Origin of the sequence: Rhodoglobus vestalii (genome assembly GCF_006788895.1) — a bacterium.
Taxonomy (GTDB): Bacteria; Actinomycetota; Actinomycetes; order Actinomycetales; family Microbacteriaceae; genus Rhodoglobus; species Rhodoglobus vestalii.
In genome coordinates this window covers 2,353,948-2,469,290 of sequence record NZ_VFRA01000001.1, presented here as the reverse complement: position 1 = coordinate 2,469,290, position 115,343 = coordinate 2,353,948, and the positions used below count along the sequence as shown (strand labels likewise).

Genomic DNA, 115,343 nt, shown 5'->3' with positions numbered 1-115,343 from the left:
GGCCAGTGAACACGTGTGCCGTTGTCAATGATTTCTGGCATCGCCGCCGGGTTCAACGCAAACATTTCCGCGTCATCGGGCTGCAGCGTGAAAGCACCGTCGCGGGTGATTCCCACCGGAATGACCGTGTACTTCGAACGGTCAATTGCTGACAGAACGCCACCGGCCGTGGCGCAGCTAATACTGTGCTCCGAAGAACGACCGCCGAACAGCAGAACGACCGTCGTCGTGTGATTGGCCGTCATCGTTTACTCCCCCTGAGGAAGATCATCTGTTGTGAGATGCGGGGCGATATCCCGAGGGGCGAGCGTACCCGCCAACACTTCTGCCACCTGGCTAACGATGGGCATGTCGACCCCCTTCGACAGCGCGAGTTCCAAGATCGGCGTCACCGACGAGAGACCCTCCGCAGTCTGGTTCATCTGCTTGATGACCTCAGAGTAGCTGTAGCCCTGACCGAGAAGGCGACCAGCGGTGTTGTTTCGCGACAGTGATGATTCACAGGTAGCGATGAGGTCACCGAGACCGGCAAGCCCGGCCAGAGTCTCGGGGCGCGCACCGAAGGCGACCGAGAAGTCAGTCATTTCGGCAAGCCCTCGAGTGATGATCGAGGCCTTAGTGTTCTCGCCATACCCCACCCCGTCGACGATGCCGATGGCAACAGCAATAAGGTTCTTCAGCACTCCACCAAATTCGGTACCAATGACATCCGTGTTCACGAATGAACGGAAGTAACTGTTGCGCACGGTGAGTGCGACTTCGGTTGCCGTTTCACGGCTCTCGCTGCTGAGCACCGCCGCCGTTGGCTGCTCTTTGGCGATTTCTAAAGCTAGGTTCGGGCCGGACGCCACGGCAACCCGCCACGGGTCGACACCAAGTTCGTGCAGAATCACTTCACTCATTCGCGCGCCAGTGCCCTTTTCGACACCCTTCATAAGGGAAATGATCAGTGCGTCTTCAGGGATCAGTTCGCGAACGATGCGCAAGTTTTCGCGCAAAGACTGGCTGGGCACCGAAAGGTACACCTGCTCCGCCCCGTCGAGAACCTCGTGCAGCCTGTCGCTCGCCCACAGCGACCGCGGCAGGTTGATTCCCGGCAAGTAGTCGCTGTTGCGTTTGGATTGCGAAATTTCCCGAGCGAGTTCGGGGCGGCGGGCCCACAGCGCAACATCATTGCCACCGTCGGCGAGGACTTTGGCGAACGTCGTGCCCCACGACCCTGCACCGAGCACCGCAACGCGACGATCGGTCGGTTTGAACGTGCTTCCCGCGGCGCTACTCAAAACGGCCCATTTCGTTCTGGCCGTGGTCTGCGGGGTTGTAACGAACCCGGGGGGCAGTTTCACCCCGAAGCTCCTCGAGCAGTTCAGTGATTGCAGCCATGAGCATCTCCGTAGCCTCGGCGAGCAGTCGCGAATCTAATGGTCGGCCATCAAACTGCGACAAATCTAGTGGCTCACCAAAACGAATATGAACGGTCTTGCGCGGAAAAATGCTAACTCGTTTTGAGTATCGCGGCAAAATTTCTTGCGCGCCCCAGCTCGCTACCGGAATCAGCGGAATTCCGGCGCCAAGCGCCGTGCGCACCGCACCGTATTTTCCGCGCATCGGCCACATGTTGGGTTCACGCGTGAGGGAACCTTCGGGATACACGACAACGGCCAAGCCCTGCTCTGCGATCTGGCGCACCGCCTTCATGGGGTCACCACTGCGCTGAGTGCGTGACGCTCGCTCAACGGGAACCTGCCCCGACTTGGTCATCAGCCAACCGAGCACCGGCGCCCTAAAGAGTGAGGCTTTGGCCATGTAGCGCGGCATCCGCCCAATCTTCCACATGCCCACACCGATCGCTATCGGATCGAGGTTGCTGTAATGGTTGGGTGAGAGCACAAAGGCCCCAGTCGCTGGCACGTTGTGGGCGTCGTGGAGTCGGTACCTTGCCAGAAGTGTCATCGTCGGCAAAATTAGGAATGCGAGCACCCGAAAAATGGCTGTCTTTTCGGACTTCACGCTCACCGGTCGTGTCGGAGCAGAGAACACCGGCGGTTATCCTTCGTAGACGAAATCGGCACCCAGGGACTGCAGTTTGTCGGTGAAGTGTTCGTAGCCACGCGCAATGATCCCGATGTTACTGACGGTCGATTGGCCTTCGGCGGTGAGGGCAGCGATGAGGTGACTGAAACCACCACGCAGGTCGGGGATCTCAACGTCGGCACCGTGCAGTGGAGTCGGCCCAATAATCACCGCAGCCTGCTCAAGCGGGCGACGGGGAACACGCCGACTAATCGACTCAAGTCCCTCTTCGAACACGTCGATGTTCGCGCCCATTTCGATCAGCGCTGAAGTAAAACCGAGGCGATTTTCGTAGACAGTCTCGTGCACAACCGAACGGCCCTCGGCCTGGGTGAGAGCGACGATCAACGGTTGCTGCCAGTCCGTCATGAAGCCGGGGTGCACATCGGTTTCAATAACTACAGGCTTGAGAATGCCACCCGGGTGCCAGAAACGTATTCCGTCTTCGGCGATATCGAACGCTCCGCCGACCTTGCGAAAGATGTTCAAGAAAGTCATGAGCTCTTGCTGCTTAGCACCCTCAACGAAAATGTCGCCACCGGTTGCGAGAGCCGCGGATGCCCAGCTTGCGGCCTCGTTGCGGTCAAAGAGCGCGCGGTGGTTGTAGCCGCTCAGCTTCTCTACCCCCTCGATGAAGATCACGCGGTCGGGCTCGACGTTGATGATGGCGCCCATTTTTTGCAAGATGGCGATGAGATCCATGATCTCGGGCTCGATCGCAGCGCCCTTGAGCTCGGTTACGCCCCTGGCAAGCACCGCTGTCAGTAGCACCTGCTCGGTGGCGCCAACGCTCGGGTAGGGAAGATCAATGTCGGCGCCGTGTAGGCCATCCGGTGCGGTGAGGCGAATACCTTCGTAGCTTTTATCGACGACCGCTCCGAACGCGCGCAGCGCATCCAAGTGAAAGTCGATGGGACGATCACCAATGCGGCATCCACCAAGGTCCGGAATCAGGGCTTCGCCCAGGCGGTGCAGGAGGGGTCCGCAGAACAGGATGGGGATGCGGCTAGAGCCAGCAAGGGCATCGATTTTCGCGAAGTGTGCCTTGAGCACGTTGCCGGGGTCAAGGGTGAGTTCACCGTCGCCAGTCTCTGTCACAGTGACTCCGTAGGCTTCGAGCATCCCCGTGACAACGCGCACATCGCTGATGGCCGGAACATCTTTGAGTACGCTGGGGGTGTCGGCGAGGAGAGCAGCAACCATTGCTTTTGTCGCGAGATTCTTGGCGCCACGGACGTTGATGCGTCCACGAAGCGGCTTTCCCCCATTAATGATGATCTGGTTGGAAAGTAAGCCGGTTCGCTTAGCAGCCGCAGTTGAGTCTTTAGCCAATGAGTTCATCGTCACCTCTACTTTGCTGGCAAAGTTTTAGGTCGCCATGATTCGCGGCGGCTTTCAAACTCAGTAATGTCTGTTTCGTTTCTCAGGGTGAGGCCGATGTCATCAAGGCCTTCGAGCAAACGCCATCTAGTGTAATCATCGATCTCGAAAGGGAACTGGGTCGTGCCTGCGCTAACGATGCGAGTTTCGAGATTCACAGCCACTTCGAGTCCGGGTGCAGCCTCGATCATCGCCCAGAGCGTTTCAATATCTTCTTCGGTCAGCTGAGCAGCTAGTAGACCCTGCTTACCTGAGTTGCCGCGGAAGATATCGCCAAAGCGGGAGCTGAGCACTGCCTGAAAACCGTAGTCGCGCAGCGCCCAGACGGCGTGTTCGCGGCTCGAGCCGGTGCCAAAGTCAGCACCGGTAACCAAGATTTTGCCGTGGGTGAATGGTTCACGGTTGAGGACGAATTCGGGGTCTTGGCGCCAGGCAAAGAAGAGTGCGTCCTCAAAGCCGGTTTTCGTTACGCGCTTAAGAAACTCGGCCGGAATGATCTGATCGGTGTCGACATTGTTGCGTTTGAGCGGAACAGCGATGCCACTGACGGTGCTGACTTTCTCCATTAGTGCGACTCCTCTGCGGTTGTTGCGGCTGCGGCCATCTGTTCCGGCATCGTGCTGTTGTCGAGATCCCACGGGCTTGAGAGTGTTCCGCGGATGGCGGTGGCGGCGGCGACCAGAGGTGACACCAGGTGGGTGCGCCCGCCTTTGCCTTGGCGGCCTTCGAAGTTGCGGTTGCTGGTTGACGCGCAGCGTTCCCCCGGAGCCAACTGGTCGGGGTTCATGCCGAGACACATTGAGCAGCCGGCGAAGCGCCACTCGGCACCAAACTCTTCGACAATCTTGTCGATACCTTCGGCCTCCGCTTCGAGGCGCACTCGGGCAGAACCTGGCACGACCATGACGCGCACGTTGTCCGCTTTTGTGCGGCCCTGAATGATCGACGCGAATGCGCGCAAATCTTCGATACGGCTGTTGGTGCACGAACCCATGAAGACGGCATCCACTCGGATGTCTTTCATCGGCATTCCTGCCTCAAGCGCCATGTAGTGGATTGCTCGCTCCGCAGAGGCACGTTCGTTAGCGTCGGTGATATCGGCTGGTACCGGAACGTTGTCGCTGAGCGAAACGCCCTGACCGGGGTTGGTGCCCCACGTGACGAAAGGTTCCAGGGTGTTGGCATCGAAGAAGACTTCGGCATCGAAGACGGCGTCATCGTCGGTGGCGAGGGTGTTCCAGTATTCGACGGCGGCATCCCAGTCGGCACCAACAGGCGCGTGAGGGCGCCCTTTGAGGTAGTCGTAGGTGGTCTGGTCTGGCGCAATCATGCCGGCGCGCGCGCCCGCTTCGATCGACATGTTGCAGATCGTCATCCGACCCTCCATAGAGAGGGAGCGGATGGCGCTGCCGCGGAATTCGAGCACGTAACCTTGGCCACCGCCGGTTCCAATCTGCGCGATGACGGCAAGGATGATGTCTTTTGCGGTCACGCCGGGGCGCAGTTCGCCCTCAATGGTGATTGCCATGGTCTTGAATGCTTTGAGCGGAAGGGTTTGGGTCGCGAGCACGTGCTCGACCTCGCTCGTGCCGATGCCGAACGCCATCGCACCGAAGGCGCCGTGGGTGCTGGTGTGCGAGTCGCCGCAGACGACGGTGATACCGGGCATGGTGAGTCCCAGCTGGGGACCAACGACATGAACAATGCCCTGCTCGATGTCGCCGAGCGAGTGCAGTCGCACCCCAAACTCTTTCGCGTTGTTGCGCAGAGTCTCAATTTGGGTGCGACTCGTGAGATCAGCAATGGGCTTGTGGATAGCGAGCGTTGGGGTGTTGTGGTCTTCAGTTGCGATGGTGAGGTCGGGGCGGCGAACCGGGCGGCCGGCCATCCGTAGCCCATCGAAAGCTTGGGGGCTGGTGACTTCGTGCACAAGGTGAAGGTCGATGTAGATCAGGTCGGGGGTGCCGTCTGCACCCGTGACGACCAGATGGTCGTCCCACACTTTCTCTGCCAGGGTCTTGCCCATCGCGCACCTCTCTCCCATCAACGATCGCGCCGCCAAATGCGCGGCCCAATCTCACCAGTCTACTTACGTACGAGTCAGCGCTATGCTGACCTGAGCGCACCACCCCCGCGTTACCACCACTTTCCATTTTGTTGTTTTGCCCACAAGGCCCACACGCAGGAGAAGTCTATGATTATGCAACCCTCAACGACGTTGGAAGCACCGGTATCCGCAATCGAGAATGCGGAATTTGGCCACGAAAACGTTCTCATTTCGACGGGTAAACGTTCCGGTCTCGTTATTTGCGTAGCCGTCCACTCCACCGTCCTCGGTCAAGCCCTCGGCGGTGCGCGAATGTGGAACTACCCGCACTGGACGGATGCTGTAGCCGACTCGCTGCGACTCTCCGCCGCCATGACTCTCAAGAACTCTGCCGCCGGGCTCAACCGCGGTGGCGGCAAGTCGGTCATCCACATTCCTCTGGGTGTCGTGCTGACTGGCGAGCAGAAGCGTGACGCCATGCTTGACCTCGGTGACGCCATCGAGAGTCTCAACGGTGCGTATATGACAGCGGAAGATGTGGGCACGAGCGCCGAACTGATGGCGGTAGTTGCCGAGCGCACCGAACACGTCTGCGGTCTGCCCGCCGACCAGGGTGGCGCGGGCGAACCTGCGGATGCGACCGCCGCTGGTGTGCACGCCAGCATCCTTGCCACCTGCGAGGCCCTCTTTGGCACTCGTGATGTTGCGGGGCGCCACCTAGTGATTTCTGGTCTCGGCCAGGTCGGCGGACGCCTCGCTCGCTCGCTCACCGCGGCCGGCGCAGTCTTGACCGTCACCGATGTGAACCTTGACCGCAAGCTGCTCGCGGCCGAACTCAGCGCCAACTGGGTCGATGCCGATGAGGCCCACAGCGTAATTGCGGACCTTTACGTTCCGTGTGGAATGGGTGGTGCGCTCAGCCCTCGCGTCATCCGCGAGCTTAACGTCAGTGGTGTCGTCGGTGCCGCCAACAACCAGCTCGCCCAGCATGATGGTGCTGAAGCACTTGCGGAGCGCGGCATCCTGTGGGCTCCCGACTTCGTCGTCAACGGTGGCGGTGTGATCTACCTCGACATGGCGTCAGCGCCAGATGCGGATGCCGATGCGATTGCTCAGCGCGTTGAAGCGATCGGCGACACTGTTGCCACAATCTTCCGCGATGCCGCTGCGCTTTCGATCACCACGCTTGATGCTGCCGAGCGTCTCGCCCAGTCGAGGCTCGTTACCGTCTAACGCTACGCCCAGCGCGGCGCCCGCACTTACTCGCGGTTCGCTTGGACGGGGGCGTTCTTTTTGTCGTAATTCATTTTCACGAGACTTGCGATGACCGCAACAGCCATTGATACGAGAATTACAATGAGCGAAGTCCACGTGCTGATTTCGGGTGCCCACTCCACTGGTTCGCCGCCATTAATAAACGGTAGCTCGTTGACGTGCAGGGCGTGAAGGAACAGCTTCACACCAATGAAACCGAGCACGAATGCGATGCCAAAGTGCAGGTACACGAGTTTGTCGATGAGGTCGCCGAGGAGAAAATACAACTGGCGCAGGCCCATGAGAGCGAAAATATTGGCGGTGAACACAATGAACGGGTCGGTGGTTATTCCAAATATTGCCGGGATCGAGTCGATGGCGAAGACGAGGTCGGTGAGCCCCAGAGCAATAAACACGACAAGGATCGGTGTAAACACCTTTTTGCCGTCGATGACGGTGCGAAGTTTAGCGCCGTCAAAGTCTGGCGTAATCGCTATGCGCTTGCGCAGAAACCGAATAATTCCCGACTCGGTCTCTTCCATTTCGTCATGCTTCTCAAACACTTGGCGGATGGCCGTATAGAGCAGGAACGCACCAAAGATGTAGAAGATGAAGCTGAAGTTTTCGATCAGTTGCGCACCGAGAAGAATGAAAATTCCCCGCAGCGCGAGTGCGATCAGGATGCCCACCATCAGCACCTCTTGCTGATACTTTCGCGGCACCGAAAAGCGGGCCATGATGATCACGAACACGAACAGGTTGTCGATCGAGAGACTGTACTCTGTGACCCAACCGGCAATGAATTGACCGGCCTGTTCGACATCTCCCAGCAGGGACATCATGAGGGCAAAGATGAGCGCTAGGCCCACATAGAAGCCCACCCACAGCGCTGACTCGCGAGTGCTAGGAATGTGCGGGCGCTTGTACGCCAAGATGAGGTCTGCGGTCAGAATGATCAGCAGAACCGACAAAGAGGTTACTTCAAACCAGATCGGCAGAGTAGTCAAGGAAATCCAATCGCGGTTTCACGGCACTGCAAGTAGTGAAAGTCCCTCCCGCACCGCGTGAATTGTGGATGCCGTTGCCCCGGAGCCACGACTGAGTGGGTCGTATTGACGAGCGCAGCGAGGTGGGCCAATTCCCCCTTCGCGTCCACCATGATAACCGACCCGCACGGGTACGCCGTCTGCTTTCTGCTAGCCTGGGGAGATCTGATACGTCAGCAGCCGCTGTATAGTCAGTGGATGCTGACTACTGCTTCTCGCACCGAGGTAATGAACCGATTGGGCCGCGCGATGGCCGACGCAAGCCGAGCCCGAATCCTGCTCTCGTTGCTCGAAAAGCCCGGCTATCCAGGGGAACTAGCGCAGGATCTTCTACTGACCCGAAGCAACGTGTCCAACCACCTCACCTGCTTGCGTGGTTGTGGACTGGTCGTGGCTACCCCTGAAGGACGGTCAACCCGGTACGAGATTTCGGATCCGCATCTGGCTCGCGCACTCACTTCGCTGATCAACGTCGTGCTCGCCGTTGATGATGGAATCCTGTGTCTGGCCGATGACTGCGATGCAGCACTGTGCTGTGAGCCGAAGACGACGGCGTGAGCGACGAGGCACTCGTGCCGTGGTGGCGAGACCGGGCGCTGGCGTTACCCGCGCTTTCGGGCGCGCTTCTCTTTTCTTCACTAGTTGGGCTGGCAGCAGGAATCTCCCAGTGGCCAATCACCATTATCCAATCGCTGAGCTTGCTCGCTGGAGCTGCCGCGTTTTTTCCGGGCGCGGTTCGGCGACTGGCTCGCGGCTCACTCGGCGTGGGCCTACTGATGACGATCGCCGCTATCGGCGCAGTGCTCCTCGGTCATATCGGAGAAGCTGCAGCCCTCGCTTTTCTTTTCTCTATCGCCGAGGCGCTAGAAGATCGAGCGATGGATCGTGCACGCCACGGTCTGCGAGCACTGCTCTCGCTCATCCCTGCGACAGCGCTGATCGAACGCGAGGGAAACCTGACGCAGATTACGGCGGCCGACCTCGTTGCCGGTGACGTGCTGGTGGTGCGTGCTGGGGAACGAATCGCAACCGACGGCGTGGTGCTGAGTGGATCGAGCAGTGTCGATAACTCTGCCGTTACGGGCGAGTCGATCCCGGTCGCGATAGCGGCTGATGACGAGGTCTTAGCCGGGTCCATCAATGGTTCGGGTGCGGTGCGCATCCGGGCCACCGCAGCCGGCACCGATAATTCGCTGACCACAATTGTGCGGCTCGTCGAAGAAGCCACTGCGCACAAGGGCGAGCGTGCACGGCTAGCTGACCGCATTGCCCGACCGCTTGTTCCGGTTGTGCTCGTCGCTGCTGCCGCAATCGTCGGGTGGGGTTTTCTTGTCGGCGACCCCGAGCTCTGGACGGAACGCGCGCTCGTCGTGCTCGTTGCCGCTTCGCCGTGTGCACTAGCAATCGCTGTGCCCGTCACCGTGATTTCGGCGATCGGTGCTGCCAGCAAGCTGGGCATTGTGGTCAAGTCGGGGGCCGCCTTTGAACGGATGGGCAGCATCCGCACAGTCGCATTCGACAAGACAGGCACTCTCACGGGCAACGCTCCCACTGTCATTGCTGTGAAAACCACACCGGGGGTCAGCAGCACGGAGGTACTGCGCGTTGCGGCGGCCCTTGAAGCGCACAGCACACATCCGCTCGCCTCCGCCGTGCTCGCCAGGCACCCCCACCCTCCGGAGGCGCGGGAGGTAACCGAAGATGCCGGGCGAGGCATATCGGGAACAGTCGACGGGGCCCACGTGCGTATTGGCAACACTCGCTGGCTTGATGCCGCTGATCTCACCCCGACGGCGCAGACTCTTGCCAATGATGGGATGACCGTGGTGGTGGTCGAGCGCGATGCTCGCGTGATCGGCCTGCTGGGGATCCGCGATGAACTGCGGCCAAATGCCGCCGAGGCTGTTGCGAGCTTGCAGGCGGCGGGCATCCGTACCCTCATGTTGACCGGTGATAACGCGAGCACCGCCGCCGCACTCGGGCGAGAGGCGGGAATCGACGATGTGCGGGCAGAGTTGCTGCCCATCCACAAATCTGAGGCAATTCAGACCCTGTGTGAGCACTCCCGCACCGCGATGATCGGCGATGGAATCAACGATGCTCCTGCGCTTGCTGCTGCCGATGTCGGGATCGCTCTGGGCGCGACTGGCTCCGCTGTCGCAGTTGAATCGGCGGATGTCGCTTTCACCGGCACGGACCTGAGGCTCATTCCGGTGGCGATACTTCACGCGCGACGCGGGCGCCGCATTATGACCGCAAATATCGCGCTTTCGCTCGCAATCATCGTCGTGCTGTTCCCGCTGGCGCTAACCGGCGTGCTCGGCTTGGCTGGTGTCGTCCTCGTCCACGAAATTGCGGAGCTGATAGTTATCCTCAACGGGCTGCGTGCCGCGCAACTGTCACCTACTCTTGATTTACCCCGTCAAAAAAGCACTGACCGTCAACGCCAGAACGCCCGGAGTCTCCGATGAAAAAAGCTCTTCTTCCGATCTTTGCCGCATTCGGGCTGCTTGCTCTCGTGGCAGCCTTCGTTTTTGTGTCCGTCTCTGGTGACTCAGCCGATGAGGATGCCGCCGCCGGTGATGCCTCGTCGACAGGGCCCCGGGCGTCGACCGTCGCTACGGACTCGCACTACCTTGATCAGGCGGGCCCAGATGCCGTAACCGTCGTGGAGTTTCTCGATTTTGAGTGTGGAGCCTGTGGCACCTTCTACCCCTACGTTGAGGAGCTGCGCAAGTATTACGACGGGCAAATCAACTATGTCGTGCGCTATCTGCCGCTGCCGATCCACCCCAACTCCATGACTGCCGCCGTTGCTGCGGAAGCCGCCGCCCAGCAGGGAGAATTCGAAGCAATGTACCAGCGGCTGTTCGAAACTCAACAGGAATGGGCGGGCAGCACCAGCCCACAGTCCGACTTCTTTCGCGAGTTGGCCGTGCAACTCGAACTCGATATGACTGCCTACGACGCGGCAATCACTAATCCCGAAACTCAGGCACGCGTTCAAGAAGACTTCGATGCTGCCGTCGCACTCGACATCAGTGGCACACCAACGTTCTTCGTCAACGACGAGCCGGTTGATACTCAACGCCTAGAAGATCTGCCCGACGCGATCGACGCCGCGCTCACGGGCTAACGCGATCTCGACGAGCGTGGGCGTCGTGCACGTGCCCGGCACCGCCGTTCGGCGAGGCCACAAAAGATGAAATCCCGGCGCATGTTCACACGAACATGACCGGGACTTTGCTACTGTGACCCCAGCGGGATTCGAACCCGCGTTACCGCCGTGAGAGGGCGGCGTACTAGGCCTCTATACGATGGGGCCGTCACAACAACTAGAAAAGTATGCCACAAATTTGGGGCGCACTCGCGCACTACGCCTTATTCTGAACCACCGGGAGACTCTTGACTGCTATCACGCGCGCCACCACTGCCGTTCTTGTCGCAACGGCCGTGCTCGCCGCCCTCGCCGGGTGTTCGCTGCTGAACCCTGAACTCCCTCGCGATGACGCCGGTCAGGTGCTTGAGCCCAGCGTTATCGGCTCGACTGACCTACTCGTTGGTGACTGCTTCAGCTTTGTTGAAGGAAGCAATCTCAGCGAAGCAGAAGTGACCCCGTGCGCTACCGAACACACCCATATCGTGATCGGTAAGGGCGCGCTGGCGAAAACAGAGATCGGTGAGGCTGGTGGACTGCAGAACGCTGTCTCGTCTTCGTGTTCAGAGACCTTTAGCGCCTTCAAGGAGACGGTCGCCGAGGGAATTCGCCCCGAGCAGGAGTTCATCATCTCTGAATGCAGCACCGATGACGGCACGGCGATGACCGACTATGCCTGTATCGCCACGGACGCTCCCACACCAGAGGCGTAAGAACAGGCGACCCGAGGTGCGCACCGCGACGTGCAACTAGGCGCGCTGGTCGAGGATGTGCAGAACGCCGGGCACCATCTCAATGTCAATGGGCAGTGCAGCAAAACGCTCACCATCGGCGTAGGCAGTAATCTCTTTCGACTCGATACGGATGTTCTTCGCGCGGTACACGGTGACACGGGGATCGCTGAGATGCGTGCCGCTGAACACGCGCGGGAAGACGCGCAAGAATGCCAGCCGCGACAGTGATTCGACCACTAGGACGTCGGCGAGTCCGTCATCCACCAGAGCATTCGGTGTGACTTTCATGCCGCCCCCGAGCGACACGTTGTTGCCAACGCTGATGAGCGCGCCCGTAGTTTCGATGACACGACCGTCGATCGTCAGCTTGTACTTGATGGCGCGCAGGCGGAACAGCTCAATGATCAACGCCACCGTATAACGACTGGGGCCCTTGGGCCACGACATGAGATTTGCGCGCTCGTTGACGATTGCGTCGAAACCAGCAGAAAGCACGCACGCAAACCAGCGGGTCGCAGCAGAGCCGGTCGCTTCGTCAACATATGACACGCAGCCCGCATCGATGGCCCGGGGCGGCCTGCCGAGACCGCGCACAATGCTGGCAATTGCGGCATCCGTGTCATCAAATGGAATTCGTAAACCACGGGCCATGTCATTGCCCGTGCCGGAGGGGATGATGCCGAGCGGTACCTGTGTCTTGGCGACCAGATTGGTGCCCAGATTCACCATGCCATCGCCGCCCACCACGAGCAGAGCATCGGGTTTCTTGGCAACAGCTTTGCGCCCCCGCTTCAGCAGCAGGGCAAAATTGGGCTCCTCCAGCGCAGTCACCTCATGGCCGAGGGCACGCAACGCATCCACGGCCTGAGGGCCAACATGCTTGCCTTTGCCAAAAGCTGCGGTCGGGTTGATCGCGACAATAAGACGCAGGGGTTTGATCGACTCCACCAGCCCAGTATGTCGCACCGGCGCTCACCGGTCGCACCATCGAGTCAACTCCTCTCAGCACCGACACAGTCATGATCAGCGAGCGCGCCGAGATATCTCCGCGCACGTTCTTCAACTATTTCAAGAGCAAAGAGGATGCCATTCTTGGCATTCAGGAGCTCGGCGAAGTGCAGCGTGCGATCGCCTCTGGTGTCGCGTCCGCCGAGACCGACGATTTGGTTTCGGCGATCGTCTCCACAGTGTTCCAAATTTTTGGCCCGATGGCCAAACAGACCCACCTCAAAGCTCAGCGAATGATTCTTGTCACAAAGAACCCCCGTTTGCTGAGCCGGCAGATGCACCAGTTCAGCCAGCTGAACAGCACAATGGCTTCCGCGGTCGTTGAATTCCTTCCCCAGCGTGAAACACCGCTCCCCTACGACCCTGAACACGTCGCCGAGATTGCCGTAGCCACCTGTGTCGCCTCTGTTCGAATTGCCGTAAAGGAGTGGATCGCTGCCGGTGCTACCGCCGACATCGACTCCCTGTACCTGCGCGCCGTCACCCTCACACGAGAAACCCTGAAAGCCCTTCGATGACAACTACCCGCGAACCCGAAGTTATGACCACCAGTGATCCCGCAGCTAAGCGCAGCATTCTGCTGTTGTTTGTGGGCCTCATGGTCACCCTGCTGCTTTCGGCACTCGACCAGACCATTTTTAGTACCGCCTTGCCCACCATTGTGGGCGAGCTCAATGGTGTGAACCACATGCTGTGGGTGACCACAGCGTACATTTTGGCGTCGACCATCATTACGCCGGTCTATGGAAAGCTCGGTGACCTCGCCCCGATACGACGTGGCTGATTATTGGTCGCGCCGTTCAGGGTGTTGCTGGCCCGCTCTTGGGCGATTGGTTTACCGAGTCCCTCGGATGGCGTTGGGCGTTCTGGATGAACCTTCCGCTGGGTGCGCTAGCGATCACCTCAACGGCGATCGTGCCCGTGATGACCTGGGGTGGAACGCTGCATGACTGGGATTCGCTCAACATAATCGGGCTTATTGCTCTCGCCTACATGCCGATCTATCTGCAGATGGTGACCGGGGTGAATGCGACCCAGCGGGGCTGTCGATAACCCCGGCGTTGCCGATTTGGATCCTCCTGCTCGTACCTCGCGGTGATGGGGGTGGGTCTTGGGATGAGCATGCAGATTCTGGTCCTGATTGTGCAGAACACGTTCCCGAATTCGCAGGTCGGTACAGCGACGGCGTCGAACAACTATTTTCGCCAGATTGGTGTGTCGATCTGTACGGCTGCGGTGGGTAGCTTGTTTGTGGCTCGCCTCACTGAGCTGCTCGGCACACGCCTTCCCGCTGGCGCTGACCATTAAGCGCGATGAACCTAACGACAACCTCAACGTGCTCGGTGACGATGATCGCAATGGTCGTCACCTCTAGCCCTTAGTGCCTCGGATAGGCCATGCTGTCCTCATGGAGCCTCACGCTGCTCGACCAGATCGCGCACTCATCGCGATCCTTTCCATCATTGCCGCCATTGTTGTGATCGCCCTGGTGGTGGTGTTCACTCGCGGAGGGCCCGCGAATGTGGACCCCACAACACCGGAGGGTGTCGTTCAGTCTTATTCGCGCGCGATAGTCGATAGCGACACCACGTCCGCACTTGAGTTTCTCGCTTCCGCCCTTCGCGACAACTGTGAGCGGTCAGAGCCGAGCGTGATTCAGGAGCTTCGGATGACCGTCATTTCGTCGAAGATGAACGGCGACACCGCCATGGTACGGGTGACAATGGAGTACGGCGGTGGCTCATTCGGTGGTTCAGGCTACGAGTATGACGGAGTTTTCACGCTGGTGAACGAGGGCGACCTCTGGAAGATTGAGTCGACTCCGTGGGAGTTGGCATTGTGCTACGACCAGGGCATAAGCGAATGACCTCAACAACCCCGAACCCTGGTGTGACACCTGCGGTGGGGGGCGTGCAGACGGTGCGCCGCTTAATCACGTATTTGTTGCTGGCGATCACCGTCATAATCGCCGCCAACGGTCTGAGTGGTCTTCTGGAACGGCTGCTCACCGTGAACCGCGTCGAGGTAGTTTTTGATAACGAGGGTCTCGCAACATCGTTGGCCGCAGCCCTCATCGCCGGCCCCCTCGCTGCCCTGCTGTGGTGGCTGACTTGGCGTGACTCCGCGAGTGCTCGCGACCGAGCATCGGTGACCTGGCCGGTGTATTTGGTGATCCTCTCGACTGCGGCGCTGCTTACCGCCACCATCACTCTTTTCTCGTGGATCGCTAATGCCATCACGGTCGGCTGGGACCCGTATAGGCTCGCCGGCGGTATCGTGTGGGCGCTCATCTGGTTGTGGCATTACTGGATGTGGCAGCACCCCAGCAAGGGACCCACGAGACTGCCGGGTGCGGCCCCCGCACTCGCTTCCCTCATCGGCCTGAGCTATGCGGCCGGCGGGCTGGTGTGGGCGCTGAGCCGACTTGTCGACTCCGCCGTGGACACCGTTGCGGGTTCTGTGTTGCTCAGTGATCCGGTGTGGCAACTGGTGTTGCAGTCTCTGGTGTGGGCGGTCGGCGGCGGGCTGCTGTGGTGGTGGCACTGGTTACGTGTGGGAGTGCGCGCGCAGAATTTCGGGTTCAGCAATGTGCTCCTCGTCTTTATTGCGGGGGTTGCCTCGCTCGCGGTGCTCGCCCTGGGGCTCACGCTTACGCTCTCGGTGATACTTGAACTCGTGACGGGGGCGCAGCAGCCGATTGCTGTCACTCTGGCTCCGTTGGGTACCGCCATTGCCAGCACGGTGGTGGGTGCACTGGTGTTTGTGTATCACGCCCGTGTTGTCGCTTCCCGCTCTGTGGGGGTGCGCGCGGCATCCCGGTTGGCGAGCACCGGTGTCTCGTTGGCCTATGCGGCGACGGGTGTCGGGGTGACCATCAACGCGCTGTTGGCCACGACGAGCAATTCAATTCTTGAGGGCAACATCCGCAGTCTGCTGCTGGGTGGGCTCAGCGCATTACTCGTCGGTGGCGTGCTGTGGTGGATGACATGGCGTCCTCTGGCGGCGTCAACACCCGAGCTTGTGGCGACCCCCGGTCGACGCATCTACCTTGTGGTTATTTTCGGTCTCAGCGCGTTGGTGGCTCTCATCACGTTGCTGGTGATCGGGTTCCAGCTATTCTCGTTCCTGCTCGACGGGGGCAGCGGCGAGACGTTCGTCGAACGCTCTCGTCAGGCCCTCGGTCTCCTCACCGCAACGGTGCTTGTGGCCGCCTACCATTTCGCGATCTGGCGAAAGGATCGCGTCTCTGACGTTGCCCAGGAGCCGATTCGTCGCATTGACCATCTGACGCTGGTGACATCCGGCGGCAGTGCCGAACTCATCGACACGCTGCGTGCCGCGACGGGTGCTCGGGTCACGGTGCTTCAGCGTGCGGCTGCGGTGGATGGCGAACCGGATGCCGCGGCGCTCGTTACAGCGCTCGACGGCGTTGAGGCAAGTAGCGTACTGGTTCTGGCGGGGGCAAACGGTTCGGTGGAGGTCATCCGGCTGAACGGGTGAGTTCGCTTTACACCCCTCATAGCCGCACGCCGTGGGCTCGAGCCATGACGCAGGGTCATTTCGGTGACGGTGATGTAGTCACTTGGTCGGCCCGACACTTCAGCCGCTGCCTCAAACGCTACCTGTCCAGAAGCATCTACCGGCACCTCAACACCGCGTCAGCCGCGAAACTGGGGGTTACGGGTACCCCCGGAGGCGAAACCCGATTAGTCGCCCGCGCGCGGATATGCCAGTACTCGACCGCGCACCTCAACGGTGACCTCGGCACCCACCGGGAGAAGGCCCGAGGCGGCCACCCGAGCCATGCAACTCGTTCCACTCTGCAACGAGAGCTCGAGCAGTGCGTCGTGGCCTGTGTAACTCACCGCAGTGACGGTCGCACGAAGTCCTTGGGCAAGCATCGGCTCAACGATCAGCTTCAATTCAAGCTGTTCCGGACGGATAAGCACGGCTACTGGGGTGTCCTCACCAACCACACCAGCCGCCGGGCGCCCGGAGACCACGGTAATTGGGGTCGTCTCCCCGGAACGGCGAATCTCGCTCGGGAGTTGGCTGCCGTGCCGGACTCCGCTCTCGTCGTAAGCGAGCACACCCGCGGGGGACGCACCGACGGCCAGGTCGGCACCCGAGGATGCACCGTTGACCGTGTTCCCCAGGGTCGCATCCCCCAGGGTCGCGTCCCCAAGCGTCGCGTCCCCCGGCATCCACTCCGCCTCTAAGGACCCCAGCGCCCCAACAACCGAGCCCGAACGCCACAGGCCGGGCAGGAACACCGACTCTCCGACGAATGTTGCAACCCAAGGAGTCGCGGGTCGCTCGTAGACCTCGGTTGGGGTCCCGAACTGCAAAATTTCGCCATCGCGCATCACCGCGACGTAGTCCGCGATCGAGAGCGCCTCGGCTTGGTCGTGTGTGACAAGAATGCCGGTCATCCCCTCGGCGGCGAGCAGCGCCCGCACCTCGGTGCGTAGCTCGCCACGAAGAAGGGGGTCAAGCGCACCGAATGGCTCGTCCATCAGCACTACCTCCGGCCCCGACGCGAGAGCCCGAGCGAGCGCCACCCGCTGCGCCTGACCTCCGGACAGCTGTGCCGGTGAGCGACCGGCGAGCGCCGAGAGCCCGACGAGACAGAGCAGGTGGCGCACCCGTTCTTCGCCCGCCGACCGGCGCGCAGCGCGACGGCCGCCGCCGAGTCCGAAGGCGATGTTCTCGGCAACGGTCAGGTGCGGGAAGAGCGCTGCGTCTTGCGGAACCCAGCCGATCCTCCGCTTCTCCGGCGCCAGATGGATGCCGTGCGTCGTGACCATCCGCTGCCCCAACCGCACCTCGCCGGACCGCGCTCGGATGAGGCCCGCGATCGTGCGCAGAAGCGTCGTCTTGCCGCATCCGCTCGGCCCCACGATCGCCACGAGAGACCCGTTCGGGACTTCGAGGGAGATGCCCCGCAGCACCGGTTCCACCCCGTAGCCAACGACCACGTTGCGCATCGAAAGCCGACTCATGAAGCTGTCCCATCCACTCGTCCGCGGCCAGCTCCCGAGAGGAGAAACGCGGGAACTGCCGCCACGAGAATGAGCGCGGCCGCGTAGGGTGCAGCGGCACCGTAGGCGGAGACGTCGGTGCGCGACCAGAGTTCGATCGCGAGGGTGTCGGTTCCGGTGGGGCGCAAGAGAAGCGTCGCCGGCAGCTCCTTCATCGCCGTAACCGCCACGAGCAGCGCACCAGCGAAGATTCCCGGGCGGGCGAGCCGCGCGGTGACGAACCACCAGGTCTGCAGTTGGCCGTAGCCGAGGGTTCGCGAGACGTCCTCGAGCGAGGTGGGCACCTGGGCCGTGGCACTCCGGATCGCCCCGATCGCCTTGGGCATGAACAGCACCCCATAGGCGAAAGCAAGCACGAAACCGGTCTGGTAGAGCGTGGGCAGCACCGAGAGCGAGAAGAACACAAGCGAAAGTCCCACCACAATGCCGGGCAGGCCGAGAGCGAGGTAACCGAGCGACTCAATAACGCGCACAAGCCGGCCACGGTACCTGGCGGCGAGCGCACCAATCGGCAGGGCAAGGAGCACCGCAATGACGGCGCCACCGATCGACAGGGCCAAGGTATTGAAGATCGCCTGGCCAAGCTCGACAGGATCGAGCGCCCGCAGCGTCTCCGCCTCGAACAGCCGGGCGAACAGCACCGCCACCGGGAGCCCGACCGCGAGAGTCGGAACCACCGAGAGCAGAGCCATCGACGGCGCCGTCCAGTAGCCGAGGTTGACGACGCGGTGGCGAGCAACGCCGGTCACGGCCCCGAACCGGCGGCGGGCGCGACCGCGCGCCGTCTGCTCCGCTATCACGATGACCATCGCAAGAAGAACGAGCACAGTCGCGAGAATCGCCGCGTAATTGCGGTTGAAGCTCGCCCCGTACGCCTGCTGAATCGCCGTGGTCAGCACGGGGAAGCGGAACAGAGCGACTGCGCCAAACTCCGAGAGCACGTAGAGGCACACGAGGAGCGCTCCCGCGAGGGTCGCCGGCCGGATCTGCGGCCAAGTGCCGAGCCAGAATGCGTGCCAGGGCCTGCGCCCAAGAGTGCGGGCCACGTCGTCGAGACCCGTGGTCCCCGCCCGCAGCGCGGCCATCACCGGCAGCGTCACGTAGGGGGTTGAGACGAGGGTCAGCACGAGCCAGGATGCCCAGAATCCCTGCATTCCCGGCACCGCGGCGAGCCAGCCGTAGGCGGCGAGGTAGGAGGGAACGGCGAGCGGAAGCGCGGCGAGCACGGTCCACATCCCCCGCAATCGCAGCCGGGTGCGGGCGAGCAGGAAGGCGGTCGGCACTCCGACCAGCACGCACGTCGAGGTGACCGCCGCCGCGAGGCTCACGGTGTTGAACAGCAGCAGCGGCACTCGGGGGCGGCCAAGCACCGTCACGGCATCCTCGAGTCCGCTCGATCCGACCCGAACGAGGAGATAGACCAGCGGGATGGATGCGATGGCGCACGCGACGAGGCCGAGTAGCAGCAACATCCGCGGCGGCCGTCGCCCGACAGGTTCGCGAATCGGCTCGGCCGGGATCGGCTCGACTCCGATCGGCTCGACTCCGAGGTCGGCGACTCGCTCATCGACTCGCTGTGGCATCCGACTCCTGCTGATGGGTGGGGCATGTGGCGCGGCGGGCCGCTTCAATGCCGGTGGTGGTTGCGCTGCGCGGCCAGTTCAGTGACAGCGCAGCGCAGTTGCCCTTATAGAAGACCGTACTGTGCGAGCAGCTCCTGGGTCTGTTCGAGGGATTCGAGGTCACTGAGATCGAGCTTAGGGTTGACGAGGTTCTCCAGTTCCGGGAGGCCCTCCGGTGCGTCGACACCCGGGAGCAGCGGGTACTCGTACGTGTTCTCGACGAAGAACTGCTGCGCCTTCTCGGAGACGAGGTACTCGATGAACGCGAGTGCGTCCGGGTCACCTTCGGCTCCGGCGAGGATTGCTGCGCCGGTAACGTTCACCATGCCGCCGGCGTCGCCGGGCAAGAACTTGACCTGTGCACGCATCGCGTCGGCTCCGACTTCGGCCGCATCCTCGTACCAGTAGTAGTGGTTGATGAGCGCGAGGTCGAGCTGGCCGCTGTTGACCAGGTCGAGGGTCGCGCCGTTCTTCTCGGTGAGCACAGGGGAGTTCTTGCTGATGCCTTCGACCCACGCCTCGGCATCCTCTTCGCCCTCGAGCACGCGAAGCGCGGTGACGAACGACTGGAAGCTCGCGTTTCCGGGCGGGAAGCCGACCCGGTCGCTCCACTTGGGGTCGGTCAGCTCTGCGACGCCATCGGGAATCTCATCCTCGCTGAGCTTCTCCGAGTCGTAGGCGATCACGCGGGCGCGGCCGGTGACGCCGATCCAGCTGTGATCCTCCGACGTGAAGCCGGCGGGAATGAGGTCGGCAAACTCGGCGGGGATCTTGCTGACGAGGCCGGCGTTCGCGAGCGAGCCCAGGGCTCCAGCGTCCTGCGACAGGAATACCTGGGCGGGCGAGTTGTCGCCCTCCTCGAGCAGGAGCGCGTTGAGCTCGGGGCTTGAACCGTAGCGGGCGCTGACCTTGATGCCGGTGTCTTCGGTGAATTTCTCGATGAGCGGTGCGATGAGCGCCTCGTCGCGGCCGGCGTAGAGGGTGAGCTCGCCGTCGCTCGTGATCGCTGCGTCGCTCGGCGCGGACGGTTCGGTATCGCCGGCGGGCGCGCAGCCCGCGATAGTCAGGGCGAGGGCGGTGACGCCCGCGGAGAGAATGAGGCTACGGCGGAAAGTGCGCACTGAGGGTGTCCATTTCTGATAGTTAGGTAAGGCATACCTATCCTAGCGGGATGCGCGGCCTCAAAGGGCCCACCGGACGGATGTTTGGCGATGGCAGGGCAGCAGTAACGAGAATCTCGAACGTGGGCACTCTGGAAGTACCTCTTGTCCAATTGGGGTTTGTGGGTTCACGTCCTGTTGCCGGGTCCACGACCATTAACAACACTGGAATCACAGGCGCTCGAGACTACGCTCAGATCCGCCGCAGTGATGATTGAGACTCGTACCGGCGCCAACGCAGCCGCGAAGGCGTCGGACACGTCTGCGCGAAGTTAGTTGTAGAGCATTCCACCATCGACTAGGAGGACCTGTCCCGTCACATAGTCCGAATCATGGCCAGCGAAGAATGAGACGACTCTGGCGACATCATCCGGCGTTTCGATGCGGCCGAGTGCGATGCCCTCCACATTCTCCTTGAGGTTCTGGCCGAGAGGCTTGCCATTGATCTTGCTGAGCTCCGCATCGATCAACTCCCACATTCCAGTGCCGACGATGCCGGGCGCATAGGCGTTTACCGTTATGCCCTTGGGGGCAAGCTCTTGGGCGGCAGCTTGCGTGATGCCGCGCACTGCGAACTTGGAAGCCGAGTAAGCGCCAAGAATGGGGAAGCCTTGGATCGCAGCGATCGAGGCAGCTGAGATGATCTTGCCTCCATGGCCGAGTTCTTCGAACTTGGCGGCAGCTGCCTGAATGCCCCAGACAACGCTATGAACATTGATGCGGAAAATGCTGTTCAGGTCGTCTTCGGTGATGTCAAGAATCGGCTTCACTTGGGCGATACCGGCGTTGTTGACGATCACGTCGAACCCGCCCAGCTCTTTTGCCGCTGTGTCTACCGCAGCCACGATATCTTTACGCTGAGAAACGTCCGCAGCCACAAAAATCGCCTTGCGGCCAATCGCCTCAATTTCAGCCACAACGCTGTCGGCCTTGTCCTTCTGAAAGTCGAGGTCTGCAATGGCAACGTCGAAACCGTCTTGCGCTAATCGAAGCGCGATCCCCCGGCCTATTCCCTGACCTGCGCCAGTAACGAGAGCGACCTTATTTTGTACTGTCATGGTTTTCTCCTTTGTTTGCGACTTCAACGTGAACTATTTGTGGCAGTTGGCCGCCCGTCGGCACGGCACAGCTATTGAAGCATGGGGCTCTTGCTGAAACCCTATGCCTGTGAAATAAATTCCGCCACGGGTGAACTCGTGAGCGTCGACGAGGAGGGGCTGCTGCGGGGATTTCGGACAGCGGATTCGATTGATCTCTCACCCTGGCGTGACCGGCTGTTGTAGAACCCTCCGATGTATCGGTGAATGATCTAAACGAGTTCCTGCGCCATGGCGCCCGCTTCGCGAACCAGGACGGCGTCACGGGCGACCTTCGCTGCGGTGATGGCCCCGTCATAGAGCAGAACGAGGCGGGAAACGATGGTGGCGCCCGGAGCCTCCTGAACAAGGCCGGAAATGTGCGTGCGAACCACATCACGGTAACGGTCCGCGACCTGCCGTACCGAGACACATTCCGGAAGTTCGATCACCGCATTCGTGAAGGGGCAACCGTAAAAAGTGTGCGATTCCACGGAGACCGCGAGAGCTTCAAAGAGAGCAGCGACCCTCTCCCGCGGAGGGCACCGGGGTTCATCCAGCGCCCGGGCGCGATCGACCCATCCACTGAGTTCTTCCTCCAGGTACGCCACCACGAGCGCCTCCTTGCCGGCGAAGTTGTTATAAAGGCTGGCCTTCGCCACTCCCGCGCCACGAACGACGAGATCGATTCCCGTGGCGTTGATGCCATGTTTGTGGAAAAGGTGACTAGCGGATGCGAGGAGGCGCGCCCGCGCGCTGGGCACCGGCGCTGCAATCATAGATTCCATGACTGGACTTTACCAGACAGATCGGTATAGTTATCAGTGACCAGAACGGTCTACCTAAGAGAAGAGGCACACCATGTCAGATTTGAAAATTGCCGTCGTCATCTATGAGCCCATCACCTCCGACGCCTCACGCGTCTACCGCGGCCTCAAGACCGCCCTCGAATTCACGCAGGCCGGCGATGACATCGTCGTCGTCTTCGACGGTTCGGGCGTGGAAACATTGGCCGCGATCACCGCGCCCAGCCACAAGATGAACCCCCTCGCTGTGGCGCTCAAGGACAACATCCGGGGTGCTTGCGGATTCTGCGTCGCCTCCCACGGGGTCTCCGACGAAATCGCTGCGGGAGGCTGGAACTTGCTCACCGAGTACAAGGGCGAAGCGAGCGTGCGAAACCTCGTGATCGAGGGCTATCAGATCCTCAGCTTCTAACCTGCGGCCGCACCTGCGATGCTGCGGAAAATCCTCGCCCAGACCCGCGTATTCGACGGCTGCCTAGGAGTGCCGATATCCCCGGCCGGCCTCAGACGATCGCGCTACCCTGTGTTGGCGGGGCCCCGGAGATGATCCGGTGGCGGATGGCACCGGAGACCTGGTCGACGATGATGGTCACCACAATGATCACCACGAGCGTGATCCCGATCCGGTCCCAGAGCCGCCGGTCGAATAGCTGCGACAACAGCGCACCCACTCCGCCGGCGCCGAGTACACCGAGAATGGCACTCGCGCGGATGTTGATCTCGAACCGGTAAAGCCAGAAGGCGACAACTTCGGGGAGGATCTGTGGGAGCACCCCCCAGCGCAGCACCTGGACTTGCCTGCTGCCGGTCGAGCGCACGGCATCCACCGGACCTGGATCGACCCCCTCGATCACCTCACTCGTGAGCTTGCCTAGCGTGCCGACCGACCCGACACCGATGGCCAGCGCACCGGCGAGTGGTCCGAGACCGAAGATCGGCATCATGATGGCGATCGCGAAGATAAGCTCCGGAATCGCCCGGATGACGTTGAGAACCTGGCGAACGGCGAAGACGACGGGTGCGGGCGCGACGTTCGACGCGGCTAGGAAGCCGAGCGGAAACGAGAGTGCAGCGCCGATGAGTGTGCCAATCCAGGCCATGTGCAGGGACTCGATCATGAGTTCGAGCGCGACGAGCCAGTATTCGTTGTACGGAACTGTGAACGGGTCCTGCACCACTCCTGACGCCATCAGCCCGCCGTAATGGAGGGCCAGCGGCGGAGCTTCGATCAGTCGCCCCCACCGGGCATCGACGACGACGACGCAGACGATGATGATGGCGAGCACCGTGAGCTGCGCAAGCGTGTAACGAAGTTTGCTCGGCTGGGTGGGGCGAACGGTCCCTCTCCGAGCTGTCCCGGTCATCAGACGAGCCTCCTTCGGAGCGCTCGGGAGAATTGGTCTATGGCGAATACGACGACGATCAGCAGCACGATGATCGCCGAGAGGTTGTCGTAGTTGAAGCGGGACAACTCGACAGCGATAATTGCGCCAATTCCACCGCCACCGACGATGCCGATGATCACGGATGCGCGGATGTTGAGCTCGAAAACGTAAAGGCAGTATGAGAGATAGCTGGGCAAGATTTGCGGAAGCACTGCCATTCGCGCGCGCTGCACGACATCGGCTCCGGAAGCATCGGCTGCCTCGAGCGGTCCGGGATCGACGCCGTCGATCGTCTCTGACGTCAGCTTCGCAACGATGCCGATGTTGAACATGGTGAGAGCGAGGATGCCGGCGAGGGAGCCGACGCCGACAAGGGCGACCAAAAGTAGCCCGTAGCCGACGTCTGGCAGCGAACGTACTAGGGACAGCACGAACTTGGCCGACCGGTAGACCCAGTTACTGCGCGCTGTGACCTGTGAGGCGAGCATCGACATCACGAGCGCGATCGTGCAGCCAACGAGGCTGGCGATCACGGCGATTGAGAGCGTCTCGGTCCAGGCTGGGATGGTTCGGCCGATGAACGCCCAGTTCGGTGCGAAGAACTCTCGGATGATGAACCAGCCACGTCCAAAATCCTCGAAGAGAGGGCGGAGATCAAACTCGATCCCGATGCCCGACCACACGGACATCGCAGCGGCTGCTGCGAGTAGCGCCCACAGCGGCCAGTTGGTCCGGGGTTTCGTGGGACGTGCCACAGACGGTGCAGGCGCAGTCACGACAGCTCCTCGTCGCCCGTGCCGTCGACGCCCTCACGGTTGCTTACGTCCTGCCCGGTCGGCAGGATGTCGTCTGCGGTGAGCGATCGACCATAGATCTGGGCGAACACTTCGTCGTCTGCTTCATCCGGAGGTCCATCGAACACGATGCGTCCCTCGCGCATGCCGATGATGCGTTCGGCATAACCGCGGGCGAGGTCAAGGAAGTGGAGATTGACGACGGTCGTGATTCCGAGGTCGCGGTTGATCCTCTGCAGGTCGCGCATGACCATGTTGGCCGTTGGCGGGTCGAGCGATGCCACCGGTTCGTCGGCGAGGATCACATTCGGCTGCTGGGCGAGGACCCGCGCGATCGCGACGCGCTGCTGCTGGCCGCCCGAGAGTTGCGACGCACGCGTGTATGCCTTCTCGACGATCCCCACACGCTCAAGTGCCTCGAACGCGAGTTCGACATCGGCGGGCCGGTAGATGCCAAAAATTGACAGCAGGGTCGGAGTCGCATGTAGTCGGCCGACCAGCACGTTCTTGAGCACCGTCGTGCGCGTCACGAGGTTGAATGACTGGAAGATCATCCCCACCCGGGACCGTAGTTCGCGCAAACTCCGCTTGGACGCGCCGTCCACACGCTGCCCGGACACCATGAGTTCACCCGATGTTGTTGGCACGAGAGCGTTGATCGAGCGCACAAGGGTCGATTTGCCGGCACCGGAGAGCCCGACGACGACGACGAACTGGCCGTCAGGGATCTCGAGGTTGATCCCGTCGAGACCGAGCACTCCGTTCGCGTACCGTACCGAGACGTCAGTGAAGCGGATCACGCAGTAAATCCTTCTGCTGGGAGGAAACAGGAACAAGCGGGCTCGCGCACCCATCGTACGCGGGCCCGACTATGAACCTGCGGTTACTCGTCGCCGAACGTAGCCTCGACGGCGCGCGCGGCGTCGAGAGCGTCGAGGTCGGCCGGAACCAGCCCGTCGATGTTGTACACCGCCGACAGGATTGCGGCCCCCTCTTCGTTCTCTGCGATCGCGAGGAAGGCATCTGTGATGCGCTGCTTCAGCTCGTCGGACAGGTTTCCCGCAACAGCGATTCCGTCGTTGGGGATGTTCTCCGACCAGGCGAACACCGTGACATCCGAACCGATCGTCGGGATCTCGTCAACGACCTCGGACCGTGCATCGTTGAAGCTGACGCCGACGGTCGCGTCGCCACGGGCAACCGAGAGCACGGCGTTCGGGTGGCCACCGGCGAAGAACGAGCCGCTCAGGTCGAAGGGGTCGAGTCCGGCATTCTGGATTTGGGTCGCCGGGTAGTAGTAGCCGGAAGCCGAACCTTCGTCGACGAACGCAATGGACTCATCCTGGGCGATCTCGGCGAGTGCCTCTTCACCCACCGGGCCGCCCTCGGCTTCGTCGGTGCCGTTGCAGAAGGTGTAACCGTCTTCATCGGTGACGATGTCGGTCGTGCAGAAGCGGTCGGGATCGTTGGTGTACCACTGGGTGACGTAGGTGCTCGAACCGTAGCGCACGGACTGCAGTACAGCTTCTGCACCGGCCTGGTCGACCGCCTGTACGAGCGCGATTGGTCCGAACATGCCGATCTGCGCCTGCTCGGCCTGCATCGCGACGACGAGTGCCGCGTAGCTGTCGGTGACCACGGCCTCGACCGGGATGCCCAGTTCGTCGCCCAGCAGAGCGCCCAGTTCGTCGGCGTCGATGACGAGTTGGTCGATGTCTTGGGAGGGAACGAGACCGAGCACGAGCTCGTCGATGACTGCCGGGTCTGTCGAATTACCGCCGGGCGAACAGGCGGCGAGGACGATGGCGACCCCGGCCACGACTGCGAAGGTGATGCTTCTTTTGAACACTGGTGCTCCTGTCTCTGACACCCGCACGGTGTACCGAATCGGCGGCTGATTAAAGATCAAACTACTCTCTGGCCTGAACCGCTCGTCGCGAATCGTCCGCGATCCGCCGGATGTTTACTGGATATTTAGGGGATGTTAACGGTCGGGATCCAAGACCTTGTGCGCCCATCCGGTAATCGCTGGGTGCAGATCGGGCATCGAAGCTGCTCTTTCGTCCGGGCTGACCGTTCAGTGCATCCTCGACGCCCTACCCCTCACCCGCCATCAATTTCACGGCGAATGGAACTACACGCTGGAACCGGCAGGAGGACAGCCGAGTAGTTGCGTTTCGAGGTTTCATAGCCTGAATGCGTGCTGGCCGCTAGGCGAGCGGTGGCCAGCCATAGCTCGATGGCGCGGCACCCCTCGCTGGAAGGCGGCAACCTCCAAGTGTCTGCAACGCTACGTCTCTCGAACGTGACAGCCATCACAGACCGATTCGCACCATAACGGCTGGACTTAGACCCTGTTCACTATGAAATGCCCTCCGCCATCAGGCCGGGGCATTACTTCGTCCGGTGAAAGGTATTGCCAGTGTTTACTTGGGACTTCCCTGAATATCCGGGCTTTTTTGCTGGGGTACCTGGACTCGAACCAAGAACAAAAGAATCAGAATCTTCCGTGTTGCCAATTACACCATACCCCACAGGGTTCGACCGGAACCGAACCGATTTACCACTTTAGCGCATCCTGAGCGGGCCGTGGTTCACCCGGCACTAGCACCACATACGCTCGCCAAACACAACGCGCTACAGCAGGTCGCGGTTGATGGTCGCGGCAACCTCAGCGCCGTCCCCCGCCGCAACAATGAGCTGCTGGGGCCCGGGCGGAGTAGCCTCACCAATCGCATAGGCACCCGCCGTGCTGGTGCGACCGGCAGAGTCGACGACGATCAGACCCTCCGGGTCGAGTGTGAGCTGCAAGCCCTGCGCATAGTCGAGCGCGGTCTCATAGTCGGGGCGCACAAACGCGGCCTCGCGTGGGATTGTCTCGCCATCGGCGAGCACAACACCGGTCAGCCCATCACGGTCGCCCGCGACATCCGCCACCACCCGACGATCCACCCGGATGCCACGGCCAGCAAGCATCCCCTCATCCGTCTCGCTCACGTGGCCCACGCCCTGAGTGAAAACAATCAGGTCGCGGCTCCACTGCGACAACAGCAGCGCCCGCTCCGCCAAATCATCGCTGGCCCCGATCAGTGCAATCGGGCGATCCGCATACTCGTAACCGTCACACTCCATACAGGAGTGGATGCTCGTGCCATAGAACGCACGCAGCGTCGGCAACACCGGCAGCACCTCACGCAGGCCCGTTGCGATCAGCACCGTGCGAGTAGTGGCGACTCCTCCGCGATAGGTCACCGTGAAACCACCGTCCGCCAGCGGCTCAATGCTCTCGACAATGGTGCGCTCGAACTGAACATTCGGGTACTGCTCAAGCTCCTCGCGACCCAGCTTGCGCAACTCCAATGGAGAAATACCATCGCGGCTCAAAAAGCCGTGCGAGTGGAACGTCGCCGAATTGCGGGGGCGATTGCCGTCAAGCAGGAACGTGCGGCGACGAGCACGCGCCAGATTCAGCGCAGCACTGAGTCCGGCCGGTCCGCCGCCGACAATGACAACCTCCCAGTCGAACTGCTCACTCATAGCTGTGCGCGCAGAGCTCCCAGACGAGCCAGAGTCGAGTCTTTACCCAACAACTCCATCGACTCAAACAGCGGCGGGCTGATGCGGCGCCCAGCGATCGCACTGCGCAACGGACCAAACGCCAGACGTGGCTTCATCTTCTTCACATCAATAAGTTCGACGCGAAGAGCAGCTTCGATTGCCTCATGCGTCCACGGCTCCACCGCCGGCAACACAGCCATCGCGGCATCCAGAACTTCCGGGCCCTCAGCTTTCGGCATCGCATCCGCTTCAACAACGAGGTCCGCATCCGGAGTGAACAAGAACTGCAACAGGCCAGGCGCATCGCCCAACAACTGCATGCGCTCCTGCACGAGAGGTGCAGCATCAGCGAGCCTCACCAGCTCAGCCTCCGTGGGCTCAGCAGAAATCACCCCAGCAGCAACCAGATACGGGACCAGACGGCCCGCAAACTCCTCCGCCGACAGCAGACGGATGTGGTCACCATTCAGCGACTCCGCCTTCTTCACATCAAAACGGGCCGGGTTCGGGTTCACGTTCTCCACATCGAAGGCAGCAATCAGTTCGTTGATCGAGAACACATCGCGGTCGGGAGCCAACGACCAGCCCAGTAGCGACAGATAGTTGATGAGACCCTCGGGAATGAACCCGCGGTCACGGTGCAGAAACAGGTTCGACTCCGGGTCACGCTTCGAGAGCTTCTTGTTGCCCTCACCCATCACATACGGCAAATGGCCGAAACGCGGAATCGCCTCCGTGATACCGACCTCGATGAGTGCTGTGTAGAGGGCAATCTGGCGTGGGGTGCTCGACAGCAGATCCTCACCGCGCAGAACATGCGTGATGCCCATCAGCGCATCATCCACCGGATTCACAAAGGTGTACAGCGGGGCACCATTCGGGCGCACCACAACAAAGTCAGAGAACGATCCCGCCGGGAACGTGATCTCGCCACGAACCAGATCATCAAAGCTCAGATCCGTGTCGGGCACACGCAAACGTAGTGCCGGCTGGCGGCCCTCCGCCGTGAACGCCGCACTCTGCTCAGCGGTGAGGTCGCGCTCAAAGTTGTCATAACCCTGCTTCGGGTCGCGACCACTCGCAACATTGCGGGCCTCGATCTCCTCACCCGTCGCAAAAGACTCATAGAGGTGACCGGAAGCTTTCAGCTTCTCAATAACCTCACGGTAGATATCGCTGCGCTGCGACTGACGGTACGGCCCGTGGGGTCCGCCGGTCTCGACGCCCTCATCCCAGTCAAGACCCAGCCAGCGCATCGCGTCGAGAAGCTGTAGATAGCTCTCTTCACTGTCGCGAGCGGCATCCGTATCTTCAATCCGGAACACCATCGTGCCCCCAGTGTGGCGCGCATAAGCCCAATTAAACAGGGCCGTGCGGATCAGCCCGACGTGGGGCGTACCCGTGGGTGAGGGACAAAACCGTACGCGAACGTCGGAAGCGGTTGCAGTAGAAAATGGCGCAGACATTGAGCCCATTCTATGCGAGGCGAGCCTGTGGGGAGGAGGGTTGCTCACGCAGACATTCGAGACAGCTATTCGGTGTTGATACCGGTCCGCACTACCTCGACGCGGTGCGCACCGGGTTGCTCAGTGTGCCGATTTCCTCAATCGTGATTTCGACGGTGTCACCGTTCACTATCTGGCCCACTCCCGCGGGGGTTCCCGTGAGAATCAGATCACCAGGCAGCAGGGTGAACACGCTTGACGCATACGCAACCAGGGACGCCACCGAGTGCACCATCTGGTCGACGGTTCCGTCTTGCTTGAGGTCACCGTTCACTGTCGTGCGGATGCTCTGCGCCGCCACCTGGAACTCTGTCTCGATCACAGGCCCGAGTGGGCAGAACGTATCGAATCCTTTTGCGCGCGACCACTGGCCGTCTTTCTTCTGCAGATCGCGTGCCGTCACATCGTTGGCGATGGTGTATCCGAAAATCACACTGTCAGCATCGGCCTCGGCCACATTCTTGGCGATGCTGCCGATGACGACAGCCAACTCGCCCTCAAAGCTCACATGCTCACTCTGCGGCGGCAACATGATGGCATCCCCGGGGCCCACCACCGAGGTGTTGGGCTTGAGGAACATCATCGGCTCGGTGGGCGTCTCGTTGCCAAGTTCTTTCGCGTGCTCGGCATAGTTGCGACCAATCGCCACCACCTTCGAACGCGGAATCACCGGTGCCACAATCTTGATTTCCGCCAGCGGCAGACGCTCGTCAGTAGTCTCGAAACCATTGAACATGGGGTCGCCAGTGAGCACAACGATCTCGTCGCCGTCAATGATGCCGTAGCGGGCACCCGTGCCAGAGCTGAAACGCGCTACCTTCATGCGTCGAGCCTCATCATCCAGCCGTGCTTATCTTCGCGACGGCCGTACTGGATGTCGGTGAGTTCTTCCCGCAGCGACATCGTCAACTCGCCGGCGGCAGCATCCGCCGACCCAATCTCAACACTCGCACCCTTGAGCATGGCGATGGGCGTGATGATGGCCGCGGTACCGCACGCGAACATCTCAGTGATTTCGCCCGACTCAACACCCTCGCGCCACTCTTCAAGAGTCACCCGGCGACGCTCGATCTTATGGCCACGGTCTTCCGCAAGCTGCAGGACAGAGTCACGCGTGATGCCCTCAAGGATCGACTCAGAGTGCGGGGTCACGAGGGTTCCGTCTTTCTTGACGAGCACCACGTTCATCCCACCCAACTCTTCGATGTACTTGCCCTCTTCGGCATCCAAGAACAGCACCTGGGCGCAGCCCTGCTCTGCCGCCTCCTGCTGAGCGACGAGCGACGACGCGTAATTGCCACCGGTCTTTGCTGCACCCGTGCCGCCGCGACCTGCCCGGGTGTAGTTCGTCGAAACCCAGATCGATACCGGAGCCACACCACCGGTGAAATACGCACCAGCGGGGCTAGCGATCACGTAGTAGTTGACCTTCTTGGCGGCACGCACCCCCAGGAACGCCTCCTTGGCAAACATGAAGGGGCGCAGGTAGAGGCTGGTCTCGGGAGCATTGGGCACCCAGTCGCCGTCGACCGCGACCAGCTGCTTGAGGGAATCGATGAAGGCGTCTATGGGCAGCTCGGGCAGCGCCATCCGGCGGGCGGAACGCTGCAGTCTGGCACCGTTAGCTTCGGGGCGGAACGACCAGATTGAGCCATCCGCATGACGGAACGCTTTCAACCCCTCGAAGATCTCCTGCCCGTAGTGCAGAACCGCGGCCGCCGGGTCGAGACTGATGGGGCCGTAGGGCTGAACACGGGGCCGGTGCCAGCCGCCCATCTCTGACCAACACACATCGACCATGTGATCGGTGAAGTTCACGCCAAAGCCCGGGTTCGCGAGCACCACGTCACGCTCCTCAACAGAGCGCGGATTTTGGTTCTTCTGAACCATGAAAGTGAGGGGGCGGGGAGCCATGAGATTCTTCATGCGATGTCCTTAATGACGTACAGCCAGAATGGCGGTGGGTTAATTCTGCGCTGGTAGGTTAATTCTGCGCTACAGCGTCGGCAATTGCACTGCCAATTTCAGCGGTGGACCGCGCGGTGGCGCCACGGGTGCTGAGATCGGCTTCAACGGCCGCATTAACGCGGGCCGCAGCATCCGTTTCGCCGAACTGTGACAGCAGCAGTGCAATCGACAGAATTGCCGCGGTGGGGTCAGCGAGTTGTTTTCCCGCAATGTCGGGCGCTGAACCGTGAACCGGCTCGAACATGGAAGGGAACTCTCCGCTCGGGTTCAGATTGCCGGAGGCAGCCAAACCGATGCCGCCGCTGATGGCCGCGGCCAGGTCGGTCAGGATGTCACCGAAAAGGTTGTCGGTGACAATGACATCAAAGGTGCTCGGTTGTGTGACCATAAAGATCGTGGCCGCATCCACATGTAGGTAGTCCACGGCAACCTCAGGGAACTCGGTGGCAACCCGGTCAACCGTCGACTGCCACAGGCCGCCCGCGTGGGTGAGCACGTTGGTCTTGTGCACGAGGGTGACTTTCTTGCGCTCACGCCCCATCGCGTGAGCAAAAGCAAAACGAACAACCCGTTCAACACCAAAAGCGGTGTTGATCGAAACCTCGGTCGCGATCTCGTGTGCGGTGCCGGTGCGGATGCGCCCACCATTGCCCACGTAGGGGCCTTCGGTGCCCTCCCTGACGACAACAAAGTCCACAGCCCCTGGCTCGGCCAGCGGTGACGTCACGCCGGAAAAAATGGTGGTGGGGCGCAGGTTCACGTGGTGATCGAGCGCAAAACGCAGCTTCAGCAGCAGACCCCGCTCGATGATGCCGCCCGTCAAGCGCGGATCGCGCGGGTCTCCCCCAACAGCACCCAACAGGATCGCGTCATGCTGAGCAAGTTCATCAATGTCGGAGTCTTCGAGAATCGTGCCGGTCTTGAGATAATAGCTAGCACCGAACGGGAACTCGGTGGTGGAAACATCCACACTGGTTGCGGTCAATACCTTGAGGGCTTCGGTCACAACTTCGGGCCCGATACCATCACCGGGAATGACTGCAAGCTTGATCTGAGAAGGCATACAAATACAGTAGCGGTGCGCACCCTGCGCTGGCCGCAGAGTGCTCTCGGCAAGGGCCCGATTCGCGGAAATACCGCTTTTCTGGATGTTTCCTGATTGCGCCCTGTATGGGGGGTGCTAAAATAGGGCTCATGAGTATAGGAACCGGAATTGTCTTAGTAGTTATCGGCGCGATTCTCACGTTCGCGCTCGACCTCCAAGTGGAAGGGATAAACTTCGACCTCGTGGGATACATCATGATGGCTGCGGGTGCAGTCGTGTTCATCATTGGCCTTCTGCTAATGATGCGCAAACGCACCTCTGTCACCACCGTGCGCAACGGCACCGATGGAGCAAACGGCTCGGTTAGCGAACGCCGCACCAGCACCACTCCTGACGAAACCATCTAACAACCAACAGAACTAACGGTCGGGCGCCAGCGCTCTGGGTGCGGCACCCTCCACACAGTACGAAAGGCGCGTCCCGGGCATTCGGAACGCGCCTTTCGCTGTGCCCACGCCCCCACAGGGCGAGCGAAACTAGGCGTCGACGATATCGATCGCGTGCACGTAGCGAGCATCAATCTGCTTCGCAACGGTGGCCAGAACCTGGGCGGACGCCTGCGAATCGACCGTGAGCACCGACAGCGCGTTGCCGCCTTCACTTTCACGCGCAATCTGCATACCCGCGATGTTGATGCCGGCGTCACCGAATTCTTTGCCGAAGACGGCAACAATTCCGGTGCGGTCTTCGTACATCATCACGATCAGATGATCGGCGAGCGGCACCTCAATGTCGTAACCGTTAATCTCGACAATCTTCTGAAGGTGCTTATTGCCCACTAGCGTTCCCGACACCGAAACCTGAGACCCGTCAGCAAGCGAGCCGCGGATGGTCAGCAGATTGCGGTATTCGTCGCTCACAACATCCGTAATCAAACGAACCGCGAGACCACGCTGATCGGCGAGCACGGGCGCATTGACGTAGCTGACCGTCTCCGACACCACATTCGTGAAAATCCCCTTGAGGGCGGCGAGTTTGAGCACGTTGACATCAAACTCAACAATTTCTCCGCGAACCTCAATGTCGACGCTCGTGAGGGGGCTGTCTGCCAGTCCAGCAAAAACCTGACCCAGCTTTTCCATGAGCGGGATGCCGGGGCGCACACTCGGATCAATAATTCCACCAGCAACATTCACTGCGTCAGGCACCAGCTCACCGCCCAGGGCAAGACGCACTGACTTGGCGACCGAAACGCCGGCCTTCTCTTGGGCCTCTGCCGTCGAGGCACCGAGGTGCGGGGTGACGATGACGTTGTCGAGAGCAAGCAGCGGCGACCCCGTGGGCGGTTCACTCACAAACACGTCAAGACCGGCGCCGGCTATACGGCGCGACTTGAGCGCCGTATAGAGCGCATCCTCATCAATGAGGCCACCGCGGGCAACGTTCACGATGTACGCACTCGACTTCATGCGCGCAAACTGCGCGGTCGAAATCATGCCCGTGGTTTCGGGTGTTTTCGGCATGTGAATCGTGATGAAGTCTGAACGCTCCAACAGCTCGTCGAGCGAGACCAGCGTGACGCCCATCTGCTGTGCCCGTGTAGTCGTGACGTAGGGATCGTAGGCGATGATATTGGTGCCGAAGCTCTGCATCCGCTCCGTGATCAGCCCACCAATGCGGCCAAGGCCGATGATTCCGATGGTCTTCTCAAAAAGCTCCATGCCCGAATACTGCGAGCGCTTCCACTGCCCCTCTGCAAGAGCACCGTGCGCGGCCGGAATATGACGGGCCAAGCTCAGGATGTGCCCGACCGTCAGCTCGGCCGCCGAAATGATGTTCGAGGTGGGGGCATTCACCACCATCACACCGGCCGCTGTGGCCGCCTTGATATCGACGTTGTCGAGACCGACACCGGCGCGAGCAATGACCTTCAGGTCAGGGGCATCGGCGAGAGCATCGGCATCCATCATCGTTGCCGAACGGATGAGAACCGCCTGCGCATCAACCAGCGCAGCCTTCAGAGCGGCACGGTCCGTGCCATCAATGTTTCGTATCTCAAAGTCGGGCCCGAGAGCATCGACTGTTGCGGGGGAAAGTTCTTCAGCGATCACAACGATCGGCTTAGCCACAGATCTGGTCCTTCAATTCGCGGGGACTTCGCGCTGAGACAGCGAAGGCTGCTTGAGTACACAACTACATCAACTTTAGCGGCGACAGGAAGGCGTCGCTGCCACGTGACGATTCGGTGCGACGATAGACCCCATGATGGATGCCGCCGAAACCGCCCAGTGGGTGCTGCGCATTGTGCTCGCACTCGCCTTCATCGCGATGGGGGTGGGCCATTTCGTTGCCGCCCCCGCACGCGCCATGGCGGCCATGATCCCGCAGGCGTTCCGTAAAAGCTGGATGCCCTCCCGCTCCGCCCTCGTGACAATCACCGGGCTGTGCGAAATAGCCGGCGGTCTCGGCCTCCTCTGGGAACCCACCCGTTTTGCGGCCGGCATTGCGCTGGTCGTCTTTCTCATTGCTGTGTTCCCTGCCAATGCGCACGCGGCCAAACATCCGGAACGCTTCGGCAAGGCAGCGATTCCGTTCTGGCCGCGATTCTTCGCCCAACTGGTGCTGATTGCGCTCTGCCTACTCGCCGCCATCTAAGGCTGCGTGCGGAGCCACCCAACGAAACGGTGTAGCTCATCGTCTACTGAGGTAGGAGGAAATAATGTCCACGACAATGCTGACGAAGATTGCCCCGCTGCTCGCGGTCGGTTTGCTCGCCCTCAGCGCGTGCGCAGGCCCCGCCGTGGACCCCGGCGCTGTTGAGCCCACGCCCGAGAGCGAGCCCGGACTCAACGAAGAGGAGACCCCGGGTGATCCGATCCCCGTCGAAGGCATCGACGGCACCTGGACGTTTGCCGAGGGAATCGACAGCGCGGGTGATCTCAGTTCTGACGCCACCGTCACCCTCGTGATCGCTGGCACGAGCATTTCCGGATCTGCGGCCTGCAACAACTACACGGCAACTTTCACGGGCGAACCCAGTGAGCTGACTGTCGGTGCGGTGGCATCAACAAAACGTGCCTGCCCGAGCGCGCTGATGGGGTTTGACCGGCGCTACTTCAGCGCATTGGCCCTCGTAACTGCTGCGGTTCCCACCGGCGGCAGTCTGGTGCTGCAGGGTGAGGGTGTGGCGATGAACTTCTTGCCTAAGAATTTTCTGCCCGAGGGCTAGCGGCGTTGCGGCGCGATGCCCAGAGTTGGTCGCTATCTGCCCACCGGGCCCGACTGACGCCAATGAGCACGAGGGCGATGGCGATAATGAACACCGCGATGCCCACCACATAGACTGCGACACCAGCCCAACCATCGGGGCCGCCAGGCTGCAGGAACGGGTACGGAAACCAGCCGTCAAGGCCGCCGCGCACGAAGGTAAAGGCCAACCAGGTGAGCGGGTAGATAATGACAATGCGCACGTCGCGCAGCCGCAGCACTGGTCGTAACGGCGAGATGAACCAGTCCACAAGCAGGAACAGCGGCACCCACACGTGAAGGATCTCGCCGGGCCATTGCAGCCCGACATAGCCGTCATCGGGGATTCCGCGAAGCAACACGTTGTAGACGATGGCGGTGACCACCGCATACGAGGCCACGGATGCTCGCAGCACGCCTACCGGCGAAGACTCCCGGTTGCCACTCACCACCAGCAGCCCGCTCAGCGCGAGAATCACGACGTTGATCAGGCTCGACTGAATCGTGAAGTAGCTGAAGTACTCCTCGGGAACGAAGTCATTGTTGAGCGACTGATCGATGATCTGGGTGGCGATGCTCACCGCGACGAGTGCTGCCGCCACCAGTCGAAGCACCCCGAACACGCGGGATGCGCGGGATGCGCGGGATGCGCGGGATGCGCGGGATAGGGAACCCCCATCGAGTGTCGGCTGGCCCAAACTAGCTGTCGGCCGTGGGGAGGGTCGCTGCGCGTTCATCGTCACTCAGACAGACTAGTGTCCAGACGTTTAATGGATGAAGGAGCACGCCATGCCATTCACAGATCGCCACGGAAACGAGTTGCGCAGCCTGCCACTCATTTACCGGTTGGGCCGAGATTTTCAGGTCGCAGAGGCGTTCTGTTGGCGCGACCCACGCGAGGGCGGCCCGGTGCTTGAAATCCCTGCCCACAACCCCCAACTTCCCCCCACCGACGGCAACGGCACCGATTTTGCTTCGGTTCCCCCGTTTCTGTGGGGGCTCATCGCCAGCTACGGCACCCAGACTCTGCCGGCGATTTTGCACGACGCCCTCGCCAATCAGGCACGACTTGTTCCGGCAGCTCAGCGGCTTGACCTGCGTCGGATCGCCGATGAAACGTTTCGCGTTGCGCTCGTCGAAAGTGGCCTGCACCAGATGCGCGCCCGAGTGATGTGGGCCGCGGTAGGAATGGAACGCTACGCCCGATATGCCGGGGCTCTCGGTGCGGCCATAATTGCGCAACTGAGTATCGGTGTGCTACTGGTCATGGGCTCCGTCGCACTGGGGATCCTCGCGCATCCGCTCTGGTTGCTGCTCGCACTCGCTCCCGCACTTGCGGCAGCATTGTGGGGCAAAAACATGGATCTCGTCGTCACCGCCACCTACTTAGGTGCGCTCTATGCGCCCCTGGTGGCCGGCGCATTCATTGGTTCTCGGCTGGAACAGTTCTTGGCCTTCATCATCTGGGTGGGAACAGGCACCCCGGGCCCCGCGCCGCAGGCAGAACCGACCCTGCGCTGGCCCAGCCGTGCCGCCACCCTGCCACCGCACTGACACCTCGTGCACAAGCAACGACGGCCGCCCCGCAGAGAGCGGAACGGCCGTCGTAATGACTGCAGCGGCTGCAGTGTCCGCGGTGACTAGCGAAAGTTAGCGGGCAGCGGAACCATCGGTGTAGTCGGAGTCTTGCTGCTTCCATGCGAAGAGAGCACGCAGTTCCTTGCCGGTTGCTTCGATGGGGTGGTTCTGTCCCTTTTCGCGCAGGGCGAGAAACTCGGGTCCGCCAGCATCCTGATCCTTGATGAAGCGGTCAGCGAAAGCACCCGACTGGATGTCTGCGAGAACGGCTTTCATGTTTTCCTTGACGGATTCGTCGATGACGCGGGGGCCCGAAACGTAGTCGCCGTACTCGGCGGTGTCAGAGACGCTCCACCGCTGCTTGGCGATGCCGCCCTCCCACATGAGGTCAACGATCAACTTGAGCTCGTGGAGCACCTCAAAGTAGGCGATCTGCGGCTGGTAGCCAGCCTCGATGAGGGTTTCGAAGCCGTACTGAACGAGCTGCGAGGTTCCACCACAGAGAACAGCCTGCTCGCCGAACAGGTCGGTTTCGGTCTCTTCGGTGAAGGTGGTCTTGATGCCGCCGGCGCGGAGGCCACCGATTGCCTTCGAGTACGACCAGGCGAGATCCCAGGCGTGGCCGGTGGCGTCATTTTCGACGGCAACGATCACGGGAACGCCGCGACCTGCTTCGTATTCGCGGCGAACCGTGTGACCCGGGCCCTTCGGGGCAACAAGAATGACGTCAACGTCAGCGGGGGCATCGATGTACCCGAAGCGGATGTTGAAGCCGTGCCCGAAGACGAGGGCGTCTCCGGCGTCAAGATTGTCTTTGATGTCGTCGGCGTAGAGGCCGCGCTGGTGCTGGTCAGGAGCAAGGATCACCACAACGTCAGCCCACTTGGCGGCTTCGGCGCTGGTGAGCACTTCGAAGCCGGCATCCTTCGCCTTAGCGATGCTCTTCGAGCCCTCCTTGAGGCCGACTCTAACTTGAACTCCCGAGTCGCGCAGGTTCAGGGCGTGGGCGTGGCCTTGCGAGCCATAACCAATAACAGCGACCTTTTTGCCCTGAATGAGTGCGAGGTCGGCGTTATCGTCGTAAAAGATCTCGGTCACAGTTGTGGTTCTCCTTAGTTGGTGATGCTGTTAGTTCTTAAAAACTCGGTCGGTGATGCTCTTCGAACCGCGGCCCAGGGCCAGCAGTCCGCTCTGGGCAACTTCTTTGATCCCGTAGGGTTCGAGCACCCGCAAGAATGCCTGAATTTTGCCCGAATCACCGGTGGTTTCAATGATGAGGGCATCGGAAGCAACATCCACCACACGGGCACGAAACAGGTTCACCGCTTCGATAATTTGCGACCGCGTCGTATTGTCTACGCGCACCTTAATCAGCAGGTGTTCGCGGGTAACCGACTGTGCCGGGTCAAGCTCCACGATCTTGATCACATTGATGAGCTTGTTGAGCTGTTTGGTGACCTGCTCAAGGGGCAAGCCTTCGACATCCACCACAACGGTGATGCGCGACAGGCCCTCAATTTCGCTTGACCCCACAGCCAACGATTGGATGTTGAACCCACGACGGGCAAACAACCCTGCGACACGAGTGAGCAGGCCCGGCTTATCTTCTACCAGCAGAGAAAGTACGTGACTCATCGCTCTACTCCTCTTCCCACTCGGGGGCATGATCTCGCGCGTACTGCACGTTCGAGTTTCCGACACCCTGTGGCACCATGGGCCAGACCATTGAGTCTCGGCTCACCACGAAATCGATCACAACGGGGCGATCGTTCGTCTCCAGCGCAAGCTTGATCGCCGGATCAATATCTTCCTTCTTAGTGACGCGGATGGCGAGACAACCGTAAGCCTCCCCCAGCTTCACAAAGTCGGGGATCATCTCCGTGTCGTGCCCGGTATTAAGGTCGGTAAACGAGTGGCGACCGTCATAGAAGAGAGTCTGCCACTGGCGCACCATGCCAAGACTGGAGTTATTGATAATCGCGACCTTGATCGGGATCTTGTTGATTGTGCAGGTGGCAAGCTCCTGGTTGGTCATTTGGAAGCATCCATCGCCATCAATGGCCCACACGTCACGATCGGGGTTCGCCACCTTGGCCCCCATGGCCGCGGGGAGGCCGTACCCCATGGTTCCGGCTCCACCCGAGTTGAGCCAGGCGTTGGGGCGCTCGTACTTGATGAACTGCGCCGCCCACATTTGGTGCTGACCAACACCGGCCGCAAAGATACCCTCCGGACCGGTGATTTCACCGATGCGCTTGATCACATACTGCGGCGAGAGCAGCCCGTCGTCGGGTTCTGCGAAACCGATTGGGAACTGATTGCGCAAATAATTGAGGCGCTCCCACCAGTCGCTGTAGTCGGGCTTTGTCGTCTTGATCACATCGGTGTACGCCGCGATCAGGTCGACGATCACGTCTTTAGCGTCACCGACGATGGGCACCTCGGCCGCACGAATCTTACCGATCTCAGCCGGATCGATATCGACGTGTACGACCTTCGCCAGAGGAGCGAATTCGCTCGCCTTACCGGTAACGCGGTCATCGAAACGTGAACCGAGTGCGATGAGAAGATCCGATTCTTGAAAAGCAAGAACGGCGGGAACGGTGCCGTGCATTCCGGGCATCCCCAGATTCAGATCGTTCGAGTCCGGGAACGCCCCTCGCGCCATCAGCGTCGTCACAATCGGTGCCCCCACGAGGGTTGCGAGCTCAAGCAACTCCGCAGAGGCACCAGCGCGGATGACGCCGCCGCCCACATAGAAGACGGGGCGCTCAGCTTCAGCCAACAGCTGGGCGGCTGCCTGAACCTGCTTGCCGTTAGCCTTCGTGACGGGACGGTAGCCGGGCAGATCGACCTTGGGCGGCCAGATGAATGGTGCGGAGCCCTGCTGGCAGTCCTTGGTAACATCCACCAGCACTGGGCCTGGCCGCCCCGTTGTGGCGATGTGGTACGCCGCAGCCAACGTCGCCGGAATATCTTCAGCCTTCGTCACGAGGAACGAGTGCTTCGTGATCGGCATCGTGATGCCCGAAATGTCGACCTCTTGAAACGCGTCGGTTCCCATTGAGGTCGAAAAAACCTGGCCGGTGATCGCCAGTAGCGGCACCGAATCCATGTGGGCATCCGCAATGGCCGTCACCAGGTTCGTCGCTCCGGGACCGGAGGTCGCAATGCACACCCCCAACTTTCCAGATGACGAGGCATAGCCCTCCGCAGCATGGCCAGCGCCCTGTTCGTGACGCACCAAAATGTGCCGAATAGCAGTGGATGCCATCAGTTCGTCGTAGAAGGGCATGATTGCGCCACCCGGCAAACCAAAGACGTCTTTTACACCCAGCTTTTCTAGACTACGAAGAATTGCGCCAGAGCCCGTCAAAATCTCCGGCGTAGTGCTCTTGGGCCGCGGTGCGGGGTCAGAGGGCATGTGCGAATCCTTTAAATTTCACTCGTGAGCGTGGTGCTAACTGGTTACCGCGCCGCGGGCGGCGGACTGCACAAGCTTCGAATACTTGGCAAGCACGCCTCGCGTATAACGCGGAGGGAGGGGGGCCCAGCCGTTTCGGCGGGCTTCGAGCTCAGCAGAATCGACAAGTAAGTCGATCGAGCGAGCTGCGATGTCGACCCGTATCAGATCGCCATCGCGCACGAAGGCAATAGGACCTGCGTCTACTGCTTCGGGAGCTATGTGGCCGATGCACAGTCCGGTTGTGCCGCCTGAGAATCGTCCGTCTGTTAAGAGTAGTACATCTTTTCCGAGTCCAGCACCCTTGATGCGGGCGGTGATCGAGAGCATCTCGCGCATACCGGGGCCACCCTTGGGGCCCTCATAGCGAATAACGACAATGTCGCCCTTCGTGATGGTGCCCGCTGCGAGCGCATCCATCGCGGCGCGCTCCCGCTCGAACACCCGCGCGGGGCCCTCAAATACTTCAGAGTCGAAGCCCGCAGTCTTCACGACGGCGCCCTCGGGGGCGAGCGACCCGTGCAGAATGGTGAGTCCGCCGGTGGCATGGAATGGGTTGTCGAGTGAACGCAAAACCTTGCCATCGAGCGGGCCGGGATTCAGCTCTGCTAGGTTCTCAGCAACAGTTTTGCCTGTGACTGTCATTGCGTCGCCGTGCAGAAGCCCAGCATCCAATAGCGCCTTCATGAGAACGGGGATGCCGCCATGACGGTCTACGTCATTCATCACATAATTACCGAAGGGTTTAACGTCGGCGATGTGGGGCACCTTGTCACCAATGCGGTTAAAGTCGGCGAGGGTAAGAGGCACATTGGCCTCGTTCGCGATCGCCAATAAATGCAGCACAATATTGGTTGAGCCACCCAGCGCCATCCCGACCGCGATTGCGTTCTCGAACGCTTTCATGGTGAGGATATCGCGTGCGGTGTGCCCTCGCCGAAGCATCCCCAGGACTGCTTCCCCGGAACGATGCGCAAAGTAGTCGCGGCGGCGATCTGCCGATGGAGGGCTGGTCGACCCGGGAAGGCTCATACCGAGAGCTTCGGCGACGCTCGCCATCGTGTTCGCGGTGTACATTCCACCGCAGGCACCCTCGCCGGGGGCGAAAGCACACTCGATGCGTTTGGCATCCTCGACGGACATCGTACCGGCCTGAACGGCACCGACCGCTTCGAACGAGTCGATGATCGTGATGTCTTTCTCCGTGCCGTCGCTTAGTTTTACCCAGCCGGGGGCGATAGAACCGGCATATAGAAAAACCGACGCCAGATCGAGCCGCGCGGCTGCCATGAGCATGCCGGGTATTGACTTATCGCAGCCCGCAAGAACCACTGAGCCGTCGAGACGTTCCGCCTGCATGACGACCTCGACCGAGTCGGCGATTACCTCGCGGCTTACCAGAGAGAAGTGCATTCCCTCGTGGCCCATCGAGATGCCATCGGAGACGCTGATGGTGCCGAATTGCAGCGGGTATCCGCCACCGGCGTGAACGCCCTCTTTCGCTGCTTGAGCGAGACGATCAAGTGACAGGTTGCAGGGGGTGATCTCGTTCCACGAACTCGCAATACCGATCTGGGGCTTCTCCCAGTCGGCGTCTCCCATTCCCACGGCGCGCAACATTCCGCGCGATGTTGTGGCTTCGATCCCGTCGGTTACCGTGCGGGAACGTGGCTTGATATCGATCGAATCAGTCTCAGACATGCTTCGAGTTTAGGGTGTTACCCTGCGTCAGTTTGTCCGGGCTGAAACCACGGCAGCACGTCGATCGGCGAGCACCATCAGAAGTGCGGCGATCTCGCGCGTTCCGGCGACTCGGAGTCGCGCCGCGGATGGTGCGTCCCCCACTCGAACACCGAGGTCATTCTCGCCGAGCACGGCTATGGCATCTTCATCGGTCGTGTCATCACCGGCGAAGAAAATGGCGTCGGCACCGACATATTCGCGCAATCGGTCAATCGCATCGCCCTTGTGCGAATCGTGGATGGCGAACTCCACAATATTCTTGCCAAATCGAGTCGTCAGTCCCGGTATTTCAGCAGCAACCCTCGCCACAGCTTCCGCGTGAAGCCGCTCGGCGTCTTCGAGAGTCATCATTCGCAAGTGCAGGGCGCGCCCGGCAGGCTTCAACTCAACCCAAGACCCCTCGGCGCTGTCGGCAAGCTCGTGCAGGAGGGCATCAAGCCGCTCAAGAGCTGCCGTGTTCTCCGCACTCATGGGCAAGACAGAATCGCCCTCGTCGAGCCGATATTCCAAACCGTGCGATCCACCGAACAGCACATGGCTGGGAAGATGCGCCACATGTTCGAGACTGTCGAGTGCACGCCCCGAAATAAGGGCCACACGTGTATCGGCGAGCTCCAGCATCCGCACCAACTGCTCTTGGGCTTCAGGAAGTGCACGAGCGTCGAGCGGATCATCGACTTCTGGCGCCAAAGTGCCATCAAAATCGAGGGCGATCAGCAGGGTGGGCACCGCCACAAGAGCGTCAATCGCCGCCGCGATTTCTGTCTCGGAGGAATACTGCACCACTACCTGACTCGCTTTCGTTCGACAGTCCACTCAACCTCTTCGGCCATCCCCAGCGGCGCGATGCGGCGGTGACGGTCAGATCGGGTAGCAGCCAAATTCTTGAGGAACGCGTTGGACCAGCGCGCAACATCGTGTTCGAGGACGCGCTTGCGCATCGAGCGCATTCGAGTCGTGCGTTCCACCTTGGGCATGTTGATCGCCCGCATGATGGCCTCCTTCAGCCCATCAATATCGTGCGGGTTGATCAGAATCGCCTTACGAAGTTCCTCCGAAGCGCCGGCAAACTCACTCAGAATGAGCACCCCATCGTTGTCGAACCTGGTGGCCACATACTCTTTAGCAACCAGGTTCATACCGTCGCGCAAAGCCGTCACGAGCAGCACATCAGCCGCCAAATACAGCGCAACCATCTCTTCACGCGGAAACCCCTGATGCAGGTAGTTGACCGGCGAGTGACTAAACGTGCTGTACTCCCCGTTGATGCGACCAACGGTCAGCTCGATCTCGTCACGCAATTTTATGTATGCCTCGACGCGCTCACGGCTCGGGTTTGCCACTTGGATGAGCGCAACGTCTCCCACCTCGATTGCCCCATCCCGAAAGAGCTCCCCATATGCTTTCAAACGGTGGCGGATGCCTTTGGTGTAATCAAGACGGTCTACGCCCAGCATGACCGTCTTGGGGTTACCCAACCCCTTGCGAATTTCACGCGCGCGCTGCTGGATAGCGGGATCACGCGCCATCTCCTCGAAGCTGCGGGAATCGATCGAAATCGGGAACGCTTTAGCCACAACACGACGAGTAGGTTGCCCGTCAAGAGTCACCTCGATGGCTGGATTCTTGGTCGGATGATTCGTGAGACGACGCACCGCCGACGAAAAGTTGGATGCGTCAGAAGAACGCTGGAAACCAACGACATCTGCGCCAAGCATGCCCTCAATGATCTGAGTACGCCACGGCAACTGGGCAAAAATGCCATATGGCGGAAATGGAATGTGATTGAAGAAACCGATGGTGAGATCGGGACGCTTCTCTCGCAGCATGCGTGGCACGAGCTGGAGTTGATAATCCTGCACCCACACAACAGCACCATCGGCGCTGATAGCGGCAGCGGCATCCGCAAACCGCTGGTTGACGGCTACATAGTCGTCCCACCACTCCCGGTGGTAGGCCGGTGTCGCGATTACATCGTGGTAAAGCGGCCACAGGGTGTCATTGCTGAACCCCTCGTAGTACTCCTCAATATCTTGCGAACTCAGGGGAACAGGAACGATCTGAATACCGTCCTGCTGAAAAGGCGCAACTTCGAGATCGGGGCGCCCAGCCCATCCCACCCAAGCGCCATCAGCGGCACGCATCACCGGCTCAAGAGCTGTGACCAGTCCACCGGGCGAGCGCTTCCAGGTGAGCGATCCATCAGCTTCAACGGTGCAATCGACAGGCAACCGGTTGGAAACAACGACGAAATCGTACTCGGGAGGAGAAGAATCCTTATGAGCTTCCATGCGCAAACATTACCAGCGGCGTAGGTGCAGAGACTGGGGATCGCGACGCGGATCCCTCACCAAGCCAGCAGATAGCTGAGATGGCAGCAATCTCGATGTCACGCTAGCGTTATACGACATCAACTACGGAGGAAATATGCGCAAGTACCTGTTCAACGGCAGTCTCCTCAGCGCGGTCGCCGGCGGCTGGAGCGTCTTCCAAACGACCCGCCAAGGGCCGCGCGACTGGCGTCTGATCCTCATGTGGGTCAGCTGGGGGCTCACCGTTGCTATTGCTGTTGGCACCATCGCCAAAGAAGCTCAAGACTCCTACGAGCTCGAGAGATAGCCCGTCGCTAGAAGCTCAGGCTTGCCGCGATCGGCTTTCGCGGTGACGCGTCGCCGCATCGACGATCCCGCGGAACAGGCGGGCATCCTCTTTAGCATCCTCTTCTGGATGCCACTGCACCGCTACCCCAAAATCGACGCTCGGCAATTCGATCGCCTGAATCACGCCGTCGTCGCCCCGACCGGTGACAACGAGGCCGTCGGCCAGTTCGTCAATGGCCTGGTGATGATACGACTTGACGGCGATGTTCCGGTCTCCGCCGAGTAGCGATGCGAGAGTGCTCTGCGGCTCTACCGCAACATCGTTCACGAGAAACGTGCCGCCCCCGGCGCTGTAACGAGTGGAACCAATCACATCGGGCAAATGCTGGTGGATGGTTCCCCCCAACGCGACGTTAAGCATTTGCGCACCTCGACAGATGCCCAAGAACGGCACGTTCTGTTCGATGGCGGCACGCACGAGCGCGTCTTCGAAGGCATCCCGGTCTTTTCGGGGAACATCGGTGGTGGGGTGCGCTTCTTGGCCGTAGCGAGCGGGATCAACATCTTTGCCGCCGGTGAGAATGAGCCCGTCAAGACCGTGGGTGATCGATGCAGCGATTTCGGAATCTACCGGCTGTGGTGGCAACAAAACCGCAATACCACCGGCATCCGTCACGGCTTCGAAGTATATTTTTGGTAGAAACGATGCGGGGAGATCCCAGGCACCAGTTTGAGCTTGCTCGAGGTACGACGTGAGCCCGATTATTGGCCGCGAATTGGTGCCCATGCAGGCTCCTCCCCATCAAAGAAATAGAACGTTTGCCCCCAAAGGATATAGCGAGCAGCACGCCCACCGCCTCTTCCTGAGAGTCCTTCTCAGGTTCACCGGGTAATTTCGGTAACTTACTCGTCTGCTCCACTGCATCGAAGCGGTTTCAGCGAGTGTGCTGCACTGTGAAAGAATCCGGCCGTCTCGCCGCTCACATCACTGCGAGCGCTGGGATGTGCACGAGGCTGCTCTTCACTTTCGCGGCCGTCACCCCTGCCCCAAACCAAGGAACGCTGTTGAAACGATCTATCACTATGCTCACCGTTGGGGCGATCCTCATTGGCGGCACGGTCCCCGCGGCCGTCGTAGCTGATCCGGAGAATCGCACTGTGGCTGTCGCGGCAGCCAACACTGAAGCTAACGGCCGCACTGCGGATTCCGCAACCGCCGACAACGGCAGCGACGACGGCGTTCAGACTTTCGCTTCCCCCGCCACCTCGGCGGCTGCACCGATCGTCCGCGACACATTTGCTGTCGAACGTGTGCGTCAAGAAGTAATAATCACCGCATCGGGCCCGACCGGTTCGCTCGACGTTTTTCCCGCTAACGGTCCGATCAACGATGGCTGGGGCTACCGCGGCAGCGAGTTCCATTCCGGCGTCGACATCATGGCTCCGGAAGGATCCGCAATTGTTGCGGCCTCCGCGGGCACCGTGGAGAGCGTCACGACTGGCGGCGGCTGGGGACGGCACGTGATTGTCGATCACGGTGGCGGCGTTAAAACCTTGTACGCCCACATGATCGAGGGATCACAAGCTGTTTCTGCTGGCCAATGGGTGGCTGCAGGCCAAGCGCTGGGCGCCGTCGGCAATACCGGCCGGTCCACGTTCCCGCACCTCCACTTTGAGGTCTACGTGTTCGATACCCGCATCGACCCAATGCCCTGGTTGCCGTAGCCGAAATCGTTCTCTGGTGCTGTGGTACACCCCCCGGGACTTGAACCCGGAACCCACTGATTAAGAGTCAGTTGCTCTGCCAATTGAGCTAGAGGTGCTTGGCGCGGTTGACCTCTCGGGCAACCGAGGATCAACGTTACCATGAGTTAAAGCGACTAAGGAGCACAATGACTACGGATCCGACCCGACTTGCCGCCGGCACCCCAGCGCCAAGTTTCTCGATGCCTGACCACGACGGAAACCTGGTGTCGCTCGGCGACTTTGCGGGTAAAAAAGTGATTCTGTATTTTTATCCCGCGGCGATGACACCGGGGTGCACTACCCAAGCCTGCGACTTCCGCGATCAGCTCGGTTCGTTGCAGTCTGAAGGTTACGTGGTGTTGGGGGTTTCACGCGATGCTTCGCAGAAGCTGGCTAAGTTCCGCGAACAGGAAGCTCTCACGTTTCCCCTCCTCAGCGACCCCGACCATGTGGTTCACGAAGCGTATGGCGCCTGGGGCGAAAAGAATCTCTACGGCAAGAAGGTCGTTGGCGTCATCCGCTCCACCTTCGTTATTGACGAAAGTGCCACGATTAGCCTCCCGCTCTACGCCGTGAAGGCCACCGGCCACGTCGCATCGCTCCGCAAAAAACTCGGCCTCGGCTAGCTATTCACCTGCGCCGGCTGCGATCAGTCAGCTCGTTCTCTCGCAAAAAAACCTAACAACTCCCCCACTCGAAAATCTGTGTCGAGTGGATGCCGTAGCGGCATCGATTTGTTGAGCCGGTACGAGTTTCTGCGGCCTTCGCGCTCGCGTTCGAGATAACCGGCCTCTTCAAGCTCTGTCACTATTCGCTGGGCTGCGCGCTCGGTGATTCCGACCTGAATGGCGACGTCGCGAAGCAGAACATTCGAGTTCTGCGACACGCACATCAGCACGTGCGCGTGGTTCGTGAGGAACGTCCATTTCGCCATGCTCCCGATCATACCCGAGCAGAAAAACTAAGACTACTTGCAATTCGCGACTTATAACATGTGCTACATTTTTCGCGTATTTGTTTTCATGAACAGTGAGGATGTGGTGTGGACGTAATAGGTCTGAGTGTCGCGATAGTGTCACCGTGGCTCGCGGCACTGGTTGCGGGAGCTTTCGCAGCCGCCAAACTGAACTCGAATGCCGCGGGAACGGCGGCAAGCGCAATCACCGGCGTCGGATTCACTGTCGTCGCCTTCGTGAGCATCGTGGGTACCCAATCCAGCACCGGCAGAAGTGCGCTCATACCGCCAACGCTGCAATGGGATTCACTAGCGGTCAGCATGTCGCTGCTGGTGTTGGGCCTCAGCACCCTCATCCAAGTTTTCGCGCTCCGCTATCTGCGAGGAGACGTGCGGCACACGTGGTTCATCATGTTCACCAACCTGGTGACTGCTCCGACCGTTCTCCTGGTGTGCGCCGGCTCCGTCATCATTTTCGCGGTGGCCTGGGTCGGTGCCGGTGCGGCTCTCGTGGCGCTGCTGGCCACCTATCACCACCTCGGACAGGCACAAGATGGGGTGCGCCGCACTGCGCTGCGCTTCGGTACTGCCGACTCCGGGCTGCTGGTCGGCTCCGCGATTGTGGTCATTTCAGCGGGCCGTGACGTGCCACTCGACGAAGTCGCTGCGCGCGTATCGGCTATGCCCGTCGCCCTGCAGTTCCTCATACCGACCCTGCTGGTCGCAAGCGCTCTCGCTCGATCAAGTCAGATTCCTTTTCACGGCTGGCTGCCGTTCACTCTTGCGTCTCCCACCCCGGTGTCTGCTCTGATGCACGCGGGGGTTGTCAATGCCGGTGCGATCCTCTTGTTGAGATTCGCCGAGACTGTGAGCCTTCAGCAGGCGATCATGATCGTGGTGTTCCTTGCCGGTGCGGTGACATTGATTTACGCCTCCGCGGTGCGGCTCGTTCGGCCAGACGTCAAAGGTCGCCTCGTCTTTTCGACGATGGCTCAGATGGGCTTCATGATCATGACCTGCGGATTGGGTCTCTACGCCGCAGCAATCTTCCACCTCATTGCCCACTCGCTGTTCAAATCGACGCTCTTCCTGAGTGCCGGTAGCGGAGTACGTGAACACGCCATCAGCCGAAACCTTCCGGCCAGACTGACTACACGCCCCGTTGTCATCGGGGTCGCAATAGCGGTGGCGGTCCTTGCCCCGCTCGCCTCACTGTTCGCTGCGAAGGCGACAATCGCTCCCGGCATCTCTACCGCGGAACTAGGCCTATTCTTGTTCGTCGCTCTCACTCTGGGAGTTGCGCTCGGTGCTGGGCTGCTGACCCACTTCTCCGTGCAGAGTTTTGCTCTCGGGCTGATTGCCACAATCGTCGTGTCGTTCGGATACACGATCGCGGTTCACTGGTTCGGCACAGTCTTGACAGTGTCCACTAGTGGTCCAGGCGCCCCGCCCTGGCTCCTGATCATTCCCGCGGTCGGACTCATCGGTGTCGAAATCTTGGCGCGAAGTCGAACCCGGTACACGACAATCCGCGAACTGATTTATACCCGCTCGCTTTCAGCGACAATCTCGCGCGACACCCTCTCGAAAGGACGCATCTGATGAGCCTTATCCTCCGCACGAATGTGGCGTCAGCAGCCCACGACGTCACACCAACCTGGCCGCTCGATTCCTTCATTGCCATCAATCCCCTCGCCGGCAAAGAAAGTGCCCCATTCGACGCCGTGGAACTCGCAGGTGCAGCAAAGACGCGCACGATCGAGGCCTATCTCGCTGATCTCGCCAGTGGTCGAATACGGGAAGAAGACTTAGAGCTAGCCCTCCACGAGCGTGTGCCCGAGCTCGCGGGGCGCACCACGATCGGCTCGCACGACATCTCATTGGTGCGGCTAGCCTCCCTCGATATGCAACTCTCGCAGCCCGGTCAGCGGATATCGCACCTCACCGAAATCAGCGACCCGATCGATCGGCGCATGTCGACCTGGATCGCCGCGTTCCTCACTCGTGATCCGCTGTGGACAATGCCTCACCACCACGAGGGGTTTTACCGCTCGTGGAAAAAGCTTGCACGGTTTGACCGGTCGTTGCCGAAGAACGCACGGCGCAAAATTTCCGAACTGCCCGACGTACCCGACAGCGCACTGGCGCACGCTCTGGCTCACTTTGCGATAGCTGGCGACGCCGTCACTCCGGCACTGCGCCGAGAGCTGGCCGCGCTGCCAGGATGGGTCGCTCACATCAAATGGCGGGCGGGCAAACAGGGCGACATCGATTTGACAGGCTATTTGGCGGTTCGGTTCAGCCTTCGGTCGATTCTTGATGCTCCCCCGGAGCCCGAGGAAGCACCGCACTCGGATTCCACCGGAGACGATGAGCTCTGGGTTCGGGCCGAGCGTGTCGCAGAACAGGTGACCGGAGACGCCGCCCACCGCGAGGATGTGGCCCTAGTTGCTCGCGTCCTAGCGGTACACGGAACTCGCGAGCATCCATTCACCTGGCAAAAAGCGTATGAACTCCACTACCGCAACTCACTGATCGGCTCGCTCGAGCACCCCGAACCCTCTCACGAGAGCGCTGAAGTTCAGGTGGTGATGTGCATTGACCCGCGGTCAGAGGGGATGCGGCGTCACCTTGAGTCGGATGCCACTGTCGCTACGGTCGGATTTGCCGGATTCTTCGGTGTTCCCATTCGATTCTCTTCGTACTACGCGCGCGGTGCGATCAACTCGCTGCCGGCGCTACTGGAACCGCGGCATCACGTGACAGAGCAGCCGATAAAGCCCGAACTGATCGAGAAAAATGTGAGTTCCCGACGACTGCGCGATGCAATGCGAAGCGCACTTCACAGTGCCGAGAGCACCACCGCGAGTCCCTTCGCGCTCGCTGAAATCGCGGGACTGTTCTATGGCGCCGCGAGCACACTTCGCACCTTCGCCCCCGCGCTCAGTGGTCGAATCACCCAGCTCTCGTCGCAACAAATCTCCACGCTCGATAGCACGGTGACGGTCGCGGATGCCTTCACCCTGGAGGAGCGTGCGTCGCTCGCCGACACCGCGATCCGGATGATGGGGCTCACCAGCTTCGCACCCCTCATCGTCTTAACCGGTCACGCGTCAGAGTCGATGAACAACCTCTATCAGTCGGCGCTCGACTGCGGCGCCTGCGGTGGCAATCCGGGAGCAGCAAACGCACGCTCCGCGGTCGCCATCTTCAATGACGTTGACGTTCGCTCCATTCTTCAGCGGCGGGGAATCAGTATTCCGAGTGACTGCGTCTTTGTGGCCGCCGAGCACAATACGGTGACCGACGCGATCTCGATCCTCGATGGCGGGCAGATTCCGCCGAGCCACACGGCGCGGGTGAAAAAATTTAGCGAGTTGCAGCGCGGCGCCGCGCACTCCCTTCTGCGCGAGCGGGCTCACGACCTACCGGGCGCAAGTGCACGGTCATCGGTGGCACGCATCCGGCGTCGCGCCCACGATTGGTCAGAGGTCTACCCCGAACTCGGATTGGCCGGAAACGCTGCCATGATCATCGGTCCGCGAGAAATCACTCGCGGCATTGACCTCTCACGCCGAGTATTTTTGCACTCGTACAGTCCCGAACTCGACGCCAGCGGATCTGCCCTGGAATCCATCATGACCGCTCCGATGGTTGTCGCTCAGTGGATCAATCACCAGTACTACTTTTCGACCATCAACCCAGAAACCTTGGGTGCCGGAACGAAGACAATTCACAACGCAATCGGCGTAACCGGGGTTCTTTCGGGGCACGAGGGCGACCTGCGCCGTGGCCTACCGTGGCAGTCTGTCGGAGTCGGTGCAGACGCGTTCCACGAGCCGATGCGGCTCGCGGTGCTCATTCAGGCACCACTGGTCACGGTCGGCCAGATCGTGTCGCGCAACCAGGTGTTGCGCGATCTCTTGGACAACGACTGGATTACGCTCACCGCACGGGAATACTCAGACGCCCCCTGGTATCGCCATACCTCCGTCGGCTGGAAAAAGTGCACAACAACAACAACAACAACAACAACAACAACAACAACAACAACAACAGTGGAAGGACCACGCTCATGGACGGCCTCACCAAGATGACACGAATCGAAATCATCGTTCCTGCTCGTCAGGCACCTGATCTGCGAGAACTCATCGCATCCGCGGGAGCGACCGGCTATACCTCCGTGTCGGGTGTCTCAGGAATTGGTCACCATGGCCAACGCTCCGGAGATCTGCTTTTCAACGAATACGACACGCTGACGATGATCATCACCGTGCTCCCCCAAGCCAAAGCCGAGCAATTGGCGGAGGCTGTGAGGGCAATGCTTGATTCCACCAGCGGAGTCATGTTCGTTGCTGAAACCTATGTCAGCCGTCCCGAATATTTCAAGTGAACCCTGCCGGAACCCACTATCAGAACGAGTCCATCACCTTTGCAACGATGCACGGAAAGGAACTGCTCGCGCGCCAATCCTTTGCCGATGTTCTCGGTGCCTCTGTGATTGCACCCCCCGAGCTCGACACCGATGTTTTCGGCACCTTCACGGGAGAGGTTCCGCGTGCAGCCGGCCCGCGCGGCACAGCCCTCGCCAAAGCACGCCGCGGGATGGAGTTGGGGAACACCCGTCTGGGGCTCGCATCAGAAGGAACTTTCAGTACCGGCTTTGGAACGATAGTTGAGAACACCGAGGTGCTGGTATTCGTCGACGACATTCTGCAACTGGAGCTTGTCGAAGGAAGTATCGAACTCTCGCCGCTTCCCGCTGCGCGCCCCATAGCGCACCTCGACGATGCGCTGAACTTTGCTACCGCGGTTGGATTTCCCGAACAGTGGATCATCTTGCAGACCACACACAACGGCACCACCACGTCATACAAAAACATTGGTGATCCTGACTCACTGCGAATGATTGGCGAGAAAGTTTTCACCAACGAATACGAATCGGTAATAATATCGCCCGATTATCGTGCACACCACTGCCCATCACGAGCTGCCTCAATCCGTGCACTGTGCGAGCGGATGGCACGCCGACTGGCCACCGAATGCCCGAGCTGTTCCACTCCCGGCTTTGGCCACGTAGATGTCGAATATGGCGTTCCCTGCGAGAACTGCGGGATCGCGACGAACATGATCGCCGCAGACATTCATGAGTGCGGAAAATGCGCCTATCACCAACGAGTTATGCGATCGGTGAAGCGCGCGTCACCACAGTGGTGCAACGACTGCAACCCATAAGCCAGCACCACGCGTTTCCCGCGATTTAGCCGTTACATGCCCTCGGAGCGTGCGGTCTGGAGCAAGACCGGTTTCGTGAATAGCAACGCGAGAACAGCAATCGCGGGAATCAGCAACAACCACCCAATATCGGGGCGCGAAAACACACCCTGAAAACTACCGATTGCCACTGAGATCTGCAGCACCTGCCAAACCACAGCGGCGCCCCGAATCCAGGGCTGACGCCGCAACACGTTAATGCCGATCAACGCCACCCAGATCGCCGCGATGGCGGTCAATACTGTCAGCGCAATAGCGCTCGGATACGACTGCGGCTCCCCGCTCCCCAACTCGAAAATCAGGTAGCCGAGAGCGGCAACGAGAACGGCACTTTCGAGAAATATTATGAGAGCAAGAGCCACCAAATACGGATGCCTGGGGCCCAGTTTTTCATCTGGAACAAGTTCGTCTACCATTCGCTCCCCGTTAAATCACTGTAAAACCATTGCTTTGCTTTGGTCGATATGAGATTCTAGTGGAGGTTGATTTCTGGCTCCCAGTGTTGCGAGCGAGACCCCATATCTCTCACGCTCGACGCCATCAGAGCATATCCTTTGTGCGCTCAAGCATCGCAACACACTGTAAGGAGCAACACCATGGACTGGCGCGATAACGCTGCATGCCTCACTGCTGACCCGGAGCTATTTTTTCCGGTGGGAAACACCGGTCCCGCGGTTGACCAGATCGAAAAAGCAAAAGCCGTCTGCGGCCGTTGCTCTGTCACCGAGATGTGCCTCCAGTACGCTCTCGAGACCAACCAAGACTCTGGCGTCTGGGGCGGCCTCAGCGAAGACGAACGCCGCGCACTCAAGCGTCGCGCCGCACGCGCCCGCCGCGCTTCGTAGCTCGCAGCATTTTCCTCGCCGCTGGGCCTATTTGGAGCGGGTAATCCAGGTCAGCGGAATGTCGATAGTGACTTCGGTTCCGCTGCCCATGAGCGTGTGCCAGTCAATGGTTCCGCTCAGTTCACCCTGAATCAGGGTTCGCACGATTTGGGTGCCGAGTCCCTCGCCCACCTTGCCTTCGCCCAGCCCCACACCGTTGTCGCGCACCTGAACTGTCAGTTTCTCCGCGGTGCGCCGAGCATCAATCTCAACGGTGCCATCGGCTCGACCAGCAAGGCCATGCTCGACCGCATTGGTCACAAGTTCGGTGAGAGCGAGCGCCAGCGGGGTGGCATACTCGCTTGGCAACTCACCAAAACTTCCCACAGATGTTGGGTGCACCGTTGTGTTGTGGCTTGACGCAACCTCGGCAATTAGTTTCAGCACTCGTGCGAAAACTACATCGAAGTCGACGTTCTGATTAAGCCCTTCGGAAAGGGTGTCGTGAACCACCGCAATAGCAGCAACTCTGCGCATCGCATGCCCAAGAGCTTCCCGTGCAACCTCACTATGGGTTCTGCGCGCCTGAATTCTCAGCAACGACGCCACCGTCTGCAGGTTGTTCTTCACACGGTGGTGAATTTCGCGAATTGTCGCATCCTTCGTGATCAGTTCGCGTTCCTGATGCCGCACCTCTGTCACATCGCGGCACAGTACGATCGCACCAACGCGTTCGCCACGGTCGCGGATCGGGATCGCTCGCAACGACACCGTCACACCCCGTGCCTCAATATCGGTGCGCCACGGTGCCCGACCGGTAACCACTAACGGAAGTGACTCATCGACCTCAGGTTGGCCCGCAATGAGGGCGGTGGTGACCTCGGCGAGAGATTCCGCCTCCAGCTCGCCCGAAAAGCCGATGCGGTTGAACGCGGACAGCGCATTCGGGCTCGCAAAGGTAACGAGGCCATCGACATCCAAACGAATCAGGCCATCGGATGCTCGGGGCGCCCCTCGCCGTGGCGATGCAGGGGCATCCATGTCAGGAAAATCTCCGGCAGCGATCATCGCGAAGAGATCCTTCGCGCAGCCATTGAAGGTGAGCTCCTGCCGTGAAGGAGTGCGGGCATCGCCCAAGTTGGTGTGACGGGTCACCACCGCAATGGGGGTTGGGCTGGTTGCATTGCCGGTAGAATTGAGCCGGCGCATAACGGGAACGGCTCGCACTCGAGTGGGCGTTTCTTCGTACCAGGCGGGAGCCGCGGTGTCGACGATGCGAGCAGTCTCGAACGCCTCAGTGACCTGCGCCTGCCATTCGGGCTTAATTTTTTGGCCAACAAAGTCGCGGTAGAAGAGGGTTGCCGAACTGCTGGGTCGTGCATGAGCAACAGCAACAAAGAGATCGTCATCACTCGGCACCCACAACACGATGTCAGCAAATGCGAGGTCGGCGAGCAGTTGCCAGTCGCCGACGAGCATGTGGAGCCATTCAATATCTGCCTCGCTTGAGCGGCCCTGCTCCTGAACGAGATCACTGAGTGTCGACACCTCTACAGATTACCTGCGCGTCAGCATCCTACTGAACCAAGAACGCTGAGGCGGCTGCTCGTGAATTTCGGGCACGAGTCGGGAAGTCACGAGGTCGCGCATCGCCGTTCGAGCCGACGATCGCGGCGCCGCATCCACCAGGGTTTTTCCGCTCAGAACCGCACCGTCAAACCCGGCAAGGTCGTGAGGAACGAGTACCGGATGCTCGATCCCTCCGAACCGCGAGAGCGTCTGGGTCACTTGGCCGTGCGGGTTCAAGCCACTGGCACTCACCCGAACCTTATTCATCACAACGCTTACGTTGCGCGTTGTGACCGTCTCAAGCAGGTCGACATGCGCACGCAAAAATCGCGACAGGCCCACCGGGTCAGCCGCTCCCACCGCGATCACATGGTCAGCCGCACGCACCGCGGTGACGGCAGCGGCATTGCGTCTCGGGGCAAAGAGGTCACTCGAGATCTCTTCGTCGTTCTCAAGACTCGAGCTGGTATCGAGCACTGTGTAGTCCACCCACTGGCGGCACTGTGCGATGGTTGTTGCGACTCTCTCTGCTGAGAGCTCCGGCCACCGACTCGGCCTGCCAATGCCTGTCAGAACCCAGAAGCCGCCCACCGGCGACTCGTAACGTTGCCCGATGCGGGCCAGTTCGTCAGTGCTGAGAGTTTCGGTTGCCGCGAGGCGACACGCTGCAGCAAAACCGGGGGCCTCATCAAGCATTCCCAATGCGGGAGCCACCGAAGCTCCATGGGTGTCGACATCGGCCAGTGCCACACGATACCCGAGGGCAGCAAGCTCGGCGGCAATTGAGATCGCCACCGAAGTTCGGCCGGGCGCCCCTCCTGGACCCCACACGGCGATCACTTGACCAAGGGCACTTCGAACTGTTGACGAGGGTTCAGCACTCCACTGCGACTGCGCAAGCACTGCATCCACCCCCGACCAGCCTGTGGAAGCCTCAACGATGTCATAGAGCCCAAGGTCTGCCGCGTAGCGCTGCTCGCGCTCGGAGCCAGCAACCACAACGAGCCTGACGCCGGCATGATCACACGCAGCGATAAGACGATCAGTGAGGTAGCGGGATTCTGCTGCAACAAGGGCAACGTGCACCTGAGCGCCGGCAACGCGGGAGGCAAGCTCTGGTGCGCTTACAGCGCGCAGAACAACCTCGTGACCGTGATGCGCCGCATCAAACGCAAACTGATCTTCGAGATTTACGGGCATAGCCAGTGCGAACGCGACCATCTCAGCCCTTCGCTGGAAGATTTGCGGGGATTACCGACAGCACGTCGCCGTTGGCCATCGCCTCAAGCAAGCGAGCCACTCGTGAACGGGGAACGAGCAATTCCAGTGCACTGCCACTCGCCGGCGAGACGAGCGAGTCATCCTCAATAAGTCGCACCACGGTAGCGTCGGAGACGATGACTCCCGGAGCGCCATACCCGCCGTCCTCCGTCTCGGCGCTCGCCCAAACATCGACCGAGGCTCCAGACGAAACCGTTTGGGCTAAGCCGCCCTGCGGTGAGACAACCACAGCCGTCAAGGAAAGACCCTCGTGGCTTCCGACCGAGGATGCGGGAATCAGTTCCCCCGCAGCAATCGGCCGAGTTGTGATAAAGCCGTCAGCGGGCAGCTCGCCGCGCCCAATGTAGAACTCTTTCGATTCGTTGAGCCTCACACTGCGAACAACTAAGTCGTCACTCATCACCCGGTCGCCGGGGGTCAATGGTGCGGCAGCGGCGTACACCTCGATCGAGTCGTCTGCCGTGGCGACGAGAGAAACCACGCCCACGATCGACGCGGCAACCAGAACGACGCCGATAGCAAGCCGCGGATCGAGAGCAAGAGCTCGTGCACGAGCTTGAGATTGGGCGCGACCGGAACGGCGGGTCACGGGGAAAACTCGACAGGTCGGGTGTTGATCATGGCACCATAGTTCGGCACTGCTCATATGTAGCGTGAGAGTTATCCACATCGACCCCATTCCGAGCCGCACGAGAGCATAATCGAACTATGAACGCGACCAATTCAGCAGAAGGGCTCGGGCGGTTTCTCAGTCTGGCTGACGCTGCCGAAGTGCTCAGCATCTCTCCGCACGAAGTTCTCAATCTGGTTCGCTCAGGCGAACTCCCCGCAATTCAGGTGGGCAGCAAGGGCCAGTGGCGTATCGAGAACTCCGTACTCGAGTCCTACATCGAGGCACTATATGAAGAGACCCGCAGAATGAGTCTCTGGAACCAGTCTGATATTGCCACGGTCACCGAGGGGAACTTCGGGGAAAAGCGCACGCGCTAGCGCCAGTCCACCAACGCGGCGTGCAGGGTGCCGTGTGCAGCGTTGCCGTGTGTCGTGTGTCGTGTGTCGGACGCTTAGGGTCGCACCAGAGCCACGCTCGAAAAGGGCACGAGGCGGTACTCTGACACTGCTGTTTCGCGCCGCACGGCCCCGCGCTCATGCACCGCAATATCGAGATGATCGCGCCCAACCCGATCGATCGTGCCGTGCACTTCACCGGCAATCAGCAGCAGGGACACCGATCGGCGGCGGCGGCACAGGTCGCGGAGAACATAACTCAGCCCCAAGCGCAGCGACAGGCTCGGATGCCCGCTCGACGGCATCATGACTAAGCTCGGCGTGATCTGAGCCGCACCCAGGGAGATTCCAGCCAGTGCCGCGAACGGAACAATGCAGGGTGCCGGGCGGCCTCCTTCGTCGCAGAGGTCGGCCGACATCCAATCCCGACCAATGGTGGCAGGACGGAGGATCAGTCGCGTGCCCGTGACCAGCACGACTGACAGCGTTAGTGGTGATTGCTCTGAACTGCCGGCGTGTAATGACACGATTCGGTCGCGCATAGTGAGTCGGCCGAGACGTAAGCGTTCGTCTTCTGCATCGACCTCAAGATCGTCAGCCGTTATTTCGTTCTCCAACTGACTTTCGAGGTCGTCAAAAAGTTTGTCCCAACGCATGGGCTGACGGTAGTCGCGAGGGGGTCTAGGAGCGCAATGTTATCCACAATTGAAAATTAGTCATGGACAATTGGCCCAACTCCTGCTTAGGTGTTGTCTACCCCCTAACGGGGGTATACCTAGCCGTCTCGACCGTTTGCCCGGGAGATCATGAGTACCCAGCCACTCCGAAAGCCTCTGCCGAACACCGATGCTGCCCCCGAGCACCGACGGCGCACCGGCACCCTCCCCTCGAAAATTATCCGGCCGCGTTTCGTGCCGGACGAATTTTTTGGTCACCAACCGACCCCGAGCGCGGAACTCCCCGACCCAGCCCCGCTGATCGAGAATCTCACTCGCTGCGTCATCGAAGTGCTTGCGGGTGCCCGAGATCTCGATCAAATTGCGCGGTGGGTCACCGACGATGTCTACCGTCACCTCCTCAAGCGCACAGTCTTATCAGCTCGTGCTCGCCGCGCGAAGGGCCAACCCATCACGCGACCAAGTTTCACCATGGGATCGATCCGTCTGTGCGAACCCCGCGATGGTGCCGTCGAAGCGGTGGTGATTGTGCGCGGCCGAGCACGCACTCGTGCCGTGGCAGTGCGCCTCGAAGGGCTCGACAAGCGCTGGCGGGCTACAGCTATTAACGTCTTATAGCTGCAGAATCACGACCGCACACCGACCACCGAAGATCGGCTGCCGAAGACTGATTAGCGCACGAACGATGGATGCCCCACTCAACACGTGAGTGGGCCATCCATCGTTCACATCCAGCCTTCAGTCGCTGGATCGGGTTTCAGAGCAAGCGACTACTTCTTGCGCTTCTCTTGTGCGCGACGCTGCGATCGGTTGAGAGGAGCGTCAGCTGCTGCCCCCTCCGGGCGTTGGCCGAATGCTCCGCGAGGGCCGCCCTGAGCTGACTGTGCCTGCTGAAGCTGCTGCTGAGGGGCAGTTTGCTGACTCTGGCGCTGCTGCGCACGCGCGGACGCGGCGCGCTCAACTTGGCCACGCTCATTACGAACCTCTACTTCGCCCGCAGCATCGGCGCTGGGTGCCGAGTAGCTGAGAGCGGCGGACGAGTCGCCGGCTGCTTCCAGCCCTCGTGCCTGAACGGTCGTGGATTCTCCACCGCCGCTGACCTTCACCTCAAGGTTGAACAAGAAGCCAACTGACTCTTCGCGAATCTGGCCCATCATGGTCTGGAAAAGAGCGAACCCTTCGCGCTGATACTCAATGAGCGGGTCACGCTGTGCCATCGCACGCAGACCGATTCCATCTTTCAGGTAGTCCATCTCATAGAGGTGATCTCGCCAACGACGATCAATCACGCTGAGAACAACGCGACGCTCAAGCTCGCGCATTGCGGTTTCACCGAGCTGCTGTTCGCGGCGCTCATAGGCGATTGCGGCGTCTGAATGGATCTCCTTGGCAATGAACGCGCTCGTTAGCTTGCCACGCGCACCGCCCTCGGTAAGAACCTCGTCTACCGTAATACCGATCGGGTACATCGTCTTGAGTTCGGTCCAGAGGGCGTCAAAGTCCCATTCCTCTGAGTGCCCGTCTGCGGTGTGAACATCGACGACCTCGGTCACAACGCCGGTCAGGAAGTGCTGAACTCGGTCCTTCAAATCATCACCCTCGAGGATGTGACGGCGATCGCCATAAATAGCTTCACGCTGGCGATTCAACACATCGTCATACTTGAGAACGTTCTTGCGGATCTCTGCGTTGCGAGATTCGACCTGTGCCTGAGCACTGCGGATAGCGCGGCTCACGACTTTGGACTCAATCGCGAGGTCGTCGGGCACAGTCGAGCGCCCCATAAGAGCTTCGGCAGCGCCGCTGTTGAACAGACGCATGAGGTCATCCTGAAGTGAAAGGTAGAACCGGCTCTCACCGGGGTCACCTTGACGACCGGAACGACCACGCAGCTGATTATCGATGCGGCGCGATTCGTGGCGTTCGGTGCCCAAAACGTAGAGGCCACCAACATCCACAACCTTTTTAGCCTCTTTCTCGACCTCGGCCTTGACGTTGGCGAAGACATCATCCCACGCGTCCTCGTAGTCATCCGGGGTCTCGGTGGGGTTGAGTTCGCGGCTGTTCATCTCGGCAACAGCCAAAAATTCGGCGTTTCCGCCGAGCATGACGTCTGTTCCACGGCCTGCCATGTTTGTTGCGACGGTGACGGAGCCCAAACGACCGGCTTGCGCCACAATGGCGGCCTCGCGAGCGTGGTTCTTTGCATTCAGAACCTCATGCTTGACGCCCTTCTTGGCAAGCATCCGCGACAGCAATTCGCTCTTCTCGACACTGGTAGTTCCTACCAGAACAGGCTGACCAACTTCGTGCCGCTTAGCGATATCGGCAACCACCTGCTCAAACTTCGACTGCTCGTTCTTATAGATCAGGTCGGATTGGTCGATGCGCTGCATTGGCCGGTTTGTTGGAATCGCGACCACACCAAGCTTGTACGTCGACATGAATTCGGCGGCTTCGGTCTCCGCTGTACCGGTCATTCCCGACAGCTTGCTGTAGAGGCGGAAGTAATTTTGCAGAGTAACCGTCGCCAACGTCTGGTTCTCCGCTTTAACGGCGACGCCCTCCTTGGCTTCAATCGCCTGGTGAATGCCCTCGTTATACCGACGGCCCTGAAGGATGCGACCGGTGTGCTCGTCAACGATCAGCACTTCGCCGTTCATCACAACGTAGTCCTTGTCTTTCTTGAAGAGAGCGCGAGCCTTAATCGAGTTATTCAAGAACGAGATCAGTGGCGTGTTGGCGGACTCGTAAAGGTTGTCAATACCGAGATAATCTTCGACCTTCTCAATACCGGGTTCGAGAACGCCGACGGTGCGCTTCTTCTCGTCCACCTCGAAATCAACTTCTGGGATGAGCTTTTTGGCCAGATTGGAGAACTCCGTGAACCACCGGTTCGCTTCGCCCGATGACGGCCCAGAAATGATCAGCGGCGTACGAGCCTCATCGATCAGGATCGAGTCGACCTCGTCGACAACAGCGAAGTAGTGACCACGCTGCACCATGTCGCTCGCCTGCCATGCCATGTTGTCGCGCAGGTAGTCGAAACCAAACTCGTTGTTGGTTCCATAGGTGATGTCAGCGGCGTACTGTTCGCGACGTTCCACAGGGTTTTGGCCCGAGACGATACACCCGGTCGTCATTCCGAGGGCACGGAAGATGCGCCCCATGAGCTCTGACTGGTAGCTGGCCAAGTAGTCGTTTACGGTGATCACGTGGACACCCTGCGCAGCGATCGCGTTGAGGTATGCCGCCAATGTGGCAACCAGAGTTTTGCCCTCACCGGTCTTCATCTCGGCAATGTTGCCGAGATGCAGCGCTGCACCACCCATCAGCTGGACCTCAAAGTGGCGCATTCCCAGCGTGCGGCTGGCAGCTTCACGTACGGCGGCAAACGCCTCCGGCAGCAGGTCGTCAAGTGACTCACCGGCGGCGTAGCGCTCGCGCAGTTCTACCGTCTCGTGTTTGAGCTCATCATCGGTCAGAGTCTTGAAGTCTTCCTCAAGGTGATCGACCGCCTGCGCGTAGCCTTTCAAGCGTCGACGAAGTCGACCCTCGCCCACACGAAGTGCGCGTTCTAAAACATTTGCCACCGAATACTCCCATTCTTGTCGGACGGGTCCGACCCTGGCACTGCTCGACGAGGCGCAGCTTCTAGACGCTTACGTCGCGGCAACGCGGTGCATGCATTCAGCGCGCAGCCGCGTTACCGATTCGTAATCGTATCAAGTTCAGGCCCAAAAATTGGTGTGCTTAGCCCGCGGCGACTCGACGCTTGCGCGAACGCCCACCCTGAGCCGCCTCTTCAGCCATCTCTTCCAAGCTAATCACACCGTAATCCCAGCCTTTGCGACGGTAAACCACACTGGGGCGGTCGGTTTGACTATCCACAAAGAGGAAGAAGTCATGACCGACCAATTCCATGTGGTCAAGTGCTTCCTCGACCGTCATATGACTGGATGGGAACACCTTGCGGCGAATTACCACGGGTGAATAGTCATCGTCACCGGGCTCGGGTTCAGAGTTCTGAGTTGGCACTACCCCGGTAGTAACGCTCTCAATCACATCGGGACTGGCTGGAGTGATGTCAACGACAGCGAAGCCGCCAGCACTAGCCTCGCGCAGCGACGTGGGGCGATGATTGCCGCGGTGCACCTTCTTGCGGTCGAGGGACTGGCGAATGCGCTCGATGAGCTTGCCCATAGCCAGATCGAAAGCAACATACTTATCTGAGCCAGCAGATTCCGCTCGAACCAGCGGTCCTGGTCCAATCAACGTCAACTCAACACGATCATCCCCACTCGACCCTTTGGTCTCGTGGTGCCGGCTTACCTTGATCTCGAAGGCAATCGCCTTGTCAGCGAGGCGAGCGACTTTCTCAGACTTTTCAATCGCGTACTCACGGAAACGATCCGTGACTCCTACATTTCGTCCGTTGACGGTGATTTCCACGGCGACCTCCTAGCCATCATGCGCGGCCGCCTCGTGAGGCAGCTTTTGTTGCGCGCCCTTTTCCATAACTTAGTCCTCGCCGCTGGCAAAGTCACGAGACGCTCCGGTTCTGGGGGTGAACCCGATGGTTGCCGCGGCGATCACCGTGCCACCGGCAGCAGAAATTGCCCGCGCAGCCTCGTCGATCGTGGCTCCGGTCGTGAGCACATCATCCACAATGATGACCCGGGTTGACCCAAGCCAGCGCGTCGCGACGAACGCCCCCTGCACATTTATGGCGCGCTGCTGAGCCCCGAGATGCTTCTGACTCGCCGTCTTTTTGACGGCGCGCAGTATTGGCTGATGGCGGATTCCCGCAGCGCCGAGCACAAGCTTCAGGGGGTCGTAACCACGGGAACGAAAGGCGCGCTTGCTCGTGGGAACAGCAACGATAAGAGCTGCAGCTTCTCCTCGACCACCGCCAATCGACTCGGCATTGGTGTCGGCGGTTGTGTCGGCGATGGCGCGGTGAAGCGCGGGCGCTAGCAGTCGCGCCAGCGACCGGGCTTGGTCGGTGCGATGCTGATTTTTGAATGCAAGCAGAACTCTGCGCACCACCGCTTCGTACCGCACAGCGGCGTACACACGCACGTGCTGGGGAGTTGAGTGGATCGTGGGCACCGCAACCAGACTGCGAGCGCACTCGGGGCAGAGCGCTCGATCGGGAGTCTCGCATCCAGCGCATTCGACGGGCATCACCACTGCCCACGCGTCGCGCACAGCCTCGCGCATGACCACCCCGAGCCACCCGTGCCACCCGCGAGGAGTGCGATCGCGTTCGCGTGGCGGTGGTGGTGTCATACCTCTCAGCGTGCACGCCCGCTCCCGGCACGCTGAGCGCCGCGAGTAATCGGTGGAGAAAAGTTATTGCTGCACAGCCAGGTAGGAGGCGTCAAGGCCCGTGCGCGCCCATTCTTGGCTCCCCTGCGGGCGCCAAACTTCGCCTTCGGCCAGAAGCCTGAGTGAATCCGTGTTGGTTCCGGTGCTCACCAACTGTCGTGCGCCATCGACAGTGCCCAAATTTTGGCTGGGCCCACCGAGGCTGAACGCCGTGGCCACAACAGACTCATCGGTTGCCGACAGGGTGGCTACGGCGCTTGACCCCACCCACGCCGCATCAATGGGCACACCAAATCGGGCCGGTAGCACGATCGGTTCGACGAGCTGAATGGGAACGTTGCCCTGTTGCCGCACAATTCCATACACGAGCAGCTGCGGGCCCGACGGTGACGAGAGATACACGAGCAGGCGCGCACCGTCTCGCGAAACATCCAGCGAAACAATCTCTGAGTCTGCCGGCAAGGATGACTGGATCGCATGCTCAGTGCCGTCTACCTCGAAGGTGGACAGTGATGCGGCATTCGACCGCTCTGCCGACCAAATGAAGCGGAAGGGGTCAAGCGAGGGTGCGGTAAGACCGGGGCGATCGTCAACGATGCGGGGCGAGGCTCCAAGCGAAGCAAAGTAGGCAGCGCCATCACCGGCCAAATAGGCGACGGAAAGTCTGTCGGACGACAGCGCGACGGCGCTTGCCCCCGCGGCGGTGACAACAGTGCTCAGCTCACTGATCTTGCTCAGCCCGTCATTGGTATTAAATCCAAATTCGCTCGCTGTTCCGACCACCAATGGTCCGCTCGGGGTCGGCTCGATGACGGCGGCGGTCTGGCCGGAGCTTGAGGTCTCCAACTCACGCCCGTCAACAGTCAGCACCACAATCGGAGTGTGCAGCGTCGCAGACAGCTGTTGCCGCATACGCTCGCGAGCCACCGCATTGGCCGACAGTGCCTCCGTACTGAGGTCGACGACAGCACGACCACTGGTCACGCTGCCAGCATTACCCAACGTGGTTGCTGCCGGGAATGCGGTCAGTACGACACCCTGTTGAAGCCACGGCGAATCAGCCAAAAGTAGAGCTTGAACCGCGCGCGATTGAGAGGATTGGCGCGCAGGAAACCACCGCAGATCGGGGATCAGATAGGAAAAACTGGGGTCGAAATAGTAGAGCACCTGTTCTTCGAAGCTCACTTCGAATCCGTTGCTCGACAGGACGACTCCCGGCGGGGCTGAGGCGATTCGCCACTCACCGTCTTGACGTTCGAATTCAAACGTGAGCGTTTGCGATGCCGGTGTTCGCAACTCTGTGTAGACCCCGCGCTGATCTACGACTGCCTGCGCGGAAAATGAGTAGGTGACCGTATCGTCGTCGAGTGTTGGCGAAATGGCTGGGAGCTTGTCGCGTTCGCGAATGGTTGCGCTCGCCGCGGGCTCCCACGATTCGCCCATTGCTCGCGTCAAAAACTCTTTCGCCACTGAGTATTCGCGTGAGGGGGCACGCACGGCGTTCATAAAGTCGGTGAGAATCTGCTCCTGAGTCGACCCCGCGACGGGCCCCTCAGCCACAATTTCGTACTTGGGGTCAATCTGAGCATCGATGAGCGGCCCCGACGCAACCTCACCAGACAGAGGAACCCCAACACATCCAGCGAGAGCAACCATTACGAGGCCCGCACCGGCAAATGTCATCAGCCGCGATATTTTCGTCATTCGCCTTCCCCCAACCGCGGCACTTCGTCGCTCGGTGGGAGCTCGAGCGGCGAAGACCGTAATTCGATTCCCGGAGCGCGGGGGATCGTGAGTCGAAAGCATGAGCCGCTGTCTCCATCCGACCACACTTCAAGCCAACCGCCATGCAACACCGCATCTTCGAGAGCGATCGCCAGTCCAAGCCCTGTGCCCCCGGTAGTTCGCTGCCGCGACGGGTCCGCCCGCCAGAACCGGTCAAAGACGCGCTCCAGAGCGGCAGAGCTCATGCCGACGCCATAGTCGCGCACGGCAATCGCTACCGCATCCTGATCGCTGTCGACCCAGACAACGATTGGCAGCCCCTCGCCATGGTCGATCGCATTGCTCACCAAGTTCTGCAGAACACGTCGGATGCGGCGCGGGTCGACATCGGCTTCACAGTAGCCGCCGGGGGCCACTAGCCGCAGTTCTGAGCCCTTGCTTGCCGCGAGCGACGAAAGGCTCTCGAGCGCGTCTTCAACGAGCCGCACGAGGTTAGTCGGTTCCGTCTCCATGTCGACGGCACCCGAATCGTAGCGACTCATTTCAAGCAGATCCGCTAACAGCAGTTCGAAGCGCTCAACCTGGGTATGCAACAGTTCTGCGGTGCGGGCCGTGGCCGGCGAAAAACTCTCCCTTTGGTCATACAGCACATCCCCCGCAAGCCGAATTGTGGTGAGGGGGGTGCGCAACTCGTGGGAGACGTCGGAGACAAATCGTTGCTGCACTTGAGAAAGTGCGGCAAGTCGGGTGATTTGCTGTTGCATGCTTGTGGCCATGCCATTGAAGGAGCGCGCCAAAGTGGCGATCACATCGTCACCCTGCACCGGGATGCGCACCTGAAGTTCACCCGCCGCCAAGCGCTGGCTCGTCTCCGCCGCAAGCTTTACCGGGGCCACAACGAGTCGCACAACAAGGTAGGTCACAGCTCCGATGAGCGCAAGAAGCGCAAAGCCACCTAGGCCGAGCGTCTGCTGGACAACAACCAATGTGTCTTGAGTATCGCTGATGTCGTATACGAGATATAGCTCGTATTGAGCCCCCCGAATATCAAGTGTTGATCCGACAACAAGCCCAGGGTTGACCGACCCATCGGTCGGCTGGGTGAGAGCCACCGACTGCCAGTAGGTGCGCTGCTCGGTCGAATCAGCAACAACGTCTCTGAGTTCTTGTGAGATGAGCACATCAGAGGCCAACCCCTGCGACTGAACATCTGAGGGCACCCGAGCACCCTCCTGGCCGGGGCTCCGCAAAATGGCGTAGCTGGTGCCGCCGGTACTGGATGCCACACTCTCGATGACCCCGGCCGCGTCACGCAGCATGATGTCGAGGTCTTCGAGCCCGATCCCTTCGTCTGCGGCATCAAAAACTTGTTGCCCAGCAAGAGTGGCGTTGGCTGAAGTTCGGGTGAGTTGATCGCGACTGGCGTCAAACAGGTTGGCCCCGACGCTCAGCGACATGTAACCCGCGATGACGGCCACAGCAACGGATGACAGCAGCACCGTGATTGCCACCGTGCGCAACTGGAGCGACGAGCGCCACAGAGCGGCGAGCCGCTGCACCCCCTCGCGCCAGTCGAAATCGCGCATTCTCGCTACGCGCTGCTGCCGGCGCGGTAACCAACACCGCGAACCGTCATCACAATCTTCGGGTTATCCGGGTCTTCTTCGACCTTGGCGCGCAACCGCTGCACGTGCACATTCACTAGGCGCGTATCCGCCTTGTAGTGATAGCCCCACACCTGCTCAAGCAACATTTCGCGAGTAAACACCTGCTCGGGCTTCATCGCCAAGGCGAGCAACAGTTCGAATTCGAGCGGAGTCAGATTAATTTTGGTTTCCCCGCGGCGAAGCTCGTGACCCGTAATATCGAGTTCGAGGTCGCCAATCGTGAGAGTTCCGGTTGCTGCGTCACTTGCGGGACGCAGACGAGTGCGCACACGAGCGACAAGTTCTTTGGGATTGAAAGGCTTAACGACGTAGTCGTCAGCTCCACTCTCTAAGCCCTTCACGACATCCGCTGTGTCACCTTTTGCGGTGAGCATAATGATGGGCACACCCGATTCTTCGCGGATTCGAGCACAAACTTCGATGCCATCAACACCGGGCAGCATCAAATCGAGCAGCACCAAATCGGGCGCTGCCGACTTGAAAGCGTCGTACGCCAACGCCCCGTCTTGGCAAAAAAATGGCTCATAACCTTCGGTACGTAGAACGATTCCGATCATCTCTGCCAAGGCAGTGTCATCATCGACTACAAGAATTCGTGGGTTCACGTGTCCTCGATACTTTCTAGCTCTCGGGCTAACAGAGTGAGAAGCTTTCGCATAAGAGTAGTCGAGTGTGAAAGCATGATGGCGATTGAATACATACACTTCAACATTCGAGGGTGAGACGTGAGCAATAACAGTCCATGGCAATCGCCAGATAGTACGGGCGCAAGCACCGAGCCAGACCCCTACACGACGCCGGGATCGCCGCAACTCGCGGCATCCTCCGCGAGTTGGACCCCACCGCCCAAGCCAGGCCTGATCCCCCTGCGGCCGATGACCCTCGGCACAATCCTCTCAGCGTCGCTGATGGTCTTGCGCCGCAATCCTCGGCCCATTTTTGGGCTCTCGCTGGTCATCATGGGCATCGTCACGGTGCTCTCGCTCGTGTTGGTTGGAATCATTACCGTCTCCGGTATCGATCGCACCCTCAGCGCGAGTGAAGCAGACTCTGCGACCATCGAAGCAGGCGCAACCGCGGGCGTCATTCTTGCCGCACTCTTCGTGGTAGCACTCTCGCTGGTTGGCGGGTCAATCTTGCAAGGAATCGTTTCCCTCGAAGTTGCCCGTGGCGCCGTCGGCGAAAAATTGCGGCTGCGCGGGCTGTGGAACGCCGCCAAAGGTCGGATAGGGGCCCTCATCGGCTGGTCTGCGCTTGTGGCACTGGCGATGTTCATCGGCATCATCGTTTTTACCCTGATCTCGGCACTCTTCTTTGCAATCGGAGGCACCGCGGGAACCATCATCGGTGTGCTCACCGTCCTGGCCAGCATCGTTGGCGGGTTGGCCCTCACCGCGTGGTTGGGCACATTCTTAGCTCTGGTGCCGAGCGCTCTGATGATCGAACGATTGACTCTCAGTCGCGCGATCCGCCGCTCCTGGTCTCTGGTCTCGGGAAGCTTCTGGCGCATCTTCGGCATCCTCGCCCTCATCATCGTGATTGTGCAGACCGTGGCCAGCGTTGTGACCGCGCCACTGGGTTTCATCGCCGGCCTCGGCATCAGTTTGCTCAACCCCACCGGCAACGAAGCCGCCGCATTCGCCGCCTTTGTCGGGCTCTACATTCTGACAATGGTGATATCGGTGGCGATCGGAGCCGTCACGATCATTATTCAGTCCGCCGCCCCCGCGCTGCTCTACATCGATCTGCGAATGCGCAAAGAAGGATTCGACCTTGAACTAACGCGCTTTGTCGAAGCACGTAACACCGGTGACACGTCAGTGCCCGATCCCTATGTCACCAACGACAGCAGAGCACAGCGCTCGGCCGAGCCTTCGCCATACACGGCTCCATGATCCTAACGACGCTCACGTCAACCGCATCGACGGGTTCGTTCCCGTGGCTCGCTGGCTCGTTCCGCCGGCTCGCTGGCACGGTGACTCATGAGGTGCCCGTTGCGCCCGATTCGGATCAAGCAACCGAGTGGCTCCTCTCCGAGCTCTCGAAAGCTCCCTATCAGGCGGCCAAGCCCACACTGTTCGACCGCATCTCCAAAGCCTTCAGTGATTGGCTTGAATCGCTGACCGTTGGCGGCGGCAATACCGTCCCCACGCTTGTACTCGTGGTTCTCATCGCGCTTGTTGCAATCGCCATCATCGCCGCTATCGTCGTCTACGGGCTGCCTCGCCTCAACCGCAAGAGCAGGCACGAACAGATACTGTTCGGCGAAACTGACTATCGGACTGCAGCGCAACTCCGCGAAGCCGCCGAAAAAGCGGCGGCAAGCGAAGACTTTGCCAGCGCGATCGCAGACATGTTTCGCTCAATCGCACGCGGGCTCTCGGAACGCACTCTCGTCGCCATGACACCCGGCACGACGGCGCACGGCTTCGCAGCTCAGGCCTCGCGTGCCCTCCCAGAGTGCGCAGCTGAACTAGCAAGCAGCGCTGACATCTTTGACCGTGTGCGGTATATGCGCAAGCCCGCTACCCGCGCTCAGTACGACGAACTTCGAGCGGTAGAATTGAGCGTTCGAGCAGCCAAACCCATCCTCGATGAGGCCACGCTGTGAGCACACCAACCGTCATCACCCCCCGCATCCGCACCACTCTCAAGCGTGCACTCTTCTGGATCATCGCCGCCGCGTTCCTGCTCAGCGTGGCACTGGTGAGCTTGACCACGGTAGGAACAGCAGTCGAGGGCCCACCCCTCGATCCCACAAGCCCCCGTGAATCCGGAACGCTGGCACTCGCCGAGGTGTTGCGTGATCAAGGCGTTGAGGTGACGGTCACTGCCTCCCTGAATGACACTCGGGAGGCCATTGCCGAAACCGGTGAGAGCACCCTTTTCTTCAGCAACTTTGAGGGCTATCTCACCGACAGCCAGGTTGAAGAGGCAGCCGGACTTGCCCGCACAGTCGTACTCGCAGAACCCGACCTTGCGGCTCTCCTTGCCGTCGCGCCCGAGGTTGCGCAGGCTGGCGCCAGCAGCGGCACCGTAACGACAGCCTGCGCGCCACCCCTCGTACCAACAGCCGCAGAAATCACGGCGGGCCCGTCCAATCTTCGCGTCATCGATACCGATGCCGACGCCACCGCCTGCTATGGAAACGACGACGACGGTTTTGGCCTCATCTCCCTTAATCGAGGCACGACCGAGCTGCTGCTGATCGGCGCAACCGATGCCCTCACCAATGGCGACATCGCGCTGGCCGATAACGCCGCGTTTGCCCTCCAGCTGCTCGGCCAACACGATTCGCTCATCTGGTACACGCCCAGCTTTGTGGATGTTTCCGGGAGCGGTGAGGTTCAAACCTTTGACGAGCTCGCACCAGACTGGGTGCTTCCCGCAGTGTGGCTCACCATTCTTACCCTTCTGACGGCGGCACTATGGCGAGGCCGCAGATTTGGGCCTCTCGTCATCGAGAAACTGCCCGTGACCGTGCGCTCAAGCGAAACAATGCAGGGCCGTGCTCGGCTGTATGAAAAAACTGCGGCGCGACTTCACACGCTCGACGCGCTGCGCATTGGATCATTGCGGCGACTGGCCGCGCTGTGTGGCATGGCGAGCACAGCATCCGTCGACGACGTCATCAACCGAATTGGGCCCCTCATCACTCAACCCGTCGCACAGCTGCGGACGCTGCTGGTTGATGCCAGCCCCACCAGCGACGGGGAGTTGCTGGCACTTTCGGATGAACTGCTCTCGCTTGAACAGCGTGTAGAGCGCGCGATCCGCCCCACCTAATACTGACCACCACCCAGACCAGAGCACCACCCAGCCAGAGATAGAGAAGAATCGAGATATGACTGACGAGCAACTGCGGCACGCATTCACTCAACTCCGCACCGAAGTAGGCAAGGCCGTTGTCGGTCAGGATGCTGCGGTCACCGGGCTCACCATCGCGCTACTCACGGGCGGTCACGTACTGCTTGAGGGCGTTCCCGGTGTCGCAAAAACGCTCCTGGTCCGCACCCTCAGCCGAGCGCTGCAGCTTGACACCAAACGAGTGCAATTCACCCCGGACCTGATGCCCGGCGATGTCACCGGTTCGCTGGTGTACGACTCCAAATCGGGTGAGTTCGAGTTTCGCAAAGGGCCAGTGTTCACGAACATTCTTCTGGCAGATGAGATCAACCGCACACCGCCCAAGACGCAATCATCGCTGCTCGAGGCGATGGAAGAGCGGCAAGTCTCTGTCGACGGACAGTCACTGAAGTTGCCCGTGCCGTTCATGGTGGCTGCAACGATGAACCCCATCGAATACGAGGGCACCTATACGTTGCCCGAAGCCCAGCTTGACCGCTTCCTGCTCAAGCTCGTGCTCGATCTTCCCGAGCGCGATGCTGAGATCGAAGTGCTCACACGCCATGCTGCGGGCTTCAACCCCCGCGACCTCGCCGCTGCCGGGGTTACCCCGGTGCTCGATGCTGCCATGCTCGCTTCCGCGCAAGCCGCTGTGGCTCAGGTGGGGGCAAGCCCCGATGTCATCGCCTACGCTGTCGACCTTGCGCGGGCAACACGTCACAGCCCGTCGGTAAAGCTTGGCGTGAGCCCCCGTGGCGCGATCGCGCTCATCTCCGCCGCAAAGGCCTGGGCTTGGCTCACTGGCGCCGATTCAATTACCCCTGACCATGTTCAGAGCATGGTGCTGCCGGTGCTTCGCCATCGCATTCAGTTGCGACCAGAAGCCGAGCTTGAAGGTGTCTCCTCGGATGTCATTCTGCGATCGATTGTGCAACAAGTGCAGGTTCCGATCTAACAATGGCGCTTTCTGGATGGTTCGTAATACTCGTGGCGTTCGGCATCGTTCCGATCATCACCACCGGCGAACCCATAGTGCTGGTCTTCTGGCTAACGGGCGCGATCGCTGTGGGGTTCATCGATATGGCTTTCGCTGTGTCGGCACGCTCACTGCGGTTCGAACGCACCTCCCCCGAACGATTGCGGCTTGGTGAGACCGCAAGCGCGACACTCCGGATCAGTAACCCGTCTAGACGCCGGCTGCGCTCCATTGTGCGCGATGGATGGCAACCCTCCGCTGGCGCTCACACCAACCGTGCACCACTGTCAGTACCCGCAGGTGAGCGTCGAGAGCTCACCACCGTGCTCACGCCCCTGCGGCGGGGAACCCGTGAGGCAGCGCACGTCACCGTGCGGTCCTACGGACCACTTCGGCTAATCGCCCGCCAGACAACCATCTCAGTACCCGGATCATTCACGGTGTTACCCCCCTTCAACTCGCGCAAACACCTCCCCTCGCGGTTGGCCCGACTGCGCGAACTTGATGGGGCAACGAGTGTCATGATTCGCGGTCAAGGTACCGAATTCGACAGCCTGCGGGATTATGTTCGCGGCGATGACGTGCGTTCCATCGACTGGCGGGCAACAGCACGACGTTCCGAAATCGTCGTTCGCACGTGGCGCCCCGAACGTGACCGGCGGGTAGTTATTGTGGTGGATAGTGGCCGCACCTCCGCGGCACGCATCGATGACGAGCCGCGAATCGATACCGCTTTCGAATCAGCCCTGCTGTTGGCTGCTCTCGCCTCCAGCGCTGGGGATCACGTCGATTTCATAATCTATGACCGTCGTGTTCGCGCCAGAGTGCAGGGAGCCAGTGGTCCTGACCTGCTCTCGAAAATGGTCAACAGTATGGCACCGGTGCAACCAGAACTCATTGAAATGGACTGGAACTCTGTACCGGGGCTGGTGCGTCAAGCCACTTCTCAGCGAGCGCTCGTTGTGCTGGCCACAACAGCCGACTCTCCGGGCGCGAGCCGTGGACTACTCGCCATGCTCCCCCAGCTCACCACCAAACACACGGTTGTGGTGGCATCCGTCACAGATCCGTCGATTGCGGAGGCCACCCGCGATCGCTCCCACCGTGATGCTGTCTACCAGGCCGGCGCTGCGGAACGCGCTCTGCTCGATCAGTCACGAGTGGCCACAGCAATTAACCAGCTCGGAGCTTCGGTGGTATCTCGGCGACCGACCGAGTTGCCGCTCGCTCTTGCCGATCATTACATCGCGTTGAAAGCGGCAGGCAAGCTGTAGCTCAGTCGCCGCTAATCGGCGACGACGTGGGTGGCCCCGGCATCAAACTCGCTGAGATCTCCCGTGTTTCCAGCACGAACGCTGCGGCCGCCCAGAATCCACTGGTACGCCAAGAACCCGGCAAGGGCGACAGTGCCAATGCCGATCTTAATCGGCCACGGCCAGTCTTGACGCGTCACATACCCCTCAATGACGCCCGAAACGAGCAGGGCAAGAATCAGGCCAACAACGATCGTAAACAACGCGCGACCGTCTTCTGCCAGTGCCTGTGCCCGAGTTCGAGCTCCCGGCGCCACCCACGACCAGAAAATCATGACCCCCGTTGCTGCGGCAACGAAGATTGCGTACAGCTCAAGTTGGCCGTGCGGCGCGATGTAGAGAAAGAAAACATCGAGACGATCAAACTCGTTCATGATCGCGGCAGTAAACCCGAGCTGCTGGGCAGTGTTGAACAGTAAGTAGGGCACGTAGACGCCGATGATCCCGAAAGCGATGCACTGTGCGGCAATCCAGGCATTATTGGTCCACACGAAGCCCGTAAATGACCCACCCGAAAACTCTGAGTAATAACCGACGAAGTCGTCACGAGCAAGAGCCTCCCGCTCGGCGGGACTGCCGAAATTGGCCAGCACCTGCGGATTAGAGATTGCCCACCAGGCAAAAAGAAATCCCACGACGCAGGTGGCCGCAGCCAACGCCAACGACATCCAGCGCACCCGATACAGGGCGGCAGGTAACTGGACCACAAAGAATTGCGGCAACTGACTCAACAGGTTTGCGGATGCGCCAGTGAAGCGCAGCCGCGCCCGGCTGAGAGTCAGCGACAAGCGATCCGCCTGAACTGACTGCCCGGAGCTGGTCTTCATGGCTGAAAGATTGGTCGCGCCCGACTGGTACAGGTCAATGAGTTCATCAACCTCATCGCCGGAAAGCCGGCGTTGCGACCCCAATTGGGCAAGACGATCCCAGTCTTCGCGATGCGCGGCTGAGTACGAGTCGAGATCCATCTGCTTAAATGATGTCATGCCGAGCCCACAATTAAGCAACACACTCGCGTACGACGATGAACCAGACGAGCTAGTCACCGGCGAAGCTGTGGCGTTAGAGCTCCACTCAGCAAGTTTTGTGCTGCGGGCGGCCGGTTCGATCATCGACTTTCTTGTCTACGGCGCAGCCCTCGTCGGCCTCCTGATCGGATCGTTTGCGTTTGCCACGAATGCCGGCCTCGATACCGCCATTGGGCAGGCCCTGACGGTAAGTTCCCTAGTGATTTGCCTCGTTGTGATTCCCACCGCTGTTGAGACTCTGAGCCGCGGCAAATCACTCGGCAAACTCGCGATCGGAGCGCGCATCGTTCGCAACGATGGCGGCGCGATCGGGTTTCGCCATGCCTTCATCCGCGCACTGATTGGGGTACTCGAAATCTTTATGACGGTCGGCGGGTTCGCCGCAATTGTCGGGCTGCTCAATACCCGTGCACAGCGCCTCGGAGATCTAGTGGCCGGAACGTACAGCCAATACGAGCGCGTCACCAAACTCGCCAACCCTGTTGTGCAACTCCCCGGACAGCTGTCGGAGTGGGCAAGCACCGCTGATGTTGCCAAGATGCCGGATGTTCTAGCCCGCCGCATCTCGCACTTTCTGGTTGCCGCACCCGGCTATACCGCTGTGATGCGTCGACAGCATGCCGCCAGCCTGGCCAGCGAAGCCTCCGCCTACGTATCGCCGTTGCCCCCGGTCGAGCCGGAGATATTTCTCTCGGCGGTCAACGCTCTGCGGAGACAGCGGGAGACCGTCGCTCTTGCGGGAGAAAAAACCAGGCTCGATACCTTGGGGCCGGCACTCACCAGCGTTCCCCGCGGGTTTCCCGCTAACCGCGGATAAGGGCAAGCACACGGTCACGAATTGTGTGCAGCTGCCCCTCCGAGCCCGCCTCAGCGTTCAACCGCAGTAGGGGTTCCGTGTTCGATGGGCGCACGTTGAACCACCAGAACGCCTCATCATCGTCGGTGATTCCGGTAACCGTGAGACCGTCGAGCTCGTCGAATTCTGCCTCGTTCGCAAAAGCTGCACGGATGCGGGCAGTCGCCGCCGGAACATCCTCAACCACGGAATTGATCTCGCCGCTAGTGGCATAGGGCGAAAAGCGCTCGGAGAGTACCGAAAGGGGCTGCTGCTGCGAACCAAACTCGGCAAGCAAGTGCATGGCAGCGAGCATCCCGTTGTCGGCGCCCCAGAAATCGCGGAAGTAGTAGTGCGCGGAGTGCTCACCACCAAAAATGGCGCCCGTGGCCGCCATTTGGTCTTTGATGAGCGAGTGACCAACATGGGTGCGCACGGCAATAGCCCCCGCATTCTTGATCGTCTCCTCGACAATGCGCGAAGTAATCAGATTGTGGATGACGTGGATGGCGCCCTCCGGCTGCGACGCCCGCACCCGCCGAATTTCCCGCAGCGCCACCACCGCCGCCACCGCACTAGGGGTCATCGGGTTTCCGCGCTCATCGACCACGAAACAGCGGTCGGCATCGCCATCGAAGGCGAGCCCGACATCGGCACCGTGCTCGACTACTGCCTTCTGCAGATCAACAATATTGGCTGGTTCGAGCGGGTTGGCCTCATGATTGGGGAAGGTGCCATCGAGTTCAAAATACAGCGGAATAATTTCGAGCGGCAATTCGGGGAGCCCGGCTGCGGTTGAGAGCACCGCCGGTACTGTCAACCCGCCCATGCCGTTGCCGGCATCCACAACAATGCGCAGCGGTCGAATCCCGCTGAGATCGACGAGCTCACGCAGATACGAGGCGTAGCCGGCAAGCACATCAACTTCGCGCTCGGAACCGGGCTGTGCGACCGGGCCGATACCCGAGGCGAGGTAGGCCTGGGCGCGATCACGAATCGCCTTGAGGCCGGTGTTGAAGCTGATGCCCTGCGCGCCCGCCCGACTGAACTTGATGCCGTTGTAGGTCGCCGGGTTGTGGCTGGCCGTGAACATTGCGGCAGGTGCATTCATCGATCCGGAAGCAAAATAGGTTTCATCGGTCGAGCACAGCCCGATCATGACCACATTTGCGCCGCGAGCGCGCGCTCCCGCCGAAAATGCTGCCGCGAAACCCGGTGAGGAATCTCGCATGTCGTGACCGACGATGATCTCGTTGCCTGCGGCATCCACCTCGTCGACGAAGGCTGCCCCGAGTGCCTCAACCACGCCATCGGTGAGCTGAGAACCAACAAGACCGCGAACGTCGTAGGCCTTGATGAAGGGGGTGAGATCGATGGGATTAGCTTTGTTCATTCCCCAAAACTACATGGCGAATGACCTGCCACCCCTGAGGCGCCGAGAGGCGTTCAGCATGCCGCGCGCACAGATCGTAGCTGTGGGGCTCTGCGCTGTAGCTCAGCGGACCAAGCACTGCCATTGAGTCGGCGTACACATACGTGAGGGTGGCCTCTGCTTCTTCGTTGCAGGAAACCTTGCTACACGGGCGCTGATTCATCGTGAGCCCTAGCCTACGACTGTGTACCCAGAGCGGGCCAGCTACGGCCCGTAGAATGGCGTTGTGGCCAGATCATCGAAGCGAGTGCAGACACGCGATGTCCGCGGCAACTGGCGCGATCGTCACGGCCGCGGGATCCGCGCTGCCGTCACTGGGCCGCACCTGCCGTTACTGCGCAGTCGCCACGGCAACTTCGAAATGACGGTTGCCTCTGCCGCCCAATTCTTGAAAGAGATGTGGCCGGGGGAACTCGCCCAAGCACGCTTTGAAATTGGGCTCATGCCGGGCAGCAGTCCGGAGGGCACAAAGGTGGCCCGCTGGAAGGTGGTCGCCGCCGAGCACCGCATCGTTCTGTTTCGGTTGCCCATCGAGCGCATGGCTCGACTTCACCGCGACGACGAACTCCATCGACGCATGCTCATCGAAAGCTGCGTTTTCCGAGCAGTGGCTGAATACCTCGGCAAAGAACCGTGGGAGCTTGCACCCGACCGTTTTCGTCACTTCTAGGGCGTCTCGCGTCGCTGGCTAGGGAAACACTGTCAACGGGGAAGAGCCCGGAGTTTGCGGGTCGACCGTGTAGGCGGCGATGAAGCCATCCTGTTCCTGCGTTATCCCAACGTGTATGGGGGTGTCGGCGACAAGCGTGTAGGTGGTTCCGTTCGAGACAGCTGCCCGCAGCGTTGTCTGCGGCGCAATGGTGAATTCCTGAACGACTCCGTCAGCCGAGGTGAGCGTGACGGCCGCAGGAAGCTCACCAAGATTTACGACACTGAGTGTCGCATTCAGGCCGGCGGCGACGGTGAACTGGGTATCGTCGTCGAGCGCGGGGCTTGCGGTGAACCAGGCAAAGTCTGTTGCCGTGACACTTCCCGACGTGAGTACAGCAGAGGTGGTGCGTGCCGACGCAACGATCGGCAGATCAGACTCAATCTGCAACGTGTAGGCGCCCGTTGCGAGTTCTTCAATCGGGATGTCAGTGACCACACCCGCACTCAAGTCGAGCTCAAACGTTATTGGGGCCCGCGCCACGTCGGCCGGAATAAGTGTCGCCGCGATCGTGGCCGCTTCGTCACCAGGTACAAACACGCGAACCGCGGCGATCAGGTCATCAGTCTGGGTGACTGTGCCCCGCAGCGCCTGCATCGCCTCAAGGTTGGATACCACGATTCCTGGAATCACGACGGCGCGAGACGGGGGCTGGGTTGGGCCCACAATTTCGACGCCACCGGGATCAAGTCCCCGCACAATCGACTGTTGCAATTCAGCTGTGATCTGCCCGCCCGTGCTCGTGACGTGAACCACCGGTGACAGGACACCGGGCGCAAAACCTGCAAGCGACAGCACCCGTTGGCCATTGGGTGGCACCACAATGCCAGAAGTGCCGGCAGCAGATACGACACCCTGCTCATCAAAAATCTCTAGGGTGACCGTGGAGGTCACCTCCGTTGGGTTGGTTAACAAAATTAGCGTTGTGCGCCCCGTGGTCGTAGCTCCACCGACCAACCAGTTATCACCGCCGACAGCCCGACAGCCTGCGGATGCGAAACCGACGTAGTCGCCGACGCTGACAGATTGTCCTTGAGCGCCACTCAGCCGCACTTCGCCCTGCGGCGACTGCGTGTCAGGGGCGGCACTGAGCACCAGCGGTGCGGCGTTCGCCGCGCCCGTTTCGGCATCCGAGGCTTTAACCCGCGATTGCTCGACAGCGCCCGAGCTTGACGAGAATCGTGTGGTTGCTTCGCCGAGAGTGAAGACCGACGATGCTTCTGCTCCCGAGTCATCCGACAGACGCAAGAGCGGCCCGGGGCACGTTAGTTGCTGGGCCGTGGGAACCGGCACGATCACTGCGTTGGGGGCTTGGGCGGTCACGGACGGCAGATCGAGGAAGGTTGCACCCAGTATTGCGGCAGTCGCTGTGCCAATACCCACCACACCCACGATTACGCGAGCACCGACCAGCGCTGCGGCTCGTGCCGAAACAGGGCGCCGGGTACTCGAGGTCGGCTCGGCGGCACCGGTTATCTCCGAGTCGTCATCGAACTCGCTTCCCGTCGGTTCCTGGGGGACCGCCGAAGCTTCATCGTGTGCTGGGTCGTTGCCGGTCATTCGTCACTCGCCTCAATCACCATCACGGCGCTTTCTGCCCGTGCCGCGCGCACTCGCCGACGACGTGTCGTCGGGATTGCCAGAAGCAGCGTGAGGCCGAACACAACTGCCTGGCCTACGAGGGTCACCTGACCCAGTTGTGTATCCACATTGCTTGGACCCACTGCACTGGTCGCCTCGCCCACATCGGGATAGTGCCAGAGAGCTCCCTGGGCGGTGTCACCGATCGGGTTCAGCGAACTGTTGCCATCGAGTGCTTCACTGATTCGTTGCCGGGTCTCCGCAGCATCCTGATCAGATTCTGGCGTGAGAACAATGAAGGCAATCTGAAGGTCGTCGAGTTCGCTCGCCACATCGAATCCACTCCGTGACGCGATGTTGCCGGCAAGCGTTGCCGTTCTCTTCTCGGCCGCCGAAAGGTCAGTATTCGTTGCCGCAATCGTCGACTGCTCATCAAGACCAGATCCCCGGCCCCGATGCACGTGGACCGCAATAGTGCCCTGTGAGGTGACCGTGAGTTGGAGTGTGCCTAGGCCGTCACGTTGACTGGATTCGGCGGAGACAAAGGCGGGAAGTAATCTGCCATTGCTTGCTGACACCGCTGAAGCCCCCGACGCCAGCGACCAGAGGGGCGCCGCGGCAAGTACGAGAACGCCGGCAAGCGCCACAACCGCGGGAAGCACCGCATGCCGCTCAAGGTGTTCGATCGAGACCACAACGGCTCCGCACAACCCCAGCCAGTAGAGGCTGAGGGCTGCCCCCGCCCACAGCACAACCGATGATTCTCCCGCCGAACTCACCGACACCTGCGTCACGCCCACAGCGGTAACAAAACCGAGCAGCGCGAGTGCGAGCGACGGAATCGCCCGCCGTGTTCCCGGAACGAACAAACTCATCAGCGCAAGTGCAGCAAAAGGAGCCAGCACCAGGGCAACCAGCAGTGGGGCGTACTGGTCATTGAGGCCCAGCGTTGCCAACAGCGCGCTCCAGCCGTTGGGACCAGGAGCCACACTGCCCACGGCAAGCTGCCAGCCGCCGGAGGCAACGCGAGCCACCGGAACTCCGGGATCAGCAAAAAGGCCCCACACGGTGCCGCTGGTAACCTGCTGCACCACCAGCGGAGCGAAGAGGGCAGCGGCCGGAATCACAATCCAGAGCAGCCGATGTGACGACGTGGGTCGCGCAATAATCCAGGCAATAAGCCCAATCAGCATCGCCGGAATGATGGTCGGAGCTGAGGCCGCAATGGCCGCGAAGAGAAGCGCAGCAATCGCCGACATCGCCCAGCTTTGCGGCGCCCGCAGCACCGTGAGCACGAGCCAGGGAAGCAGGATGTGCACGAGCACAGCCCCCAATTGACCTTCGCCGAGCGAGATCAGAAAGCTGGGCGCCAGAGTCCAGGCGACGGACGCCAGCATCGGTGCCCACGCGCGCTCAGAGATCGATGCCGCACAGAGCCACGCCGCCAGAGCCGCCAGCGGAAGAGCCACCAAGTACAGCACAACAACGCTGAACGACGGGTTCCAGAACGTCAATGAGCCCATGACTGCAAGCACCGCAGCGAAAGGATCTGCCGCAGTGACCTGTTGCGCCAAATCATTCCAGCCATAACCAACATGGGCCCACAGTTCAGAAACGCTCGACGACAGCGGCAGCAACGCTCCCCCGGTCAGAGCGGGAACATCCACGAATCGAGAAAAGCTGATAACGCCAACGACCGCGGTGAGCAGCACGACCCACGCGCCACCGTCACCAAAGAAACGAGGGCGGGCAACATCAAATACCGCATCTGGTGCATCACCACTGCGCTCATGTGCACGAAGCTCCCGCAGCTCGGCCCACGTCACTCTCAGCGGATTGACCGCACCAAAACCCACCCGCTTGTTGCGCCGGAGATTGCGCCGCGCCGCAACGACGCCGTCGTCAAAGATCGCCGCAAAAGCAGCAGCAAACTCGCCAACGACCGCTGTGGGACGCTTCGCCACCAGATGACCGAGTGAACGGATGATCGCCAGCGGAAGCAGAGTGAGCCAATGCAGGGGAACCGCAAATCCGGGCGCGTAAACCAAACGCCGGTGCAACTGTGCGAAACGTTTGATCCGGTTATGCGCGCCAGCGGAGACCGAACGCCGGCCAAATAGCTCGGGGCCTCCGGCACTCGCGACACGAGCATCGGCAACAGCGACAACCCGGTGCCCAGCGAGTCTCGCCCGAACGCACAGGTCGAGGGCCGCATCCACCGTGGTCAGTTTGGGGTCAAACCCACCGAGGGCACTCCACACTTGGCGCCGCACCAGCATGCCCGCTTCTGCGACTCCCAGTTTGTCTGTCTGAACATCGTGCTGGGCTTGGTCAAGTTCGTTATCGACGAGCCCCAGCGAACGCCCGAGCGGCGTCAACGACTCGCCAAAACTCGAGATGACCGCGGGATTATCCCAGCGAACCAGTTTGGGACCGGCAACGGCAACCGATGGGGCAATTTCTACGGCGCCAAGAAGTCCGCGAAGCGCATCAGGGTCGGGGGCGCTGTCGTGGGTGAGCAACCATAGCCACTCATTCTCGGCGGGTTGGGGGGCGGCCGCCTGCAGCGCATGCGCGATTGCCCCGCCAAATGTTCGATGACCACGCGCATCGTCAACCTGCGCCGGTGCCGATGCGACCATGATTGCGAGCGAATCGTCACTAGAATCGGCGTCAACGGCGATAACAGAATCGGGTCGCCGAGTTTGTACCGCAATAGCGGCTAGCGTTCGTGGCAGATATTTCGCGCCATTACGGGCGACGATAACTGCGGTAACTCTCGGCTGCATTTGTTTGAGACTAGGCGTCGCGAGCGCTCACTAGCAGTCGACTCGCTGCGGTGTGGCAAGTCTGGGAGTTGCCTTCACTGGAACCCCGGAATACTTAGCTGGCGCGCTTGCGCAACTTGCGGCGTTCTCGTTCCGATAGTCCGCCCCAAATACCGAATCGCTCATCGTTCCGGAGGGCATATTCGAGGCACTGACTGCGCACCTCACAGGATGAGCAAATCTTCTTCGCGTCCCGGGTCGAGCCACCCTTTTCGGGAAAGAATGCCTCGGGATCAGTTTGGGCACAGAGCGAGTCTGTTTGCCAAGAGAGTGCGTTGCCGTCTTCGTCGGCGAGTGGTTGCCGCACCCCCGGTACCCCGAGTCGTACGGGGTCGACAAACCAGTCGTCTGGAACTCCCGAGCGGTATCCGCTGTTGTCCATCTGGTCTCTCTCCCCTCCGCTTTCGATGCTTCGCATCAAATAGCGTTACATAATTACACCGGTGTAGTTCGTCTGAGTCAAGTCGCAGATCATAATTGGCTCGACTAACACTTCAGGGTTATGGCGCGCCGTGGATGTCGTTAACTCAGCAAAGCGAGATCATGGTCGACCATCGCTGAGACAATTCCATCAAAATCGAGCGTCGGTGACCAGTCGAGAAGTTGCCGAGCCTTGCTCGCATCGCCCGACTGCAGTGGGGCATCCCCCGACCGCAGGAGGGTGTCTGAGATTCGCACGCGGTCTTGCCAGTCATCGACGCCTGCGCGCGCGAATGCGGCTGCGACAAACTCACGAACCGAGTGCGAGACACCGGTGGCGATGACGAAGTCGTCAGCAAAAAGATGCTGTGCTGTTCTCACGAGCGCATCAACATAGTCGGGAGCCCAGCCCCAATCTCGCCGTGCATCCACGTTGCCGAGCTCAAGAGTGTCTTGCAGCCCCAACGAAATGCGGGCCGCCGCGGCGGTGATCTTGCGCGTGACGAACGTCTCAGGCCGGCGCGGCGACTCGTGGTTGTACAGAATCACCGAGGAGGCAGCCACGCCAGCGGTGCGATAGGCCCCAACGAGGCCGTGAGCGTACGCTTTTGCCGCCCCATACGGGCTCGTGGGGCGCACGGTTGTCTGCTCATTCTGTGGCGACTCAGTGGGCACACCAAAGATTTCTGCGCTCGACGCTTGCACAAAACGGATGTCGGTCTTGCCCCGATCGTGGATCACTTTCACCGCGGCCAACATTTCCGCGACCACGGCACCGTTCAGTCGCGCGGTGAGTGCAGGGCTCTGCCACGACTGGTACACGGAACTCAGCGCCGCAAGGTTGTAAATCTCATTCGGTTCAACAGTGGCAATGAGTTCTGCGATCGCACTGTCGGTGGCGAGGTCGAGTTCGTGTGCGATCACCCCGGTCGTGACTGCTTCATCGGCGTCCCGGGTGACGCCGTGCACTTCGTAGCCTTTCGACAGCAAAAGTTCGGCGAGGTACGAACCGTCTTGGCCGGTTACTCCCGTGATCAGTGCGCGTGTCATTTGATGCCGGCAAGCTCTTTCTGCTCGACCAGATCGGCGTCAACCATCATTGCGATGAGCTCGGGGAACTTGACGGTCGGTTCCCAGCCGAGTCGCTCGCGCGCTTTGGCTGAGTCGCCCACGAGCAGGTCAACTTCTGCGGGGCGCATGAATCGCTCGTCGAGCTCGACGTAGCTGCTCCAGTCATCGATTCCCACTGCCGCAAACGCATGATCAAGGAGCGCGCGGATGCTCTGGGTTTCGCCCGTCGAGATGACGTAGTCGTCGGGCTCATCCTGCTGCAGCATGAGCCACATCGCTTCGACGTAGTCTCCGGCAAAACCCCAGTCCCGTTGGGCGTCGAGGTTTCCCAGGGTGATGGTGTCTTGCAACCCTAGGGAGATACGTGCGACGGCGCGGGTGACTTTGCGGGTGACAAATTCGGGGCCGCGCCGAGGGGATTCGTGGTTGAACAGCACACCAGAGGAGGCGTGCATGCCGTAGGACTCGCGGTAGTTGATGGTCATGTAGTGGCCATAAACCTTGGCGACGCCGTAGGGTGAGCGGGGCCACAGCAGGGTGTCTTCGTTTTGAGGCACTTGCTGTACTTTGCCGAACATTTCGGAGCTTGACGCCTGGTAAAACCGTACCTCTTGCCCGGTTGCCGCCATATGCAAGCGCACCGCTTCGAGCGCATTCAGGACGCCCATGCCGGTGACTTCACTGGTGAGGTGAGCGTTCTCCCACGAGTAGGCAACGAAGGAGATTGCGCCGAGGTTGTAGAACTCGTCGGGCTTGGCGACGCTCATTGCGCGCATCAGGCTTGAGAGGTCGGTGAGGTCCCCGGTCAAGATTTCGACGTCGGGGATGAGCCGCTCCAGCAGTTCGCGTTTCGGGTTGTTTTGCCCGCGCATGAGACCGAAGACTTTGTAGCCCTTCGATAGCAGCAACTCTGCAAGGTAGAGGCCGTCTTGGCCGGTGATCCCTGTGATGAATGCGCGCTTCATAGTTGTCTTTCTTCGTCGCGACCGGAGCTGGCCGGGTACCGAAACCATGCTTCGGCCGTTGCAACGCTACTGGAAGTTTGGCTGCCGCGCTGAGCTGCCGCGGTGGTCGGTTGGGCTAGCTTTTGCGCGCCGGATCGTCCGGTTGTGTCTTCGCCACAATAAATGCGCCTGCCTTCGCCCGGATGCGCCACACGAACAGGGCTTGGGTGCACACCGACACGGTTTCGCCGATTGCGAGCCCCCACGCGCCGCCTGCAGCCCCGTAGGTTGCGCTGAGCGCCAGAATGGCTGGCACTCCGACAGCGGCTGCGAGCAGGACGCTCACCATGAATTGGCGGCGGGCGCCCATTCCGACGAGGGTGATGCGCCCCAGGGACGTGCCGAGGGCGATTCCTAGGGTTGCGACGCCTAGGCCGAGGGCGGTGGCCCGGTCGATGGCGACTTCGGCACCGAAGAGGATCTCAGAGAGCCACGGGCCGAGGACGGCAAACATGGTGAGGCCGGCAAACCCGAGTGCCCCATGCACCAGCAGGGAGCGTCGGATGCGGTGCGCAAATTCTGTGTCGCCGGCTTCAACAACCCAACCCTGGAGTGCGTTGCCGAGCGCCGACACGGAGTACTGACCAATACGGTACAGCTTGTCGCCCGAAACATAGGCTGCTGCCTGCGCGGTGGTTGCGGCCGCACCCACGAAGGTGACGGCCAAGGAGTTGTAGGCGCCACCGGCGACCTCGGTGGTGACCGCCGAGCGGTTTGCGCGAAAGACTTCACGGATCGCGTGACGATCGCGGCGCTTCAGCTCGGTGAAGCCCGCGGTACGGAGGGCGAATAGGCTCACGCTCACCAGTGACGCCACGACGAGAAGGGCGGGATACCAGAGCACATCACCCGCGTTCAGCACCACGATGGCGGCGATCACTGTTGCGACAATTCGCGGCGAAATCTCGTAGATCGCGATCAGGCTGGCACGGCCCAAACCGATCATGAACCAGGCACTCGATAGTCCGGTAAGGCTCATCGCGATTGCCATGACCGCCGCATCCACACGGTAGTCGCTGGGTGACACCACACTGGCGATGACGGCGGCAACAATCGCGCTCGGTAGCCACACGAGCGCGCGCGCATGAATGCTGGTCACCAGCAGTCGAGGGCGGATGCTCGGCTCGGCCAGCGCAATCAGCGGTGGCCCGACCGTGTTGAAGCCGAGCGCCACGATGAGCGCAAAGAAGCCACCGCTGGACTGGCCGACCGCGATGGCAAGCCACGCGTCTGCGCCGGCAACTCTCGCCAAAATGGGCAGGAACAGAAAAGGGGTGATCAGCGACAGAAACGGCAGCCCCGCAAAGCCGAGGATGCGTTTAGCGAACATAGGTTGAGGTTACTGCGTCGGCTAGCCGATCCAGTCGATGCCGTTCCACCCGCTGCCGACGATGTATGACTTCTTCCAACCTCCATTGCCGTTACCCGCATACACGCGCAAAAGACCGTCTGAGAAGCGAGCGATGACGTCAACATTTCCGTCGCCATCGAAGTCTCCCGGCCCGACGATAGCGGTTGCTTTGCCCCAGCCGCTGCCGATTGTGACTGGCGAATTCCACTTCATCGCGCCGTTGCCGCCGTAGAGCAAGAGATCGCCGTCAGCCTTCCGAGCTACGAGGTCAGTATTGCCGTCACTATCAAAGTCTCCAATGTTGAAGATGGCGGTCATGGAGCCCCAGCCGTGCCCGGCTTGAGTTCCGGCATCAAACGTGCCATCCGATTCTCCTAGGAAACGCATTAGTACCCCGTCGGCATTCACAGCGAGAAGATCGGGAATACCGTCATTGTTTAGATCTCCGCCTGCCAGCATCGTGACGTATGCATCCCAGCCAGTGCCAAGACTGGCTGGAGCGCTCAGGGTTCCGTCCGTCGCGACTGAGTAGCGCCAGAGGCCCCCGGCAGCATCTCGTGAAAGCAAGTCTGGCTTCCGGTCGCGAGTGAGGTCACCAATCGACACCAGTGCGGTCGCACTAGCAAAGTTTTCGCCGGTGTTTACCATCGATTTCCACGAGCCAACGCCATTTGACGGGTAAAGCAGCACCTTACCGCTGCTGGTACGTGCAACTATGTCTGCCGTTCCATCCGCGTTGAAGTCACCAAATCCTGGCGGGATGACATATCTGTTTCCTGCGGCAGGGCCGGCTCCTGCGACAAAGTCGTAGTCGGCCCAGTTTCCAGGTATTCCTACTCGGCCCAGCCACCTCCCGCGGCCGTTACCCAAGTAAACCCACATTGCCCCGTCGCTGTCGCGGGCAAACACATCGTTGGCCGAGTCTCGGTTGTAATCTCCAGCGGCAAAAATTGCCTGCATTTTCGACCAGCCGTGGCCGATCTTGTACGACCCCTTCCAGCCTCCTGCGCCGTTCCCACGGTAGAGACGCAAGGCTCCTGCAGTGTCGCGGGCGATGACATCAACATTTCCGTCGCCTTCGAAGTCTCCTGCAGAGAAGACCTGAGTGAGGTTGCCCCACCCGTGGCCTATCTGACGCGGTTCTGTAAACGAACCTCGACCCGTGCCACCGAAGAAGAGAAGTTTGCCGTCAGCGTCGATTGCCATCAAGTCGGCCCAGTCATCGCCGTCGAATCTATCGGCGCTAAAGACCGAGGTGTAGCGGCCCCAGTCTCCGGGAACTTGAACGCGCGGCTTCCAACCGACGACTCCGTCTGTGGGATAGAGCCACATGCGGCCAGCGCCGTCGATCGCAAGAATGTCGCGATGGCCATCGCCGTCCACATCGCCAGCAGGAATGATCGATGCCATTGTGCCCCATCCCGAACCAATGTTCTCAGCCTGAGCAATTCGCCCCTTCGAGTCGGGCTGGAACATCGAAAGTGAGCCCGAAATCGAGCGCGCAAGCACATGAGAAAGGGTATCCGTTGACACAATCGTGGACTCAAAGGAGCCGCCGAACCAATTGGCGTAGAACCACCAGAAGTTTCGGTTTCCATATGACGAACAGGCATCTCCAGTTCCGCCTAGGTTGGCTAGGGCCGCCGCGTTTGGCCGGTACGGCGTGTAGTTGTAGAGCGCCGCGGTAGCGTAATTCACGATGTTGACAGAGCTGCTACCGCACGACGTATTTGGGTGATACTGGATTTGATGCACTCCGGGCTGCTTCGCAAACGCTGCAGCTTTGTAAGCCTTGAGTTGCCGCGCGCCCAAATAAACCTGGTTGCCGAACCCGAGTGCGTAGGCAGCACATGGAGCGGTATCCGGGCACGCCATACCCATCGCACGATCGAGTGCTGCTTCACCTGGGGCCTTAGCGCTTACTAAACCCTGCTCCTTTTGGAGTGTAACCAAGATAACTTTCGCGCTGATCCCGCACGCGACTTGCGCTCGATAAATAATTTCAGCAGCGCTGAGAGTTCCGCCGCTGAATGCCTCACAGATCAAATTTCCCGTTGTCTGCGAAACGTCCCTGGCTCGGCTAGCCACAGACGCAGTGAGGACGTTAAGGCAACGACCATTGGAACAAGTGCCGATCTTTGAGTTGAGGAACGCCTGGATCTCGCTGCGCGTCATCGCCTGGCCGTCGTAGAACAACGAATCGCTGATGATGTTGCCAGCGTTAAACTCTGACCCGGTGACCGCCGCCACTGGAGCAGGGCTAGGCGCGATAATGAGCGTGCTAGCGAGGGCAAAGCCCGCAACGACTGCGGCCAGCGCCCTGAACTTACTGCGACTTTTACTCATCGTGAACGTCCCCCCGTGGACTGCCCATTGCTGTGAAACTTTGGGTCAATCACTAAAGGGTACGTTTACCTACATCTTTTTGCAGCATGTTTGCCCCATCCGACACCCGTTTTGGGTACGAAAACTATTGGACTGTCGCCAAATAGAGCGTTCCCGAGCCATCGATACTGATCGTGCCCTCACTTGCGGTCACGAAGCTCGCCTCTCCTCTGTGAATACTCGTCGACGCCGTTTGGCCGCGCATTGTGAACGAGCCAGCGGTGCAGATAGCGATTGCTGCACCAAGAAGTGTGGCTGAGCCCGCTCCGGTAACTACGAGCAACTGAAAATCGCGCACGGGCGGCAGAAAGACGGTGGCAGTGTCGCTGAGCACCTTGGGTGTCAGGTATGGCACCGGGCTCGCCGAGAAATCCAGGACGCTCAAGAGTTCGGGAACATCCACATGCTTAGGGGTAAGACCGCCGCGCAGAACGTTGTCTGACGACGCCATCAACTCAATACCGAGACCGCGCAGATAGGCATGGATGTTGCCCGCCGGCAAGAACAACGCCTGTCCCTTGGTCAGCGTCACATGGTTGAGCATGAGTGCAATCAACACACCGGGGTCGCCCGCGTAGTGTCCCGCAAGAGTCCGCACGAGCGCAAACTCTTCTCCTGCCGCTGCCGCGAGCGCGGTGACTCGTTCCACAAGCTCTGGCACAGGGCGCTCAGCCGAAATGAGCCATTCGAACAGTGCCCGCAGATCGGAGTCGTCGCGAGCGAAAGCCAACCACTCGGTGAACAGTGCTGGCTGTGGATTGGTGCTTGCGGCATCCAACTCGGCAAGTCGTTCAATGGATGCTCGGGTGTCGGCCATTGCCCGAAAACCGCACAGCGCCTCAAACGCGTCGCTCACCGCAACAATGAGTTCTGGCTTGGCTGAGGCATCTTTGTAGTTGCGATTCGATGCCGTCAGCTGCACGCCTGCCGCGTTCTCACGCGCAAAACCCTCGGCCGCCTGTTCGGGGGTTGGGTGCGCCTGAAGTGAGAGAGGTGCCCCGGCGGCGAGCACCTTGAGCAGGAAGGGAAGATGGGTGACGCCGTCACCGAGAATTGTCGCGCCGTCGCGGGCGACTAGCTCGGCCAGGTCCTGCGCGCCGTCGACCTGAGTGGGATCGATAATCATGCTCGGGGAGCCGCCGTGGGCGCCAAGCCAGAGTTCCGCTTCGGGTTTCCCGGTCGGTTCTGATCCCAGCAGTGCCGAAATTTCTCCGGCAGAACCCCACGCATAATCGCGCGGGGTATTAGTGATGCCTACAAACATTCAGTCCACTCTTCTCGAAGCGTTAGACCAAAGTACCAACCGTCTAGAAGCGACGGGCGCTCACGCTTTAGGCTCGCAATGATTTCGACAAGTAACGGAGCGACGACTATGTCATTTGAGACCCTCAGCAGCGACTTCTACGGCTACGAGAACGCCCTCACCGATCAAGAGAAGGACACGATCCTGAAGCTGCGCGCCTTTCTCGATAAAGAGGTGCGCCCCGTCGTCAACGACCTCTGGGCAAAAGCAGAATTCTTCGATCGCGATGTGGTCGTTAAAGGGCTCGCTGACCTCGGACTCTTCGGACTCCCCTGGGCCGAGACCCAGCAATTCAAGAACTCCGCTGTGTTCCGCGGCTGGGTTGCGCTCGAGCTTGCCCGCGTGGATGCCAGCGCAGCAACCCTCGTTGGTATGCAAAACGGGCTCGTGATGGGATCGATCGGCGTTGCCGGTTCGCAAGAGCAGCGTGATGAGTGGCTGCCCAAGTTTGCCTCCGGCGAGCTGCTCGGCGCCTTCGGCCTGACCGAACCCCTCTCCGGCTCGGACACCGCGCAGGGCCTCCAGACTGTTGCGAAGCGCGACGGCGACAACTGGATCATCAACGGCGCCAAGCGGTGGATCGGCAACGGTTCCATCAGCGACGTCACCATCATTTGGGCACGTGACGAAGCCGACAACCAGGTCAAGGGCTTCATCGTTCCCACCAGCACCCCCGGCTACTCCGCAACGCGTATTGAGAACAAGCAGGCGCTTCGCATTGTGCAGAACGCCGACATTGTGCTCGAAAACGTCGTCGTGCCAGAGGCCAATCGTCTGCAGAAGTCGCAAACGTTCCGTGAGACTGCCGCCGTGCTTCGGCTCACCCGCGCCGAAGTTGCTTGGGCTGCGGTGGGAAACTCCATCGGGGCCTACGAAGCTGCCGTCAAATACACGGGCGAACGCATCCAGTTCGGCAAGCCGATCAGCAGCCACCAACTCGTTCAAGAGCACCTCGCTAAGAGCCTCGGCAACATCACTGCATCGATCGGCATGGTCACTCGGGTCTCCGAAATGCTTGATGAGGGTATCCAAAAGGACGAGCATGCATCGTTGGCCAAGGAATATACGACCAGCCGGATGCGCGAGACCGTTGCCTGGTGCCGCGAACTGCTCGGCGGCAATGGCATCGTTCTCGACTACGGTGTGATGCGTCACTTCGCTGATGCCGAAGCGATCTACTCGTATGAGGGAACACGCGAAATGAATATTCTCATCGTGGGCCGTGCGATCACAGGCAAGGCAGCATTCGTCTAATCTTGCGTAATGCGACTGATTGAGCACCCGAGGGCGCGCACCTGGTTTCTCGTTCTGTCGCTACTGATTCTCTTTGGTGGGGATGCGTGGCGGTATTCGGTCGGCTGGGGTGCCTTTGTTGCTCTCGCGGTCGCGCTCGCTGCAGCATCCGCAGTGATCTTGGTGCAAGCGCGTCACCGCTGGAGTATCGGCGGGCTGCCGTACCCGTTCGTCGTTTTTATGGCGTTGGCCACTGTCTCGCTTGCGTGGTCACAGTACCCGGCTGCAAGCGCTTTGGGGTTGTTCTCGACCTGGCTCACCGTGTTGGGCGCACTCGCTCTGGCTATCAGCTTTACGTGGCAGGAACTGCTCAACGGGCTAGCGCGGGTGCTGCGCATCCTGATTGCGGTCTCCCTGCTTTTTGAGCTTGTCATCGCCACGATTGTGCGCAGCCCGATTTTGCCGTGGACGGCGCAGCCTGAGGTTGCCGTGCCCGGTTACGACACCGTGCCCACAATGCTTTTGTGGTCGCGAAATGAGCTGTTTGAGACCTTCGGCGATGGGCGCATTCAGGGCATTGTCGGCAATGCCAACCATCTCGGATTCTTGGCTCTTCTGGCGGTGATTGCCTTCTCCATCCAGTGGGCCACCGGCAGTATCAACAAGCGGTGGTCGATTACGTGGATCGCGCTCGCCGCCCTCACGTTATTTTTTACGCGTTCTGCGACGGTGACGGTGGCGCTCGCGGCTGTCGCTGTCACGGTGGTGGGGCTGCTCGTCATCCGCAGCCGTCGCACTGATGCCGCTCGACGGTGGAGCGTTGTTGGCTTTATTGCGCTGGTTGCTGCCGGTATCGGCGCAGGGCTCGCGCTTCGTGGCACAATTTTTGAGCTTCTCGGAAGGAGCAGTGATCTCACCGGCCGCGCCGAGATCTGGCAGACGGTCATCGGGCTTGCCCAGCAGCGGCCAACGTTTGGTTGGGGCTGGATCAGTGTCTGGATGCCCTGGGTTGAGCCGTTTGAGGGTCTTGTTGTTCGCAACGGTGTTGTGCAGGTTCAGGCGCATGACGCCTGGCTTGATCTGTGGCTGCAACTCGGTATTGTCGGTGTGGTGGTCTTTGGTGCTCTCGTGCTCTCGACCCTGTTGCGGGCTTGGCTTGCTGCTGTGGATCGCCCGCGCTCGGCGCGCGGCCTCGGGCAACCATATTCAGCCCTCACGCTGCTACCGGTCTTGGTGATGGTGGCGCTGATTGTGCAGAGCATCCCAGAGAGCCGGCTGCTGGGTGAGTACGCGCTCGCGCTGCTGGTGATTATTGCGGTCAAGACAAAGCGACCCGATTGGATGGTGCGCACCCCATGATTCAGCCTCCGCCCCACTTCCGGGTTGTCATCGATACGGCTGCTGTAATCCTTGGGTCCGCCCGGGTGTCGTCGGTCCTCTCTACCGCAATAGTTGGCGTGGCGCTCTGTGCTTTCGCACTTCGCCACACGATCGGTACCGCGGGTCTGCTTGCAATTTTGGTGAGCCTTGTGGTTCTTGTCGCGGCATCGCTTGCCGCCCAGTGGGGCAACATCGGGTGGCGTGCTCTCGTTCCAATTTCGTTGATGGCATTCACCTTCTGGGCGTGGCTCACAATTTTGTGGAGTCAGTACCAGTGGGCCTCCCTAGCCGCACTCAGCTATCTCCTCATCTTCACGGTGCTGGGGATCTATATCGCACTGGTTCGCGACACCATCCAGATCGTTCGCACTTTTGGTGATGTGATGCGGTTTGTTTTGGTGGTGTCTGTCGGCCTTGAGATCCTGACCGGGCTTGTCTTTGACACTTCGCTTAGGGCCCTCTCAATTGCAGGAAATCTCGGCACTACCGACCCGATTCAAGGTCTTTTTGGGGCCCGAAATCAACTGGGCATCATCGCAGTAATTGCCCTCATCACCTTCGCTACCGAACTCCGCACGCAGTCCTTGCGGCGCGGATACGCAATCGGATCACTCGTCCTTGCGGGCGCTGTGCTTGTGCTTTCGCAATCTCCTCTCGCGTTCGGTACTGCGCTGATTGTTCTTGCTGCGAGCGTGGCACTGTATGGGCTGCGGCGAGTTCCGTCGGGTCGGCGAAGGTACTGGCAGTTCGTGTTGATCGGATTCGTTGCCTCCGTTGCCTTCATCAGCTGGCTGTCGCGCGTTTCGATTGTTGCCTCGTTTGATGCGAGCGGCGATCTCGCCTATCGGCTGAGGGTGTGGCGGCAACTCTGGTCGTTGGGCGAAACTCACCGCCTTGAGGGGTGGGGCTGGATTGGCCCGTGGAATTCCGATCTTGCACCCTTTACGGCATTCGCCAATTTTGGTGGTCGGGTTCCCGATTCGGCGCACAACGCCTATCTCGATGTCTGGTTTCAGCTGGGACTGGTTGGTTTCCTCATTTTTGTGGGACTTCTCGGGCTTGCCTTTGTGCGCTCGTGGTTGCTTGCGTCGCGCCGACGCAGCATCGTGTTTGCGTGGCCCGCGTTGGTGCTTCTCGTGCTTATCGTGAGTGCGTTTGGAGAGAGCTCACTATTGATTGAGTTTGGTTGGCTGACCTTCGTGGTGTGCTGTGTGAAAGCCGCGCGGGAGCTCAGTTGGCGGAACGCTTTGGACTCGAAACCTCACCCGTCCGTGTAGCTAGAGTCGTTCCGAGCGCAGTTCGACTCGTTACCGGCGTGCAGAGATTGCGTTGAAGTGCTGCCGTGATTGCCATGCGGATTCCACAATGTCGCTGACGGTGTAGCGCGCGCTCCATCCGGTGAGTTCACGGATGCTGTCCACAACGCCGACGACCGCGGCGGGGTCTCCCGCGCGGCGGTCAAGAACTTCGGCAGTGAGGTCGCTGCCGCACACGTGCAGAATTGCATCCACCATCTGACGCACGGTCGTTCCCACACCGGTGCCGATGTTGAGCATGGTGTTGCCCGGCAGGTCTGGCAGAGCATCAAGCACGGCAAGGTGCGCTTCTGCCACGTCGCTGACGTGCACGTAGTCACGAACGCAGGTGCCGTCAAGGGTGTCGTAGTTGTCCCCGAAAATTAGGGGCGGTTTGTTGTCTGCGATCTGTTCGAAGCAGATCGGGATGAGGTTGAGCGCTTGTGTGTCGCCCAGTTCTGGGCTGCCAGCCCCGCCAACGTTGAAGTACCGGAGGCTGGCGGCACGCAGAGGCCACGCGCGTGATGATGCGCTGATGAGCTGTTCCCCGACCAGTTTGGTAGCGCCATAGGGATTGATCGGGTGAGTGGGTGCATCCTCGGCGATTGCCCCCGAGGCTTCGCCGTAGACGGCAGCCGACGAAGAGAACACGAGTTTGCGAACCTCGGCCGCTTGCATTGCCAAAAGCAATTGCGCAACGCTGCCCACGTTTTGCTCGTAGTACCAGGCTGGCTTTTCTACAGACTCGCCTACCCGTTTTTGAGCCGCAAAGTGGATGACCGCGTCGATGCGGTGCTCGCGCATCAGGCCCTCTAGCTGCTCAGCTGAGCCATTCGCAATATTGAGAGACACCACAGGAATCTCAGGGATGCGATCTCGGGAACCGGTAACGAGGTCGTCAACGACGAGCACGTAGTCGCCGCGTTCTGCCAAGAGTCGGGAGGTGTGTGCTCCGATGTAGCCCGCGCCGCCCGTAACCAAAATTCTCACCCCGCCAGTCTATGGCCGGATTCAGGTCGGTGTTAGGTGCAGTTGGTAAACGAGACAACCCTGCTGGAGAGTGTTGCTGGGCCGCCCAGAATAACCATCCGCGTTACACCCAAGTCGATCATGTCTTGCAATACCGACTTCGGTACACAAGTCGACTTCACTACGTAGAGCGGCGAAGAAGTAATTCCCGCGACCGGTCCACCAGAGAGCGCATCAGAGAACACCGTGGCTGAAGCGACATACGCCGTCGTCGCCGACGAAAACGCATCGCTGTTGACTGCCTGCGATACCGCGTACCTATCTGCACCGCCAAATCGAGCAACGCTTGCCATTCCGGGGAGCACGGCGATGGAATTTTTGATTCCTTCGCTCACCGACGCTGGTCCGCCCGCGATTCGAACATCAGAAACGCCGAGGTCTGCAAGCAATTCGGCTGTTGCTGCATCGATGCTTCCGCTGGTGCCGTTAACGAGGATCACTGGAGCCCCTAGAGACCCGGCGGCCGCGCTGGCAGATAGTGCATCCGGGAATGTCTTTCCTGTAGCCAAATACGCAATCGTTGCGCCGTCCCCGCCGAAGGATCCCGAAGCTATATTGCGTGACGCTTCGTACCTGTCGATTCCAGATTCACGGCGTATCTCAGGCGTGAGTCCGGCGAGCTCAGCATAGACAGTATCGGACACCGACCCAGGTCCAACCGCCACCACGATCTGTGCTGGTGCAAGGCGTACGATCTCCGCGCGAACCTCAGCCGGAATCGAACCTTTTCTGACTAGCAGAAGCGGTCCACCATCATGAGCAGCAGCAGCGCCGGCACTCAGCGCATCAGAAAAGACTTGACCTGTTGCGATGTAAACGACTGGCACTCCCGAAGAAAATTCAGACTGTGACACGCCTACGGATACCGCATAGCGGTCGGCCCCGCCGATTCGGTCTACTGCAACTCCCGATGGAGAAATGTCATTGGGGTTTCCAAACCACGAATAGTAGTAGTCCCAAAAGTTTCTGTTTCCGTAGCTCGAGCAACTATCGCCGTACGAACCCAAATTATTGAGGGCCGCTGTGTTCGGGCGATAGGGGGTGTAGTTGTAGAGGGCCGCTGTCGCATAGTTTTGCACTCTCACGCTCGAACTGCCACAGGAAGTGTTGGGATGATATTGGATGGTGTGAACACCCGGTTGCATCCGAAAATTCGCCGCTTTATAGGCTTTCAGTTGGCGAGTGCCCAAATAAACTTGGTTTCCGAAACCAAGCGCATACTCCGCACACGGCGCAGTGTCCGGGCATGCCATGCCCATGGCCCGATTAAGCTGAGTCGCACTGGGACCAGTCTCGGTGACGAGCCCCTGTTCCTTCTGGAGCGTGACCAAGATGACTTTCGCGCTAATTCCGCAGGCTACCTGTGCGCGATAAATAATTCTCGCTGCGGAGAGACGTGTTCCGCCCGCGAAAGGCGCACAAATGAGGTCACCCGTAGTCTGCGAGATCTCTTCCGCTCGCGAGGACATCGTGTGCACAGGAACATTGAGACAGCGATCCTTCGTGCTGTCACACTTGCCAACCATGTCATCCAGAAAAGTCTAAATTCGCGCGTCGGACATGGCATCAGATTTGTAGAACTCGGAATCGCTAATTATCAGCCCGGGCTTAAACTCTGACCCGGTGTAGGCGGCAACGCTCTGAGCACTAATTACTCCAAAAGCCCCCATCAGAGAGATGACGAGGCCAATGACAACCGCCATCGGCACAATTCGCCGAACCGCGACGGCGTGAACTGAGTGTGTGCGACTGATCATGAATATACGACCCCCCAAGCCAGCTACCACTGTAAACCACTTCGGGCTGGATTTCGAGCACGCAGCACCCCCAACCCGAGACGGCGCACAGCAGAGCCTCTAATTAGTCGAGAAAGGTCGCGAGAACGTGCGAGCTAACCTCACCATCGTGCAGCGCTCGGGCGAATTCTGGACCGGCTGAGGCAAAGGGCAGGTAGTGCCCACGATTGGCAGCGATATCGCGGATTGTTGCCTCAATCGAGTCCGGCATAGCTTCAACGATCGGTATCTCCAAAGAGAAATTCTCCCGCACGTGAGCGCGGACCTGATCATGCAAGTGCGCAATCACGATACGACCAGCAGCCATCGCTTCAATTGCTCCCGTCGCGTAAGTTCCAATTCGAAACTGGTCAATTACGATGTCGGCGTCACCATAGACACGAGGCATCTCAGCGGCTGGAACCCCCCGAACAACCCTATACTCGACAACTCCCTCATCCTGAAGGCGACGCATGCTCTCCTCAATAAGGTGGGTGCCCTTAACCACATCTTTGGAGGGCGCATGGACGATTCGCAGTCGAGGCTCCCGAAGCACGGCATCATCACGCGACCATCGTTCGACATCGACCACGATGGGCAGCCACTGCGCTTCCGGCCAGTCGAGGAGCAGTTCTGGCGTCGGTACGAAAACAGGAATCCCGGTTGCCGAGAGCACTCGGCGTGTCAATAACGCCTTTTCTTCGAGGCTCGGGATCAGCGCCCAGGCCGGCTCGTTGAACGGAGACCACTGGTCGATTTTCTGGTGCCTGCTCGGCAGTCTTAAGTCACTTCCGTGGGATGCTGCGGCGACCTTCACGCCTCGTGCCTGCAACGCACGAATTTCCGACTCAACATCGGCGTCGAACAGAGTTCCGAATAGTGCGCGGTTTGCTTCAACAATCACATGCGAGAAGTTCTGGCAGACTGCCTCGAACTGCCTCTCCTGCCACGGTCGAGAAAATCTTGTGATGTTGACGGGTACCGAATTGTCGGCAGGATAGCCAAAGTCTCCCGCTTTCACGTATTGCATGTTTACTGCCGAAACGTCAGGCAGTCTCTCGGCAGCTCGCGCCCATTGATAGCCCTGACCCGCGAAATTAACTGGAGCGATGTACAACCTAATCCGCGTGTTTTGAGCTTGAGGGGCTGAAGGAACGTCGGTGAGTCGGTATCGATACTGCTTCGCCCGCAGTACCGAGCTCAATCGTTCCGGCAGCCAGGAAAGAACCGTTGCAATCACTCTGTTCATTGACCTTGCCACTCGCTTCCCATTGACTGCTTCGAAGACCTAGTAAGGCCCACCCTTCGGCGCACTCTCGCGACTCTAGCAAGCGAATTCTTCGGCACGAACCTTGAGCTGGCATCCACCCAACATCTGCACTGACCACCTAGGGTTCGAGAAAATCAGACAATACCCGTGCGCTCAATTGCCCGTCGTGTACCGTTCTTACAAACTCTGGGCCCCGGCGCGCGTGCTCGAGCATCCGGTCTCGGTCGGCCAACAGCACACGCATTTCGCACTCAATAGCGCTAGGAGACAAGTCAATAATCGGCAGAGAGAGACCGGTCTCTTCCGAAACGAAATCGCGCACTTGATGAGAAACAAACGACACAACAATGCGACCAGCAGCCATTGCCTCACATGCCGCAACGCCGTAAATGCCCAAACTGAATTGGTCGAGAACAATATCGACTGAGGTATACACCGCTGGCATCTCACCTGCCGGTACGTGCTCGACACGAACGTAACGAATGAGCCCTTCAGCTTCAAGCTTCTTCATCACCGGATCTGCGAGATCCGAGCCCTTAACCGCAGCCTTACTCGGCGCATGCGCCACAACCGGAACGCCGCCGTGAGAGAACACAGGTAGTCCCAGCTCCCAGATCGACGGGTCAACAACGACAGGCAACCAGCGACCTTGAGGCACGTCGAGCGCTAGGTCAGGAGTAGAAAAAAAGATGGGCAGAGCGGAGTTCGCGAGCCGGGACTGAAGTTCACGGGCACGTTGCTCTAAAGCCGGTGTCAACGACCATCGTTCGCCATGGAACGGAGACCACGTCATCCGCGCCGCGTGGCGACTCGGCAACCGGATGTCGCTTCCATGAAAAAGCAACCCGACAGAAAGACCTGCAGCGACAAGTTCGTCGATGTCTGCCTCAGCAGTGCGTAACTGCGCATCGCCAAACAGCGGCCGATCTGACTCGACGAGCACATGCGTGAATTGACTCGTCACTGCTTCACGTTGCACCTCGTGCCAGCGTCTTGACCATCGATACGCGCCGAGCGGGACCGGCTCGCCGCAGCCGAATCCAAAGTCTTGGGGGCCCACGACCGCCATATTCGTTGCGGTTGCGCCAGAGGAATACCTATTCACTGCTTGCGCCCAAGCCCAACCTTGCCCTGCTGAGTTTGCCGGCGCGATCATTAATCGCGACCGAGAGTGGGAGCCGAGGTTCTCGGGCATCGGAACTAACGACGAGTCGTACCGCTGCGAAGACGGCAGAACGCGCAGTTGGACTTGAGTCGGCAACGACAGAATGAGGCCAATAATGAGGCGCTTCACGCCGTTCTTGATCCGAAAAATCACTCGACGGATCCAGTGCCTGACCTCGCTCATTCGGACGTCGCGTCTGCGAGGGTCGCGCCCCGAACAATGGTGCGCATTACTTCGCCATCGCGTTCGAAACTAAGCTCTCGCGACGCCGCGTCAACGCGTAATTTTGTGCGAGCGATCTCGGCGGGGGTGAGTGACCGAATCGAGGCTACGCACTCGGTAACGCTGAAGCCATCGCTGACGACTCCGAGCTGCTTGCTCTCGACGAGCTGCTGCATCTCGATGCTCGGCCCAACCGCAATCGCAAGTCGCGCTTGTACATAATCAAAGAACTTATTCGGGAGGGTGTACCGCGCATTAGTGTGCGTTGGCGGTATCCAAAATACGCCAATGTCGAACTGATTAAGCACCCCGGGCAGCTCAGCCGGAGTTACAGGAGGGTTAAATCGGATTGAGCCTAATTCGCCAGCTCGCGCCTTCAACTTTCGAAGATAGGCGCCCCCATCACCACCTTCGACAAGAAAAAGATCCAGCGAATAGCCCTCGCCCAACTCTCGGGTGGCATCGATCATCGCTTCAAGATTGCGGCCATGTATAGCGGCACCGCTATGCACCATTCTTATTGTTGACGCGTCCGCAGTAGACGGCTCCAATTGGCGCCAATGTGTTGAGTTGCGTACGACGGTCGGCCTAACTCCGTAGTCGCGTTCGTAGAGCCCAGCGATTGAGTCACACACCGTTGATGACGCAGCGGACCGGGAAAGATATCTCGCGCAAATATGTCGCATCAATGGCGCGACCAATAGTCGCCAAGAAAGCACGTGAGTGCGCTCCTCAGGTGCCCACTCATGGAGATCTGACCACACCGGGGCCCCGTGAGCCAGCGCATGAGCGGCAGGAATCGCGCGCGCATCGTTCGCAACTACTAGGTCAAATCGTTCACCGTAGAGCGCTGTGATCGCAAACTGCACCGCAGGAGCGGCGAGTTCGGCGCGCGACCACTGACGAAGAGCTAACAGCGCTACGCCACCCAGCGTTTGCGGCAGCGAAGGGAGATTCGACGGCACCTCGACGTGCGCCGCAGCATCCGCCGGTCGAGAACCATAGCCAACCGTTGTGACGTAACCGAATTCCGCGAGAATTCCCAACTGTCGAAGGATACGCGCGTCGCGTTCAATTGGAGAAAATGAAATGCAGAGAATCCGGAGCGGTGCCATAGTTCAATAGTAGGGTTCATGAGTGCCTGCCTACGATCCGCAGCACACTGCAGCAGCAGTTGCTCGCAGACTTCACTGACCGGAATTCACTGAGTACTCCAATGCGTAAACCTCACCTGCTCTATGTCGCTTGGGGCTATCCCCCCGCTCGCGGTGCAGGAATGTACCGAGCATTGGCTACCGCAAATGCCTACGCTGAAGCAGGATGGCGCGTTACTGTGCTTACCGCCACTCGGGAAACGTTCGCTTCGCTCACCGGCACGGACGAACTCGCTGAACAGCAGATTCACTCCTCGATCACGGTTGTTAGAGTTCCCTTCGACCTCTCACGAGGAGAGACCAATCTGTCGCAGTGGACACGCCTTCGCGTCGCGTCGCCCCTGCTGTGGAGCTTTCTCAAGTCGCTGGGCGAAAGCTCTGCATTTCCGGAGCCGCGATACGGTGCCTGGCGCCGCCCATTGGTTGCCGCCGCTCGCGAGGTTCACCGCAATATACCAGTCGACCTCGTCATTGGCACGGCAAACCCGAACATCGACTTCCTGCCCGGCTACTACCTCAATAAAAGCCACGGCATCCCCTATGTAATGGACTACCGCGACACATGGCACCTCGACATGTACCGCGGCTCGCGCATCGGATCGCGATCGTCACGGTCAGCTCGCTGGGAGAAAAGGCTGCTCAAGAGCGCGAGCGAAGTCTGGTTCGTCAACAAGCCCATTCTCCAGTGGCACGCCCGAGAGTTCCCCACTGACGCACCCAAGTTCCATGTTGTCACCAACGGTTTTGATCCAGAATTCCTGCAGGGACAAGTCGATCGCGTGTCTTCGCCGGACGGCCTCATATTCGGATACCTTGGCACGATCTATGGCCCGATGCCTGTTCACGAGACCCTCGAAGGATGGCGGCAAGCGCGCAAGCACTGCCCTGTCTTGGCAAATGCAGTTTTCGAAATCCATGGTCGTCTTGGACACTACTCAGCGCCCAACGCCCAGATGCTTGAACTCATCGAGAGCTACGCCGCCGATGGCGTTCGCTACATGGGAATCGTCAGCAAGACACAAGTTGCCGAGGTCTATTCCCGTTTCGACGCGCTGCTTCTCGTCCTTGGGCAGAGCGAATATATTTCAAGCGGGAAAGTCTACGAGTACGCAGGGACCGGACTCCCCATTGCGTCGCTGCACCACCCCGAGACAGCGTCCACAACAGTCCTGCAGGACTATCCACGATGGGTCGCCGCGGAGGAGGTTTCCGCAAAAAGTTTCGCGGAGTCGATCGTTGCATTAGGCATGATGGCACTCGACTCAGACGCAGACGCAGACGCGCAGGCTCAGGCACGAAAGTCAGCGGTTCGCTTCGAGCGACTGAGACAACTCGAACCACGGATATCAGAATTGACTCGTCAGACAATGTCAGAGAGCGGCCATCAATGACAACTCTGAATGCTCTCCTCTTAGTGGCCAATGATGCTGAGGCAGTTGAGAGACTCGAGTCACAGTTCGCAACCGCGGGACTTGCCGAAGTAATCGCCGCCGCCGCCGAATGCGACGTCGTGCTCACGATCGCGACGCTCGATCCCGTGAAGCACGCCGAGAAAACTTACGCCCGCAACGCGATTATCCACTCCCTGCGAGCAGATTCTGTGCCTCTCGTCGACCGACTTCTGTCGGCGGTGGGTGCGCAGAAATTGCGCCCAACACTGGCAAAGTCCCCAGTCGGTCGACTGATCAATTCCCTCAGTGCAACGGACCCATCCCGCACTTTTGCGCGGGCCTACAGCAGAAAGCCGGCAAAAACAGCCGGGCATTTCGACCTAGTGATTGCCTCCGATACTGCTGCGATCAGAACAGCATGGCTCCTGAACCGACGCCACAGGGCCACGGCAGCGTTCTTCGGGGAAGCGGCCGCCATTGTCACCCTACGCGAGAGTAACTAGACGCTACTACACGCGCTAGCTAATCCCCGCGAGCGCAGCTTGCTCAGCGAATTCCGGGACTTGCGCTACCAACTCTTCGAAGGTACCGACAGCAACAATGCGACCATCCTGCATGAAACACACTTGATCATTATCGCGAATCGTCGAGAGCCGGTGAGCTACCGAGACGATCGTGATCTCGCCACGGAGTGAGCGGATCGCTGCCGCGACATCTGATTCGGTCTTCGTGTCGAGCGCACTCGTTGCTTCGTCGAGCACGAGAATCAGGGGGTCCGAATAGAGAGCGCGCGCAATTCCGAGCCGCTGACGTTGCCCACCCGAGAGGGACATTCCTCGCTCGCCCACAGCCGAGTTCATGCCCTCAGGGCGCGACTCAACAGTCGTCCAGAGTTGTGCACGTCGAAGCGCACTCTCTACTCGCTCCGCATCAAAGTCGGTGTTCCACACGAGCGCGACATTTTGTGCGATCGATCCCTCGAAAATCGCCACGTCCTGAGGAACGTAACCTACGCGGGCTCGCCACGATGCGAGAACATTCTCCAGCGGCTCGCCATCGAGTTCGATCGAGCCGTCGGACGGAACCAAAAGCCCGAGAAGGATGTCGACAAGGGTGCTCTTTCCCGCCCCCGACGATCCGACAAGGCCCAGAGTGCTTCCCAAAGGAATGGACAAATTGACGTCGTCGATTGCGGGTATCGACGAACGATTGTAAGTGAAGCTGACGTTCTCGAGCTCAAGCGACTTCGGCGCCTCGCCGATGGGATCATGACCAATGGTCTCTGCCCGCTCTATATAGACGCGCGACTGGTAGATGTCATCAATAACAGCTTGCACGTGGGGCGAACTCGCGTGAGTGACAGTGAGAACCGACTGGAAACCTGTGAGCGCGGGGACCAGCCGGAAACCCGCGACTCCGAAGATCGCGATAGCGGCGAGTGCATCGGCGAGGCCGCCTTCGATGTACGCGAAACCACCGACCAACAAGAATCCACCGATGAGTGCGGCATCCAAAACGAATTTTGGGACCGCCGAGAGGAAGTTGATGTTCGCCCGCGCTCGCGTGGTGTAGATGCGGTTGGCGTGCACAACTTCTGCTACTTCTGATGCTTTGTTGCGGAGCGTGATCTCCTTGAGAGCAGAGACCATGTCGGTCATGAGAGTAGCTACCGCAAACGAGTAATCACGGTTAGTACGTCCTGCTTGGACCGACTTACGAGATACAACCACCGCGAGAAGTACTGCCATTGCCCCCAGGTAGAGCACGGTGATCAGCGCGGTTGCGGGTTGTGCAATCACAAGGACTGCGAAAATCGACACCGCAGTGATCACGAGCGTGGGCATTGTCATCGCTGGCAAGAGGAACGAAGAGATGGTGTTAGCGATTCCGACGTCAGCCAAACGCACAAGCTGTGCTGTGCTGCGCTTGAGTCGGTCGGACCAGGGCGCCCTGATGTACGCATTGAAAAGCTTGTCCCCAATCTCAAGCTCGTAGGAGGCGAATCGTCGAGTCGCGACCCACTGAAGGCTGATGCTCAGAATCGATTTGGTGATGATCAGCAGAGAGACCGTTAGCACGATCCATACATAGTTCTCCGTGGGCACTGCACCGACAATCGGAAGCTGCACCGGGAGATTCGCGACCATAGAGCTCAGCGAGACGGCAAGAAGTCCGAGCGCCGCAATATCGAGAATCGCCAAAGACGTCGATGCCACGATGTAACCCCACAAGAACCGCTGCGCGCGTTCAGGAAGCAGCGGGACGAGTTCCCGCAGTGTCCTCAGTATCAATCTCATCGTTTCTCGTTCCTAGCTGGAGGCTCGTCTCGCACATTCGCGCCTGAGACAAACGTAGTGTCCATAATAAACTGCGCGCCTGCATTTGCGATTGCGGTGATTGACACTACCTGAGCCGCACGTTCAGCCAACGCTCTGCGCTCAACAGAGTCGCGATCGCCGCTGAGCGCAGCAATCATCGCCTCAGCGACATGGTCGGGGCTGTAGTCAGCGACCCATCCCGCATGGAGGTCGGCGACAAATTTTGCCCCAGGGCCTGCACCTGCAAAAACTGCTGGTGTCCCGCATGCCACGGATGCGTAGAGTTTCGTCGGGAACGCAAGGTCGTAGCCCACTCCAGGCTTTACACTCGCGAGTGAGGCAACCGCTGAACGCAGCATTTCAGCGACCCTCGCCGGAGGAACACGGGGCAAAAACTCGACCGCACCCTCGCCCAGCTCCTTGCCACGGCGCTCCAATTCCGAGCGATCGGCGCCCTGCCCAACAAAAATAATGCGCGCTTTGGGGTGGATCTCACGCACAAGAGCCAAAGCATCAACAAAAATTGTTGCACCATGCACTTCAGAGGCAGTGCCAGCGTATAAAAAGTATGGCGAGCCGTATGGATAGTGCATGCCGTGCTCAGCAAAAAGGTCAGTATTGACGCCATTGCCAACTTCTCGCACTCGCTCAGAGACTCCCAATTCGGCAAGCCTCTGCGTTACGGTCTGTGAGACTGAAAGCACTCCCGAAGCTCCTCTAAGTGCCCACAGCTCGACCGCACGAACTACCTTCACAACACCATTATTCGCCACGGTTGTCGACGCGTCAGACCAGATATCGGCGGCGTAGTAGAAGTACGGAATCCGGCGAATCGCGCACACCACCCGAACGACTGCTGCCGTCGTCGGGGGTGGCTCGACGACAACCGCTTTGATCCCGCGCGCGAAAAGGAGGCGAGCGGCAAGTGGCACATCAAAACTCAAATATTGCAGGTACCCGCGCACGTAACCATCTTTATTGCGTAGTACAGGGAACCGTCGAACGGTAACGTCATCGTCAACAACCTCGTTAGCACCCCCCACGTCTGGCGTAAACGTGGATGTGATGACGATCATACGCGCTCCGGAGCGCGCTAGGGCATTGGCTAGAGCAGCGAGACGGAACGACGCCGCCGCCGGCTCTGGTGCGAATATCCGCGAAGCGATTGCGACGGTACCCACGAAGCTCGGCTCAGGGGTGTCAGAACGCACGGTGGGGTTCACACTCATGACTCAAAAACTCACGGACTGTCCCGTTCGAGCGGACTCAATCACGCCCTCAACTACAGCGAGCGTGAACTGCCCCTGTTGCATCGTCACGATCTCGCTCGGAAGGCCGAGCACTGCATCGCGGAACGCCTCATGTTCGACGCGAAGCGGCTCGCGCTTCGGGAATGCGAAGCGCGTGACATCTCCCTCACTGACACCTCGAAAGGCCGTGACAGATTCCCATTCCAATGGGAAAGTACCGTTGGCATAAAGCGTCAAGTCGCCAGTAGAAGTGTCTGCAACGAATGTTCCGGTCTCGCCAGTCACGATCGTGACTCGCTCCTTCATCGGACTCAACCAGTTAACAACATGGTTGACGATAATGCCGTTTGCCAGTCGACCAGACGCAATAATCATGTCCTCGTACTCGCGCCCACTCTTGAGTGCGGTCTGAGCGAAAACAGTCGAGTAGGTGCTCTGCGCCACCCACGCCGTAAGGTCGATATCGTGAGAACCTAGGTCTTTGCCCACGCCGACATCAGCGATGCGGGAGGGGAACGGGCCCTGCCTCCGAGTAGCGATCTGGAAGACTTCGCCCAGGTCCCCTGCGGCAATTCGTTGCCGCAGCTGTTGAAGCGCTGGATTGAACCGTTCGATGTGCCCTACGGCGCCAACGAGTCCCGCGGACTCAAAAGCATCCACCATGCGCTGACCGGCGTGGACGGTCTCAGCGATAGGCTTCTCCACGAGCGTGTGAACACCAGCAGCGGCCAGCTTGAGCGCGGCATCCTCATGAAACCGAGTCGGCACGGCGACCACGGCGATGTCGATTCCGACAGCAATGAGTGACTCGATATCGGGGAGCACGGTCAACTCCCCTGCTACGCCGTGCGGGTCGCCGCCCGGGTCAGCGATTGCTACTAGTTCGACGCCGTCTATATCCCGAAGCACACGCGCATGGTGTCGGCCCATCATTCCTACACCAAGCAACCCTGCCCGCAGCGCCGCCATTAGCTTCCCGCCTGAGCGAGCGTGTTGACTGCGCTGACGATTCGCTCGAGATCTGCGCGAGAGAGCGAAGGATGCACGGGCAGTGAAAGAACCTCTTGGGCTGCTTTCTCTGTCTGAGGCAGTTCAAGATCAGGGGCGAAGCGAGTGAGGGAGGGCAAGCGGTGGTTCGGAATCGGATAATAGATCCCTGAAGCCACGGCGAACTCATTGCGCAACGCAGCGGCAAAACCATCTCGGTCAGCTTCTACACGAATCGTGTACTGGTGATAAACATGTACCGCGTCGTCCGCGACCGGTGGCGTGACGACACCGCTGAGATTCTGATTGAAGAAAGTGGCATTCGACTGACGAGTTGCCGTCCATCCATCCACTTTTGTGAGCTGAACGCGGCCGATCGCTGCGTGGATGTCCGTCATTCGCGCGTTGAAACCGATGACTTCGTTTTCGTACTGGCGTTCCATTCCCTGGTTGCGCAGAAGTTTGGTGGCTCGAACGAGCTCGGCTGAATCACACGCGACCATTCCGCCCTCACCACTCGTCATGTTCTTAGTGGGATACAAGCTGAACATGCCAAACGTTCCGAATGTACCTACTTGGCGCCCGCCGAGCGAGGCACCATGCGCTTGCGCCGCATCCTCGAAGATCATCAGATCGTGCTTCTGAGCTATGGCTACGAGTTCGCTCATCAACGCTGGATGCCCATAAAGGTGAACCGGCATGATTGCTCGGGTACGCGGAGTAATCGCCGTTTCGACTGCGGTTGGGTCAATGCTAAAATAGTCTGGTTCGATGTCCACGAACACCGGGGTGGCGCCCGTGAGCGCGACGGAATTCGCGGTCGCCGCGAACGTGAATGAAGGAACGATTACTTCGTCCCCTGGCCCGATACCTCCGGCAAGCTGGCCGAGGTGTTGTCCGGCAGTTCCCGAATTCACGGCAACGCACTCCCGACCATCGACGAAGTGCTCACCAAACTCTTTCTCGAAAGCAGCAACTTCTGGCCCTTGCGCTACCATTCCGCTGCGCAAAACTCTGTCGACGGCTGCTCGCTCGTCGTCGCCAATAATTGGTCGCGCTGCGGGAATGAGTTCTAGGCTCATGCGGTCACTTCCTCTCTCAAAACTCCATCGATCTCGATGTACTTGTCACCGGACTGCGGGCACACCCAGGCGCTCTCTGATTGGACGAGACGCATTCCCGACTTACCGACCCACCCGATTCTTCGAGCGGGCACACCAGCAACAAGTGCAAAGTCGGGAACGTCTCTGGTCACGACGGCTCCGGCAGCAACGGTCGCCCACCGCCCAACTTCGACGGGAGCTACACATACAGCGCGAGCACCAATAGAAGCGCCTGTCCTGATGGTGACACCCACAGGTGTCCAATCATCTGCGCTCTTCACTGAGCCATCACAGGATATAGCGCGAGGATATGTGTCGTTGGTCAGAATAACAGCGGGGCCGATGAATACACCCGCTTCCAGAACTGCGGGTTCATAAACAAGAGCGTAGTTCTGCACTTTGCAGTTATTGCCGACGACAACACCAGTACCGATGTAAGCGCCCCTGCCGACGATGCACTGCGTTCCGAGAACGGCGTTTTCACGCACCTGTGCAAGATGCCACACGGAGCTACCCTGACCAATTTGTGCACTCGCTGCTACATCTGCCGAGGGCTCAACCCTCGCATCTGACAATTCATCCACAGGAAATGTGACTCCAAAAATTGCGGCGGGAATGCCGAACTGCAAGGTTATCGCGTTCTGACAGAATGGACGCTATGCAAACCGAATCAAGGACCGAGGCCGCGGCGCCAGGACTCGACTATGCGACTTGGATCCTTATTCCACTCTATAACGAAGCTTCCGTCATCTCGGGTGTTATTTCGGAGCTGCTAGGTCAGTTCGCGAATGTCGTGTGCGTAGACGACGGCAGTACAGATGGTTCCGCACAAGCAGCCCACGACGCCGGTGCGAGGGTTCTCCCTCATCCGCTCAATCTTGGGCAGGGCGCGGCGCTGCAAACGGCAATCTCCTACGCAGTAGCTCAGCGTGGCTGCGAGTACGTCATTACCTTCGACGCCGATGGACAACACAGAATCATCGATGCCATCCATATGCTCGAGCGAGCTCGCACCGAGAAACTAGACATCGTCTTCGGTTCTCGTTTTCTGGATGATCGCACCAACCCCGGAGTGCTCAAGCGCATCGTGTTAAAGACGGCGGTCGGCGTTACCAATCTCACGACCGGCTTGAAACTAACCGATGCGCACAATGGGCTCAGAGTTCTGAGTGTGCAGGCAGCATCACGACTAAATCTTCAACAAGACCGCATGGCCCACGCGACTGAGATTGTCTTGCAGCTTGGCCGCACCGGGCTTCCTTGGGGTGAAAGTCCTGTAGAAGTGCTCTACACCGACTACTCGAAAGCAAAGGGCCAATCGCTGCTCAACTCGATCAATATTCTTTTTGATCTCGTAGTGAACTAGGAGGTATGCAAATGCTCATTCAAATAATTCTTATCGTCGCCCTAGTGGCAATCGCCTTCTACTTGATTCGGGCGACGCCGAGCGCCCGCCACCTCGCCGTGCGACGCATGCTCGTTTTCCTCGCAGTCATCGGTGGAATCGTCGTTATTCTCTCTCCGGGATTGCTCACCTCGGTCGCCAATGCGGTGGGTATCGGCCGAGGAACTGACCTGCTGCTGTATGGATTCATCGTCGCATTTCTCCTCTATGTCGTCACAGATTTCAAGCGCTCTACTCAGCTGAGTCGCGCGAACACGCAACTCGCACGCAAGCTCACGCTCGCGGAGGCACACTTGCAGGATGAAATCTCTCGACGGGGTTCCCACCCCGACGAGTAAAATCGATCATCTGACTGCTCGACTCAGCACGGACCCTCGCCCCCGTTAACTTAAGGACACCTTCTCTCGTGAAAATCGCAGTTGTTGCTCTCGGCAAGATCGGCCTCCCCTTGGCTGTTCAGTTCGCCTCAAAGGGCCACGACGTGGTGGGTGTTGATATCAACGCCGATTTCGTCGACCTCGTCAACAAGGGCATTGAACCGTTCCCTGGCGAAGCCCGCCTTCAAAAGAAGCTGAGCGAACTCGTTCCTTCGGGCAGGCTGCGCGCGACCACGGACTACGCCGATGCCATCCCTGGTGCCGACGCGGTCGTGCTCGTCGTGCCGCTCTTCGTTGACAAAGATGCGAAGCCCGACTTCGGCTGGATGGATGTTGCGACCCGCTCACTGGCCGAGCACCTGACGCCAGGCACCCTCGTCTCCTATGAGACCACCCTGCCCGTCGGAACGACGCGCAACCGTTGGAAGCCGCTGCTCGAAGAGGTTTCTGGCCTCACCGAAGGCAAGGATTTTCACCTCGTCTTCTCCCCCGAACGTGTGCTCACTGGCCGAGTTTTCGAAGACCTTCGCAAGTACCCCAAGCTAGTTGGTGGACTTTCGGATGAGGGCGCCAAGCAGGCGACCAACTTTTACAACGCAGTCCTCGACTTCGACGAGCGCCCCGACCTTGCTCGCGAAAACGGTGTCTGGGATCTCGGTTCGGCTGAAGCATCCGAGCTCGCCAAGCTAGCGGAGACCACCTACCGCGACGTCAACATCGGGCTTGCCAACCAGTTCGCCCGCTTCGCGGGTCAGAGTGGGATCGACATCTACGCGGTGATCCAGGCCACCAACTCACAGCCGTTCAGCCACATCCACCAGCCCGGCATCGCCGTCGGCGGTCACTGCATTCCTGTCTACCCTCGTCTCTACCTCTGGAACGACCCCGACGCCACAATCGTGCGTGCCGCACGCGAAGCCAACGCCGGAATGCCCGAATACACCATCGGCCTCCTCGAAGGCGCCCACGGTGACGTCAGCGGTGCCCGCGTCGTCGTGCTCGGTGCCGCCTACCGCGGGGAAGTGAAAGAGACCGCGTTCTCGGGCGTATTTGCCGCTGTAGATGCCCTCTCCGCACGTGGCGCGACTGTGCTCGTGCATGACCCGCTCTACACCGACGAAGAGCTCACCAAACTCGGCTTCGCCCCGTACCACTACGGCGAGCCGATCGATGCGGCGGTAGTGCAGGCCGACCACCACGAGTACCGCACTCTGAGCGCCGGGCAGCTGCCAGGAATCCGCACCTTCGTTGACGGACGCCGTGTGAGCAGCGCCGAGCAGTGGCCCGGAGTCACCTACCGCGTTATCGGGAAGCCGACAGCGTAATTTTTTCGTCGAGGTCGATCTCGGGTGCCGACGCAGCCGAGATCGACATTTCTCGCGCCAAGATAAAGACAAGGCCCGCGAAAGCGGCGGACCCTATCGCCCAGACCGCCACCGGCGACGGCGCGCCCGACCAGAACCATTCCGTGCCGGCGTCGAGGTTCCACCCGTAAACGTCGATGCCTGTGACGTAGCGACGCATGTTCGTATGAAGAGCCATCACGTAAGCAACACTCAACGACAACACCACAGCCGTCGATTGTATTCGCCCCAGCGTGAAACGTTTACGACCCGCACGCAGCACTAAAAGGCCACCAAGCAGCACAATGAGTGGCAGCAGGTAACGGGGCTGAACCTGCTCCCCCACCCTGTCACCACCTTGAGTCAGCACATAAGTAGGCAGCGCCCAGAGCACGAAACCCACGCCAGCAACCACGAACGCCTTGCGGCCATCGAGCACTGATAACCCGGCGAAGCCTACACCGATGAATACCGCGACACCGAGCACCAAAACCAGCGCTGGCATCCGTGTGTCGATCCAGCCCAAACCCCAGCCGCCAAAAACACCAGTCCAGAGTGACGGAACGTTGAAGAGGTTATAGGCAAACAAGCCGAAACCGGCGAGGCTGTCGATGCTCCCCGGAACCTGCTCTGCAGTGGCTTCCATGCTTGAACCGCCACTGAATCCCGACAGCCCACTCGCAGTCTGCCGAGATGTGAGGAAGAAAGCTGCGCTCACGACGAGCATCGCGAGAGGTAAGGCTGAGCGAACCAAGAATCGGCGGGAACGCTCGAAAGCGAGAACTGTGCTGACACCCATCGCACCTGCGACATAAAGAGCCGCGTCGCCGCGAGATCCCGCTGCCATGACTACCGCAAGGACAAAGAATGCACCTAGAGCGATCGTGTTGGCACGCTTGGTCGACTCATAAAACCCAAGAAGCGCGAGCCACGCCGTTCCTACCCCGGTGATTGCCCACCCACTCGGATTGTTGGATGCAATGAGGAACAGCCCAAGAGGCATCGTGGTAATTAGCCAGCCCCACACCAATGCGGAGCGCCGTTTAAAGGGAAGCAGTATGTAGAGCGCACTCGCAATGCCAACGAAAAGGAATATATTAAACAACCGCATCGCCATGACCGACATCAGAGTGTTTTCCCCAACGAATACGCTCATTGCTGAGTAGTACACGGGCGGATATGCTCCAACGAAGTTTCCGCGATCCGTCTCGACCAACTCACTGCTCTCGAAATCGAGAGCGTTCTGGCACGAGGCGCTCGTAATTGGCCGAAACGCGTAGCACTGAGACTCCAGCACTGCATTTGGGACCATTCTCGTATTGTCTGTGCGCCCTGGCTGACAGAAGGCTTCATTGCCGGTGGAGCACCAAATACTCACGAGGTGATAGTCATCGTCAGGAGAGGCGCCCATCGGCGACGCAAACGCCCACGCAGATAAAGCGACAAGTGCCAGAACCGGCGCTAAGAGAATCAGCCGAAAGTGAGAAGCTTTGCGTCGACCCGCTCTCATCGGGGAAGCTTCACAGTGCCGGATCGCATTAGTACAGGCTACATCAGACGGTGGTGTCGGCATCAGAACGTGGTGCAGAGTGGCCTAGAGCAGCAACCCGTCGATCCGGAGCGGAAATCGTACGATCATGAACCGGCAAAAGTATCGCTAATGCCCCTGTAAAAGCCACCGCGCCGATTGCCCACGTGAGATCGGGAGTGAGGATGATCGCCCACCACCATTCACGGCCCGCATCAAGGCTTGGCGCGAGTGCGTCGATACCCGTGACATATCGCCGGATGCTCAGATGCAGCGCAATGAGGTTTGCTCCCGCAAGAGCTGCAACAATCAGCCAAACTTGCGCACGATTAAAGTTGATCGCCTGTCGCTGCGCGGTGAAGAATACCGCCCCGATGAATACCACGATAAGTGGCAACAGGTAGCGCGGTTGGAAGTCCTCTCCCACGTCTTTGCCTGCCATCACAAGGAGCAATACCGGGATTGCTGCAAGAGCAGTTATGCCCAGTGCAAGAACTACGGACTTGCGCGCGGATGCTGCACGCGCGGCAAAGAAGCCGGCGCCAATTAGCGATGCCAGTGCACTGAACCACACCAGAGCTGGCATTGACGTATCTAGCCAGCCCAGGCCCCACGACTGGCCGAAGATTCCCGTCCAGATTGATGGCACCTCGGTCAGGTTGTAAGCGATTCGAGGAATAATGACGCCCAACCCTAGACCTGGCTCGACACCACCGGTCACGGCATCGGCAGACCGGGAAGCGCGGAATAGCAGGGCGCAAATAATGATGCTCGCTACTGGCAGCAATGAGGAGAGCCAGAAGCGGCGAGTGTTGCGGAAGGCAAGAATCGCAGCGGCGAGTACCGCAATTACGAAATAGATCGTGGCGTCGCTGCGAGACCCAGATGCTATAACTGCTGTAAGCAAAAACACCGCGCCAAGCGGGACTCGCCTTCGCCCGCGCGCCTCGTAGAACCCGAGTAGCGCAAGCCAGCCGTAGCCAACTCCCATCACGGCCCAAGCGCTCGGGTTGTTCGATGAGAGCACGAAGAGCCCGAGAGGCACGGTCGTAAGGGCCCACTGCCACACCAAAATCTGACGCCGGTTCACCGGCAGCAGGAGATAGAGCGCCACGCCCAACCCAACAAATAATGCGATGTTGACCAGGCGCATCACCAGAACGGAAGCGTGAACATCCTCCCCGACAAACACACTCATGGTGCCGTAATAGACAACGGGGTAACCGCCAGCAAAGTTACCGCGTTCGGTCTCTTCCGTAGCACCCGCGGTAAAATCGAACCGGCTCTGGCACCCAGCACTTTTCTCAGCGTCGTAGGCGAAGCACGCCGGATCAGCTACTGCGGGAGGGACCAACCGAGTGCCGGGGTCTCCGCTGGGGGCGCAGTACTCCGAATCGCCCGTTGCGCACCAGATGCTAGTGAGGTGAAAATCGTCGTCCGGGCTTGAACCGACGGGTGACGAGAGCGCCCACGCGGCAAGGGCAGCGAACACCAGAAAGGGCGCCACGAGCAGTCCGATTCGACGGCCTGGGCGTGACAACATCAAGCGCACGCCAGTCAACATTGATCAAAGCTAGCGCGAATAAACCTAAAGAGTGCTGTGAGCACGCCCTAACGGCGCAATCGCGCGAACGCTTTGTCTAGTGTCGCTTTCACCCCGGTGTGCCGAAGGTGGTGCCACGCCATGCGCAAATCGTGGCGCACACCATACGGTTTGCGCACCTTGCCTCCGAGCGCGACCACACGGCGACGAGTTGCGTCATGATCAGCGGCGTGCTGCGGGTGAGCAACAAAGTTCACCAGCGGTGCAAGAGTGCGCTGCCAGTAGAAATCCTCCCGCACGCGAGCGACGTTGCGCTTGCACTCGGCAATGAACGCCTCGTCGTAGAGAACGCGGTCCAGGGCCGCGGCGAGAGCATCCACATCCTGAGCGGGCACCGTAAGGCCGAGCCCTTCAGTTTCGATGAGGTCAGCGAAGCTGTCACCCTCGGTAACCACCATGGGCAGTCCCGCCCAGAGATAGTCGAGAATGCGGGTGCGGAACGAGAACGTGGTCTCAATATGCGACATGTGGGTGCTGACCCCAGCATCCGCCTCGGTCAGATAGTTCTGGCGGTCAGCGTAATCAACCCACTCCTCGTTGAAGAACACCGACGTGTTGAGGGCACCCAGTTCGCTCGCCAGATCGTGCGATTCGCGCACAATGCCCATCTGGTCGACACCCGGATGCCGGGTGCCCAAAAAGTAGAGTTTGGCCGTTTCGCGCGTCTCTGCCAATTTCGCGACAGCACGGATCAGGGTTTTGGGGTCAAACCAGCTGTAAACGCCGCCACCCCAGATCATCACCTTGTCGCCGACGTTGATCCCGGGCAGCACACCCTTGAGAGTGTCGCGGGTGTGCACAGGCGGGGTGCCCTCAAGCCCAAATGGCACCACACTCAGCAGGCCCTCAAGGTGCGGGTCGTTCTCGTAGGTTGCGGGGCTGAGCCGCCCCAGAGCGGCAAGCTGACCAAAGTAAAAGAGTCTTTGGCGTTCCGACGCACACAGGAAGAAGTCACCGAGGGCGAGCTGTTCATTAAGCACCGAAGTTGCCGTTGTCACGCGCAGCTCCCAAGTGGCGCGCGCAAGCTCCCGACCCTGTTCCAGCATCTCGAGGTGCATGGGGTCGTAAATATCAACGATGGTGATCTTGTCGGTCGTACGCAACACCCCGAACTGGCGCATTGCGTGACCCTGGAATACGACTACGTCACACCACCGTTCGAGCTTCCCAAACGCGTCATTCTCCCCCGGCGTAACCAGTGTGAGCTCAAAGGGAGCATCCACCTTCTGCAGCTTCGTGGTGGTCATCAGCGTGACCTCGTTGCCCGCCTCAGCGAGCGCAAGAGCCATATTCCAGGATCGGATCGCGGGGCCCGCCATCCGCGACCCAATCGGATCACCCGTGATGATCAGTACCCGTGTCACAGTGTCGCCGCCAACAGTCCTTCAAGGTATTCGCCGTAACCACTCTTGACGAGGGGCGCTGCGAGGGCCGCAAGCTGGTCATCCGAAATCCAGCCGGCACGCCACGCAATCTCTTCAATGCAGCCAATTTTGTAGCCCTGACGGTCTTCGATTACGCGCACGAATTCGGTGGCCTGAACCATCGATTCGAACGTTCCGGTATCAAGCCAGGCGGTTCCCCGATCGAGCACATCCACCTGCAGGTTGCCGCCGTCGAGGTAGTGCTCGTTGACGGTCGAAATTTCGAGTTCACCGCGAGCGCTTGGCGTGATCGACTGAGCAATCTCGATAACCGAGTTGTCGTAGAAGTAAAGCCCCGGCACCGCATAGTTGCTCTTCGGCTCGACGGGCTTCTCTTCAATCGACTGGGCGATGAAGTTTTCATCGAACTCAACAACACCATAGGCTCGCGGATTGCGCACGTGGTACGCAAAGATCAGCGCACCGTCAACGTCGTTGTGCTTGCGCAGGTTAGAGCCCAGCCCAACACCGTGGAAGATGTTGTCACCGAGCACGAGAGCGACCTTCTCGTCGCCAATGAACTCCTCACCGATGATGAACGCCTGGGCGAGACCATCCGGTGAGGGCTGCACGGCATAGCTCAGCTCGATGCCCAACTCGCTGCCATCGCCCAGCAGGCGCTGAAACTGCGGTTGGTCATCCGGTGTCGTAATGATCAAAAT

At 60.0% G+C, this 115,343-nt stretch carries 107 protein-coding genes, 3 tRNA genes and 1 pseudogene (2 of these 111 only partly in view); 39 read left to right on the top strand and 72 right to left on the bottom strand.

What is annotated here, in order from left to right; all coding sequences use genetic code 11:
• The 6 genes in view from FB472_RS12160 to leuC are tightly spaced (at most 8 nt apart) and all read right to left on the bottom strand, a layout consistent with a single transcriptional unit that may run on beyond the window.
• Positions 1–245 carry the 5' end (the start) of a D-alanine--D-alanine ligase family protein gene (locus FB472_RS12160; protein ID WP_141991110.1) on the bottom strand. 856 nt of this gene lie to the left of the window's left edge, so the window shows 245 of its 1,101 coding nt (coding positions 1–245); its start codon is at positions 243–245; the stop codon falls past the left edge of the window.
• A gap of 3 nt (positions 246–248) precedes the next feature.
• The gene (locus tag FB472_RS12155) at positions 249–1,283 is read right to left on the bottom strand and encodes an NAD(P)H-dependent glycerol-3-phosphate dehydrogenase (protein WP_141991575.1); all 1,035 of its coding nucleotides are present in this window, start codon (positions 1,281–1,283) and stop codon (positions 249–251) included.
• Positions 1,276–2,040 carry a lysophospholipid acyltransferase family protein gene (locus tag FB472_RS12150; RefSeq protein ID WP_246078208.1) on the bottom strand — a complete coding sequence of 255 codons (765 nt, stop codon included), beginning with the start codon at positions 2,038–2,040 and terminating at the stop codon, positions 1,276–1,278. The genes FB472_RS12155 and FB472_RS12150 overlap by 8 nt, the downstream gene beginning before the upstream one ends.
• Positions 2,041–2,046: 6 nt before the next feature.
• A complete protein-coding gene (murA, locus tag FB472_RS12145; protein ID WP_141991109.1) occupies positions 2,047–3,414 on the bottom strand; it encodes a UDP-N-acetylglucosamine 1-carboxyvinyltransferase in 1,368 nt (455 codons plus the stop codon).
• Between the two features lie 8 nt (positions 3,415–3,422).
• The gene (gene leuD / locus FB472_RS12140; RefSeq protein WP_141991108.1) at positions 3,423–4,019 is read right to left on the bottom strand and encodes a 3-isopropylmalate dehydratase small subunit; all 597 of its coding nucleotides are present in this window, start codon (positions 4,017–4,019) and stop codon (positions 3,423–3,425) included.
• On the bottom strand, positions 4,019–5,479 hold the full coding sequence (gene leuC, locus FB472_RS12135) for a 3-isopropylmalate dehydratase large subunit (RefSeq protein ID WP_141991107.1): 1,461 nt from the start codon (positions 5,477–5,479) through the stop codon (positions 4,019–4,021). Before leuC ends, leuD begins: the two co-directional genes overlap by 1 nt.
• Positions 5,480–5,647: 168 nt before the next feature.
• Here leuC and FB472_RS12130 point away from each other — a divergent pair, with 168 nt between their 5' ends.
• Positions 5,648–6,733 carry a Glu/Leu/Phe/Val dehydrogenase family protein gene (locus FB472_RS12130; protein ID WP_141991106.1) on the top strand — a complete coding sequence of 362 codons (1,086 nt, stop codon included), beginning with the start codon at positions 5,648–5,650 and terminating at the stop codon, positions 6,731–6,733.
• A gap of 26 nt (positions 6,734–6,759) precedes the next feature.
• On the opposite strand, the gene FB472_RS12125 is transcribed toward FB472_RS12130, so the two are convergent.
• Complete coding sequence (locus FB472_RS12125) at positions 6,760–7,761, bottom strand: TerC family protein (RefSeq protein WP_141991105.1); 1,002 nt, start codon at positions 7,759–7,761, stop codon at positions 6,760–6,762.
• Between the two features lie 237 nt (positions 7,762–7,998).
• On the opposite strand from FB472_RS12125, the gene cmtR reads away from it, so the two are divergent.
• Genes cmtR through FB472_RS12110 form a run of 3 tightly spaced genes read left to right on the top strand, consistent with a single transcriptional unit; the run spans position 7,999 to position 10,936 of the window.
• Entirely contained in the window at positions 7,999–8,358 is a 360-nt protein-coding gene (gene cmtR / locus FB472_RS12120) for a Cd(II)/Pb(II)-sensing metalloregulatory transcriptional regulator CmtR (protein WP_141991104.1), read from the top strand.
• The gene (locus FB472_RS12115) at positions 8,355–10,271 is read left to right on the top strand and encodes a heavy metal translocating P-type ATPase (RefSeq protein ID WP_141991103.1); all 1,917 of its coding nucleotides are present in this window, start codon (positions 8,355–8,357) and stop codon (positions 10,269–10,271) included. Before cmtR ends, FB472_RS12115 begins: the two co-directional genes overlap by 4 nt.
• Positions 10,268–10,936 (top strand): DsbA family protein, encoded by a 669-nt coding sequence (locus tag FB472_RS12110; protein WP_141991102.1) that lies wholly within the window; start codon positions 10,268–10,270, stop codon positions 10,934–10,936. The genes FB472_RS12115 and FB472_RS12110 overlap by 4 nt, the downstream gene beginning before the upstream one ends.
• A 116-nt stretch (positions 10,937–11,052) precedes the next feature.
• On the opposite strand, the gene FB472_RS12105 is transcribed toward FB472_RS12110, so the two are convergent.
• Positions 11,053–11,125, bottom strand: a tRNA-Glu gene (locus FB472_RS12105).
• A gap of 80 nt (positions 11,126–11,205) precedes the next feature.
• Between FB472_RS12105 and FB472_RS12100 the strand changes: the two genes are divergently transcribed.
• Complete coding sequence (locus FB472_RS12100; protein ID WP_141991101.1) at positions 11,206–11,670, top strand: hypothetical protein; 465 nt, start codon at positions 11,206–11,208, stop codon at positions 11,668–11,670.
• A 36-nt stretch (positions 11,671–11,706) separates the two neighbouring features.
• On the opposite strand, the gene FB472_RS12095 is transcribed toward FB472_RS12100, so the two are convergent.
• Positions 11,707–12,639 (bottom strand): diacylglycerol kinase family protein, encoded by a 933-nt coding sequence (locus tag FB472_RS12095; RefSeq protein ID WP_141991100.1) that lies wholly within the window; start codon positions 12,637–12,639, stop codon positions 11,707–11,709.
• Positions 12,640–12,710: 71 nt separating this feature from the next.
• Between FB472_RS12095 and FB472_RS12090 the strand changes: the two genes are divergently transcribed.
• From FB472_RS12090 to FB472_RS12070, 4 genes and pseudogenes are all read left to right on the top strand, one after another.
• Positions 12,711–13,217 carry a TetR/AcrR family transcriptional regulator gene (locus FB472_RS12090; RefSeq protein ID WP_141991099.1) on the top strand — a complete coding sequence of 169 codons (507 nt, stop codon included), beginning with the start codon at positions 12,711–12,713 and terminating at the stop codon, positions 13,215–13,217.
• A 23-nt stretch (positions 13,218–13,240) separates the two neighbouring features.
• Positions 13,241–13,998: pseudogene (locus FB472_RS14725) on the top strand (MFS transporter); the annotation flags it as partial.
• Positions 13,999–14,107: 109 nt separating this feature from the next.
• Entirely contained in the window at positions 14,108–14,566 is a 459-nt protein-coding gene (locus tag FB472_RS12075; RefSeq protein ID WP_141991098.1) for an LpqB family beta-propeller domain-containing protein, read from the top strand.
• Positions 14,563–16,200, top strand: coding sequence for a DUF5671 domain-containing protein (locus tag FB472_RS12070; RefSeq protein WP_141991097.1), 1,638 nt, complete (start codon positions 14,563–14,565; stop codon positions 16,198–16,200). Before FB472_RS12075 ends, FB472_RS12070 begins: the two co-directional genes overlap by 4 nt.
• A 206-nt stretch (positions 16,201–16,406) precedes the next feature.
• On the opposite strand, the gene FB472_RS12065 is transcribed toward FB472_RS12070, so the two are convergent.
• The 5 genes from FB472_RS12065 to FB472_RS12045 all read right to left on the bottom strand — a co-directional run bounded on the left by FB472_RS12065 (position 16,407) and on the right by FB472_RS12045 (position 22,387).
• Positions 16,407–17,702 carry an ABC transporter ATP-binding protein gene (locus FB472_RS12065; RefSeq protein WP_141991096.1) on the bottom strand — a complete coding sequence of 432 codons (1,296 nt, stop codon included), beginning with the start codon at positions 17,700–17,702 and terminating at the stop codon, positions 16,407–16,409.
• Complete coding sequence (locus tag FB472_RS12060; protein WP_215730444.1) at positions 17,699–19,324, bottom strand: ABC transporter permease; 1,626 nt, start codon at positions 19,322–19,324, stop codon at positions 17,699–17,701. The genes FB472_RS12065 and FB472_RS12060 overlap by 4 nt, the downstream gene beginning before the upstream one ends.
• A gap of 104 nt (positions 19,325–19,428) precedes the next feature.
• Positions 19,429–20,484 (bottom strand): iron ABC transporter substrate-binding protein, encoded by a 1,056-nt coding sequence (locus FB472_RS12055; RefSeq protein WP_141991095.1) that lies wholly within the window; start codon positions 20,482–20,484, stop codon positions 19,429–19,431.
• 311 nt (positions 20,485–20,795) lie between these two features.
• Entirely contained in the window at positions 20,796–21,581 is a 786-nt protein-coding gene (locus FB472_RS12050) for an acetoin reductase (protein ID WP_141991094.1), read from the bottom strand.
• A gap of 251 nt (positions 21,582–21,832) precedes the next feature.
• The gene (locus tag FB472_RS12045; RefSeq protein WP_141991093.1) at positions 21,833–22,387 is read right to left on the bottom strand and encodes a TetR/AcrR family transcriptional regulator; all 555 of its coding nucleotides are present in this window, start codon (positions 22,385–22,387) and stop codon (positions 21,833–21,835) included.
• A 73-nt stretch (positions 22,388–22,460) separates the two neighbouring features.
• On the opposite strand from FB472_RS12045, the gene FB472_RS12040 reads away from it, so the two are divergent.
• Positions 22,461–22,817, top strand: coding sequence for a DsrE family protein (locus tag FB472_RS12040; protein WP_141991092.1), 357 nt, complete (start codon positions 22,461–22,463; stop codon positions 22,815–22,817).
• A 91-nt stretch (positions 22,818–22,908) separates the two neighbouring features.
• On the opposite strand, the gene phnE (FB472_RS12035) is transcribed toward FB472_RS12040, so the two are convergent.
• The 10 genes from phnE (FB472_RS12035) to FB472_RS11985 form a co-directional block, all read right to left on the bottom strand.
• Positions 22,909–23,769, bottom strand: a complete 861-nt coding sequence (gene phnE / locus FB472_RS12035; protein ID WP_141991091.1) for a phosphonate ABC transporter, permease protein PhnE — start codon at positions 23,767–23,769, stop codon at positions 22,909–22,911.
• Entirely contained in the window at positions 23,769–24,566 is a 798-nt protein-coding gene (phnE, locus tag FB472_RS12030) for a phosphonate ABC transporter, permease protein PhnE (protein WP_141991090.1), read from the bottom strand. Before phnE (FB472_RS12030) ends, phnE (FB472_RS12035) begins: the two co-directional genes overlap by 1 nt.
• On the bottom strand, positions 24,563–25,384 hold the full coding sequence (gene phnC / locus FB472_RS12025; RefSeq protein ID WP_246078206.1) for a phosphonate ABC transporter ATP-binding protein: 822 nt from the start codon (positions 25,382–25,384) through the stop codon (positions 24,563–24,565). The genes phnE (FB472_RS12030) and phnC overlap by 4 nt, the downstream gene beginning before the upstream one ends.
• Before the next feature lie 83 nt (positions 25,385–25,467).
• Positions 25,468–26,433, bottom strand: a complete 966-nt coding sequence (gene phnD / locus FB472_RS12020; protein WP_141991088.1) for a phosphate/phosphite/phosphonate ABC transporter substrate-binding protein — start codon at positions 26,431–26,433, stop codon at positions 25,468–25,470.
• Between the two features lie 613 nt (positions 26,434–27,046).
• A tRNA-Gln gene (locus tag FB472_RS12010) sits at positions 27,047–27,118 on the bottom strand.
• A gap of 103 nt (positions 27,119–27,221) precedes the next feature.
• On the bottom strand, positions 27,222–28,121 hold the full coding sequence (locus FB472_RS12005) for an NAD(P)/FAD-dependent oxidoreductase (RefSeq protein WP_141991086.1): 900 nt from the start codon (positions 28,119–28,121) through the stop codon (positions 27,222–27,224).
• Positions 28,118–29,608, bottom strand: a complete 1,491-nt coding sequence (gene gltX, locus FB472_RS12000; RefSeq protein WP_425467222.1) for a glutamate--tRNA ligase — start codon at positions 29,606–29,608, stop codon at positions 28,118–28,120. The genes FB472_RS12005 and gltX overlap by 4 nt, the downstream gene beginning before the upstream one ends.
• A gap of 91 nt (positions 29,609–29,699) precedes the next feature.
• Complete coding sequence (locus FB472_RS11995) at positions 29,700–30,470, bottom strand: fumarylacetoacetate hydrolase family protein (RefSeq protein WP_141991084.1); 771 nt, start codon at positions 30,468–30,470, stop codon at positions 29,700–29,702.
• Positions 30,467–31,573 (bottom strand): branched-chain amino acid aminotransferase, encoded by a 1,107-nt coding sequence (locus tag FB472_RS11990; protein WP_141991083.1) that lies wholly within the window; start codon positions 31,571–31,573, stop codon positions 30,467–30,469. The genes FB472_RS11995 and FB472_RS11990 overlap by 4 nt, the downstream gene beginning before the upstream one ends.
• A gap of 58 nt (positions 31,574–31,631) precedes the next feature.
• Entirely contained in the window at positions 31,632–32,678 is a 1,047-nt protein-coding gene (locus FB472_RS11985; RefSeq protein WP_141991082.1) for a 3-isopropylmalate dehydrogenase, read from the bottom strand.
• A gap of 131 nt (positions 32,679–32,809) precedes the next feature.
• Here FB472_RS11985 and FB472_RS11980 point away from each other — a divergent pair, with 131 nt between their 5' ends.
• Positions 32,810–33,067, top strand: coding sequence for a DUF6458 family protein (locus tag FB472_RS11980; RefSeq protein ID WP_141991081.1), 258 nt, complete (start codon positions 32,810–32,812; stop codon positions 33,065–33,067).
• A gap of 129 nt (positions 33,068–33,196) precedes the next feature.
• Here FB472_RS11980 and serA read toward each other — a convergent pair whose 3' ends face one another.
• On the bottom strand, positions 33,197–34,789 hold the full coding sequence (gene serA, locus FB472_RS11975; protein WP_141991080.1) for a phosphoglycerate dehydrogenase: 1,593 nt from the start codon (positions 34,787–34,789) through the stop codon (positions 33,197–33,199).
• A gap of 136 nt (positions 34,790–34,925) precedes the next feature.
• Here serA and FB472_RS11970 point away from each other — a divergent pair, with 136 nt between their 5' ends.
• Entirely contained in the window at positions 34,926–35,315 is a 390-nt protein-coding gene (locus FB472_RS11970) for a DoxX family protein (protein WP_246078205.1), read from the top strand.
• A gap of 64 nt (positions 35,316–35,379) precedes the next feature.
• The gene (locus FB472_RS11965) at positions 35,380–35,889 is read left to right on the top strand and encodes an META domain-containing protein (protein WP_141991079.1); all 510 of its coding nucleotides are present in this window, start codon (positions 35,380–35,382) and stop codon (positions 35,887–35,889) included.
• Here the strand turns inward: FB472_RS11965 and FB472_RS11960 are convergent.
• A complete protein-coding gene (locus tag FB472_RS11960; RefSeq protein ID WP_170192122.1) occupies positions 35,864–36,643 on the bottom strand; it encodes a Pr6Pr family membrane protein in 780 nt (259 codons plus the stop codon). The genes FB472_RS11965 and FB472_RS11960 overlap by 26 nt on opposite strands.
• Positions 36,644–36,695: 52 nt before the next feature.
• On the opposite strand from FB472_RS11960, the gene FB472_RS11955 reads away from it, so the two are divergent.
• Positions 36,696–37,460, top strand: coding sequence for a DUF1353 domain-containing protein (locus FB472_RS11955; RefSeq protein ID WP_141991078.1), 765 nt, complete (start codon positions 36,696–36,698; stop codon positions 37,458–37,460).
• A gap of 96 nt (positions 37,461–37,556) precedes the next feature.
• On the opposite strand, the gene ilvC is transcribed toward FB472_RS11955, so the two are convergent.
• Genes ilvC through otsA form a run of 6 tightly spaced genes read right to left on the bottom strand, consistent with a single transcriptional unit; the run spans position 37,557 to position 44,981 of the window.
• Positions 37,557–38,582: a ketol-acid reductoisomerase gene (gene ilvC, locus FB472_RS11950; protein WP_141991077.1), complete on the bottom strand. Its 1,026-nt coding sequence runs from the start codon at positions 38,580–38,582 to the stop codon at positions 37,557–37,559.
• Positions 38,583–38,612: 30 nt separating this feature from the next.
• The gene (gene ilvN / locus FB472_RS11945; RefSeq protein WP_021808205.1) at positions 38,613–39,119 is read right to left on the bottom strand and encodes an acetolactate synthase small subunit; all 507 of its coding nucleotides are present in this window, start codon (positions 39,117–39,119) and stop codon (positions 38,613–38,615) included.
• A gap of 4 nt (positions 39,120–39,123) precedes the next feature.
• Positions 39,124–40,908: an acetolactate synthase large subunit gene (locus tag FB472_RS11940; protein ID WP_141991076.1), complete on the bottom strand. Its 1,785-nt coding sequence runs from the start codon at positions 40,906–40,908 to the stop codon at positions 39,124–39,126.
• 36 nt (positions 40,909–40,944) lie between these two features.
• Positions 40,945–42,648, bottom strand: a complete 1,704-nt coding sequence (ilvD, locus tag FB472_RS11935) for a dihydroxy-acid dehydratase (protein WP_141991075.1) — start codon at positions 42,646–42,648, stop codon at positions 40,945–40,947.
• Between the two features lie 27 nt (positions 42,649–42,675).
• Positions 42,676–43,476 (bottom strand): trehalose-phosphatase, encoded by an 801-nt coding sequence (otsB, locus tag FB472_RS11930; RefSeq protein ID WP_246078204.1) that lies wholly within the window; start codon positions 43,474–43,476, stop codon positions 42,676–42,678.
• Positions 43,476–44,981 carry an alpha,alpha-trehalose-phosphate synthase (UDP-forming) gene (gene otsA / locus FB472_RS11925; protein ID WP_141991073.1) on the bottom strand — a complete coding sequence of 502 codons (1,506 nt, stop codon included), beginning with the start codon at positions 44,979–44,981 and terminating at the stop codon, positions 43,476–43,478. The genes otsB and otsA overlap by 1 nt, the downstream gene beginning before the upstream one ends.
• Positions 44,982–45,117: 136 nt before the next feature.
• Here otsA and FB472_RS11920 point away from each other — a divergent pair, with 136 nt between their 5' ends.
• On the top strand, positions 45,118–45,309 hold the full coding sequence (locus FB472_RS11920) for a hypothetical protein (protein WP_141991072.1): 192 nt from the start codon (positions 45,118–45,120) through the stop codon (positions 45,307–45,309).
• A gap of 15 nt (positions 45,310–45,324) precedes the next feature.
• Here FB472_RS11920 and FB472_RS11915 read toward each other — a convergent pair whose 3' ends face one another.
• Positions 45,325–46,077, bottom strand: a complete 753-nt coding sequence (locus tag FB472_RS11915) for a gamma-glutamyl-gamma-aminobutyrate hydrolase family protein (RefSeq protein WP_141991071.1) — start codon at positions 46,075–46,077, stop codon at positions 45,325–45,327.
• A 278-nt stretch (positions 46,078–46,355) separates the two neighbouring features.
• On the opposite strand from FB472_RS11915, the gene FB472_RS11910 reads away from it, so the two are divergent.
• Entirely contained in the window at positions 46,356–47,015 is a 660-nt protein-coding gene (locus FB472_RS11910) for a M23 family metallopeptidase (RefSeq protein ID WP_246078203.1), read from the top strand.
• Between the two features lie 22 nt (positions 47,016–47,037).
• On the opposite strand, the gene FB472_RS11905 is transcribed toward FB472_RS11910, so the two are convergent.
• Positions 47,038–47,113, bottom strand: a tRNA-Lys gene (locus FB472_RS11905).
• A 69-nt stretch (positions 47,114–47,182) separates the two neighbouring features.
• Here FB472_RS11905 and bcp point away from each other — a divergent pair.
• Positions 47,183–47,662 (top strand): thioredoxin-dependent thiol peroxidase, encoded by a 480-nt coding sequence (gene bcp / locus FB472_RS11900; RefSeq protein ID WP_141991070.1) that lies wholly within the window; start codon positions 47,183–47,185, stop codon positions 47,660–47,662.
• Between the two features lie 23 nt (positions 47,663–47,685).
• Here bcp and FB472_RS11895 read toward each other — a convergent pair whose 3' ends face one another.
• A complete protein-coding gene (locus FB472_RS11895) occupies positions 47,686–47,970 on the bottom strand; it encodes a helix-turn-helix transcriptional regulator (RefSeq protein ID WP_021808196.1) in 285 nt (94 codons plus the stop codon).
• Between the two features lie 108 nt (positions 47,971–48,078).
• Between FB472_RS11895 and FB472_RS11890 the strand changes: the two genes are divergently transcribed.
• The 4 genes from FB472_RS11890 to FB472_RS11875 are packed head-to-tail and all read left to right on the top strand — an operon-like array spanning position 48,079 to position 53,226.
• Positions 48,079–49,593 carry a proton-conducting transporter transmembrane domain-containing protein gene (locus FB472_RS11890; RefSeq protein ID WP_141991069.1) on the top strand — a complete coding sequence of 505 codons (1,515 nt, stop codon included), beginning with the start codon at positions 48,079–48,081 and terminating at the stop codon, positions 49,591–49,593.
• Positions 49,593–52,088 carry a DUF2309 domain-containing protein gene (locus FB472_RS11885; RefSeq protein WP_141991068.1) on the top strand — a complete coding sequence of 832 codons (2,496 nt, stop codon included), beginning with the start codon at positions 49,593–49,595 and terminating at the stop codon, positions 52,086–52,088. The genes FB472_RS11890 and FB472_RS11885 overlap by 1 nt, the downstream gene beginning before the upstream one ends.
• Positions 52,067–52,384: a DUF190 domain-containing protein gene (locus FB472_RS11880; protein ID WP_021808193.1), complete on the top strand. Its 318-nt coding sequence runs from the start codon at positions 52,067–52,069 to the stop codon at positions 52,382–52,384. The genes FB472_RS11885 and FB472_RS11880 overlap by 22 nt, the downstream gene beginning before the upstream one ends.
• Positions 52,381–53,226, top strand: a complete 846-nt coding sequence (locus tag FB472_RS11875) for a DUF6671 family protein (RefSeq protein ID WP_141991067.1) — start codon at positions 52,381–52,383, stop codon at positions 53,224–53,226. The genes FB472_RS11880 and FB472_RS11875 overlap by 4 nt, the downstream gene beginning before the upstream one ends.
• 32 nt (positions 53,227–53,258) lie before the next feature.
• On the opposite strand, the gene FB472_RS11870 is transcribed toward FB472_RS11875, so the two are convergent.
• On the bottom strand, positions 53,259–53,681 hold the full coding sequence (locus tag FB472_RS11870; protein WP_141991066.1) for a hypothetical protein: 423 nt from the start codon (positions 53,679–53,681) through the stop codon (positions 53,259–53,261).
• 180 nt (positions 53,682–53,861) lie between these two features.
• Between FB472_RS11870 and FB472_RS11865 the strand changes: the two genes are divergently transcribed.
• On the top strand, positions 53,862–54,110 hold the full coding sequence (locus FB472_RS11865; RefSeq protein WP_009772809.1) for a WhiB family transcriptional regulator: 249 nt from the start codon (positions 53,862–53,864) through the stop codon (positions 54,108–54,110).
• 27 nt (positions 54,111–54,137) lie between these two features.
• Here the strand turns inward: FB472_RS11865 and FB472_RS11860 are convergent, their stop codons facing one another.
• Genes FB472_RS11860 through FB472_RS11850 form a run of 3 tightly spaced genes read right to left on the bottom strand, consistent with a single transcriptional unit; the run spans position 54,138 to position 57,528 of the window.
• A complete protein-coding gene (locus tag FB472_RS11860; RefSeq protein ID WP_141991065.1) occupies positions 54,138–55,637 on the bottom strand; it encodes a sensor histidine kinase in 1,500 nt (499 codons plus the stop codon).
• 9 nt (positions 55,638–55,646) lie between these two features.
• Positions 55,647–56,879, bottom strand: a complete 1,233-nt coding sequence (locus tag FB472_RS11855) for a CpaE/TadZ family protein (protein ID WP_141991064.1) — start codon at positions 56,877–56,879, stop codon at positions 55,647–55,649.
• Position 56,880: 1 nt separating this feature from the next.
• A complete protein-coding gene (locus tag FB472_RS11850) occupies positions 56,881–57,528 on the bottom strand; it encodes a CpaB family protein (protein ID WP_246078202.1) in 648 nt (215 codons plus the stop codon).
• 119 nt (positions 57,529–57,647) lie between these two features.
• On the opposite strand from FB472_RS11850, the gene FB472_RS11845 reads away from it, so the two are divergent.
• Positions 57,648–57,929 carry a helix-turn-helix domain-containing protein gene (locus tag FB472_RS11845; RefSeq protein ID WP_141991062.1) on the top strand — a complete coding sequence of 94 codons (282 nt, stop codon included), beginning with the start codon at positions 57,648–57,650 and terminating at the stop codon, positions 57,927–57,929.
• 74 nt (positions 57,930–58,003) lie between these two features.
• Here the strand turns inward: FB472_RS11845 and FB472_RS11840 are convergent, their stop codons facing one another.
• Positions 58,004–58,603, bottom strand: a complete 600-nt coding sequence (locus FB472_RS11840; RefSeq protein WP_141991061.1) for a hypothetical protein — start codon at positions 58,601–58,603, stop codon at positions 58,004–58,006.
• A gap of 150 nt (positions 58,604–58,753) precedes the next feature.
• Here FB472_RS11840 and FB472_RS11835 point away from each other — a divergent pair, with 150 nt between their 5' ends.
• On the top strand, positions 58,754–59,242 hold the full coding sequence (locus FB472_RS11835; RefSeq protein ID WP_141991060.1) for an Rv3235 family protein: 489 nt from the start codon (positions 58,754–58,756) through the stop codon (positions 59,240–59,242).
• Positions 59,243–59,394: 152 nt separating this feature from the next.
• Here the strand turns inward: FB472_RS11835 and secA are convergent, their stop codons facing one another.
• From secA to mtrA, 6 genes are all read right to left on the bottom strand, one after another.
• Complete coding sequence (gene secA / locus FB472_RS11830; RefSeq protein WP_141991059.1) at positions 59,395–62,217, bottom strand: preprotein translocase subunit SecA; 2,823 nt, start codon at positions 62,215–62,217, stop codon at positions 59,395–59,397.
• A gap of 160 nt (positions 62,218–62,377) precedes the next feature.
• Positions 62,378–63,076: a ribosome hibernation-promoting factor, HPF/YfiA family gene (gene hpf / locus FB472_RS11825; RefSeq protein ID WP_021808182.1), complete on the bottom strand. Its 699-nt coding sequence runs from the start codon at positions 63,074–63,076 to the stop codon at positions 62,378–62,380.
• 69 nt (positions 63,077–63,145) lie between these two features.
• Entirely contained in the window at positions 63,146–63,916 is a 771-nt protein-coding gene (locus FB472_RS11820) for a ComF family protein (protein WP_141991058.1), read from the bottom strand.
• A gap of 63 nt (positions 63,917–63,979) precedes the next feature.
• Positions 63,980–65,659 carry an LpqB family beta-propeller domain-containing protein gene (locus FB472_RS11815; RefSeq protein WP_141991057.1) on the bottom strand — a complete coding sequence of 560 codons (1,680 nt, stop codon included), beginning with the start codon at positions 65,657–65,659 and terminating at the stop codon, positions 63,980–63,982.
• The gene (mtrB, locus tag FB472_RS11810) at positions 65,656–67,266 is read right to left on the bottom strand and encodes an MtrAB system histidine kinase MtrB (protein WP_021808179.1); all 1,611 of its coding nucleotides are present in this window, start codon (positions 67,264–67,266) and stop codon (positions 65,656–65,658) included. The genes FB472_RS11815 and mtrB overlap by 4 nt, the downstream gene beginning before the upstream one ends.
• 5 nt (positions 67,267–67,271) lie before the next feature.
• Entirely contained in the window at positions 67,272–67,952 is a 681-nt protein-coding gene (gene mtrA, locus FB472_RS11805) for an MtrAB system response regulator MtrA (RefSeq protein ID WP_021808178.1), read from the bottom strand.
• Between the two features lie 120 nt (positions 67,953–68,072).
• Here mtrA and FB472_RS11800 point away from each other — a divergent pair, with 120 nt between their 5' ends.
• Genes FB472_RS11800 through FB472_RS11780 form a run of 5 tightly spaced genes read left to right on the top strand, consistent with a single transcriptional unit; the run spans position 68,073 to position 73,443 of the window.
• On the top strand, positions 68,073–69,242 hold the full coding sequence (locus FB472_RS11800) for a hypothetical protein (RefSeq protein ID WP_246078201.1): 1,170 nt from the start codon (positions 68,073–68,075) through the stop codon (positions 69,240–69,242).
• Positions 69,239–69,958, top strand: a complete 720-nt coding sequence (locus FB472_RS11795; RefSeq protein ID WP_141991056.1) for a DUF4129 domain-containing protein — start codon at positions 69,239–69,241, stop codon at positions 69,956–69,958. Before FB472_RS11800 ends, FB472_RS11795 begins: the two co-directional genes overlap by 4 nt.
• Complete coding sequence (locus FB472_RS11790) at positions 69,955–71,133, top strand: DUF4350 domain-containing protein (protein WP_141991055.1); 1,179 nt, start codon at positions 69,955–69,957, stop codon at positions 71,131–71,133. Before FB472_RS11795 ends, FB472_RS11790 begins: the two co-directional genes overlap by 4 nt.
• 58 nt (positions 71,134–71,191) lie before the next feature.
• On the top strand, positions 71,192–72,148 hold the full coding sequence (locus FB472_RS11785; RefSeq protein ID WP_021808174.1) for an AAA family ATPase: 957 nt from the start codon (positions 71,192–71,194) through the stop codon (positions 72,146–72,148).
• A 2-nt stretch (positions 72,149–72,150) separates the two neighbouring features.
• The gene (locus FB472_RS11780; RefSeq protein ID WP_141991054.1) at positions 72,151–73,443 is read left to right on the top strand and encodes a DUF58 domain-containing protein; all 1,293 of its coding nucleotides are present in this window, start codon (positions 72,151–72,153) and stop codon (positions 73,441–73,443) included.
• Positions 73,444–73,454: 11 nt separating this feature from the next.
• On the opposite strand, the gene FB472_RS11775 is transcribed toward FB472_RS11780, so the two are convergent.
• Positions 73,455–74,450, bottom strand: coding sequence for a stage II sporulation protein M (locus FB472_RS11775; RefSeq protein ID WP_141991570.1), 996 nt, complete (start codon positions 74,448–74,450; stop codon positions 73,455–73,457).
• Between the two features lie 16 nt (positions 74,451–74,466).
• On the opposite strand from FB472_RS11775, the gene FB472_RS11770 reads away from it, so the two are divergent.
• Positions 74,467–75,327: an RDD family protein gene (locus FB472_RS11770; protein ID WP_141991053.1), complete on the top strand. Its 861-nt coding sequence runs from the start codon at positions 74,467–74,469 to the stop codon at positions 75,325–75,327.
• Here the strand turns inward: FB472_RS11770 and FB472_RS11765 are convergent.
• Both FB472_RS11765 and FB472_RS11760 read right to left on the bottom strand, forming a co-directional pair.
• Positions 75,314–76,738, bottom strand: coding sequence for a phosphomannomutase/phosphoglucomutase (locus FB472_RS11765; RefSeq protein ID WP_141991052.1), 1,425 nt, complete (start codon positions 76,736–76,738; stop codon positions 75,314–75,316). The two genes, FB472_RS11770 and FB472_RS11765, sit on opposite strands and share 14 nt — an antisense overlap.
• Complete coding sequence (locus FB472_RS11760; protein ID WP_141991051.1) at positions 76,725–76,940, bottom strand: DUF3499 family protein; 216 nt, start codon at positions 76,938–76,940, stop codon at positions 76,725–76,727. The genes FB472_RS11765 and FB472_RS11760 overlap by 14 nt, the downstream gene beginning before the upstream one ends.
• Before the next feature lie 63 nt (positions 76,941–77,003).
• Here FB472_RS11760 and FB472_RS11755 point away from each other — a divergent pair, with 63 nt between their 5' ends.
• The gene (locus FB472_RS11755) at positions 77,004–77,447 is read left to right on the top strand and encodes a metallopeptidase family protein (RefSeq protein WP_141991050.1); all 444 of its coding nucleotides are present in this window, start codon (positions 77,004–77,006) and stop codon (positions 77,445–77,447) included.
• Positions 77,448–77,465: 18 nt separating this feature from the next.
• Here FB472_RS11755 and FB472_RS11750 read toward each other — a convergent pair whose 3' ends face one another.
• The 8 genes from FB472_RS11750 to manA all read right to left on the bottom strand — a co-directional run bounded on the left by FB472_RS11750 (position 77,466) and on the right by manA (position 89,390).
• A complete protein-coding gene (locus tag FB472_RS11750) occupies positions 77,466–79,046 on the bottom strand; it encodes a DUF5719 family protein (protein WP_141991049.1) in 1,581 nt (526 codons plus the stop codon).
• Positions 79,043–81,856, bottom strand: coding sequence for a glycosyltransferase family 2 protein (locus FB472_RS11745; RefSeq protein ID WP_141991048.1), 2,814 nt, complete (start codon positions 81,854–81,856; stop codon positions 79,043–79,045). The genes FB472_RS11750 and FB472_RS11745 overlap by 4 nt, the downstream gene beginning before the upstream one ends.
• A gap of 94 nt (positions 81,857–81,950) precedes the next feature.
• Positions 81,951–82,277 (bottom strand): WhiB family transcriptional regulator, encoded by a 327-nt coding sequence (locus tag FB472_RS11740; protein WP_141991047.1) that lies wholly within the window; start codon positions 82,275–82,277, stop codon positions 81,951–81,953.
• A gap of 140 nt (positions 82,278–82,417) precedes the next feature.
• Entirely contained in the window at positions 82,418–83,365 is a 948-nt protein-coding gene (locus tag FB472_RS11735) for a GDP-mannose 4,6-dehydratase (protein ID WP_141991046.1), read from the bottom strand.
• Positions 83,362–84,351: a GDP-mannose 4,6-dehydratase gene (locus FB472_RS11730; protein ID WP_141991045.1), complete on the bottom strand. Its 990-nt coding sequence runs from the start codon at positions 84,349–84,351 to the stop codon at positions 83,362–83,364. The genes FB472_RS11735 and FB472_RS11730 overlap by 4 nt, the downstream gene beginning before the upstream one ends.
• 115 nt (positions 84,352–84,466) lie before the next feature.
• Positions 84,467–85,720: an oligosaccharide flippase family protein gene (locus tag FB472_RS11725; RefSeq protein ID WP_141991044.1), complete on the bottom strand. Its 1,254-nt coding sequence runs from the start codon at positions 85,718–85,720 to the stop codon at positions 84,467–84,469.
• Between the two features lie 21 nt (positions 85,721–85,741).
• Complete coding sequence (locus FB472_RS11720; RefSeq protein ID WP_141991043.1) at positions 85,742–88,087, bottom strand: FG-GAP-like repeat-containing protein; 2,346 nt, start codon at positions 88,085–88,087, stop codon at positions 85,742–85,744.
• Between the two features lie 124 nt (positions 88,088–88,211).
• On the bottom strand, positions 88,212–89,390 hold the full coding sequence (gene manA, locus FB472_RS11715; protein WP_141991042.1) for a mannose-6-phosphate isomerase, class I: 1,179 nt from the start codon (positions 89,388–89,390) through the stop codon (positions 88,212–88,214).
• Positions 89,391–89,498: 108 nt separating this feature from the next.
• On the opposite strand from manA, the gene FB472_RS11710 reads away from it, so the two are divergent.
• Genes FB472_RS11710 through FB472_RS11700 form a run of 3 tightly spaced genes read left to right on the top strand, consistent with a single transcriptional unit; the run spans position 89,499 to position 93,319 of the window.
• Positions 89,499–90,683, top strand: a complete 1,185-nt coding sequence (locus FB472_RS11710; protein ID WP_141991041.1) for an acyl-CoA dehydrogenase family protein — start codon at positions 89,499–89,501, stop codon at positions 90,681–90,683.
• A gap of 9 nt (positions 90,684–90,692) precedes the next feature.
• Positions 90,693–92,021 carry an O-antigen ligase family protein gene (locus FB472_RS11705; protein ID WP_141991040.1) on the top strand — a complete coding sequence of 443 codons (1,329 nt, stop codon included), beginning with the start codon at positions 90,693–90,695 and terminating at the stop codon, positions 92,019–92,021.
• Complete coding sequence (locus FB472_RS11700; RefSeq protein WP_141991039.1) at positions 92,018–93,319, top strand: O-antigen ligase family protein; 1,302 nt, start codon at positions 92,018–92,020, stop codon at positions 93,317–93,319. Before FB472_RS11705 ends, FB472_RS11700 begins: the two co-directional genes overlap by 4 nt.
• 30 nt (positions 93,320–93,349) lie before the next feature.
• Here the strand turns inward: FB472_RS11700 and galE are convergent, their stop codons facing one another.
• The 6 genes from galE to FB472_RS11670 form a co-directional block, all read right to left on the bottom strand.
• A complete protein-coding gene (gene galE / locus FB472_RS11695) occupies positions 93,350–94,327 on the bottom strand; it encodes a UDP-glucose 4-epimerase GalE (protein WP_141991038.1) in 978 nt (325 codons plus the stop codon).
• A gap of 32 nt (positions 94,328–94,359) precedes the next feature.
• The gene (locus tag FB472_RS11690) at positions 94,360–95,451 is read right to left on the bottom strand and encodes a cell wall-binding repeat-containing protein (RefSeq protein WP_170192092.1); all 1,092 of its coding nucleotides are present in this window, start codon (positions 95,449–95,451) and stop codon (positions 94,360–94,362) included.
• A gap of 456 nt (positions 95,452–95,907) precedes the next feature.
• The gene (locus tag FB472_RS11685; protein ID WP_141991036.1) at positions 95,908–96,123 is read right to left on the bottom strand and encodes a hypothetical protein; all 216 of its coding nucleotides are present in this window, start codon (positions 96,121–96,123) and stop codon (positions 95,908–95,910) included.
• A 103-nt stretch (positions 96,124–96,226) separates the two neighbouring features.
• On the bottom strand, positions 96,227–97,171 hold the full coding sequence (locus FB472_RS11680; protein WP_141991035.1) for a glycosyltransferase family protein: 945 nt from the start codon (positions 97,169–97,171) through the stop codon (positions 96,227–96,229).
• A gap of 358 nt (positions 97,172–97,529) precedes the next feature.
• A complete protein-coding gene (locus tag FB472_RS11675) occupies positions 97,530–98,759 on the bottom strand; it encodes a glycosyltransferase family protein (RefSeq protein WP_141991034.1) in 1,230 nt (409 codons plus the stop codon).
• On the bottom strand, positions 98,756–99,913 hold the full coding sequence (locus tag FB472_RS11670; RefSeq protein ID WP_141991033.1) for a glycosyltransferase family protein: 1,158 nt from the start codon (positions 99,911–99,913) through the stop codon (positions 98,756–98,758). Before FB472_RS11670 ends, FB472_RS11675 begins: the two co-directional genes overlap by 4 nt.
• Before the next feature lie 101 nt (positions 99,914–100,014).
• Here FB472_RS11670 and FB472_RS11665 point away from each other — a divergent pair, with 101 nt between their 5' ends.
• Entirely contained in the window at positions 100,015–101,343 is a 1,329-nt protein-coding gene (locus tag FB472_RS11665) for a glycosyltransferase (RefSeq protein WP_141991032.1), read from the top strand.
• Positions 101,340–101,846 (top strand): hypothetical protein, encoded by a 507-nt coding sequence (locus FB472_RS11660; protein ID WP_141991031.1) that lies wholly within the window; start codon positions 101,340–101,342, stop codon positions 101,844–101,846. Before FB472_RS11665 ends, FB472_RS11660 begins: the two co-directional genes overlap by 4 nt.
• A 15-nt stretch (positions 101,847–101,861) precedes the next feature.
• Here the strand turns inward: FB472_RS11660 and FB472_RS11655 are convergent, their stop codons facing one another.
• From FB472_RS11655 to FB472_RS11635, 5 genes are read right to left on the bottom strand one after another with little or no spacing between them, the layout of a single operon-like run.
• Positions 101,862–103,640: an ABC transporter ATP-binding protein gene (locus tag FB472_RS11655; protein WP_141991030.1), complete on the bottom strand. Its 1,779-nt coding sequence runs from the start codon at positions 103,638–103,640 to the stop codon at positions 101,862–101,864.
• Complete coding sequence (locus tag FB472_RS11650) at positions 103,637–104,890, bottom strand: glycosyltransferase family 4 protein (protein WP_141991029.1); 1,254 nt, start codon at positions 104,888–104,890, stop codon at positions 103,637–103,639. The genes FB472_RS11655 and FB472_RS11650 overlap by 4 nt, the downstream gene beginning before the upstream one ends.
• Before the next feature lie 3 nt (positions 104,891–104,893).
• Entirely contained in the window at positions 104,894–105,880 is a 987-nt protein-coding gene (locus FB472_RS11645) for a Gfo/Idh/MocA family protein (RefSeq protein ID WP_141991028.1), read from the bottom strand.
• Positions 105,880–106,980 carry a DegT/DnrJ/EryC1/StrS family aminotransferase gene (locus FB472_RS11640; RefSeq protein WP_141991027.1) on the bottom strand — a complete coding sequence of 367 codons (1,101 nt, stop codon included), beginning with the start codon at positions 106,978–106,980 and terminating at the stop codon, positions 105,880–105,882. The genes FB472_RS11645 and FB472_RS11640 overlap by 1 nt, the downstream gene beginning before the upstream one ends.
• Complete coding sequence (locus FB472_RS11635; RefSeq protein ID WP_246078200.1) at positions 106,977–107,507, bottom strand: acyltransferase; 531 nt, start codon at positions 107,505–107,507, stop codon at positions 106,977–106,979. The genes FB472_RS11640 and FB472_RS11635 overlap by 4 nt, the downstream gene beginning before the upstream one ends.
• A gap of 152 nt (positions 107,508–107,659) precedes the next feature.
• Between FB472_RS11635 and FB472_RS11630 the strand changes: the two genes are divergently transcribed.
• From FB472_RS11630 to FB472_RS11620, 3 genes are all read left to right on the top strand, one after another.
• On the top strand, positions 107,660–108,367 hold the full coding sequence (locus tag FB472_RS11630; protein ID WP_170192091.1) for a glycosyltransferase family 2 protein: 708 nt from the start codon (positions 107,660–107,662) through the stop codon (positions 108,365–108,367).
• Positions 108,368–108,378: 11 nt separating this feature from the next.
• On the top strand, positions 108,379–108,744 hold the full coding sequence (locus FB472_RS11625; RefSeq protein WP_141991569.1) for a DUF2304 domain-containing protein: 366 nt from the start codon (positions 108,379–108,381) through the stop codon (positions 108,742–108,744).
• Between the two features lie 68 nt (positions 108,745–108,812).
• Positions 108,813–110,108, top strand: coding sequence for a nucleotide sugar dehydrogenase (locus FB472_RS11620; RefSeq protein ID WP_141991024.1), 1,296 nt, complete (start codon positions 108,813–108,815; stop codon positions 110,106–110,108).
• Here the strand turns inward: FB472_RS11620 and FB472_RS11615 are convergent.
• The 4 genes from FB472_RS11615 to rfbA all read right to left on the bottom strand — a co-directional run.
• Positions 110,086–111,636 carry a DUF2142 domain-containing protein gene (locus FB472_RS11615; protein ID WP_141991023.1) on the bottom strand — a complete coding sequence of 517 codons (1,551 nt, stop codon included), beginning with the start codon at positions 111,634–111,636 and terminating at the stop codon, positions 110,086–110,088. The genes FB472_RS11620 and FB472_RS11615 overlap by 23 nt on opposite strands.
• A gap of 43 nt (positions 111,637–111,679) precedes the next feature.
• Positions 111,680–113,197: a DUF2142 domain-containing protein gene (locus FB472_RS11610; RefSeq protein WP_246078198.1), complete on the bottom strand. Its 1,518-nt coding sequence runs from the start codon at positions 113,195–113,197 to the stop codon at positions 111,680–111,682.
• A gap of 68 nt (positions 113,198–113,265) precedes the next feature.
• A complete protein-coding gene (locus tag FB472_RS11605; protein WP_215730443.1) occupies positions 113,266–114,621 on the bottom strand; it encodes a glycosyltransferase family 4 protein in 1,356 nt (451 codons plus the stop codon).
• Positions 114,618–115,343, bottom strand: partial view of a glucose-1-phosphate thymidylyltransferase RfbA gene (gene rfbA, locus FB472_RS11600; RefSeq protein WP_141991021.1) — the 3' portion only. It continues 144 nt past the right edge of the window; only the last 726 of its 870 coding nucleotides appear in the window; its start codon lies beyond the right edge, outside the window; its stop codon occupies positions 114,618–114,620. Before rfbA ends, FB472_RS11605 begins: the two co-directional genes overlap by 4 nt.

Excerpts from the sequence above, each read along its gene's own strand:
- murA (WP_141991109.1), bottom strand. The coding sequence starts at position 3,414 with ATGAACTCATTGGCTAAAGACTCAACTGCGGCTGCTAAGCGAACCGGC.
- leuD (WP_141991108.1), bottom strand. The coding sequence starts at position 4,019 with ATGGAGAAAGTCAGCACCGTCAGTGGCATCGCTGTTCCGCTCAAACGC.
- leuC (WP_141991107.1), bottom strand. The coding sequence starts at position 5,479 with ATGGGCAAGACCCTGGCAGAGAAAGTGTGGGACGACCATCTGGTCGTC.
- FB472_RS12130 (WP_141991106.1), top strand. The coding sequence starts at position 5,648 with ATGATTATGCAACCCTCAACGACGTTGGAAGCACCGGTATCCGCAATC.
- cmtR (WP_141991104.1), top strand. The coding sequence starts at position 7,999 with ATGCTGACTACTGCTTCTCGCACCGAGGTAATGAACCGATTGGGCCGC.
- FB472_RS12110 (WP_141991102.1), top strand. The coding sequence starts at position 10,268 with ATGAAAAAAGCTCTTCTTCCGATCTTTGCCGCATTCGGGCTGCTTGCT.
- FB472_RS12090 (WP_141991099.1), top strand. The coding sequence starts at position 12,711 with ATGATCAGCGAGCGCGCCGAGATATCTCCGCGCACGTTCTTCAACTAT.
- FB472_RS12075 (WP_141991098.1), top strand. The coding sequence starts at position 14,108 with ATGGAGCCTCACGCTGCTCGACCAGATCGCGCACTCATCGCGATCCTT.
- FB472_RS12070 (WP_141991097.1), top strand. The coding sequence starts at position 14,563 with ATGACCTCAACAACCCCGAACCCTGGTGTGACACCTGCGGTGGGGGGC.
- FB472_RS12065 (WP_141991096.1), bottom strand. The coding sequence starts at position 17,702 with ATGAGTCGGCTTTCGATGCGCAACGTGGTCGTTGGCTACGGGGTGGAA.
- FB472_RS12060 (WP_215730444.1), bottom strand. The coding sequence starts at position 19,324 with ATGCCACAGCGAGTCGATGAGCGAGTCGCCGACCTCGGAGTCGAGCCG.
- FB472_RS12050 (WP_141991094.1), bottom strand. The coding sequence starts at position 21,581 with ATGACAGTACAAAATAAGGTCGCTCTCGTTACTGGCGCAGGTCAGGGA.
- FB472_RS12045 (WP_141991093.1), bottom strand. The coding sequence starts at position 22,387 with ATGGAATCTATGATTGCAGCGCCGGTGCCCAGCGCGCGGGCGCGCCTC.
- FB472_RS12040 (WP_141991092.1), top strand. The coding sequence starts at position 22,461 with ATGTCAGATTTGAAAATTGCCGTCGTCATCTATGAGCCCATCACCTCC.
- phnE (WP_141991091.1), bottom strand. The coding sequence starts at position 23,769 with ATGACCGGGACAGCTCGGAGAGGGACCGTTCGCCCCACCCAGCCGAGC.
- FB472_RS12005 (WP_141991086.1), bottom strand. The coding sequence starts at position 28,121 with ATGAGTGAGCAGTTCGACTGGGAGGTTGTCATTGTCGGCGGCGGACCG.
- gltX (WP_425467222.1), bottom strand. The coding sequence starts at position 29,608 with ATGTCTGCGCCATTTTCTACTGCAACCGCTTCCGACGTTCGCGTACGG.
- FB472_RS11995 (WP_141991084.1), bottom strand. The coding sequence starts at position 30,470 with ATGAAGGTAGCGCGTTTCAGCTCTGGCACGGGTGCCCGCTACGGCATC.
- FB472_RS11990 (WP_141991083.1), bottom strand. The coding sequence starts at position 31,573 with ATGAAGAATCTCATGGCTCCCCGCCCCCTCACTTTCATGGTTCAGAAG.
- FB472_RS11985 (WP_141991082.1), bottom strand. The coding sequence starts at position 32,678 with ATGCCTTCTCAGATCAAGCTTGCAGTCATTCCCGGTGATGGTATCGGG.
- FB472_RS11980 (WP_141991081.1), top strand. The coding sequence starts at position 32,810 with ATGAGTATAGGAACCGGAATTGTCTTAGTAGTTATCGGCGCGATTCTC.
- FB472_RS11970 (WP_246078205.1), top strand. The coding sequence starts at position 34,926 with ATGGATGCCGCCGAAACCGCCCAGTGGGTGCTGCGCATTGTGCTCGCA.
- FB472_RS11965 (WP_141991079.1), top strand. The coding sequence starts at position 35,380 with ATGTCCACGACAATGCTGACGAAGATTGCCCCGCTGCTCGCGGTCGGT.
- FB472_RS11960 (WP_170192122.1), bottom strand. The coding sequence starts at position 36,643 with ATGAACGCGCAGCGACCCTCCCCACGGCCGACAGCTAGTTTGGGCCAG.
- FB472_RS11955 (WP_141991078.1), top strand. The coding sequence starts at position 36,696 with ATGCCATTCACAGATCGCCACGGAAACGAGTTGCGCAGCCTGCCACTC.
- ilvN (WP_021808205.1), bottom strand. The coding sequence starts at position 39,119 with ATGAGTCACGTACTTTCTCTGCTGGTAGAAGATAAGCCGGGCCTGCTC.
- FB472_RS11940 (WP_141991076.1), bottom strand. The coding sequence starts at position 40,908 with ATGCCCTCTGACCCCGCACCGCGGCCCAAGAGCACTACGCCGGAGATT.
- ilvD (WP_141991075.1), bottom strand. The coding sequence starts at position 42,648 with ATGTCTGAGACTGATTCGATCGATATCAAGCCACGTTCCCGCACGGTA.
- otsA (WP_141991073.1), bottom strand. The coding sequence starts at position 44,981 with ATGGAAGCTCATAAGGATTCTTCTCCTCCCGAGTACGATTTCGTCGTT.
- FB472_RS11920 (WP_141991072.1), top strand. The coding sequence starts at position 45,118 with ATGCGCAAGTACCTGTTCAACGGCAGTCTCCTCAGCGCGGTCGCCGGC.
- FB472_RS11915 (WP_141991071.1), bottom strand. The coding sequence starts at position 46,077 with ATGGGCACCAATTCGCGGCCAATAATCGGGCTCACGTCGTACCTCGAG.
- bcp (WP_141991070.1), top strand. The coding sequence starts at position 47,183 with ATGACTACGGATCCGACCCGACTTGCCGCCGGCACCCCAGCGCCAAGT.
- FB472_RS11895 (WP_021808196.1), bottom strand. The coding sequence starts at position 47,970 with ATGGCGAAATGGACGTTCCTCACGAACCACGCGCACGTGCTGATGTGC.
- FB472_RS11885 (WP_141991068.1), top strand. The coding sequence starts at position 49,593 with ATGAGCCTTATCCTCCGCACGAATGTGGCGTCAGCAGCCCACGACGTC.
- FB472_RS11880 (WP_021808193.1), top strand. The coding sequence starts at position 52,067 with ATGGACGGCCTCACCAAGATGACACGAATCGAAATCATCGTTCCTGCT.
- FB472_RS11870 (WP_141991066.1), bottom strand. The coding sequence starts at position 53,681 with ATGGTAGACGAACTTGTTCCAGATGAAAAACTGGGCCCCAGGCATCCG.
- FB472_RS11865 (WP_009772809.1), top strand. The coding sequence starts at position 53,862 with ATGGACTGGCGCGATAACGCTGCATGCCTCACTGCTGACCCGGAGCTA.
- FB472_RS11855 (WP_141991064.1), bottom strand. The coding sequence starts at position 56,879 with ATGGTCGCGTTCGCACTGGCTATGCCCGTAAATCTCGAAGATCAGTTT.
- FB472_RS11845 (WP_141991062.1), top strand. The coding sequence starts at position 57,648 with ATGAACGCGACCAATTCAGCAGAAGGGCTCGGGCGGTTTCTCAGTCTG.
- FB472_RS11840 (WP_141991061.1), bottom strand. The coding sequence starts at position 58,603 with ATGCGTTGGGACAAACTTTTTGACGACCTCGAAAGTCAGTTGGAGAAC.
- FB472_RS11835 (WP_141991060.1), top strand. The coding sequence starts at position 58,754 with ATGAGTACCCAGCCACTCCGAAAGCCTCTGCCGAACACCGATGCTGCC.
- FB472_RS11820 (WP_141991058.1), bottom strand. The coding sequence starts at position 63,916 with ATGACACCACCACCGCCACGCGAACGCGATCGCACTCCTCGCGGGTGG.
- FB472_RS11815 (WP_141991057.1), bottom strand. The coding sequence starts at position 65,659 with ATGACGAAAATATCGCGGCTGATGACATTTGCCGGTGCGGGCCTCGTA.
- mtrB (WP_021808179.1), bottom strand. The coding sequence starts at position 67,266 with ATGCGCGATTTCGACTGGCGCGAGGGGGTGCAGCGGCTCGCCGCTCTG.
- FB472_RS11795 (WP_141991056.1), top strand. The coding sequence starts at position 69,239 with ATGATCCTAACGACGCTCACGTCAACCGCATCGACGGGTTCGTTCCCG.
- FB472_RS11785 (WP_021808174.1), top strand. The coding sequence starts at position 71,192 with ATGACTGACGAGCAACTGCGGCACGCATTCACTCAACTCCGCACCGAA.
- FB472_RS11780 (WP_141991054.1), top strand. The coding sequence starts at position 72,151 with ATGGCGCTTTCTGGATGGTTCGTAATACTCGTGGCGTTCGGCATCGTT.
- FB472_RS11775 (WP_141991570.1), bottom strand. The coding sequence starts at position 74,450 with ATGGATCTCGACTCGTACTCAGCCGCGCATCGCGAAGACTGGGATCGT.
- FB472_RS11770 (WP_141991053.1), top strand. The coding sequence starts at position 74,467 with ATGCCGAGCCCACAATTAAGCAACACACTCGCGTACGACGATGAACCA.
- FB472_RS11765 (WP_141991052.1), bottom strand. The coding sequence starts at position 76,738 with ATGAACAAAGCTAATCCCATCGATCTCACCCCCTTCATCAAGGCCTAC.
- FB472_RS11760 (WP_141991051.1), bottom strand. The coding sequence starts at position 76,940 with ATGAATCAGCGCCCGTGTAGCAAGGTTTCCTGCAACGAAGAAGCAGAG.
- FB472_RS11750 (WP_141991049.1), bottom strand. The coding sequence starts at position 79,046 with ATGACCGGCAACGACCCAGCACACGATGAAGCTTCGGCGGTCCCCCAG.
- FB472_RS11745 (WP_141991048.1), bottom strand. The coding sequence starts at position 81,856 with ATGCAGCCGAGAGTTACCGCAGTTATCGTCGCCCGTAATGGCGCGAAA.
- FB472_RS11740 (WP_141991047.1), bottom strand. The coding sequence starts at position 82,277 with ATGGACAACAGCGGATACCGCTCGGGAGTTCCAGACGACTGGTTTGTC.
- FB472_RS11735 (WP_141991046.1), bottom strand. The coding sequence starts at position 83,365 with ATGACACGCGCACTGATCACGGGAGTAACCGGCCAAGACGGTTCGTAC.
- FB472_RS11730 (WP_141991045.1), bottom strand. The coding sequence starts at position 84,351 with ATGAAGCGCGCATTCATCACAGGGATCACCGGCCAAGACGGCCTCTAC.
- FB472_RS11725 (WP_141991044.1), bottom strand. The coding sequence starts at position 85,720 with ATGTTCGCTAAACGCATCCTCGGCTTTGCGGGGCTGCCGTTTCTGTCG.
- FB472_RS11720 (WP_141991043.1), bottom strand. The coding sequence starts at position 88,087 with ATGAGTAAAAGTCGCAGTAAGTTCAGGGCGCTGGCCGCAGTCGTTGCG.
- manA (WP_141991042.1), bottom strand. The coding sequence starts at position 89,390 with ATGTTTGTAGGCATCACTAATACCCCGCGCGATTATGCGTGGGGTTCT.
- FB472_RS11710 (WP_141991041.1), top strand. The coding sequence starts at position 89,499 with ATGTCATTTGAGACCCTCAGCAGCGACTTCTACGGCTACGAGAACGCC.
- FB472_RS11705 (WP_141991040.1), top strand. The coding sequence starts at position 90,693 with ATGCGACTGATTGAGCACCCGAGGGCGCGCACCTGGTTTCTCGTTCTG.
- FB472_RS11700 (WP_141991039.1), top strand. The coding sequence starts at position 92,018 with ATGATTCAGCCTCCGCCCCACTTCCGGGTTGTCATCGATACGGCTGCT.
- FB472_RS11685 (WP_141991036.1), bottom strand. The coding sequence starts at position 96,123 with ATGATCAGTCGCACACACTCAGTTCACGCCGTCGCGGTTCGGCGAATT.
- FB472_RS11680 (WP_141991035.1), bottom strand. The coding sequence starts at position 97,171 with ATGCAATACGTGAAAGCGGGAGACTTTGGCTATCCTGCCGACAATTCG.
- FB472_RS11675 (WP_141991034.1), bottom strand. The coding sequence starts at position 98,759 with ATGAGCGAGGTCAGGCACTGGATCCGTCGAGTGATTTTTCGGATCAAG.
- FB472_RS11670 (WP_141991033.1), bottom strand. The coding sequence starts at position 99,913 with ATGGCACCGCTCCGGATTCTCTGCATTTCATTTTCTCCAATTGAACGC.
- FB472_RS11665 (WP_141991032.1), top strand. The coding sequence starts at position 100,015 with ATGCGTAAACCTCACCTGCTCTATGTCGCTTGGGGCTATCCCCCCGCT.
- FB472_RS11660 (WP_141991031.1), top strand. The coding sequence starts at position 101,340 with ATGACAACTCTGAATGCTCTCCTCTTAGTGGCCAATGATGCTGAGGCA.
- FB472_RS11655 (WP_141991030.1), bottom strand. The coding sequence starts at position 103,640 with ATGAGATTGATACTGAGGACACTGCGGGAACTCGTCCCGCTGCTTCCT.
- FB472_RS11650 (WP_141991029.1), bottom strand. The coding sequence starts at position 104,890 with ATGAGTGTGAACCCCACCGTGCGTTCTGACACCCCTGAGCCGAGCTTC.
- FB472_RS11645 (WP_141991028.1), bottom strand. The coding sequence starts at position 105,880 with ATGGCGGCGCTGCGGGCAGGGTTGCTTGGTGTAGGAATGATGGGCCGA.
- FB472_RS11640 (WP_141991027.1), bottom strand. The coding sequence starts at position 106,980 with ATGAGCCTAGAACTCATTCCCGCAGCGCGACCAATTATTGGCGACGAC.
- FB472_RS11630 (WP_170192091.1), top strand. The coding sequence starts at position 107,660 with ATGCAAACCGAATCAAGGACCGAGGCCGCGGCGCCAGGACTCGACTAT.
- FB472_RS11625 (WP_141991569.1), top strand. The coding sequence starts at position 108,379 with ATGCTCATTCAAATAATTCTTATCGTCGCCCTAGTGGCAATCGCCTTC.
- FB472_RS11615 (WP_141991023.1), bottom strand. The coding sequence starts at position 111,636 with ATGAGAGCGGGTCGACGCAAAGCTTCTCACTTTCGGCTGATTCTCTTA.
- FB472_RS11610 (WP_246078198.1), bottom strand. The coding sequence starts at position 113,197 with ATGTTGTCACGCCCAGGCCGTCGAATCGGACTGCTCGTGGCGCCCTTT.